Annotated in this window: 108 protein-coding genes and 1 tRNA gene (2 of these 109 only partly in view); 54 read left to right on the top strand and 55 right to left on the bottom strand. The window is 64.3% G+C overall.

Features of this window, described 5'->3' with window-relative positions:
• The 7 genes from ACNHGR_RS18725 to ACNHGR_RS18695 all read left to right on the top strand — a co-directional run.
• A protein-coding gene (locus ACNHGR_RS18725) for a F0F1 ATP synthase subunit delta (RefSeq protein WP_475287999.1) crosses the window boundary here: on the top strand, nt 1-120 show its end. It extends 435 nt beyond the left edge of the window; only the last 120 of its 555 coding nucleotides appear in the window; its start codon lies beyond the left edge, outside the window; it ends in the stop codon at nt 118-120.
• Nucleotides 121-130: 10 nt separating this feature from the next.
• Nucleotides 131-1,660: a F0F1 ATP synthase subunit alpha gene (gene atpA, locus ACNHGR_RS18720; RefSeq protein ID WP_184270591.1), complete on the top strand. Its 1,530-nt coding sequence runs from the start codon at nt 131-133 to the stop codon at nt 1,658-1,660.
• A gap of 40 nt (nt 1,661-1,700) precedes the next feature.
• Nucleotides 1,701-2,291 carry a LysE family translocator gene (locus ACNHGR_RS18715; RefSeq protein WP_184270588.1) on the top strand — a complete coding sequence of 197 codons (591 nt, stop codon included), beginning with the start codon at nt 1,701-1,703 and terminating at the stop codon, nt 2,289-2,291.
• Between the two features lie 3 nt (nt 2,292-2,294).
• On the top strand, nt 2,295-3,179 hold the full coding sequence (locus ACNHGR_RS18710) for a F0F1 ATP synthase subunit gamma (RefSeq protein WP_475287997.1): 885 nt from the start codon (nt 2,295-2,297) through the stop codon (nt 3,177-3,179).
• 24 nt (nt 3,180-3,203) lie between these two features.
• On the top strand, nt 3,204-4,649 hold the full coding sequence (gene atpD, locus ACNHGR_RS18705; RefSeq protein ID WP_184270581.1) for a F0F1 ATP synthase subunit beta: 1,446 nt from the start codon (nt 3,204-3,206) through the stop codon (nt 4,647-4,649).
• A gap of 158 nt (nt 4,650-4,807) precedes the next feature.
• Nucleotides 4,808-5,062 carry an ATP synthase F1 subunit epsilon gene (locus tag ACNHGR_RS18700; protein WP_056687543.1) on the top strand — a complete coding sequence of 85 codons (255 nt, stop codon included), beginning with the start codon at nt 4,808-4,810 and terminating at the stop codon, nt 5,060-5,062.
• A gap of 95 nt (nt 5,063-5,157) precedes the next feature.
• Nucleotides 5,158-6,651, top strand: coding sequence for a hypothetical protein (locus tag ACNHGR_RS18695; RefSeq protein WP_475287995.1), 1,494 nt, complete (start codon nt 5,158-5,160; stop codon nt 6,649-6,651).
• Here the strand turns inward: ACNHGR_RS18695 and ACNHGR_RS18690 are convergent.
• Entirely contained in the window at nt 6,648-7,625 is a 978-nt protein-coding gene (locus tag ACNHGR_RS18690; protein WP_475288477.1) for a glycosyltransferase family 2 protein, read from the bottom strand. The two genes, ACNHGR_RS18695 and ACNHGR_RS18690, sit on opposite strands and share 4 nt — an antisense overlap.
• A gap of 115 nt (nt 7,626-7,740) precedes the next feature.
• Here ACNHGR_RS18690 and ACNHGR_RS18685 point away from each other — a divergent pair, with 115 nt between their 5' ends.
• From ACNHGR_RS18685 to ACNHGR_RS18665, 5 genes are all read left to right on the top strand, one after another.
• Nucleotides 7,741-9,315: an integral membrane-like protein gene (locus ACNHGR_RS18685; RefSeq protein ID WP_475287994.1), complete on the top strand. Its 1,575-nt coding sequence runs from the start codon at nt 7,741-7,743 to the stop codon at nt 9,313-9,315.
• The gene (locus ACNHGR_RS18680) at nt 9,312-10,844 is read left to right on the top strand and encodes a CpaF family protein (protein ID WP_475287992.1); all 1,533 of its coding nucleotides are present in this window, start codon (nt 9,312-9,314) and stop codon (nt 10,842-10,844) included. The genes ACNHGR_RS18685 and ACNHGR_RS18680 overlap by 4 nt, the downstream gene beginning before the upstream one ends.
• A 99-nt stretch (nt 10,845-10,943) precedes the next feature.
• Nucleotides 10,944-11,636 carry a hypothetical protein gene (locus tag ACNHGR_RS18675; RefSeq protein ID WP_475287991.1) on the top strand — a complete coding sequence of 231 codons (693 nt, stop codon included), beginning with the start codon at nt 10,944-10,946 and terminating at the stop codon, nt 11,634-11,636.
• 65 nt (nt 11,637-11,701) lie between these two features.
• On the top strand, nt 11,702-12,502 hold the full coding sequence (locus ACNHGR_RS18670) for a class I SAM-dependent methyltransferase (protein ID WP_475287989.1): 801 nt from the start codon (nt 11,702-11,704) through the stop codon (nt 12,500-12,502).
• Between the two features lie 56 nt (nt 12,503-12,558).
• Nucleotides 12,559-13,491, top strand: coding sequence for a DMT family transporter (locus tag ACNHGR_RS18665; protein WP_475287988.1), 933 nt, complete (start codon nt 12,559-12,561; stop codon nt 13,489-13,491).
• Here the strand turns inward: ACNHGR_RS18665 and ACNHGR_RS18660 are convergent.
• A complete protein-coding gene (locus ACNHGR_RS18660) occupies nt 13,466-13,894 on the bottom strand; it encodes an OsmC family protein (RefSeq protein WP_475287987.1) in 429 nt (142 codons plus the stop codon). The two genes, ACNHGR_RS18665 and ACNHGR_RS18660, sit on opposite strands and share 26 nt — an antisense overlap.
• Before the next feature lie 87 nt (nt 13,895-13,981).
• Here ACNHGR_RS18660 and ACNHGR_RS18655 point away from each other — a divergent pair, with 87 nt between their 5' ends.
• From ACNHGR_RS18655 to ACNHGR_RS18605, 11 genes are all read left to right on the top strand, one after another.
• The gene (locus ACNHGR_RS18655) at nt 13,982-14,359 is read left to right on the top strand and encodes a PRC-barrel domain-containing protein (protein ID WP_475287985.1); all 378 of its coding nucleotides are present in this window, start codon (nt 13,982-13,984) and stop codon (nt 14,357-14,359) included.
• A gap of 178 nt (nt 14,360-14,537) precedes the next feature.
• Nucleotides 14,538-15,209, top strand: a complete 672-nt coding sequence (locus ACNHGR_RS18650; RefSeq protein ID WP_475288476.1) for an RBBP9/YdeN family alpha/beta hydrolase — start codon at nt 14,538-14,540, stop codon at nt 15,207-15,209.
• A gap of 104 nt (nt 15,210-15,313) precedes the next feature.
• A complete protein-coding gene (locus ACNHGR_RS18645; protein ID WP_184270558.1) occupies nt 15,314-15,502 on the top strand; it encodes a YezD family protein in 189 nt (62 codons plus the stop codon).
• Nucleotides 15,503-15,665: 163 nt separating this feature from the next.
• Nucleotides 15,666-18,122, top strand: a complete 2,457-nt coding sequence (locus ACNHGR_RS18640; RefSeq protein ID WP_475287983.1) for a TonB-dependent receptor — start codon at nt 15,666-15,668, stop codon at nt 18,120-18,122.
• An 89-nt stretch (nt 18,123-18,211) separates the two neighbouring features.
• On the top strand, nt 18,212-19,084 hold the full coding sequence (panB, locus tag ACNHGR_RS18635) for a 3-methyl-2-oxobutanoate hydroxymethyltransferase (RefSeq protein ID WP_475287982.1): 873 nt from the start codon (nt 18,212-18,214) through the stop codon (nt 19,082-19,084).
• Nucleotides 19,085-19,158: 74 nt separating this feature from the next.
• Nucleotides 19,159-19,857: a tetratricopeptide repeat protein gene (locus ACNHGR_RS18630; RefSeq protein ID WP_475287980.1), complete on the top strand. Its 699-nt coding sequence runs from the start codon at nt 19,159-19,161 to the stop codon at nt 19,855-19,857.
• Nucleotides 19,858-19,865: 8 nt separating this feature from the next.
• Nucleotides 19,866-21,203: an outer membrane protein assembly factor BamB family protein gene (locus ACNHGR_RS18625; RefSeq protein ID WP_475287979.1), complete on the top strand. Its 1,338-nt coding sequence runs from the start codon at nt 19,866-19,868 to the stop codon at nt 21,201-21,203.
• A gap of 95 nt (nt 21,204-21,298) precedes the next feature.
• Entirely contained in the window at nt 21,299-22,666 is a 1,368-nt protein-coding gene (gene der, locus ACNHGR_RS18620; RefSeq protein WP_475287977.1) for a ribosome biogenesis GTPase Der, read from the top strand.
• A 4-nt stretch (nt 22,667-22,670) separates the two neighbouring features.
• Nucleotides 22,671-22,883 carry a sulfurtransferase TusA family protein gene (locus ACNHGR_RS18615; RefSeq protein ID WP_184270542.1) on the top strand — a complete coding sequence of 71 codons (213 nt, stop codon included), beginning with the start codon at nt 22,671-22,673 and terminating at the stop codon, nt 22,881-22,883.
• Nucleotides 22,884-22,978: 95 nt separating this feature from the next.
• The gene (locus ACNHGR_RS18610) at nt 22,979-23,419 is read left to right on the top strand and encodes an Hpt domain-containing protein (RefSeq protein ID WP_184270539.1); all 441 of its coding nucleotides are present in this window, start codon (nt 22,979-22,981) and stop codon (nt 23,417-23,419) included.
• A gap of 150 nt (nt 23,420-23,569) precedes the next feature.
• Entirely contained in the window at nt 23,570-24,574 is a 1,005-nt protein-coding gene (locus ACNHGR_RS18605) for an LLM class flavin-dependent oxidoreductase (protein WP_475287974.1), read from the top strand.
• Here ACNHGR_RS18605 and ACNHGR_RS18600 read toward each other — a convergent pair.
• Nucleotides 24,544-25,683, bottom strand: coding sequence for an acyltransferase family protein (locus ACNHGR_RS18600; RefSeq protein ID WP_475288475.1), 1,140 nt, complete (start codon nt 25,681-25,683; stop codon nt 24,544-24,546). The genes ACNHGR_RS18605 and ACNHGR_RS18600 overlap by 31 nt on opposite strands.
• 212 nt (nt 25,684-25,895) lie before the next feature.
• On the opposite strand from ACNHGR_RS18600, the gene ACNHGR_RS18595 reads away from it, so the two are divergent.
• Entirely contained in the window at nt 25,896-27,554 is a 1,659-nt protein-coding gene (locus ACNHGR_RS18595) for a helicase HerA domain-containing protein (RefSeq protein WP_184270530.1), read from the top strand.
• An 11-nt stretch (nt 27,555-27,565) separates the two neighbouring features.
• Here the strand turns inward: ACNHGR_RS18595 and ACNHGR_RS18590 are convergent, their stop codons facing one another.
• The 6 genes from ACNHGR_RS18590 to ACNHGR_RS18565 form a co-directional block, all read right to left on the bottom strand.
• A complete protein-coding gene (locus tag ACNHGR_RS18590) occupies nt 27,566-29,032 on the bottom strand; it encodes an MATE family efflux transporter (protein WP_475287971.1) in 1,467 nt (488 codons plus the stop codon).
• A gap of 156 nt (nt 29,033-29,188) precedes the next feature.
• Complete coding sequence (locus ACNHGR_RS18585; protein ID WP_475287969.1) at nt 29,189-31,888, bottom strand: valine--tRNA ligase; 2,700 nt, start codon at nt 31,886-31,888, stop codon at nt 29,189-29,191.
• A gap of 43 nt (nt 31,889-31,931) precedes the next feature.
• Nucleotides 31,932-33,986, bottom strand: a complete 2,055-nt coding sequence (locus ACNHGR_RS18580) for a dipeptidyl-peptidase 5 (RefSeq protein WP_475287967.1) — start codon at nt 33,984-33,986, stop codon at nt 31,932-31,934.
• Nucleotides 33,987-34,082: 96 nt separating this feature from the next.
• Entirely contained in the window at nt 34,083-34,565 is a 483-nt protein-coding gene (locus tag ACNHGR_RS18575) for a DUF2497 domain-containing protein (protein ID WP_475287965.1), read from the bottom strand.
• 70 nt (nt 34,566-34,635) lie between these two features.
• Complete coding sequence (locus tag ACNHGR_RS18570) at nt 34,636-36,126, bottom strand: TolC family outer membrane protein (protein ID WP_475287963.1); 1,491 nt, start codon at nt 36,124-36,126, stop codon at nt 34,636-34,638.
• A 20-nt stretch (nt 36,127-36,146) separates the two neighbouring features.
• A complete protein-coding gene (locus ACNHGR_RS18565) occupies nt 36,147-36,779 on the bottom strand; it encodes a protein-L-isoaspartate O-methyltransferase family protein (protein WP_475287962.1) in 633 nt (210 codons plus the stop codon).
• Nucleotides 36,780-36,981: 202 nt separating this feature from the next.
• Here ACNHGR_RS18565 and ACNHGR_RS18560 point away from each other — a divergent pair.
• The 4 genes from ACNHGR_RS18560 to ACNHGR_RS18545 all read left to right on the top strand — a co-directional run bounded on the left by ACNHGR_RS18560 (nt 36,982) and on the right by ACNHGR_RS18545 (nt 39,421).
• Nucleotides 36,982-37,055: transfer RNA gene (locus tag ACNHGR_RS18560), tRNA-Cys, on the top strand.
• A 74-nt stretch (nt 37,056-37,129) separates the two neighbouring features.
• Nucleotides 37,130-37,804, top strand: a complete 675-nt coding sequence (locus tag ACNHGR_RS18555; protein WP_475287960.1) for a glutathione S-transferase family protein — start codon at nt 37,130-37,132, stop codon at nt 37,802-37,804.
• A gap of 5 nt (nt 37,805-37,809) precedes the next feature.
• Complete coding sequence (locus ACNHGR_RS18550) at nt 37,810-38,460, top strand: hypothetical protein (protein ID WP_184270397.1); 651 nt, start codon at nt 37,810-37,812, stop codon at nt 38,458-38,460.
• A gap of 115 nt (nt 38,461-38,575) precedes the next feature.
• On the top strand, nt 38,576-39,421 hold the full coding sequence (locus tag ACNHGR_RS18545) for a sulfite exporter TauE/SafE family protein (RefSeq protein WP_184270393.1): 846 nt from the start codon (nt 38,576-38,578) through the stop codon (nt 39,419-39,421).
• Nucleotides 39,422-39,527: 106 nt separating this feature from the next.
• Here ACNHGR_RS18545 and ndk read toward each other — a convergent pair whose 3' ends face one another.
• The 3 genes from ndk to ACNHGR_RS18530 form a co-directional block, all read right to left on the bottom strand.
• Nucleotides 39,528-39,950, bottom strand: coding sequence for a nucleoside-diphosphate kinase (ndk, locus tag ACNHGR_RS18540; protein ID WP_004210674.1), 423 nt, complete (start codon nt 39,948-39,950; stop codon nt 39,528-39,530).
• 187 nt (nt 39,951-40,137) lie between these two features.
• Nucleotides 40,138-40,575, bottom strand: a complete 438-nt coding sequence (locus ACNHGR_RS18535) for a DNA polymerase III subunit chi (protein ID WP_184270390.1) — start codon at nt 40,573-40,575, stop codon at nt 40,138-40,140.
• A gap of 103 nt (nt 40,576-40,678) precedes the next feature.
• Nucleotides 40,679-42,124 carry a leucyl aminopeptidase gene (locus ACNHGR_RS18530; protein WP_475287957.1) on the bottom strand — a complete coding sequence of 482 codons (1,446 nt, stop codon included), beginning with the start codon at nt 42,122-42,124 and terminating at the stop codon, nt 40,679-40,681.
• A 174-nt stretch (nt 42,125-42,298) separates the two neighbouring features.
• Between ACNHGR_RS18530 and ACNHGR_RS18525 the strand changes: the two genes are divergently transcribed.
• The 5 genes from ACNHGR_RS18525 to ACNHGR_RS18505 all read left to right on the top strand — a co-directional run bounded on the left by ACNHGR_RS18525 (nt 42,299) and on the right by ACNHGR_RS18505 (nt 48,540).
• Entirely contained in the window at nt 42,299-44,578 is a 2,280-nt protein-coding gene (locus tag ACNHGR_RS18525) for an LPS-assembly protein LptD (RefSeq protein WP_475287955.1), read from the top strand.
• A gap of 86 nt (nt 44,579-44,664) precedes the next feature.
• Complete coding sequence (locus tag ACNHGR_RS18520; protein WP_184270380.1) at nt 44,665-46,050, top strand: peptidylprolyl isomerase; 1,386 nt, start codon at nt 44,665-44,667, stop codon at nt 46,048-46,050.
• A gap of 4 nt (nt 46,051-46,054) precedes the next feature.
• The gene (gene pdxA, locus ACNHGR_RS18515; protein WP_475287954.1) at nt 46,055-47,050 is read left to right on the top strand and encodes a 4-hydroxythreonine-4-phosphate dehydrogenase PdxA; all 996 of its coding nucleotides are present in this window, start codon (nt 46,055-46,057) and stop codon (nt 47,048-47,050) included.
• On the top strand, nt 47,043-47,879 hold the full coding sequence (gene rsmA, locus ACNHGR_RS18510; RefSeq protein WP_475287952.1) for a 16S rRNA (adenine(1518)-N(6)/adenine(1519)-N(6))-dimethyltransferase RsmA: 837 nt from the start codon (nt 47,043-47,045) through the stop codon (nt 47,877-47,879). Before pdxA ends, rsmA begins: the two co-directional genes overlap by 8 nt.
• Before the next feature lie 109 nt (nt 47,880-47,988).
• Nucleotides 47,989-48,540, top strand: coding sequence for a pseudouridine synthase (locus ACNHGR_RS18505; RefSeq protein ID WP_475287950.1), 552 nt, complete (start codon nt 47,989-47,991; stop codon nt 48,538-48,540).
• Here ACNHGR_RS18505 and ACNHGR_RS18500 read toward each other — a convergent pair.
• The 12 genes from ACNHGR_RS18500 to ptsP form a co-directional block, all read right to left on the bottom strand.
• Entirely contained in the window at nt 48,528-48,710 is a 183-nt protein-coding gene (locus ACNHGR_RS18500; protein WP_475287948.1) for a hypothetical protein, read from the bottom strand. The two genes, ACNHGR_RS18505 and ACNHGR_RS18500, sit on opposite strands and share 13 nt — an antisense overlap.
• 15 nt (nt 48,711-48,725) lie before the next feature.
• Nucleotides 48,726-49,877, bottom strand: a complete 1,152-nt coding sequence (locus ACNHGR_RS18495) for a ribosomal protein uL16 3-hydroxylase (RefSeq protein ID WP_475287946.1) — start codon at nt 49,875-49,877, stop codon at nt 48,726-48,728.
• Nucleotides 49,878-50,093: 216 nt separating this feature from the next.
• Entirely contained in the window at nt 50,094-50,615 is a 522-nt protein-coding gene (locus ACNHGR_RS18490) for a tetratricopeptide repeat protein (protein WP_475288474.1), read from the bottom strand.
• Between the two features lie 77 nt (nt 50,616-50,692).
• Nucleotides 50,693-51,868 carry an RsmB/NOP family class I SAM-dependent RNA methyltransferase gene (locus tag ACNHGR_RS18485; protein ID WP_475287944.1) on the bottom strand — a complete coding sequence of 392 codons (1,176 nt, stop codon included), beginning with the start codon at nt 51,866-51,868 and terminating at the stop codon, nt 50,693-50,695.
• A 142-nt stretch (nt 51,869-52,010) separates the two neighbouring features.
• Nucleotides 52,011-53,468, bottom strand: coding sequence for an IMP dehydrogenase (guaB, locus tag ACNHGR_RS18480; protein WP_184270361.1), 1,458 nt, complete (start codon nt 53,466-53,468; stop codon nt 52,011-52,013).
• 160 nt (nt 53,469-53,628) lie between these two features.
• A complete protein-coding gene (locus ACNHGR_RS18475; RefSeq protein WP_184270358.1) occupies nt 53,629-53,838 on the bottom strand; it encodes a hypothetical protein in 210 nt (69 codons plus the stop codon).
• Between the two features lie 210 nt (nt 53,839-54,048).
• Nucleotides 54,049-55,998, bottom strand: a complete 1,950-nt coding sequence (ftsH, locus tag ACNHGR_RS18470) for an ATP-dependent zinc metalloprotease FtsH (protein ID WP_184272447.1) — start codon at nt 55,996-55,998, stop codon at nt 54,049-54,051.
• 112 nt (nt 55,999-56,110) lie between these two features.
• The gene (locus ACNHGR_RS18465) at nt 56,111-56,302 is read right to left on the bottom strand and encodes a hypothetical protein (protein ID WP_184270355.1); all 192 of its coding nucleotides are present in this window, start codon (nt 56,300-56,302) and stop codon (nt 56,111-56,113) included.
• A gap of 135 nt (nt 56,303-56,437) precedes the next feature.
• Nucleotides 56,438-57,382, bottom strand: a complete 945-nt coding sequence (gene tilS, locus ACNHGR_RS18460) for a tRNA lysidine(34) synthetase TilS (RefSeq protein WP_475287943.1) — start codon at nt 57,380-57,382, stop codon at nt 56,438-56,440.
• Nucleotides 57,373-58,326: a hypothetical protein gene (locus ACNHGR_RS18455; RefSeq protein WP_475287942.1), complete on the bottom strand. Its 954-nt coding sequence runs from the start codon at nt 58,324-58,326 to the stop codon at nt 57,373-57,375. Before ACNHGR_RS18455 ends, tilS begins: the two co-directional genes overlap by 10 nt.
• A gap of 223 nt (nt 58,327-58,549) precedes the next feature.
• Nucleotides 58,550-59,533, bottom strand: a complete 984-nt coding sequence (locus tag ACNHGR_RS18450) for a helix-turn-helix domain-containing protein (protein ID WP_475287940.1) — start codon at nt 59,531-59,533, stop codon at nt 58,550-58,552.
• A gap of 74 nt (nt 59,534-59,607) precedes the next feature.
• Nucleotides 59,608-61,881: a phosphoenolpyruvate--protein phosphotransferase gene (gene ptsP / locus ACNHGR_RS18445; protein WP_475287939.1), complete on the bottom strand. Its 2,274-nt coding sequence runs from the start codon at nt 61,879-61,881 to the stop codon at nt 59,608-59,610.
• 160 nt (nt 61,882-62,041) lie between these two features.
• On the opposite strand from ptsP, the gene ACNHGR_RS18440 reads away from it, so the two are divergent.
• From ACNHGR_RS18440 to ACNHGR_RS18430, 3 genes are all read left to right on the top strand, one after another.
• Nucleotides 62,042-63,202 carry a pyridoxal phosphate-dependent aminotransferase gene (locus tag ACNHGR_RS18440; protein ID WP_475287937.1) on the top strand — a complete coding sequence of 387 codons (1,161 nt, stop codon included), beginning with the start codon at nt 62,042-62,044 and terminating at the stop codon, nt 63,200-63,202.
• A 229-nt stretch (nt 63,203-63,431) separates the two neighbouring features.
• The gene (locus ACNHGR_RS18435) at nt 63,432-64,598 is read left to right on the top strand and encodes a pyridoxal phosphate-dependent aminotransferase (RefSeq protein WP_475287935.1); all 1,167 of its coding nucleotides are present in this window, start codon (nt 63,432-63,434) and stop codon (nt 64,596-64,598) included.
• Nucleotides 64,599-64,860: 262 nt separating this feature from the next.
• Nucleotides 64,861-65,250 (top strand): surface-adhesin E family protein, encoded by a 390-nt coding sequence (locus ACNHGR_RS18430; protein WP_475287933.1) that lies wholly within the window; start codon nt 64,861-64,863, stop codon nt 65,248-65,250.
• A 373-nt stretch (nt 65,251-65,623) separates the two neighbouring features.
• Here ACNHGR_RS18430 and ACNHGR_RS18425 read toward each other — a convergent pair whose 3' ends face one another.
• Nucleotides 65,624-66,475: a LysR family transcriptional regulator gene (locus ACNHGR_RS18425; RefSeq protein ID WP_475287931.1), complete on the bottom strand. Its 852-nt coding sequence runs from the start codon at nt 66,473-66,475 to the stop codon at nt 65,624-65,626.
• A 94-nt stretch (nt 66,476-66,569) separates the two neighbouring features.
• Between ACNHGR_RS18425 and ACNHGR_RS18420 the strand changes: the two genes are divergently transcribed.
• On the top strand, nt 66,570-68,018 hold the full coding sequence (locus ACNHGR_RS18420) for an amidohydrolase family protein (RefSeq protein ID WP_475287929.1): 1,449 nt from the start codon (nt 66,570-66,572) through the stop codon (nt 68,016-68,018).
• Between the two features lie 18 nt (nt 68,019-68,036).
• Here the strand turns inward: ACNHGR_RS18420 and ACNHGR_RS18415 are convergent, their stop codons facing one another.
• The 5 genes from ACNHGR_RS18415 to ACNHGR_RS18395 are packed head-to-tail and all read right to left on the bottom strand — an operon-like array spanning nt 68,037 to nt 70,652.
• A complete protein-coding gene (locus ACNHGR_RS18415) occupies nt 68,037-68,504 on the bottom strand; it encodes an SRPBCC domain-containing protein (RefSeq protein ID WP_475287928.1) in 468 nt (155 codons plus the stop codon).
• On the bottom strand, nt 68,501-68,992 hold the full coding sequence (locus ACNHGR_RS18410; RefSeq protein ID WP_475287926.1) for a VOC family protein: 492 nt from the start codon (nt 68,990-68,992) through the stop codon (nt 68,501-68,503). Before ACNHGR_RS18410 ends, ACNHGR_RS18415 begins: the two co-directional genes overlap by 4 nt.
• Nucleotides 68,992-69,789 (bottom strand): VOC family protein, encoded by a 798-nt coding sequence (locus ACNHGR_RS18405; protein ID WP_475287924.1) that lies wholly within the window; start codon nt 69,787-69,789, stop codon nt 68,992-68,994. Before ACNHGR_RS18405 ends, ACNHGR_RS18410 begins: the two co-directional genes overlap by 1 nt.
• Nucleotides 69,790-69,825: 36 nt before the next feature.
• The gene (locus ACNHGR_RS18400) at nt 69,826-70,188 is read right to left on the bottom strand and encodes a DUF1428 domain-containing protein (protein WP_184270318.1); all 363 of its coding nucleotides are present in this window, start codon (nt 70,186-70,188) and stop codon (nt 69,826-69,828) included.
• A gap of 23 nt (nt 70,189-70,211) precedes the next feature.
• The gene (locus ACNHGR_RS18395) at nt 70,212-70,652 is read right to left on the bottom strand and encodes a VOC family protein (protein WP_475287923.1); all 441 of its coding nucleotides are present in this window, start codon (nt 70,650-70,652) and stop codon (nt 70,212-70,214) included.
• 111 nt (nt 70,653-70,763) lie between these two features.
• Between ACNHGR_RS18395 and ACNHGR_RS18390 the strand changes: the two genes are divergently transcribed.
• The gene (locus ACNHGR_RS18390) at nt 70,764-71,447 is read left to right on the top strand and encodes a transcriptional regulator (protein ID WP_184270312.1); all 684 of its coding nucleotides are present in this window, start codon (nt 70,764-70,766) and stop codon (nt 71,445-71,447) included.
• On the opposite strand, the gene ACNHGR_RS18385 is transcribed toward ACNHGR_RS18390, so the two are convergent.
• On the bottom strand, nt 71,422-71,742 hold the full coding sequence (locus tag ACNHGR_RS18385) for a DMT family transporter (RefSeq protein ID WP_475287922.1): 321 nt from the start codon (nt 71,740-71,742) through the stop codon (nt 71,422-71,424). The two genes, ACNHGR_RS18390 and ACNHGR_RS18385, sit on opposite strands and share 26 nt — an antisense overlap.
• A gap of 205 nt (nt 71,743-71,947) precedes the next feature.
• Nucleotides 71,948-72,688, bottom strand: coding sequence for an SDR family oxidoreductase (locus tag ACNHGR_RS18380; RefSeq protein WP_475287920.1), 741 nt, complete (start codon nt 72,686-72,688; stop codon nt 71,948-71,950).
• Between the two features lie 99 nt (nt 72,689-72,787).
• On the opposite strand from ACNHGR_RS18380, the gene ACNHGR_RS18375 reads away from it, so the two are divergent.
• Nucleotides 72,788-73,222: a winged helix-turn-helix transcriptional regulator gene (locus tag ACNHGR_RS18375; RefSeq protein WP_184270303.1), complete on the top strand. Its 435-nt coding sequence runs from the start codon at nt 72,788-72,790 to the stop codon at nt 73,220-73,222.
• A gap of 273 nt (nt 73,223-73,495) precedes the next feature.
• On the opposite strand, the gene ACNHGR_RS18370 is transcribed toward ACNHGR_RS18375, so the two are convergent.
• The 3 genes from ACNHGR_RS18370 to ACNHGR_RS18360 form a co-directional block, all read right to left on the bottom strand.
• Entirely contained in the window at nt 73,496-74,401 is a 906-nt protein-coding gene (locus ACNHGR_RS18370; RefSeq protein ID WP_475287919.1) for a hypothetical protein, read from the bottom strand.
• A gap of 86 nt (nt 74,402-74,487) precedes the next feature.
• On the bottom strand, nt 74,488-75,501 hold the full coding sequence (locus tag ACNHGR_RS18365) for a nitronate monooxygenase (protein ID WP_184270297.1): 1,014 nt from the start codon (nt 75,499-75,501) through the stop codon (nt 74,488-74,490).
• A gap of 257 nt (nt 75,502-75,758) precedes the next feature.
• Nucleotides 75,759-77,024: an aspartate kinase gene (locus ACNHGR_RS18360; protein ID WP_184270294.1), complete on the bottom strand. Its 1,266-nt coding sequence runs from the start codon at nt 77,022-77,024 to the stop codon at nt 75,759-75,761.
• Nucleotides 77,025-77,227: 203 nt separating this feature from the next.
• Between ACNHGR_RS18360 and ubiG the strand changes: the two genes are divergently transcribed.
• Both ubiG and ACNHGR_RS18350 read left to right on the top strand, forming a co-directional pair.
• Entirely contained in the window at nt 77,228-77,965 is a 738-nt protein-coding gene (gene ubiG / locus ACNHGR_RS18355; protein WP_184270291.1) for a bifunctional 2-polyprenyl-6-hydroxyphenol methylase/3-demethylubiquinol 3-O-methyltransferase UbiG, read from the top strand.
• A gap of 102 nt (nt 77,966-78,067) precedes the next feature.
• Nucleotides 78,068-78,655, top strand: coding sequence for a YdeI/OmpD-associated family protein (locus ACNHGR_RS18350; RefSeq protein WP_475287917.1), 588 nt, complete (start codon nt 78,068-78,070; stop codon nt 78,653-78,655).
• A 224-nt stretch (nt 78,656-78,879) separates the two neighbouring features.
• Here the strand turns inward: ACNHGR_RS18350 and ACNHGR_RS18345 are convergent, their stop codons facing one another.
• The gene (locus ACNHGR_RS18345; RefSeq protein WP_475287916.1) at nt 78,880-81,807 is read right to left on the bottom strand and encodes a TonB-dependent receptor plug domain-containing protein; all 2,928 of its coding nucleotides are present in this window, start codon (nt 81,805-81,807) and stop codon (nt 78,880-78,882) included.
• A gap of 211 nt (nt 81,808-82,018) precedes the next feature.
• Nucleotides 82,019-82,834 carry an HpcH/HpaI aldolase/citrate lyase family protein gene (locus ACNHGR_RS18340; RefSeq protein WP_475287915.1) on the bottom strand — a complete coding sequence of 272 codons (816 nt, stop codon included), beginning with the start codon at nt 82,832-82,834 and terminating at the stop codon, nt 82,019-82,021.
• Nucleotides 82,835-82,912: 78 nt separating this feature from the next.
• Between ACNHGR_RS18340 and ACNHGR_RS18335 the strand changes: the two genes are divergently transcribed.
• Together ACNHGR_RS18335 and ACNHGR_RS18330 are read left to right on the top strand one after the other, a co-directional pair.
• A complete protein-coding gene (locus ACNHGR_RS18335) occupies nt 82,913-83,887 on the top strand; it encodes an SPFH domain-containing protein (protein ID WP_475287914.1) in 975 nt (324 codons plus the stop codon).
• Between the two features lie 75 nt (nt 83,888-83,962).
• Nucleotides 83,963-84,409, top strand: a complete 447-nt coding sequence (locus ACNHGR_RS18330) for an NfeD family protein (protein ID WP_475287912.1) — start codon at nt 83,963-83,965, stop codon at nt 84,407-84,409.
• 105 nt (nt 84,410-84,514) lie between these two features.
• On the opposite strand, the gene ACNHGR_RS18325 is transcribed toward ACNHGR_RS18330, so the two are convergent.
• Nucleotides 84,515-86,584 (bottom strand): TonB-dependent receptor domain-containing protein, encoded by a 2,070-nt coding sequence (locus ACNHGR_RS18325; protein WP_475288473.1) that lies wholly within the window; start codon nt 86,582-86,584, stop codon nt 84,515-84,517.
• A 381-nt stretch (nt 86,585-86,965) separates the two neighbouring features.
• Nucleotides 86,966-87,931 (bottom strand): potassium channel family protein, encoded by a 966-nt coding sequence (locus tag ACNHGR_RS18320; protein WP_475287911.1) that lies wholly within the window; start codon nt 87,929-87,931, stop codon nt 86,966-86,968.
• Between the two features lie 227 nt (nt 87,932-88,158).
• Here ACNHGR_RS18320 and ACNHGR_RS18315 point away from each other — a divergent pair, with 227 nt between their 5' ends.
• Together ACNHGR_RS18315 and ACNHGR_RS18310 are read left to right on the top strand one after the other, a co-directional pair.
• Nucleotides 88,159-88,722: a hypothetical protein gene (locus ACNHGR_RS18315; RefSeq protein WP_475287909.1), complete on the top strand. Its 564-nt coding sequence runs from the start codon at nt 88,159-88,161 to the stop codon at nt 88,720-88,722.
• 86 nt (nt 88,723-88,808) lie between these two features.
• Nucleotides 88,809-90,635, top strand: a complete 1,827-nt coding sequence (locus ACNHGR_RS18310) for a DUF885 domain-containing protein (RefSeq protein ID WP_475287908.1) — start codon at nt 88,809-88,811, stop codon at nt 90,633-90,635.
• A 135-nt stretch (nt 90,636-90,770) separates the two neighbouring features.
• On the opposite strand, the gene ACNHGR_RS18305 is transcribed toward ACNHGR_RS18310, so the two are convergent.
• The 3 genes from ACNHGR_RS18305 to ACNHGR_RS18295 all read right to left on the bottom strand — a co-directional run bounded on the left by ACNHGR_RS18305 (nt 90,771) and on the right by ACNHGR_RS18295 (nt 93,797).
• On the bottom strand, nt 90,771-91,589 hold the full coding sequence (locus tag ACNHGR_RS18305; protein WP_184270261.1) for a ferredoxin--NADP reductase: 819 nt from the start codon (nt 91,587-91,589) through the stop codon (nt 90,771-90,773).
• Nucleotides 91,590-91,767: 178 nt separating this feature from the next.
• The gene (locus tag ACNHGR_RS18300; RefSeq protein WP_475287906.1) at nt 91,768-92,085 is read right to left on the bottom strand and encodes a hypothetical protein; all 318 of its coding nucleotides are present in this window, start codon (nt 92,083-92,085) and stop codon (nt 91,768-91,770) included.
• Nucleotides 92,086-92,195: 110 nt separating this feature from the next.
• On the bottom strand, nt 92,196-93,797 hold the full coding sequence (locus ACNHGR_RS18295) for a phosphoenolpyruvate carboxykinase (RefSeq protein WP_475287904.1): 1,602 nt from the start codon (nt 93,795-93,797) through the stop codon (nt 92,196-92,198).
• Nucleotides 93,798-94,076: 279 nt separating this feature from the next.
• On the opposite strand from ACNHGR_RS18295, the gene ACNHGR_RS18290 reads away from it, so the two are divergent.
• The 6 genes from ACNHGR_RS18290 (at nt 94,077) to ACNHGR_RS18265 (ending at nt 98,478) form a co-directional block, all read left to right on the top strand.
• A complete protein-coding gene (locus ACNHGR_RS18290; protein ID WP_475287903.1) occupies nt 94,077-94,781 on the top strand; it encodes a response regulator in 705 nt (234 codons plus the stop codon).
• Nucleotides 94,750-96,345 (top strand): sensor histidine kinase, encoded by a 1,596-nt coding sequence (locus ACNHGR_RS18285; protein WP_475287901.1) that lies wholly within the window; start codon nt 94,750-94,752, stop codon nt 96,343-96,345. The genes ACNHGR_RS18290 and ACNHGR_RS18285 overlap by 32 nt, the downstream gene beginning before the upstream one ends.
• Nucleotides 96,346-96,412: 67 nt before the next feature.
• A complete protein-coding gene (locus ACNHGR_RS18280; protein ID WP_475287899.1) occupies nt 96,413-96,853 on the top strand; it encodes an HPr kinase/phosphorylase in 441 nt (146 codons plus the stop codon).
• Nucleotides 96,850-97,776 carry an RNase adapter RapZ gene (rapZ, locus tag ACNHGR_RS18275; protein ID WP_475287897.1) on the top strand — a complete coding sequence of 309 codons (927 nt, stop codon included), beginning with the start codon at nt 96,850-96,852 and terminating at the stop codon, nt 97,774-97,776. Before ACNHGR_RS18280 ends, rapZ begins: the two co-directional genes overlap by 4 nt.
• Before the next feature lie 28 nt (nt 97,777-97,804).
• On the top strand, nt 97,805-98,209 hold the full coding sequence (locus tag ACNHGR_RS18270; protein WP_056683923.1) for a PTS sugar transporter subunit IIA: 405 nt from the start codon (nt 97,805-97,807) through the stop codon (nt 98,207-98,209).
• Entirely contained in the window at nt 98,206-98,478 is a 273-nt protein-coding gene (locus ACNHGR_RS18265) for an HPr family phosphocarrier protein (protein WP_475287896.1), read from the top strand. The genes ACNHGR_RS18270 and ACNHGR_RS18265 overlap by 4 nt, the downstream gene beginning before the upstream one ends.
• A gap of 421 nt (nt 98,479-98,899) precedes the next feature.
• Here the strand turns inward: ACNHGR_RS18265 and ACNHGR_RS18260 are convergent, their stop codons facing one another.
• Nucleotides 98,900-99,997 (bottom strand): AI-2E family transporter, encoded by a 1,098-nt coding sequence (locus ACNHGR_RS18260; protein ID WP_475287895.1) that lies wholly within the window; start codon nt 99,995-99,997, stop codon nt 98,900-98,902.
• Between the two features lie 130 nt (nt 99,998-100,127).
• Between ACNHGR_RS18260 and ACNHGR_RS18255 the strand changes: the two genes are divergently transcribed.
• Nucleotides 100,128-100,925 (top strand): TrmH family RNA methyltransferase, encoded by a 798-nt coding sequence (locus ACNHGR_RS18255; protein ID WP_475287893.1) that lies wholly within the window; start codon nt 100,128-100,130, stop codon nt 100,923-100,925.
• Between the two features lie 103 nt (nt 100,926-101,028).
• On the top strand, nt 101,029-102,303 hold the full coding sequence (locus ACNHGR_RS18250) for an MFS transporter (protein ID WP_475287892.1): 1,275 nt from the start codon (nt 101,029-101,031) through the stop codon (nt 102,301-102,303).
• Nucleotide 102,304: 1 nt separating this feature from the next.
• Here the strand turns inward: ACNHGR_RS18250 and ACNHGR_RS18245 are convergent, their stop codons facing one another.
• From ACNHGR_RS18245 to ffh, 12 genes are all read right to left on the bottom strand, one after another.
• Entirely contained in the window at nt 102,305-102,760 is a 456-nt protein-coding gene (locus tag ACNHGR_RS18245; protein ID WP_475287891.1) for a hypothetical protein, read from the bottom strand.
• A gap of 47 nt (nt 102,761-102,807) precedes the next feature.
• Nucleotides 102,808-103,329 carry a GNAT family N-acetyltransferase gene (locus ACNHGR_RS18240; protein ID WP_184270225.1) on the bottom strand — a complete coding sequence of 174 codons (522 nt, stop codon included), beginning with the start codon at nt 103,327-103,329 and terminating at the stop codon, nt 102,808-102,810.
• A gap of 81 nt (nt 103,330-103,410) precedes the next feature.
• Nucleotides 103,411-105,888, bottom strand: coding sequence for a TonB-dependent receptor plug domain-containing protein (locus ACNHGR_RS18235; RefSeq protein ID WP_475287890.1), 2,478 nt, complete (start codon nt 105,886-105,888; stop codon nt 103,411-103,413).
• A gap of 346 nt (nt 105,889-106,234) precedes the next feature.
• Nucleotides 106,235-106,600: a 50S ribosomal protein L19 gene (rplS, locus tag ACNHGR_RS18230; RefSeq protein ID WP_184270219.1), complete on the bottom strand. Its 366-nt coding sequence runs from the start codon at nt 106,598-106,600 to the stop codon at nt 106,235-106,237.
• A gap of 6 nt (nt 106,601-106,606) precedes the next feature.
• Nucleotides 106,607-107,344 (bottom strand): tRNA (guanosine(37)-N1)-methyltransferase TrmD, encoded by a 738-nt coding sequence (gene trmD / locus ACNHGR_RS18225; protein WP_475287888.1) that lies wholly within the window; start codon nt 107,342-107,344, stop codon nt 106,607-106,609.
• Nucleotides 107,341-107,622, bottom strand: coding sequence for a hypothetical protein (locus ACNHGR_RS18220; RefSeq protein ID WP_475287887.1), 282 nt, complete (start codon nt 107,620-107,622; stop codon nt 107,341-107,343). The genes trmD and ACNHGR_RS18220 overlap by 4 nt, the downstream gene beginning before the upstream one ends.
• Before the next feature lie 37 nt (nt 107,623-107,659).
• Nucleotides 107,660-109,162 carry a serine hydrolase domain-containing protein gene (locus tag ACNHGR_RS18215; RefSeq protein ID WP_475287886.1) on the bottom strand — a complete coding sequence of 501 codons (1,503 nt, stop codon included), beginning with the start codon at nt 109,160-109,162 and terminating at the stop codon, nt 107,660-107,662.
• On the bottom strand, nt 109,159-109,557 hold the full coding sequence (locus ACNHGR_RS18210; RefSeq protein ID WP_184270207.1) for a type II toxin-antitoxin system VapC family toxin: 399 nt from the start codon (nt 109,555-109,557) through the stop codon (nt 109,159-109,161). The genes ACNHGR_RS18215 and ACNHGR_RS18210 overlap by 4 nt, the downstream gene beginning before the upstream one ends.
• The gene (locus ACNHGR_RS18205) at nt 109,554-109,826 is read right to left on the bottom strand and encodes an antitoxin (RefSeq protein ID WP_475287884.1); all 273 of its coding nucleotides are present in this window, start codon (nt 109,824-109,826) and stop codon (nt 109,554-109,556) included. The genes ACNHGR_RS18210 and ACNHGR_RS18205 overlap by 4 nt, the downstream gene beginning before the upstream one ends.
• A gap of 31 nt (nt 109,827-109,857) precedes the next feature.
• Nucleotides 109,858-110,352: a ribosome maturation factor RimM gene (gene rimM / locus ACNHGR_RS18200; protein ID WP_475287882.1), complete on the bottom strand. Its 495-nt coding sequence runs from the start codon at nt 110,350-110,352 to the stop codon at nt 109,858-109,860.
• 5 nt (nt 110,353-110,357) lie between these two features.
• Nucleotides 110,358-110,798, bottom strand: coding sequence for a 30S ribosomal protein S16 (rpsP, locus tag ACNHGR_RS18195; RefSeq protein WP_475287880.1), 441 nt, complete (start codon nt 110,796-110,798; stop codon nt 110,358-110,360).
• Nucleotides 110,799-110,917: 119 nt separating this feature from the next.
• Complete coding sequence (gene ffh, locus ACNHGR_RS18190) at nt 110,918-112,402, bottom strand: signal recognition particle protein (RefSeq protein WP_475287879.1); 1,485 nt, start codon at nt 112,400-112,402, stop codon at nt 110,918-110,920.
• 531 nt (nt 112,403-112,933) lie between these two features.
• On the opposite strand from ffh, the gene ACNHGR_RS18185 reads away from it, so the two are divergent.
• Nucleotides 112,934-113,121: the 5' portion of an amino acid permease gene (locus ACNHGR_RS18185; protein WP_475287877.1), read on the top strand. The gene runs 1,216 nt beyond the window's last position; the window shows 188 of its 1,404 coding nt (coding positions 1-188); it begins with the start codon at nt 112,934-112,936; the stop codon falls past the right edge of the window.

Genomic DNA, 113,121 nt, shown 5'->3' with positions numbered 1-113,121 from the left:
GTCGATGCCAAGGTCGACCCCGCGATCCTGGGCGGGCTGGTCGTCAAGATCGGCAGCCAGATGATCGATTCTTCTATTCGTACCCGTTTGAACACGCTCGCCCACGCGATGAAAGGCTGAAAGGCTGAACATGGATATCAACGCCGCAGAAATTTCGAAGGTCATCAAGGACCAGATCGCCAATTTCGGCACCGAAGCGCAGGTGAGCGAAGTCGGTTCCGTGCTGACCGTGGGTGACGGCATCGCCCGCGTCCATGGCCTCGACAACGTCCAGGCGGGCGAAATGGTCGAGTTCGCCAACGGCGTGCAGGGCATGGCGCTGAACCTGGAAGCCGACAATGTCGGCGTCGTGATCTTCGGCTCGGACGCCGAAATCAAGGAAGGCGACACTGTCAAGCGCACCGGCACCATCGTCGACGTCCCCGTCGGCAAGGGCCTGCTCGGCCGCGTGGTCGACGGCCTCGGCAACCCGATCGACGGCAAGGGCCCGATCCAGTATACCGAGCGCAAGCGCGTTGAAGTCAAGGCGCCGGGCATCATCCCCCGCAAGTCGGTGCACGAACCCGTGCAGACCGGCCTGAAGGCGATCGACGCCCTCGTCCCCGTCGGCCGTGGCCAGCGCGAACTCATCATCGGCGACCGCCAGACCGGCAAGACCGCCGTCGCGATCGACACCTTCATCAACCAGAAGGGCGTCAACGCGGGCGACGACGAAGGCAAGAAGCTCTATTGCATCTATGTCGCCGTCGGCCAGAAGCGCTCGACCGTCGCGCAGATCGTCAAGCAGCTCGAAGAAAATGGCGCGATGGAATATTCGATCGTCGTCGCCGCGACCGCTTCGGAGCCGGCTCCGCTTCAGTATCTGGCGCCCTACACCGGCGTCACCATGGGCGAATTCTTCCGCGACAACGGCATGCATGCCGTGATCGTCTATGACGATCTGTCCAAGCAGGCCGTCGCCTATCGTCAGATGTCGCTGCTGCTGCGTCGTCCTCCGGGCCGCGAAGCCTATCCGGGCGACGTCTTCTATCTCCACAGCCGCCTGCTGGAACGCGCTGCGAAGATGAACGACGCCAACGGCAATGGCTCGCTGACCGCGCTGCCGATCATCGAGACGCAGGCAGGCGACGTGTCGGCCTACATTCCGACCAACGTGATCTCGATCACCGACGGCCAGATTTTCCTCGAAACCAACCTCTTCTATCAGGGCATCCGTCCGGCCATTAACGTCGGTCTGTCGGTGTCGCGCGTCGGTTCCGCCGCGCAGACCAAGGCGATGAAGAAGGTGTCCGGCTCGATCAAGCTGGAGCTGGCCCAGTATCGCGAAATGGCGGCCTTCGCCCAGTTCGGTTCGGATCTCGACGCTTCGACCCAGAAGCTGCTGAACCGTGGTGCGCGCCTGACCGAGCTGCTGAAGCAGGCCCAGTTCTCGCCCCTGCCCTTCGAAGAGCAGACCGCGTCGATCTTCGCCGGTACCAACGGCTATCTCGACAGCGTCGCCGTCAAGGATGTGACCCGTTACGAAGAGTTGATGCTCGCCTATCTGCGTCACGACCATGCCGACGTGCTGGCCGCGATCCGCGACAGCAAGGATCTGGGCGATGAGCCCAAGGCGAAGCTGAAGGCCGCGCTCGACTCGTTCGGCAAGACGTTCGCCTGATAACGTGCTGACCGCCCATTCCCTTCTTGCCTGGACCGTGATGTCGATCGGTCTGGTGCTGCTGCCGGGACCGGACACCATGTTGGTGGCCGGTCACGCAGCGCGCCGTGGGCTGAAGGCGGGGATGGCGGCGATCGGCGGCATCCAGCTGGGCGGCCTGTTCTACATGCTGCTGTGCGGTTTCGGTTTCCTCAGCGTGCTGAACGCTGTGCCGGGACTGTTCATGGCGGTGAAGATTGCTGGTGCGCTCTATCTCGCCTGGATGGGCCTTGGCCTGCTGCGTGGCGCGATCACGCCCGCGCCGGCATCGGCAGAGGCAAAAGTTCGTATCGGTGGATCGCCCTTCATGCAGGGTTTCGTCAGCACCGTGCTGAACCCGAAGGTCGCGATCTTCTTCCTGGCCGCCTTGCCGCAATTCGTCGGCACCGGCCCTGATGCGCCCTGGCAGGGCATGTTGCTGATCGCGATCGTCTATGCGCTCGGCTTCCTCTGGTGTGCGCTGCTTGCGGCGCTCGCCACCAAGGCGGGCCGTTCGGTCGGTCAAAGCCGCGCAATGCGCTGGTTCGAAGGCGCCATGGGCGTCGGTTTCTTTGGTCTCGCGGGTCGTCTGGCCCTTGCTCGGAACGTATAAACTATGCCTAGCCTCAAGGAACTGAAGCTCCGCATCGGGTCGGTCAAGTCGACCCAGAAGATCACCAAGGCGAAGCAGATGGTCGCCGCCGCGAAGCTGCGCAAGGCGCAGGCCGCTGCGGAAGCCGCCCGCCCCTATAGCAGCCGTCTGGAATCGGTCGTCGCGAGCCTCGCGTCGAAGATTGCCGGCGGTTCGGGCGAAGGCGCCTCCCCGCTGCTCGCCGGCACCGGCAAGGATGATGTCCATCTGCTCGTCGTCGCCAATAGCGACCGCGGTCTGGCCGGCGCGTTCAACGCGAACATCGTCAAGGCCGCTCTGGCCAAGGCGCGCGAGCTGGAACTGGATGGCAAGAAGGTGATCTTCTACCTGATCGGCCGCAAGGGCCGCCCGGTCATCAACCGCACCTATCCCGGCAAGATCGTCGCCAATTACGACACGACCGGCGCCAAGGAGCCCGGCTTCGCCCAGGCGCAGGCCGTCGCGCACGAACTGACCGACATGTATCTGAACGGCAAGTTCGACGTCGCCCATCTCTTCTATTCGCGCTTCAAGTCGGCTCTGGCCCAGATCCCGACGGAACAGCAGATCATCCCGGTCAAGATCCCGGCCGATGCCGACCTCAACGCGATCGGCGCGACGGTGGAATATGAGCCGAGCGAGGAAGCGATCCTGGACGACCTGTTGCCGCGCAACGTCACGGTACAGCTGTTCAAGGCGCTGCTGGAAAACAACGCATCGGAACAGGGCGCGTCGATGACCGCCATGGACAATGCGACCCGCAACGCCGGCGACCTCATCAACAAGCTGACCATCCAGTATAACCGCAGCCGCCAGGCCGCGATCACCACCGAACTGGTCGAAATCATCTCGGGCGCCGAAGCCCTCTAAGATCACGCACGCAAGGAAGCAGTCATGGCAACCACCAACAATGTAGGCCGCATCTCGCAGGTCATCGGCGCCGTCGTCGACGTGACCTTCCCCGATGCACTTCCCGCCATTCTTTCGGCGCTGGAAACCAGCAACAACGGCCAGCGCCTTGTTCTGGAAGTCGCTCAGCATCTGGGTGAAAACACCGTCCGCACCATCGCGATGGACTCGACCGACGGCCTGACCCGCGGTCAGGAAGTCACCGACACCGGCGCGCAGATCAGCGTTCCCGTCGGCCCGGCCACGCTCGGCCGCATCCTGAACGTCGTCGGCGAGCCGATCGACGAGCGTGGCCCGGTCGCCACCGAACTGCGTTCGCCGATCCATGCCAAGGCGCCGGAATTCGTCGATCAGTCGACCGACGCCTCGATCCTCGTCACCGGCATCAAGGTCATCGACCTTCTCGCCCCTTACGCAAAGGGCGGCAAGATCGGCCTGTTCGGCGGCGCGGGCGTCGGCAAGACCGTTCTCATTCAGGAACTGATCAACAACATCGCCAAGGGCCATGGCGGCACCTCGGTCTTCGCGGGCGTCGGCGAACGCACCCGCGAAGGGAACGATCTGTACCATGAATTCCTCGACGCCAACGTCATCGCCAAGGACGCCGATGGCAATGCGATCAGCGAAGGCTCGAAGGTTGCGCTGGTTTATGGCCAGATGAACGAGCCCCCGGGCGCCCGCGCCCGCGTCGCCCTGTCGGGCCTGACCATCGCCGAATATTTCCGCGACGTCGAAAATCAGGACGTGCTGTTCTTCGTCGACAACATTTTCCGCTTCACCCAGGCGGGCGCGGAAGTGTCGGCTCTGCTCGGCCGTATTCCTTCGGCGGTGGGTTACCAGCCGACCCTGTCGACCGACATGGGCCAGCTGCAGGAACGCATCACCTCCACCAACAAGGGTTCGATCACCTCGGTGCAGGCCGTGTACGTCCCCGCGGATGACTTGACCGATCCGGCGCCGGCCACCAGCTTCGCGCACCTTGACGCCACCACCGTGCTTAACCGCGCGATCTCGGAACTGGGCATCTATCCGGCGGTCGACCCGCTTGACTCGACCAGCCGCGTTCTGGAACCCCGCGTCGTCGGTCAGGAACATTATGAGACCGCCCGTGCGGTCCAGTCGATCCTGCAGAAGTACAAGTCGCTGCAGGACATCATCGCCATTCTCGGCATGGACGAGCTGTCGGAAGAGGACAAGATCACGGTCGCCCGCGCCCGCAAGATCCAGAAGTTCCTGTCGCAGCCCTTCCACGTCGCCGAAGTCTTCACCGGCATCTCGGGCAAGTTCGTCCAGATCGAAGACACGGTGAAGTCGTTCAAGGCCGTGGTCGAAGGCGAATATGACCATCTGCCCGAAAACGCCTTCTACATGGTCGGCGGCATCGACGAAGCCATCGAGAAGGCCAAGAAGCTGGCTGCCGAAGCGGCGTAAGCTGAACGAAAATAACCCCTCCCTTTCAAGGGAGGGGATTGAGGGGTGGGTAGCGAGCGAAGCGAGCTTCCACCTTGTCGGCTAGGGCGCAGGCCATCGCTTCGCGATGGCACCCACCCCAACCCCTCCCTGGAAGGGAGGGGCTTAGGATCGAAAAAATGGCACTGCATTTCGAACTCGTGACCCCGGAAAAGCTCGTCCGCTCCGAAGAGGTTTATCAGGTGGTCGTTCCCGGCACCGACGGCGACTTCGGCGTGCTGGAGGGCCATGCCCCCTTCATGTCGACCGTGCGCGACGGCAATATCCAGATCTTCAGCAGCGCTGGCGCCGCACCGGAAGTCATTCCGGTCGAGGGCGGCTTTGCCGAAGTGAATGAAAAAGGCCTGACGGTGTTGGCTGAGAAAGCTGGCTGAGGGCGACTGATCCGCCAGAGCGATCCTGTCGGACAACATGAATTGGACAAGGGGCGCTTTCCGCGCCCCTTTTTCTTTGCCATGACGCTGGCGTCATGACCTCGACAGCCCGCCTCCCCGCCCTTGCCCGCCCGCTTCCCGGCGGCGCCCTGCTGGCCTTCCTCGCGGTCTGGCTGGGTGCGGACCAGTTGCTGCTGTGGCGCTTCCTCGACGTCATGCCACTTTGGGCCTATCCTCTGGGCGGCGCGTTGCTGGCCGGGCTGTGCTTCCTCATCCTCCGCGCCACCCGCGACTTTGCCGGTCCCAACCCCGTAACCCTGCTGACCTGCATCGGCGTGGCTGTGATCCTGCTGCTGCTGGGTGGCGAAGGGCGCTTCTTCTACGCCAATATCGACTGGCAGGTGCGGCTGGCCGCGATGCGGGACATGGTCGTCAATCCATGGCCCTTCGTCTACACCGCCCGCGCCACGCCGGATGTGCTGCGCGCGCCGATTGGGATGTTCCTCGCCCCTGCCCTTGTCGCCAAGGCGCTGGGGGCGCGCGCGGGCGACATCGCGCTGCTGATCCAGAACAGCCTGCTGCTGGGCAGCGTGCTGGCCTTGGGATCGCCCCTGTTCGATACGCGCCGGCACCGGCTGGTGGCGCTGGCGGTGGTGATCGGCTTTTCCGGGCTGGATGCGCTGGGTCGCGTCCTGTTTCGTGGCGGCCTGTCCGACCATCTCGAAAACTGGGCCTATCTCCAATATAGCTCTACCATCACGCTCGCCTTCTGGGTGCCGCAACATGCGCTGTCGGGCTGGATCGGGGCGATGGCCTATCTGCTGTGGCGCGCGGGCAAGGCGCCACTGGGCGCAGTGCTGGCGCTGCTGCCGCTGACCGCCCTGCTCTCCCCACTGGGGCTGATGGGGGCGATGCCCTTCGTCGCGCTGGCCGGCGTGCAGACGCTGCTCCGCCGCCAGTTGCAGGTCACGGACATCGTCCTTCCCGCGCTCGCGACCCTGCTCTGCATCCCCGGCCTGCTCTATCTGGGCGCCGCCAATGACGGGGTGGGCGCGCGGCTGATGACCTTCGCACCGCTGCAATGGGGGCTGTTCGAACTGCTCGAGGTGCTGGTCTATGTCGCGCCGCTGGCCCTGATCGTCCGGCGCCCGCGCCTTGGCCGCGACACGCTGGCGCTGCTGACTTTATGGCTGCTCGCCATCCCCTTTCTGCAGGTCGGCTGGTCGATCGACTTCATGATGCGCGCGTCTGTCAGCGCACTCACCATATTGGCAGTCATGGTCGCCGACGCGCTGATCCGCGTACCGCGCAGCCGCCTGTGGCTGATCGTGCCCTTGCTGATCGGCAGCATCACCGGCCTGTATGAAATTCGCCGCGCCTTCGCCCATCCGCCCGCGCCGCAGGTCCGGTGCAGCTTCTTCAAGGCATGGGACCAGAGTTTCGGCTTCCAGCCCAAAGGCTCCTATCTCGCCCCCTTGCCGGAGATGCCCGCACTGGTACGCCCCGCCAATCCGGCGCGCGTCAGTCCGGCCGAACCGGCGACATGCTGGGACGGCCACTGGTATCACCCGAACGAAAAGCTGATCTAGGCGCGGAGCCGTTCAACGGTCGGCGCGGGCTGCTCTTCAGTCTTGGCGGCCAGCACATAGAGCGGCCGCTGCCGCACTTCCCGCGCAACTCGCCCCAGATATTCGCCGATGATGCCAAGGCTGAGCAGGTTGAGGCCGCCTAGCGCCAGCACCGCGACCATGATCGACGCATAGCCCGGCACGTCCACGCCCGTCACCAGCGTGCGCACGACCAGGAAGGCGGCATAGGCGAAGGCAAGCAGCGCGATGCCCCCGCCGACATAGGACCAGATGCGCAGCGGCATGGTGGTCGACGCCGTGATGCCGTCGATCGCGAGCGACCAGAGCTTGCCCAACCGCCATTTGGTCGTCCCCGCCCCGCGCGCGGCGCGGACATAGTCGACCGTCGCGACGCGAAAGCCGATCCAGGAAAACAGCCCCTTGTTGAAACGCGCCTGTTCGCCAAGCTGCTTGATGACGTCCACGGCCTGCCGGTCGAGCAGGCGGAAATCGCCGACATTTTCCGGAATCGGATAGTCGGACAGGCGATTGAGCAGGCGATAGAAGCCATGCGCGCTCCACCGCTTGAACCAGTTGTCGCTCGACCGGTCGGCGCGGCGGGCATTGACCACCTGCGCGCCCGCCAGCCAGGCCCGGACCATGTCGATGATGACGGCCGGCGGATCTTGCAGATCGACGTCGATGGGTATTACCGCATCGCCCAGCGCATGATCGATGCCCGCCGCCAGCGCCGCTTCCTTGCCGAAATTGCGAGAGAGGGACAGGCAGCGCACATCCGGGTTCAGCCGGGCGAGGATCGCCACTATGTCGCCGGTGCGGTCGGAACTGCCATCGTCCACGAACAGATATTCGGCGCGTGCATCCGGCCCGATCAGCGCCAGTGCCTGCGCCACGGCCGGGCGCGCAGCGTCGAGGAACAGGGAAATGGCATCCTGTTCATTATAGACCGGAATGACGATCGACAGGGTCGGCATCGCGCGCAACTTTCCCCAAAATCCTGTCCCCGCTATCGGCCTCAATGGTTAACGCCGCGTAAGCGGGCGGGTGACGCACAGCATTTCTTTACCATGTTGCGGCATGGATCGCGCCATGGTCCCGCGCCTTGCCCAATTGATCCGCAGCCCCGCCTGCCTGCTGAGCCTGCTGGGCGTGGCGCTAATGCTGCCGGCCCTGATCTGGGGGCCGGGCTTCACTCATTCTCACCAGTATAACCTGCTGTGGACCGCGCATTTCGGCCGGGAAATGGCGGCTGGTCATCTCTATGAGCGCTGGCTGCCGGATAGTTTCGAAGGGCTGGGCAGCCCGACTTTCTATTTCTATCCGCCCTTCGCCTATTGGATCAGCGGCGCTTTCCGCGCGATCGGCTTCAGTTTGTCGATGGCCGTGAACCTGACCGGGCTGGCGCTGCTGGTGGCGTCGGGACTGACCATGCACCATTGGCTTGCCGCGCGGGGGACGCGGCCGCTGCTGGGCGCGGCGCTCTATATGGCGGCGCCCTATCATCTCTACGATATCTATGTGCGCGGCGCACTGGCGGAGGCGGCCGCCTTCATCTGGCTGCCGTTGATCGCACTGGCCATCGATCGCTTGCCGCCGCGCCGGGGCGTGACGCTGCTGGCGATCGCCTATGCCGGGCTGCTGCTGAGCCATTTGCCGCTGGCGCTGCTGACCGGCCTGTTCCTGATCGCACCGATGATCGGCCGGCGCCTGTGGCGTCGCGATCCGGTGCTGCTGTCAGGAGCGGTGGCTGGCGCGCTCGCCTTTGCGCTGACCGCTTTCTACCTGATCCCGGCGCTGACGCTGCAATCCCATGTGTCGACCGCGATGCTGTGGGGGCAGGATTATCGCGCAACAGACTGGTCGATCTGGACCAGCAGCTTCGAACTATTCCCCTGTCTGGCACTGGGGTTGATCCTGCTCGCCTGGCCCGCCGCCCGATCCTTCTGGGGCATGATGGCGATCCTGACCGCCCTGCTCTCGATCCGCCTGATCCCCTTCGTCTGGGACGTGCCGCTGCTGGACAAGGTGCAATTCCCCTGGCGCGCCTTCTGCATCGCCGAATTCGCCGCGATCACCGCGCTGATGGCCAGCCGCCCGCGCGCGCCATTGCTGGCGGCGGCGGGCATGATGCTGTTCTTCCCCTATCTGTTCGGCGGCCTGCTGACCGCTGCCTTCCTGCGCCAGCCGGTCGATCAGGCGCGGATCGCACGGATCGCGCCCGATGCGCCGGAATATCTGCCACATGGATTCGACCTGACGCACGTGCGGGCCGACAATCACTGGACCGACCTGACGCTATGGCGCGCCCTGCCGCGCGGCGATGCGATCATGGTCAATCGACCCGGCGCCGTGACGCTGGGCCATGCCGCCTTCCCGATCTGGCAGGTGACGCACGATGGCCGTCCGGTGGCCAGTAGTGGTCCCCTTCTGCGGTTCGAAGCCAGCCCCGGACTCTATCGCGTCGAGCGGGTACGGCTGTGGCAGGAGACATGGGGCGCGGCGATCAGCCTGCTTGCGGCGCTGCTGCTGGCCGCGCTGACAATGGGTCAACGCGTCATTAGCCATTTGTCAAAGTTTCCATCCTATTCACCTTCATCACACAGATCGGATCGGCGCCTTTCGGCGTGCCCGGACCGATTGCGAGAAAGCGGCGGAGATATATGAGCGCCTTTGGACGGAAGAATGGACCTGCGGGCATCAAGCCCGGCTTCGGCGTGGCCCGCCCGATGCAGGGTGGCGCTGCCCCCAAGGACGATGCGCCACGTGGCGGCGACCAGTTCCCGCCGCTGGACATCGCATCGCTGCCCGGCGAAGTCCCCTTCGATCCGTTGTCGGCGCCGACCAGCCAGATGCAGCGCAATGCCGACGCCATGGCGCGCCTGTCCGACCGCGCCAATGCGGAGCATGTGCCGGATGCCGGGCCGCAGGGCTTTGAAGCCAGCGTCCACAAGATCAAGGAGCAGGTGCTGCCCCGCCTGCTGGAGCGTGTCGACCCGGAAGCCGCCGCGACGCTGACCAAGGATGAACTGGCGGAGGAATTCCGCCCGATCATCATGGAAGTGCTGGCCGAACTGAAGCTGACGCTCAACCGGCGCGAGCAGTTCGCGCTGGAAAAGGTGCTGGTCGACGAACTGCTGGGCCTCGGCCCGCTCGAAGAATTGCTGTCCGATCCGGACGTCAGCGACATCATGGTCAACGGCCCGGAACAGACCTATATCGAAAAGAAGGGCAAGCTCCAGATCGCGCCGATTAAGTTCCGCGACGAAGAGCATCTGTTCCAGATCGCCCAGCGCATCGTGAACAAGGTCGGCCGCCGCGTCGACCAGACGACGCCGCTGGCCGACGCCCGCCTGCCCGACGGCTCTCGTGTCAACGTGATCGTGCCGCCGCTCTCGCTGCGCGGCACCGCCATCTCGATTCGTAAATTCTCGGCCAAGCCAATCACCATCGACATGCTGGCGCAATGGGGTGCAATGTCGCCCAAGATGGCGACGGCGCTCAAGATCGCTGGCGCCTGCCGCTTCAACATCGTCATTTCGGGCGGCACGGGTTCGGGCAAGACGACGATGCTCAACGCCCTGTCGAAGATGATCGATCCGGGCGAGCGCGTGCTGACGATCGAAGACGCGGCCGAATTGCGACTTCAGCAGCCGCACTGGCTGCCGCTGGAAACCCGCCCGCCCAACCTGGAAGGGCAAGGCGCGATCACCATCGGCGACCTCGTCAAGAACGCCCTGCGTATGCGCCCTGACCGCATCATCCTGGGCGAAATTCGTGGCGCGGAATGTTTCGACCTGCTCGCCGCGATGAACACCGGCCATGACGGTTCCATGTGTACGCTCCACTCCAACAGCCCACGCGAGTGTCTTGGCCGTATGGAAAACATGATCCTGATGGGCGACATCAAGATCCCCAAGGAAGCGATTTCCAAGCAGATCGCCGATTCGGTCGACCTGATCGTACAGGTGAAGCGCCTGCGCGACGGTTCGCGCCGCGTCACCAACGTGACCGAAGTGATCGGCATGGAAGGCGACGTCATCGTCACGCAGGAACTGTTCAAGTTCGAATATCATGACGAGGATGACAGCGGGAAGATCATCGGCGAATATCGCTCGATGGGCCTGCGCCCCTATACGCTCGACAAGGCGCGCATGTTCGGTTTCGACCAGCCGTTCCTGGAAGCCTGCCTTTGATGGAATAAACCCGGCCTCCCCTGCGTAAGTGGCTGAGTTGCCACCATGCAGGAGTGTCCAGTGTTTCGACGAACCATACGCCATCCCGTCAGTCACGGGGTGGCGTTTCTTTTTATCGGCCTGTGCGCGCCGGCGGAGGCCGAGACGGACTATCCCGACGTGCCAGAGCCGATGGTCTTCGACATGATGCGGCCGCTGGGGGCGAAGAAGGGCGCGCTGGAGGCCAATACACTGGCAACCACGTCGCTGTCCGGGCCGGACCGGACAGTGCAATGGGCGCCGGAAGTGGAATATGCGCTGACCGACGGCTTCGCGATCGAGGGCGAGTTGCCGTTCGAGGATGGCCGGCTGACCGAATTGAAGCTGGGACTTCAGGCCGCGTTCGGCACGTTGAACGGCGGACGCAGCGCCCATGGCGTGCAATATCTGGGCATCTACGACCGCCATGCCCGCCATTATCGCAGCAGCTTCGCCTATATGGTCGTGCATCGCTACAACGACCGCTGGAGCAGCGTGTCGATGGCGGGCCTGGGCGACATCTCCCTGTCTGGTGGGCACGGGCGCAATGCCGCCATCCTCAACCATTCCCTGTTCTACGACAGTCGCGACGGGCAGGTGCTGGGCCTTGAAATCAATTATCGCGGCGGGGCGGACGGTTATCTGCTCATGATGCCGCAAATCCATCAGCGTCTGGCGCACAAGGTCAATATGCAGGCCGGGCTTGGCGCGGAACGGCCGCATGGCGACGTCTTCCGGCCCAAGGCCGGGATAAGGCTGATCCGGGAGTTCTAACCCCTTGTCTTGCCGATGAAGGGCGGGCACATCGGATGCAATCATCACGACAAGAGGATTGCCCGATGCGCCTTTCCGCCCTGCTTGCCGCTGCCGTCCTGATCCTGCCAGCCGGCGCCGTCATCGCCCAACATGCCGGCCACCATCAGGCCGCCGACCCGATCGCCACCGCGATCGCCGCGTCCAGCCGCACGCCCAAGAATGTCGCCCGCGACCAATATCGCCACCCGGCCGAAACGCTGGCCTTCTTCGGTGTGACCCCCACGCAGACCGTTGTCGAATATGCACCGAGCGGTGGCTGGTACACGGAAATCCTGGCGCCGCTGCTGCGCGACCATGGGACTTTCTACGCCTTGCAGCCGACCGGCAAATATCTGGACGGTTACAAGACGTTCCTCGCCGCCAATCCGGCCGCTTATGACAAGGTGAAGGTCGTCCCCTTCCCTGAAGAAACGGCGAAGATTCCGGCGGGCAGCGTCGACACGGTGCTGACCTTCCGCAACGTGCACAATATGGTCATGGCCGGCAATGAAGCCGCGACCTTCAAGGCGTTTTTCGACGTGCTGAAGCCCGGCGGCACGCTGGGCGTGGTCGACCATCGCCTGCCCGAGGATCGTGATACCGCGCTGGAAAAGAGCAGCGGCTACCTGAAGGTATCGACCATCCGCCGCATCGCGCAGGAAGCCGGCTTCGAATATGTCGGCGCGTCGGAAGTGAACGCCAATCCAAAGGACACGGCCGACTGGCCCAAGGGCGTCTGGACCCTGCCCCCGACGCTCAGCCAGAAGGATGTCGACAAGGATAAATATCTTGCCATCGGCGAAAGCGACCGGATGACGCTGAAATTCCGCAAACCCGCAAAATAAGGCTGATTTCGCCTTAGTCCTGTTGCACTGCAACGCAACCGGGCTAAGGCGTCCTCGTGTCCACCGCCGTCGATCCCACCGCCGCCCGGGAAAACCGCCCGCTCTATGCGATAGGCCTGCGCCTGATCGCCGTGCTGTGCATGTCGATCATGTTCATCACCGTGCGGCTGGCATCCGACCATGGCGTGCATGTGCTGGAATCTTTATTCTATCGTCAGGCCATGGCCCTGCCACTGGTGTTTGGCTGGATCGTCTGCACGACCGGCATCGCCGGCGTCCGCACCGCGCGGATCGGCGCCCATGCCAGCCGGATGGTGATGGGCCTGACCGGCATGACGCTCAATTTCCTCTCCTACATATTGCTGCCCCCGGCAGAGGCGACCGCCATCGGCTTCACCATGCCGATTTTCGGCACGATCCTGTCGGCGCTGATCCTGCGAGAAAGGACCGGCATCTGGCGCTGGAGCGCCGTGCTCATGGGATTTGTCGGCGTGATGGTGATGCTGCGGCCCACGGCCGGCGGCGTCGATGCGCCGATCATCGGCGTCCTGGTGGCGCTCGCCGGTGCGATCGTCACCGCCTCCATCAGCTTGGTACTGCGCGCGCTCAGCCGGACCGAACCGGCGGGCGTCATCGTCTTCTGGTTCACCCTGCTGTCCATGCCGCCGCTTGGCGTTGCCATGATCTTCGTCGGCCAGGCGCATGACCTGACGACATGGGGCCTGTTGCTGGTGATCGGCGTGGTGGGCGGCATCGCGCAATTATGCCTGACCGGCGCGCTGCGCTGGGCACCGGTGTCCGTGGTGCTGCCGATGGATTACAGCACGATCATCTGGACCACATTGCTGGGTCTGGCGCTGTGGGGCGACTGGCCGACATCGACCACCTGGATCGGTGCCGGCCTGATCGTGGCAAGCGGACTGACTATCGCCTGGCGCGAGCATGTGCTCGGCCGGCGCGCAATCACTCCAATACCGCCTCAAGACTGATATCCGCCTTCAACAGTTTGGAAATGGGGCAACCCGCCTTCGCCTTGGCTGCCAGTTCCTGAAAGGTCGCGTCGTCGGTGCCGGGAATCGTCGCCTTGAGCGTCAGATGGCTGGCGGTGACGGCAAAGCCATCGTCCAGCTTTTCCAGCGTGACGACGGCGCTGGTTTCCATCTTCTCGGCCGTCAGCCCCGCTTCGCCCAGAATCAGCGAAAGCGCCATGGTGAAGCAGGAGGCGTGGGCAGCAGCGATCAGTTCTTCCGGATTGCTGCCCGGCACGCCTTCGAAGCGTGTCGCAAAGCCATAGGGATAGGCATCGAGCGCGCCGCTCTGAGTCGAGATAGTGCCCTTCCCGTCCTTCAGGCCGCCGCTCCAGACGGCCGAACCGCTGCGATTGATCTTCATGCGCATGCTCCTTGTTGTGAAGCGGAGGAACCCCGGCGGTCCCCCATGGTTGCATGACTATAGCGACATTCGTGCAGGAGAGTGACAATGGCCAATCTTGGAATGGACCCCGCGCTGGAAAGGCGGGGCGACCTGATCGCATCCGACCGGGTCGAGGGCACCGCCGTCTACAACCGGCAGGGCGATCGGCTGGGCAAGATATCCAACTTCATGGTGGACAAGAAATCCGGGCAGGTCCGCTATGCCGTCCTGTCCTTCGGCGGCTTCCTGGGCATGGGACATGACCATTATCCCCTGCCCTGGTCGATGCTGACCTATGACGTCGCGCAGGGCGGCTATGTCGTCGATCTGGACAAGCAACTGCTGGACAATGCGCCCCGCTACACCGCCGATCATCGCCCCGACTATGATGATGGATATGGCCGGAATGTGTATCAATATTATGGGCTTATCTATCCCTGGTAAGACGGGCTCAGCGGCGTTCGGACGGCCGGTGCGGCATCATGCCGCACCGGCCGTTTTCACGTCCGCGTAACGACCTTTCCGACTGCCCAGATTTCACCACAATTCACCGCTTGCCCATTGTCTACCAGATGAATAGAATTACTGTCAGATGCTCGACTTGAAGGATGAGGATCACACCATGGAGCGATTCGGTTTTACAAGTGACGCGCGCCAGCCGGTCGTGTTGACCATTCCCGGCCTCAACAATAGCGGGCCGGGCCACTGGCAGACCTTGTGGGAAGAAAAGCGCGGCGATTGCGAGCGGGTGGACCTGGGCAGCTGGGCCAGCCCCAACCGCAACGCCTGGGTGACGCGGCTGGACGCCGCCATTCGCGAGGCAAACGGGCCGGTGATCCTGGCCGCGCACAGCCTGGGCTGCATGGCGGTCGCCTGGTGGGGTGCCCTGCAAAGCCAGGCCTATGGCTGGCCGGTGACCGGCGCCCTGCTGGTGGCGCCGCCCGATTGCGACCGAATGGAAACGCCCGAGACGATCGGCGGGTTCGGCCCGACGCCCCGCGCGCAACTGCCCTTCCCATCCATTTTGGTGGGCAGCCGCAACGACCCCTATATCTTCTTCGAACGGGCCCACAGCATCGGCAAGAACTGGGGCAGCGAATTTGTCGATGCGGGCTATGCCGGCCATATCAACGCCGAATCCGCGCTGGGCGACTGGCAATTCGGGCAGTCGCTGCTCGAACGGCTGATCGACAATGCGCAGGAACAGGCATCGGCCATGCGCCAGATGCGCCCGGCAATGCCTATGGCCCACCAGGAGCGCAGCCGCATCGGGCGAACCGCCCTGCATTCCTAGAAGCTCACCCCCGAGGGGCGCGACAAGACAAACTTGCGCGCCCCTTATATTTGCTTTTTTGTCTATCGTTCCAGTTGAGATATTAGGCGGACCCAGAGGTATTTATGAGCGAACACAAACCCATCGAACTCCGCCACGCCCGCATCGACGGCCAGCGTCCCGACATCTCCGCCAGCATCGACAAGGTCCGCGGCGTGCTGGAAGCGCTGCGCTTCGGCTCCATCACGCTGACCGTCCATGACGCGCGCGTGGTCCAGATCGACGTTACCGAAAAGACCCGCCTGACCAACTGACGGGGACTGGGGGGGGGACGGTCCATGATCCGGGTCTGGCAACAGGCCCATGCGGCAGGGGGTGAGCCGCATTCTCCATCATCCCCAATCTTACTGGCCAGAACCGGATCGCCGGGGCGGCCGCAAGCACATGAAACCGGACATCCGGATAAAGGGGAATATCATGATTGCGCGTTTCCTGTTGCTCGCCAGCGTGGCGGGCGCCTCCATCATCACGCCTGACGCATTCGCACAAGACGCCGCACAGCCGGCGGCGGATGAAGCCCAGCAGCCCAACGTGCGCGGCGAAGTGATCGTCGTCACCGCCCGCCGCCGCCAGGAAACCGCGCAGGAAGTGCCGCTGGCCATTTCCGTCGTGAAGGGCGACAGCATTGAGGCGACCGGCAATTTCAACATCGTGAAGCTGCAACAGCTCGCCCCCACCTTGCAGGTCTACACCACCAACCCGCGCAATACGTCGGTCAACATTCGCGGCCTCGGCGTGCCGTTCGGCCTGACCAGCGACGGCTTCGAACAGGGTGTCGGCATCTATGTCGACGACGTCTATAACAGCCGCGTTGCGGCGGCGACCTTCGACTTCCTTGACGTCAATCAGGTGGAAGTGCTGCGCGGCCCGCAGGGCACCCTCTACGGCAAGAACACCACCGCCGGCGCGATCAACATCACCACCAACCAGCCGACCTTCGATTTCGAAGGCCGCGCCGAACTGACCGTCGGCAACCTCAATTACAAGCAGGCCAAGGCCGCCGTATCCGGCCCGCTGTCCGAAACCATCGCCGCGCGCATCGCGGTCGCTGCCACTACCCGCCGTGGCACGCTCTATAACGTGACCAGCCAGCGCTGGATCAACGAGCAGGACAATCTGGGCATTCGCGGCCAGCTGCTGTTCAAGCCCAATGACGATTTCAGCATCACTTTGTCGGGCGATTACAGCAAGCAGGACCCCGAATGCTGCGGCACCACCTTCGTGCGCGTGGGCAAGACCCAGCGGCCGATCAATCGCCAATATGACGCGCTGGCCGCGGCGCAGGGCTATGTCGTGCCCAGCCGCAACCCCTATGACCGTCTGACCGACCTCGACTCCAACCTGAACGCCGGCAACAAGATCGGCGGCGTGTCGGCCAAGATCAAATGGGATGTCGGCCCTGGCACCCTGACCTCCGTCACCGCCTGGCGCTTCTGGGACTGGAGGCCGGAAAACGACCGCGACTTCACTGGTCTGTCGATCGTGTCCAAATCACAAAATCCGTCGCAGCAGGACCAGTATAGCCAGGAATTCCGCTACAATTACGAAAGCAAGCATGTCGACTTCGTCGTCGGCCTGTTCGGCTTCAAGCAGCGGATCGATACGCAGGGCACCGAACAGCAGGGTGAAGATGCAGCCCAATGGAGCCTTGCCCCGTCGACCGACCCGACCAATCCCGCCAATATCCCGGCGACCTTGGCCGGCCTGACCGCCAGCAACACGCAATGGCTCAAGGCCGACAGCGCAGCCCTGTTCGGCCAGCTCAGCTGGAAGGTGACCGACGCGCTGACCATCCAGCCGGGCGTGCGCCTCAACTATGACAAGAAGTCGGGCTATTATCAGCGCGTCGTCACCAACGCGCAGGGCCAGGCGATCAGCTGCACCACGGTCGCGGAACCCGGCACCATCAAGGGCACGACCCAGCAGTGCGGCATCTATCAGCCGCAGGTCAGCTCCCCGTCCGACAGCGCCTGGAATTTCACCTACGATTTCAACGTCAATTACAAGGTCGCCCGCGACGTGCTGGCCTATGCGACCTATGCCAAGAGTTTCAAGACGCTGGGCATCAACCAGAACGGCCTGCCGCTCAACGCCGACAATACCGTCAATTATGACGCCAGCACGGTGAAGCCGGAATCGGTCAACCATTATGAATTGGGCCTCAAGACCCAGTTCTGGGACCGCCGCGCGACCTTCAACCTCACCGCCTTCCGCACGGAGATCAAGAATTTCCAGGCGACCGTGAATGGCGGCCAGTTCGGCACCGTGCGCGGCTATCTCGCCAATGCCGAAAAGGTGCGCTCGCAGGGGATCGAGGCGGACTTCAAGGTCGTCGTCAGCGACCGCTTCACCGCCTATGCCAATGGCGCCTATACCGACGCCAAGTATAAGAAGTTCACCAACGCCCCCTGCCCGCCCGAACTGTCAGGTGGCACCTTGCAGCCAGCCGGCGCGACCCCGGACTATTCGCAGCCGGGCGTGCCCGGTGCGCTCAGCCCGCGCCAGTGCGATATTTCGGGACAGGATCTGCCCGGCGTGTCGAAATGGGCCTTCTCCTATGGCGCGGAATACAACATTCCCGTCACGCTGCTGGCGAAGGAAGGCCAGGTCTATCTGGGCGTCGACGGCAATTATCGCTCGGACTGGAACAGCAATGCCTCGCCGTCCATCTACACCGAGGTGGAGGGCTATGCGCTGACCAATGTCCGCGCAGGCTTCCGCGGCGAAGGGTTCGACATTTTCGGCTGGGTCCGCAACGCCTTCGACGTCAACTATATCGAAAATCTCCAGGTTGCGCCGGGCAACACCGGCCTGATCGCCGGGCAGGTCGGCGATCCCCAGACCTGGGGCGGCACGATCAAGTTCAGCTTCTGATACACACAGGAAGGGGGGCGCAGCGGCATGATGGTCGCTGCCCCCTTCCACCATTTGCGCGCCGCCGCGCGCTGGGCTAGACCGCGCCCATGTCCACGACCTTCACGCTCGACACCGCGACCAGCCGCGCCAATCCCACTCCCGCGCCGATGAAGCGCCTGACCGTGCCCGCCATCCAGCGGCGCAAGTTCGAGGGGAAGACGCAGGAACCGCTGGTCATGCTGACCGCCTATACGGCGCGGCAGGCGCAACTGCTCGACCCGCATTGCGACATGCTGCTGGTCGGCGATTCGTTGGGTCAGGTGATTTACGGCCTGCCCTCCACCCTGCCCGTCACGCTCGACATGATGATCGCCCATGGCGCCGCCGTGGTGCGTGGCAGCTATCATAGCGTCGTGCTGGTCGACATGCCCTTCGGCAGCTACGAAGGCTCTCCGCAACAGGCCTTTGCCAGCGCCAGCCGCATCATGGCGGAAACCGGCGCGGCCGGCGTCAAGCTGGAAGGCGGCGTCGCGATGGCGGAGACGATCAGCTTCCTGACCCAGCGCGGCATTCCGGTCATGGCCCATATCGGCCTGACGCCGCAGGCGGTGAATGCGCTGGGCGGCTATGGCGCGCGCGGCAAGAGCCAGGAAGAGCATGCCAAGATCATCTCCGACGCCCGCGCCGTGGCGCAGGCGGGCGCCTTCTCCATGGTGGTGGAGGGCGTGCTGGAGGATATCGCCAATGCCGTGACCGACAGCATCGACGTGCCCGTCATCGGCATCGGCGCATCGGCCCGTTGCGACGGGCAGGTGCTGGTGACTGAAGACATGCTGGGCATGTTCGAACGGGTGCCGCGCTTCGTGAAGCGCTATGACAATATCGCTGAAACAATCAGTAATGCGGCGCAACGTTATGCCGCCGACGTGCGTGACCGCAGCTTCCCGACCGACGATCAGGTCTACAGGCCCAAAAATTGATTTGCCTGTGGCATAAGCACCGCTATTGATCGCGCCTTCCGACAGAGTTTCTGTTCCATTTCTCGGAGAATGCAGTGGCCCTCACGCCGCAAAACAGCGAAGCCTTCATGCGCGAGGTCGACGAAGCCGTCCGCCAGGACCAGCTTCTGACCTTCTGGGAACGCTATGGCCGCGCGCTGCTGGTTGTGGTCGTCCTTGGCCTCGCGGCGTTCGGTGGCTGGCTCTACTGGCAGCATTATAGCAAGACCCAGTCCGAAGCCGTTTCGGAACAGATGGATACCGTGCTGACGACGGCCGCTGGCGGCGGTGCGCCCGACGCCAAGCAACTGGAAACGCTGACCAAGGCGAGCCAGCCGGGCTATCGTGCCGCAGCGCTGCTGACCCAGGCCGGCATCGCATCGCGCAAGGGCGACAGCAAGGGTGCGATCGCGCTCTATACCGCCATTGCCGCCGACACGAAGCTGGACCAGCCCTATCGCGACCTGGCGCTGATCCGCCAGACCGCGCTGGAGTTTGAGGGCCTGAAGCCCCAGCAGGTCGTGAACCGGCTGAAGCCGCTGGCCGTCGAAGGCGCACCATGGTTCGGCAGCGCCGGCGAACTGGTGGCGATTTCCTATATGAAGATGGGCAAGACCGATCTCGCCGGCCCGATGTTCGCGGCCATGGCGAAGGACAGCAATGTGCCCGAATCGATCCGTTCACGCGCCCGTCAGATGGCGGGTGTCATGGGCATCGACGCGGTCGAAATTCCGGCCGAAACCACCGAAGGATGATCGAGCGGATGGCAAGCATGAAGATGGGCCGGGTGGTGACGATGGCCGCCATGGTCGCGCTGCTGGCGGGCTGCGGCGTCGTCGGCGGCAAGAAGGGCGGCCCCAAGACCCCCGTGGTCGGCAACCGCGTGTCGATCCTGAGCAACGAGCAGGGCATCGAGGTTGAGCCAAGCCTCGCTGACGTGCAGGTCACCCTGCCCGCCCCCTATGTGAACGAAGCCTGGGCGCAGCCCGGCGGCGACCCTTCCAAGGCGATGGGTCATGTCTCGCTGGGCGGTTCGCCTAGCCAGGTGTGGAGCACCAAGATCGAGGGCAGTTCGCCGCAGGCGCGGCTTGCCGCATCGCCGGTCGTGTCCGGTGGCAAGCTGTTCGTCACCGACGCGGGCGCGCATGTCATCGCCTTCGACGCGGCCAGCGGTTCGAAGCTGTGGCAGACCAACCTGCCGTCCGAAGGCAAGGGCAATGGCCGCGCGCTGTTCGGCGGCGGCGTCAGCGTATTGGGCGACAAGGTGTTCGCCAGCACCGGTCTGGGCGATGTATTCGCCCTCAATGTCGCCGATGGCGCGATCGTCTGGAAGAAGCATCCGGGCGGCCCGCTGCGCGGCGCGCCGACGCTGGAAAATGGCCATGTCTATGTGATGGGGCAGGACAACCAGATTTTCGCGCTCGATCAGGGCAGCGGCGACACCCAGTGGACCGATAGCGGCACCTTGCAGGTCACCGGCATTTTCGGCGTCGCCGCCCCGGCCGCCGCGCAGGGTACGGTGATCGCAGGCTACAGCTCGGGTGAAATCACCGCCTATCGCTACGAAAATGGCCGCACCCTGTGGGGCGATGCGCTATCGCGCACCAGCATCTCCACCGCCGTGGCCTCGCTGACCGATATCGATGCCGATCCGGTGATCGATCGCGGCCGCGTCTTCGCCATCGGTCAGGGCGGCCGCATGGCCAGCTATGAACTGACCAGCGGCCAGCGCCTGTGGGAAATCAACATCGCCGGAATCTCCACCCCCGCCGTGGTCGGCGAATGGGTGTTCGCGGTGACCAGCGACGCGCGCCTGCTCTGCGTCGCGCGCGCCACCGGCAAGATCCGCTGGGTCAGCCAGTTGCGCCGCTGGCAGAAGGAAAAGAAGAAGGACAAGGCGATTCGTTGGACCGGCCCGGTCCTGGCGGGCGGCCGCCTGATCGTCGTGTCGACCCGTGGCGAGATGGTCTATGTCGATCCGGCGACCGGCAACGTCCAGTCGACGGTGGATATGGACAAGTCGATGTCCCTCTCCCCGATCGTCGCCAACAACATGCTTTATGTGCTGGCCGATGATGGAAAATTGACGGCGTTCCGCTAAACGTCACATTTATGCTAAGCGCTACTCCCGCGCAGGCCCCGCCTGCGCGGGAGTAGCGCGTTTAATCGGTTTGAATTTTCGGAAGGAATACGGGCATGCTGCCCAAGGTAGCCATCGTCGGACGTCCCAATGTGGGCAAGTCCACCCTGTTCAACCGTCTGGTCGGCAAGAAGCTGGCGCTGGTCGACGACCAGCCCGGCGTAACCCGCGACCGGCGCGAGGGTGAAGCACGCCTGCTCGGCCTCGATTTCACCATCGTCGACACCGCAGGCTATGAGGATGAGGACGCCAATTCCCTGCCCGGCCGGATGCGGATGCAGACCGAGGCCGCCGTCGAAGATTGCGACGTCGCGCTGTTCGTGATCGACGCGCGCGCCGGCATTACGCCGCTGGACGAGGAAATCGCCCGCTGGCTGCGCGCCAATGATGAACCCGTCATCCTGTTGGCGAACAAGGCGGAGGGCAAGGCGGCGGACGACGGCGTCATGGAATCCTTCAGCCTGGGCCTGGGCGAACCCATTCCCTTTTCCGCGGAACATGGTCAGGGCCTCGCCGACCTGTTCCAGGCGTTGCTGCCCCATCTCGACCGCGAAGAATTTCAGGCGGAAGAGAAGGAATTTTACGAGGACGAGGAAGGCGCGCCGCTCAAGCTTGCCATCGTCGGTCGTCCCAATGCGGGCAAGTCCACGCTCATCAACAAGTTTCTGGGCGAAAACCGCCTGCTGACCGGCCCGGAAGCCGGCATCACCCGCGACAGCATTGCCGTCGACTGGATGTGGACCAGCCGCGAGGGGCTGGATCGCCCCGTGCGCCTGATCGATACCGCGGGCATGCGCAAGCGCGCCAAGGTGCAGGACAAGCTGGAAAAGCTGGCCGTGTCCGACGGCCTGAACGCGGTGAACTTCGCCGAAGTGGTCGTGCTGCTGCTGGATGCCACGCGCGGGCTGGAGGCGCAGGATCTGCGCATCGCCGATCGCGTGCTGGAGGAAGGGCGCGCGCTCGTCATCGCGCTCAACAAATGGGATACGGTCGAAAATGGCTCGGCCCTCTATCAGGGCATCAAGCAGGCGTTGTCGGACGGTCTGGCGCAGGTACGCGGCGTACCGATCATGACCGTGTCGGCGGCCAGCGGAAAGGGGCTGGACGACCTGATCCATGTCGCCTTCGAAACCCGCACCGCCTGGTCGCAGCGCGTGTCGACCGGCGTGCTCAACCGCTGGTTCGAAACCGCGCTGGAGGCCAATCCGCCGCCGGCGCCGGGTGGCAAGCGGATCAAGCTGCGCTATATCACCCAGAACAAGACCCGCCCGCCAACGTTCGTGCTGTTCGGCACGCGCCTTGACGACCTGCCCGAAAGCTATCGCCGCTATCTGGTGAACGGCATCCGCAAGGAACTGGGCTTTGGCGCGGTACCGGTGCGATTGACGCTGCGCAGCCAGAAAAACCCCTACGCGACCAAATAGGGCGATGGCCGCCGATCCGGTTACCGTGAACGCCAGGGGCATGAAATGCCCTTGGCCTGCCCTGCGCGCCGCCCGTGCCCTGCGCGATGCTCCGGCGATTGTCATAGAGGCGGACGACCCGATTGCGCCGCGCGAACTGGAAGCGCTGGCACTGGCGCAGGGATGGCATTTCACCGCACTCGGCGACCATCGCTTCACCCTTGCCCGCCCAGACTGAATTGCCTCCGAAACCGATGGCATTTCGCCACGCTTTAACCCGCTATTTACCGCCTGCGCTTATTTTCACCTCGTTGGAGTGAAGGAGCGGCACGGGTGTCCCATCAAGATACCGAAATGGTCAACTGGAGCGAATTTGCGCGGACCCGGGGTGAACTGGGTGCGGCGTTTCTGCGTATCCTCGGCTATTTCCGCGAAGATGGCATAAAGTCCATCAGCGCCGTCGAGGAAGCCTTTCGCGCACGCAGCGCCGTCGACCTGATTCGCCCGGCCCATACGCTGAAGGGCGAATCGGCGCAGTTCGGCGCCTATCGCCTCAGCGCCATGGCAGAAGAGATCGAAATGGTCGCCCGCCGCTGCGTGGAAATGCATGAAGGGCCGGACGAATTGATCGAGGTGGTCGTCGCCCTGCGTCCCTGCTTTACCGAGACGATGGCGCTGCTGGATCGCGATGCCAATCCGCTGGTCGCGCGTCGCCCCACCGGCTTTGGTCGCCGGGTCGAAGCCCCCGCACCGACATTCGGCCGGGCCGTCTGACTTTTTAGAGCATCGTGCGGAAAAGTGGGAACCGGTTTTCCGCTTAAAACGATGCGACAACAACAGCTTATAGCATGCGAACTGCGTCGGATTTAACGCAGCATGCTCTAAGTCTTGAAACAAAACGCATCATGCTCCCATATGGCGAGCATGACCCGTTTCTCCCTGCTCGACCTCGTCCCCGTCCGCGAAGGCGATGATGCCGCCACGGCGCTCGCCAACGCGGCGGACCTTGCCGCCCATGCCGAACAGCTTGGCTATCACCGTTTCTGGGTGGCCGAACATCATGGCATGCCCGGCATCGCATCGGCCGCAACGGCAGTCGTGCTGGCCCATATCGGTCAGGCGACGTCGACCATCCGCATCGGTGCGGGCGGGATCATGCTGCCCAATCATGCCCCGCTGCTAATCGCGGAGCAATTCGGCACGCTCGACGCGCTTTTCCCCGGCCGCATCGACCTCGGCCTTGGTCGCGCGCCGGGATCCGACCAGCGGGTATCGCAGGCCATCCGCCGCAACCTGTCCGGCGGGCCGGACCAGTTCCCCCGCGACGTGATGGAATTGCAGGCCTATTTCGCCGATGACGAGCGGCTGCCGATTCAGGCGACGCCGGGCGCTGGCGCAGACATCCCGCTCTGGATACTCGGCTCCAGCCTTTATGGCGCACAACTGGCGGCCGCGCTCGGCCTGCCCTACGCCTTTGCTTCCCACTTCGCGCCGGCAATGCTGGACGAGGCGATCGAAATCTATCGTCGCGACTTCCGCCCCTCGGCCCAGCTCAAATATCCCTATGTGATGGCCGGCTATAATGTCTTCGCCGCCGACACCCAGGCAGAGGCGCAACTGCTGGCCAGTTCGATGCAACAGGCCTTCGTGCGGCTGCGCACCGGCCAGCCGGGCAAGCTGCAACCGCCGGTGCCGGGCTATTATGACGATCTGCCGATGCAGGCGCAGGCGATGCTGTCGGACGTGCTCAGCGTGTCCAGCATCGGAACGCAATCGGATGTGGAGCGCGACATCGCCGCCTTCCTCCGCCGGACACAGGCCGACGAACTGATCCTGACCGGCCAGATTTTCGATCCGGCCGCGCGCAAGCATAGTTTCGCCATCGCCATGGCGGCCGCTCAGACGGTGGCGAGTCGCGAAACCGCATGAGGCTCAGGCTTTTTTAACCGGCCGCCACTCAATATCCCGGCGGCCGCTGGCGCGATCCGGCGTAGCCCGCCACCGATTAGCATCACCACGCCCAGGATGATGAAGGGCTGCGCGATCAGGTAGAGGGGATAGAGCGGCGATCCCATCCGCCCGAACAGCCCGCCCAGCACCGGCCCGCCCAGCCAGATCAGGATCAGGTGCGCGCAGAAAAGGAAGAAGGCATAGGGTTCGATCCGCAGCAGCATCGCGCGTGCAGGACTGCCCGCCAATCCCCATGCAAATCGCCAGAAGGCGACTGCCGCTGCAATCCGCAATGTCAGGTCAAGCGCCCGCTGCGCCGCTGGCCAGGCGTCATCGGCCGTCGACACGGCGATATAGAGCTGCCCCGCCATCAAAAGCGCGAAAGGCAGCGCCATCAGCAGCAGCGGCCGCGCGGCTACCTTCTCCGCCCAGCCACCGCGCTGCGCCAATATGCCGAGCGCGAAAAAGACGAGGATCGAGGCCCGCATCAGCACCGGCGGACCAAAGCCGGCAATCTGGCACCCGGCAGCGACCAGCGCGATCAGCAGCAGCGACCAGTTGGGCAGGCGCACCAGCAGCGGCGCGGCGATCATGCACAGGAACAGGTCGCGCAGGAACGGCATCTGCACATTGATGTCTGGATTGCGGGTGATGATGAAAATCTCGTCGATCGTCCACCAGACCGACTGCGGCACCGGCGCGGCCAGCCCGAACTGCCATGCGGCGCCCGACACCAGCAGGATCGCGATGATGTTCCACAGCGCCATCGGCAACAGGATCGTCCGTGCCTTGCGCCGGACATGCTCGCCCCAGTCGCGGGTGCGCCGGCTGTTCGCCACCAGCCAGCCGGAAATCAGCCCCAGCAACGGCACGGCGCTCCGTCCGAACAATTCCATCAGCAACCAGCGCAGATTTTCCTGCCCCGTCCCGCGCAACGCATGCAGCGCCTCGCCATTCATGCCGGTCCAGGCGTGGACATAGACCACACCCAGGATGCAGATGACCCTGGCGATCGCGATCGCGTCAGAGCGGCGCGCGCCATCGGGCTTGAGGGTATCGGACAAGTGGCCATCCTGATTGTTGCCCATATCCAATGCCCGAAGTTGCGCCATGTTCCTACCCGAACATGCATTTGGTCCATTACGGACCCCGGCTCAGCGCCTCTTAACCTTGTCGCTCCACACTGATGCGGGCCGTGCGCATGCGGGAGGGCAAGGCAGATAAGCCAATATTTACCTCTTTTGCCTAGAAGCGGCCTGTTAACCGGAAGCCTTTCCGGTCGAAGGGACGACAAAGGCTCATGACCCATATGCCGGGCGCTCAACATTTCACCGCTGCTGCCGCCGCGCCCGCACATCTTGCTTCGGTTCCGACGATGGGCATGGTGTTCCAGATTGCCGGGTCGAGTTCCAAGGTGCTGATCGACGCGCAAACGCTGGCGATTCTGGGGCAGGACCCCGACCCCTGCATCGCCATGGCGGGTCAGGTCGGCAGCCAGGTGAAGATGCGCGTCGGCAATAGCTGGCTGGTCGCCAGCGTCCGCGCCATGACGCTGGATCAGGCGAGCAAGGGCATCGTCGCCGACATAGACTTCCTCGGCGAAGGCGATGAGGAAAAGCTGACCGGCCGCATCTATCGCTTCCGGCGCGGCGTTACCCGCTATCCCACGCCCGGCACGGACATATTCCCGGTGTCGAGCCACGATATGCGCCAGATCTACGCCGCCGATGACCGCGCCAACGTGGAAATCGGCACCGTCTATCCCACGGCGGACACGCGCGCGGCGCTTTATGTCGACTCCATGTTGGGCAAGCATTTCGCGCTGCTGGGTTCGACCGGTACGGGTAAATCGACCAGCGCGGCGCTGATCCTGCACCGCATCTGCGACCTGTCGCCGCAGGGGCATATCGTCATGATCGACCCCCATGGCGAATATGGCGCCGCCTTCGCCAGCAATGGCGCGGTCTATGACGTGAACAACCTCGCTTTGCCCTATTGGCTGATGAATTTTGAGGAGCATTGCGAGGTGTTCGTCACCTCCTCCGGCTCCGAACGCACGGTGGACAGCGATATCCTCGCCAAATGCCTGCTGGCCGCCCGGTCGAAGAACCGCCTCGCCGAAAGCATCGGCCGGCTGACGGTCGATTCGCCCGTTCCCTATCTGCTGTCGGACCTCACCACCATTCTCCAGAATGAGATGGGCAAGCTCGACAAGGGCACCAATTCGCTGCCCTATATGCGGCTGAAGACCAAGATCGACGAGATCAAGGCCGATCCGCGCTACAGCTTCATGTTCTCCGGCATGCTGGTCGCGGACACGATGCAGGCGTTCCTTGCAAAGATTTTCCGCCTGCCCTCCGACGGCAAGCCCATCTCCATTATCGACGTGTCGGCCATGCCGTCCGACATCACATCGACCGTGGTGTCGGTGCTGTCACGGCTGGTGTTCGACTATGCCATCTGGGCGCGCGACGAGCCGCAGCGCCCCATCCTCCTCGTCTGCGAAGAAGCGCACCGCTATATCCCCAACACGACCACCGGCAACGGTCAGGCCGTGCGCAAGATACTGGAACGGATCGCCAAGGAAGGCCGTAAATACGGCATTTCGCTGGGCCTCATCACCCAACGTCCATCCGACCTTGCCGAAGGCGTGCTGTCACAGTGCGGCACCATCATTTCGATGCGCCTCAACAACGACCGAGATCAGGCTTTCGTGAAGGCCGCCATGCCCGAAGGCGCGCGCGGCTTCCTCGATTCGATCCCGGCGCTGCGCAACCGGGAGGCGATCATCTGCGGCGAAGGTGTCGCCGTGCCGATCCGCGTCGCGCTCGACAATCTGGAAGAACATCGCCGCCCCGCGTCGGGCGACCCCAGCTTTACCGAACTCTGGCGTCAGGCCGGCAGCGAAGCCGACATCCTGGAACGCACCATCACCCGCTGGCGTAATCAGGGGCGCTAAGCGGCCTTCGATTACCCCGCCGGCGCGATCCGCCCGGCCGGTTCCGCCTCGCTGTTCACCGCCTCGCGGCATTCTTCCGCATGCACGGGCACCATCAGCCTGGCCTTGCGCCAGCCGCCCTTCGCATAGACGGCCCAGGCCAGCAGCAGTGCGACTCCCGATCCGACAGGGAAGCTCAGCCACAAAGCGTCGGCGCCCATCGACGGATAGCCCAGTTCATAGAAGCCCAGCCGCACCCCGAACAGGGTGAAGGTCAGGATCAACAGCGGCGCCACCACCACGCCATTGGCGCGCATCACCCCGAACAGGATCATGGTCACGCCGAAGATCATGAAGCTCCAGCTGGCGAGCAACTGCATATGCCAGGCCGCGTCGATCGCCGCCTGATTGCTGCCCAGGAACAGCGACAGCAAAGGCGCATGGAACAGCAGGATGATGAGGATCATCGTCCCGGTGACCGCCAGCAGATAGGCAATGCCATAGCCGGCGATCTTGCCGACGCGGTCCCATCGCCCGGCACCCACATTCTGCGCCGCCATGGCGCTCACCGCCGCGCCCATCGCCATCGCCGGCATCTGGAGATAGGTCCATATCTGCTGCGCCGCGCCATAGGCCGCCGTCACCAGCAACCCCTCCCGGTTGACGAGGCCGATCATGACGAGGCCGGAGGCGGACATGACGATCATCTGGAGGCCCATCGGCAGCCCCTTGGCCACCAAAATCCGCAACTGATCGGCAGCGGGCCACAAATAACGCAATTCCGCGCCGCGCAGCCGCAACGGCATGTCCTTCGCGTAAATGAAGGCCACCACCCCGATCAGGCTGATGATCCCGGCCGCCGCCGTGGCCGCTGCCGATCCGGCGATGCCATAGGCGGGGATCGGCCCCAGCCCCAGGATCAGCACCGGGTTCAGCACCAGGTCGATCGCCACGCTGACGATCATGAAGATGAGCGGCGTGCGCGCATCGCCCGCCCCGCGCAGCCCCATCATAATCATCACCACCAGCAGGGTCGCGGGCATGGCAAAGAAGATGACGCGCAGATAGACCAGCGCCAGATCGAACGCCTCGACCGGCGTCGCCAGCATGTGCAACAGCGCCGGCGCGCCGATCCAGCCGGTGATCGCGACGCCCAGCCCCAATATCGAGCAGAAGCCGACCGCCGAGCCAAAGGCCCGTCGCGCCGCGTCGATATCGCGCGCGCCGACCGACTGGGCGATCACCACGGTCGACGCCATGCCGAACCCGAACACGACCGAGAACATCAGGAACATGATGATATTGGCGTTGGCCGTCGCCGCCAGCGCCTGCGCGCCCAAAAAGCGCCCGACCCAGATCGCGTTGATCGATCCGTTGAGCGACTGGAGGATATTGGACGCCAGCGTCGGAATGGCAAACAGCAGCAGGGTTGCCGCAATCGGCCCCTGCGTAAGGTCCTTCGCGCCTGCCCTCTCTGCGCGCCCGTCCGTCCCTGCCATCGGCCTCCCTTTCCGTGCGCCTTAAAACGCAAACCCCTGTTCCCGTTCGGGCTGAGCCTGTCGAAGCCCTTCTCTTTCTTCAAGAAAGAAAGGTCCTTCGACAAGCTCAGGACGAACGATAGTAGGCATTATCCCCGGTTGAGCCGATGCAATGGCTCAGCCCAATCGCTCCAGCGCCGCCTTCAGCCGCTCGGCCTCCGCCGTCTTTTCGGCATGATCCTCGCGCGCCTTGGCGACGGCTTCGGGCTTGGCCTTCTCCACGAAGCTGGGGTTGGACAGGCGACCGCCCAGACCATCCCGCTCCTTCTCCGCCGCGGCCAGCGCCTTGGCGAGGCGGGTCTTTTCGGCCGCGATGTCGATCACGCCTTCCAGCGGCAGGATGAAGGTCGCTTCATCCACCACGATCTGCGCCGCGCCGCCCGCTGGCGGTTCGCCAAAGGTCAGACTTTCAACGCGGCCGAGGCGCCCCAACGCCACGCCCTGACGGTCCAGACGGCGCTGTGTGCCTTCCGCCGCGTCACGCACGACCATCGGCAGCTTCGCGCCGGGCGGCACATTGAGTTCGGTGCGCGCGGTGCGGATTGCGCTCACCAGCCGGATCAGCCAGTCGATCTCCGCCTGTGCGTCGGTGTCGACGGCCGCCAGCGCCTGCGGCCATTGCGCGACGATCAGTTCGCTCTCGCGCGCGCCGGTCAGGTGCCACAATTCTTCGGTGATGAAGGGCATGAAGGGATGCAGCATCACGAGAATCTGGTCGAACGCCCAGCCCGCGACGGCCTTCGTCTCGCCATCCATCGCGCCCTTGGTGAGCTCGATATACCAGTCGCAAAACTGGTCCCAGACGAAATGATAGATGGCGTTGGCGGCCGCGTCGAAGCGCAGTTCGGTCATGGCCGTGTCGATCGCCTGCACGGTCGCGACCGTCTCCGCGATGATCCAGCGGTTGACCGGCAGCGTGGCATGGGGCGCTTCATGGCTGGTGGACGCCGTCACGCCGTTCGACTGGAGGAAGCGCGCGGCGTTCCACAGCTTCGTTGCGAAGTTGCGATAGCCCTCGACCCGCTTCTCATCCATCTTCACGTCGCGGCCCTGGCTTTCCATCGCCGCCATGAAGAAGCGCAGCGCATCCGCGCCAAACTTGTCGATCAGGCCCAGCGGATCGACCACATTGCCCTTGGACTTGGACATTTTCTGTCCGTCCGCCGCGCGGACGAGGCCGTGCAGGTAGAGCTTGCGCCACGGGACATCGCCCATGAACTCCATCCCCTGCATCGCCATCCGCGCGTCCCAGAAGAACAGGATGTCGAAGCCGCTGATGAGCAGATCATTGGGGTAATGGCGCGACAGCTTGTCGCTCTGCTCCGGCCAGCCCAGCGTGCCGAACGGCCAGAGCGCAGAAGAGAACCAGGTATCGAGGACGTCGGGATCGCGGGTCAGCACCTTGTTGCCGGCCAGCGCCTGCGCCTCGGCTTCGCTTTCAGCGACATAGCTGTTGCCGTCCTCGTCGAACCAGGCCGGGATCTGATGCCCCCACCAGAGCTGGCGCGACACGCACCAGGGCTGGATATTCTCCATCCAGTTGAAGAAGGTCTTTTCCCAGGTCTTCGGCACGATCTCGATCGCACCATCGCGCACGGCCTTGGTCGGGGCGATCGCCAGCTTTTCCGCGTCGACATACCATTGGTCGGTCAGCCAGGGTTCGATGACCACGTTGGACCGGTCGCCGAACGGCGTCTGGATGGTGCGCGGCTCGAAATCGGCCGAGACTTCCTCGCCTTCCTTGTTCTTGGTGACATGGGGGACGAGGAAGCCCAACGCCTTCATCTCCGCGACCACGGCTTCGCGGGCGCCGTCCACGCCATCCTTCTTGAAGCGGTGGAGGCCGAGGAAGCGATCGGGGATCAGGCCGTCGGCGGTCTGCACCACATTCGCGTCTGCATCGAACATGTTGAGCATCTCGCCGGCCTTGAAGCCTGCGCGCTTGCCCACGTCGAAGTCGTTGAAGTCATGCCCCGGCGTGATCTTGACCGCGCCGGTGCCCAGCGCCGGGTCGGCATGTTCGTCGGCAACGATCCTGAAACGACGGCCGGTGATCGGCTGGAGGATTTCCTTGCCGATGACCGCCTTGTAGCGCTCATCGTCGGGATGCACGGCGATCGCCATATCGGCCAGCATGGTTTCGGGCCGCGTGGTGGCGACGACGATATGGTCGCTGCCGTCGGCCAGCGTGACACCGTCCGCCAGCGGATAGCGGAAGCGCCAGAAACCGCCCTTCGTCTCGACCGTCTCGACCTCAAGGTCCGAGATCGCGGAGCGGAAATGCGGGTCCCAGTTCACCAGCCGCTTGTCGCGGTACAGCAGGCCGCGCTTGTGCAGTTCCACGAAGGTCTTGATGACCGCCTTGGAAAAGCCCTCGTCCATAGTGAAACGTTCGTTCGCCCAGTCCATCGAGCAGCCGAGGCGCCGCAGCTGTCGCGTGATCGCGCCGCCGCTTTCGGCCTTCCATTCCCACACCTTTTCGACGAACTGCTCGCGAGTGAAATCGGTGCGCTTCTGCTGCTGCGCGTTGAGCTGGCGCTCCACCACCATCTGCGTCGCGATGCCGGCATGGTCGGTGCCGACCACCCACAGCGCATCCTTGCCGCGCAGCCGCTCGTAACGGATCACGATATCCTGCAACGTATTGTCGAGCGCATGGCCGATATGCAGGCTGCCGGTCACGTTGGGCGGCGGGTTGACGATGGTGAAGGGCGTCGCGTCCGGCCGTTCGGGGCGGAACAGGCCCTTCTCTTCCCAATGGGCGTACCAGCGGGATTCGATATCGGCGGGGTCGAAGGTTTTGGGCAGTTCGGTCATGGAAAGGCGCCATAATGCGCCTTTCCATAAGGTTCCAGCGCTTTTACTTACCCGTCCACTTGTCCAGCCAGCCGAGCGCCTCGCCATACCATTGCAGCGAGTTCTTCGGCTTCAGAACCCAGTGATTTTCGTCGGGGAAGACCAGCAGCTTCGAGGGGATATCCCGCCGCTGGAGCGCGGTAAAGGCGGCCAGACCCTGTGTGTAGGGGATGCGGAAGTCCTTCTCGCCCGTTACCACCAGCATCGGCGTCTTCCACGCGGCGACATGATTGACCGGGTTCCATTTCTCGAACTCCTCCGGCTTCTCATAATAGGGGCCGCCATGCTCCCATTCGTCGAACCAGAGTTCCTCGGTTTCATAGGCCATGGCGCGGGCGTCGAACACGCCGTCATGCTGGACGATGCACTTGAACCCGTCGGCCCACTGCCCCTCGATCCAGTTCATCATGTAACCGCCATAGCTGGCGCCCAGCGCGCAGGCGTTGGTTGCGTCGACCTCCGCATCCTTGGCCGCTGCGGCGGCAAGGCCCAGCTTCAGGTCTTCAAGCGGCTTGCCGCCCCAATCCTTGTTGATGGCGTCGGTGAAGGCCTGCCCATAGCCGGTGGAGCCATGGAAATCGACGATCACCGCTGCATAGCCATGCGCCGCGAACGCCTTGGGGTTCCAGCGATAGGACCATGAATCGTTGAAACTGCCCTGCGGCCCGCCATGCACCAGAAAAGCGACCGGCAGCTTCTTCACCGTGCCGCTGGCGGACGGGTTGAGGGGTTTGACGATCTGCCCCCAGACCGTGTCGCCATTGGCGCCCTTGAAGCTGAACCGCTCCACCGACACATCGTCCACGCCAGCCAGCTTGGCCGCGTTCACATCAGTCAGGCGAACGGGCTTGCCCCCAACACCCTTGCCGCCCGGCATCTTCCAGAAATCGGCCGGCGACTGGATGCTGTCCATCGCATAGACGAAGCCACCCTGCGGCAGCGACACCACGCTGCCGGCATGCCCCTTCTGCGTCAGCCGCACCACCTTGCCCGACATGGCATCGACCCGGAACACCGGATTGTCGAGCACATCATTGGCGGTGACGAGCAGCCCCTTGCCATTCGCCTCCCAGGCGATTGACGCCACAGAGCGGTCCCAGCCCTCGGTCAGCGCCTTCGTCTCGCCGCTGGCAATGTTGCGCAGCATCAGCACCTGCCGGTCAGCCTCATAGCCCGGCCGCTTCATCGCCACATAGGCGAGCCACTGCCCATCGGGCGATACGGTCGGCAGCGTATCGGTCGCATCATTGGCTTGCGTCAGGTTGGTCGGCGCCGCACTGCCATCGGCCGGCACCGAGAAGATGTCGAGATTGGTCGACAGCGGCTCGATCCGCCCCGCCTCGCGCAGTGCGAAGAACAAGGTCTTGCCGTCCCTGCCCCACGCAATTTCCTCCGCGCCGCCAAAGGGCTTGGACGGGCTGTCGCCAACCAGCCCGCCCATGACCGACACGGCAGGGCCGCCCGCGACCGGCATCACGAAGATCTGCGAGCGTTGCCCGTCCGCCCATGTATCCCAATGGCGCACGAATAGCTGGTCATAGACGCGGCCCGATCCCGCCTCCCTGGGCACATCGGCCTTTACATCGTCGATCGTTTTCGCACCGACAGGGCGATCGGCCCACAGTGCCACCTTGCTGCCGTCGGGGCTGAGCAGGAAACCGCTGATGCCGCCCGGCGCCTTGCTGACCTGCACCGGCTCGCCGCCGCTCAGCGCCACGCGCCACAGCTGGTCGTCACCACTGGCGTTGGACTGGAAATAGAGCGCCGTGCCATCAGGCGAGAAGACCGGCGACACCTCATTCTTGTCAGGCTTCGACGCGATCAGCTTCGGCACCTGCCCGGCCTTGCTGATATCCAGCAGATACAGGTCCATCCGCCCCTTGTTCGCGGCCAGATCGGTACTGCGCAACTGATAGGCCAGCCATTTGCCGTCCGGCGACACGGCCGGTGCGGCGATGCGGTCCAGCCCCACCATATCGGCCGGCGTGAACGGACGCGCCAGCGCAGGCGCGGCGGTCAGGGCCATCGCGCCAACCGCTGCGAGCAGGAAAGTCTTCATGGAAAATCACCCTTGGATCATGCAGGCGGCGCACGATCGGCGCCGTCAGGATGCCAAGGGTCTAGGCCGCCGCGAAAGCGACCGCAAGAACGCGAATCAGCGTCCGGTGATGCGCGAAATTTCCTTCGCCACCATCTCTTCGACCATCGAAGGCAGACGCGTGTCGAGCCATTCCTTCAGCATGGGCTTGAGCATCGCGCGGACCAGCCCTTCCAGCGTATTGTCGCCGCCATCCTTGGGCGTGACCAGCATGGAAGAGAGTGCCGACAGCGAATGACGCGCGGCGACTTCGCTTTCCACCGAAAGGATCGAATCGTCCGCGTCAGCGGCGTTCACGGTCTTGGGCGTGGCTTTGGGGGCGGGCACGACTTCCTCCTCCGCAATCTCGTCGGTCAGTTCCAGCACTTCTTCGACGACGGGTTCGATGTAGACAGGTTCCACCGGCGCGGGCGCGGCCTTTGCCTCGGCCCGCATGCGGCGGGGTGGGGCCTGCACCGCTTCCTCACCCTCTTCGGCGATGATCCGCTTGATGGACGAGAGTATCTCTTCCATCGAGGGTTCCTTGGTCATGTCACCCATGGATAGTCCCCGTCCAACCCGCATTGCGCATCCTTAACCTTTAAAATTACCCAGCCGGGTTAACAAGCGGTTAAGGCTGCCGTGTAGCGGGCTCGACATTGGCGTTTTGCGCGGGCGTGTCAACGGTCCGCGTCGCAACCGGCGCCGGCTTGCCATCAAAGCTCCAGTCCAGCCACTTGCCCTTCACCCGCTCATAATTGACCATCGGGTCGTAGAGCGTGCCGCTATCCAGCCCCAGATCATTCGCTTCGGCATGGCCCATCGCGGCCAGCACGCTGAAGCCGGCGACATAGGCGTTGCGCTGTGCCGTCACCAGCAGCACCTTCGCATTGAGCGCTTCCTGCTCCGCATTCAGGATGTCGAGGATGGTACGGCTGCCCACGCTGTTTTCGGCCCGCACGCCCTCCAGCGACAGGTTGGCGGCCTCGACCGCCTTCTGATTCGATTCGATGCTCTCCAGCGACGCCTGCCAGCTGGCATAGGCGGCGCGGGTCTGGGAAATGACACCACGCTCCACCTCGATCTCGCGTTCGATCGCCTGCGATTCCAGCGCCTGATTCTGGCGCACCTGCGCGGCGGGGCGACCGCCCTGATAGAGCGGAATGCTCAGCTGCACGCCGGCGGCAGCCTGCTTGTTGACCTGCGGCCCCTCCACGGCATTGCCCTGCGCATCCTGCGCGGTGCCGCCCAGCGTGTGCAGATAGTTGGTATAGCCCGCCTGGGTAAAGCCGGTGACGGTCGGCAATCGCCCTGCCCGCGCCACCTTCACATCATAGCCCGCCGCGACCCGGCTCTGCTTGGCCGCCAATATGTCGGGATTGTCGTTCAGCGCCACCTGCACCGCGATCTGCGGCGTGGCCGGCAGGCCCGGCAAGGCCGGCGGCGCATCCAGCGTGCCGGGCGCCTCACCCACCAGCGCCAGATAATTTTCGCGGCTCGCCACCAGATTGGCTTCGGCCGTCTGCAAATCGGACCGGGCAATGGCGAGGCGCGACTGCGACTGTGCCACGTCGGTGCGGGTCACGTCGCCGACCTCGAACCGGTCGTTGGTCGCCTGAAGATTGATCTCCAGCGCCTTGACGTTCGACTGATTGAGCGAGAGCACCGCATTGTCGCGGATCACGTCCATATAGGCCGCAACCACCTGCGAGAAGATGCTGGCCTCAGTTCCACGCAGATTGGCCTGCCCGGCTTCGACCCGAACCTTGGCCGCCTTCACCCCGTTGCGTACCGCGCCGCCGGAATAGATGGGAACGTTGAGCGACGCCTGCGCATTCACTGTCCGCTGCGGCGAGGTGAAGCTGATCGTCGGCTTGAGGACGCTTTCGGAAAAGCTGCCGGTGACATCCGCGTTGGGACGCCCGGCGGCCTTCTGGATCGGCACATTCTCATCCGTCGCGCGCTGTCCGGCGCGTGCCCCCGTCAGCGTCGGGTTGGACACATAGGCCTTGGCCAGTGCGCCCTGCAAGGTTTCGGCCTGCGCCGAAGCCGTCAGAGCGGAAGACAGCAACAGCAAAGCGGCCGCGGCATGATGCCGATAAAATTTGCGCTTCGCCGTCATCTATCCCCGCCCATCATCTTTCAGAATTCAAAAGCCTTCGGTGCGCCGAACCCCGGCAACACCACCATTTCGATATCGACCAGGCTGTTCAGGCCCAGTACCCCGGCAACCACCCGGCCGCTGCTCAGGCGCGTCACGCCGCGATCCGCGATGCCCGTAACCACGCGGGCGTCATCGGCAAGCTGCTGAACGAGCGTTGCGGGGACTTCCTCCACCGCGCCGTCGATGAAAAGCACGTCATAGGGCGCACCGCCAGCGGCGCCGTCCTTCAGGGGGCCGCGCACGACCGTCGCGCCGGCAACCATGATCTCCGGTCCGCCCTCTTCCTCGACCGCCGTCACCTGCGCACCCATGTCGGCCAGCAGCGCCGCGGCATAGCCGGTCGCGGCACCGACCAGCAGCACCTTGTCGCCAGCGGCAACCTGCGCCTCGCTCAGCAGGCGGCCGGTCACCAGCGGCGGGTTCAGCGCGCGGCCACCCGCCAGCGGGATCGGCCGGTCGATATAGGCCATGGCCCGGCGCTCCGCGGGCACGAATTCCTCGCGCGGCACCTTGGCCATCGCGGCGATGACGCGCTGGTCGTCCACGTCGCTGGTGCGCAACTGGCTTTCGACCATGGCGGTCCGCATCGAAGAATAATTCTGCTCGGTCACGATCATTTCTCGCTTCGTCCAGTGGGCTTGGCACAACTGTATTGGCAATGCAATACACTAAGATAGTCATCGGACCTCTAAATCAGCGCGCGCGCCGCGCCAAGCGGCTTTGCGCGCCATGGCCCAAGATTCTTGACACTATGGCGACATTGGCGGCTTGACTTTGCATCCAAAGCCGCACATTTGCGGCGTCCCACGCCGAGGCCCGATGGCGGAGTGGTGACGCAGAGGACTGCAAATCCTTGCACGCCGGTTCGATTCCGGCTCGGGCCTCCAACTGGCTTTGCCAAATTCCCGGCGCTGGACCTTCCTTCTCGACTTGCCGCGCATCCCCCGTCTAAGAAGACGGGATGATGAAGCTGTTCATTGGCAACAAAGCCTATTCGAGCTGGTCGCTGCGCGGCTGGCTCGCCTGCAAATTGTCCACCCTTCCCTTCGAGGAGGTGGTCGTCCCCCTCTATGACGAGGAATGGGAAAAGCGGCGCGAAGGCGACGAGTTCGCCCCCTCATCCGGCAAGGTGCCGATTCTCTGGGACGGCGACGATGTCGTTGTGTGGGACAGCCTCGCCATCGTCGAATATCTCAACGAAAAGACCGGCGGCGACCTGTTCTGGCCGGCCGATCCGGCCGCCCGCGCCATGGCCCGTTCCATGGCGGCGGAAATGCACAGCAGCTTTGCCGCGCTACGGCGCGAGCACAGCATGAACATCCGGCAAATCTATCCGGCCGTCCCGCCATCCGATGCGGTGACGCAGGATATCGCCCGCATCATGCAACTTTGGGCGCAGGCCCGCGCCCGCCATGGCGGCAAAGGCGACTTTCTGTTCGGCCAGTTCGGCGCGGTCGACGTCATGTTCGCGCCCGTGGTCACCCGGTTCATCACCTATCAACTGCCCGTCGCCCGCTTCGCCGAAGCCTATATGCGCGCCATCATAGCCCATCCCTGGATGCAGGAGTGGATCGGCGGCGCCCAGGCGGAGGACTGGGTGATCGACCGGTTCGAAGCGCCGCCGCAGACGGTGTGACGCCCATGAGCGACACGCCCGATACGCCCAAGGAGGCCCGCGCTGCGGAAGCCGCCGCGATTCGCCGTCGCTGGATCACGCTGGGCGAAGTTCTGGCGGTTCTGGCCGTGCTCATCTCCGCCCTCACCCTCTATCTCAACTGGGCGGACAAGAAGGACGAGCGCGCGGACAAGGCTGCGGAACGGGCCGCCGAAAGTCGCAAGGCCTCCAGCCGCGCCGCCGCGCTGGTGCTGAACGCCGATTCGGTGAAGGATGACCGGATCGCGCTCAGGCCCACCGATCCCGACCAGGTGATCCAGAGCCAGACCATCCTCTTCCCCCGCGCGCTCGGCATTGCGCCGGTCGACACCACCGGCGATCCGCGGATCGAGGCCGGCTGGTTCGACAGTGCGCTCAAAAAGGCACGGGCCAAGGCCAGGCTGCCCGACGACAGCGTCGGCGACGAACGGCTGCCGGTCGTCATCACCACCCGCTTCGTCGTGGGCGGCGACGCGCATGAGAATGTCGCCCTCTACGACATCGGCTATGGCATAGCGGGCCGCTGGATCGCCGGGCACAGCCTGGCGCTGCGCGGCCTGTCACGCGTGGAAACAGTCAGGGGCGACAAGGCCCAGGCGACGGTCGATGCCCGCTGGGCGCGCCTTACCCAAGGATAGGACAAGTCCTGCTTCTCCCCCTGAAACGCGAAAAGAGCTTGTCTTACAGCGTTGAAACGGCTGGAAGAGGGCGCAGGGGATTGCTGAACATGCAGATAAGGAACAGACAGGCGCCATGAGCGTGATGGAATCGATCGACCTTTTCCATGCCATAGCCGGGCTTCTGGTCGGTGTGCTTGTGGGGGTAACCGGCGTCGGCGGCGGATCGCTGATGACGCCGCTGCTGGTGCTGATGTTCGGCGTCAGCGCCAAGACCGCCGTGGGCACCGACCTGCTCTTCGCGGCCCTGACCAAGATCGTCGGGTCGGCCGTCCATGGCAAGCGCGACACGATCGAATGGCCGATCGTCCGCCGCATGGCCGCAGGCAGCGTACCGGCCGCGCTCGTCACCCTGCTGGTGCTCGGCTGGATCGGCGATGTCGGCAAATCGACCGAGCATATCATCCTGCTCTCGCTCGCCTCGCTGCTGGCGCTGACATCGGTGGCGGTGATCGGCCGCAAATGGCTGTTCCGCCATCGCGCGGATCTGGGCACCACCCATTCGGCCGGCACTACATTTTATGGCACCACGGCGCTGGGCGCGCTCATCGGCGTGGCCGTGTCGCTCTCCTCGGTCGGTGCCGGCGCGATCGGCGTGACGGTGCTGCTGGTCCTCTACCCGCGCCTGCCGGTCGCCCGCATCGTCGGGTCCGACATCGCCCATGCCGTGCCGCTGGCGCTGATTGCCGGCACTGGCCACTGGCTGATGGGCGACGTCAACGGCGTGCTGCTGATGAACCTCTTGATCGGCTCCATCCCCGGCGTGATCGTCGGCAGCTATCTGTCCTCCCACGCCCCCGACAAGGTGCTGCAACCGCTGCTGGCCGCCGTGCTGGCGGTGTCCTCCTGGCAATTGTTCGTGAAGGCGCGCACGCCCGAGACACCCAAGGTCGAAGCGCCAGCGCGGGTTCAGCCGCACTGAACCGCACCCCACTCGCTTCAAACCGATGTGGAGCGATAAAGAAAAAGCCCGGCCGTTCCATGGGAGCGCCGGGCCTTTTTTTTGCGTCCTTGCGGACAATCGGTGATTAGCCGACGATTTCTTCCGGCTTGAAGAAATAGGCGATTTCGATCGCGGCATTTTCTTCGCTGTCCGAACCATGGACCGAATTGGCTTCGATCGATTCGGCCAGTTCCTTGCGGATGGTGCCGGCATCGGCATTGGCGGGGTTGGTGGCGCCCATGATGTCGCGGTTGCGGGTCACGGCATTTTCACCTTCCAGAACCTGCACGACGACCGGGCCGGAAATCATGAAGGCGACCAGATCGGCGAAGAAGGGGCGTTCCTTGTGAACGGCATAAAAGCCTTCGGCCTGTTCGCGGCTCATGCGGATGCGCTTGGAAGCGACGACGCGCAGGCCGGCTTCTTCCAGCATCTTGGTGACGGCGCCGGTCAGGTTGCGACGGGTCGCGTCGGGCTTGATGATCGAGAAAGTGCGCGTGACGGCCATAGCCCTCAATACTCCGGATGGTTGGAAATAAAGTTGCGCGCCCTTTAGACGCGGGCGGGCCGGGCCGCAAGAGGCTTCGCTTACGTGCGTGGGCAGGTCGTTCAGGCGGAGTCGAGAAGCGTGATGTTGAGCACCGGAGCGCAGAACAGTGCGCTCGCAGGCCCGGCTGGGCAGCCTGACGACCCGCCTACGGCCCCTGCACCCATTTGCGACCTTCCTGCCGCCAGAAGCGCGGTTCCACGCCTTCCGCCTTGCTCAGCGCGCGCCAGCTTGCCCGCGCGCCCTCGATCGTGTCGGCGTCGAAAAAGTAGAAAGCCCGCTCGAAACCCAACGCTTCCTCGCGCCAGACGCCATCGGCCAGCGCAACATGCCGCGCGCCGTTCGCGGCGTCGCAGGTCGTGGCCAGCAGGATCGGCTGATGCGCCTCCCCACCCTCGCCCGCCCGGCCATGCGCCAGAAAGCTCTCCGGCGCCCCGGCCCACAGGCCCTGCGATATCCGCTCCAGCCGATCGGCCTCCTGCGCCACCACCAGCAGCCGCGCGCCCAGGCCCAGGATGCGCGCCGCGATCGCGGGCAGCACCTGGTCCACGGGATCGCGGCTCAACTGGTAGAAATCGACCTGCATAGGCTCCATCCAAAACCCGTTCGCCCTGAGCTTGTCGAAGGGCCACACTTCTTCAGAAGAGCAAGGCTTCGACAGGCTCAGCCCGAACGGAAGAGAGGTTTGTTTATGCCTCGAACTTCTCGGCCACGAACCGGTCGATCAGGCGCACGCCATAGCCGGTTGCGCCCTTGTCCCAGGTCGCGCCGGGCTTGTCCGCCCACACCATGCCGGCAATGTCGAGATGCGCCCATTTCACGCCGTCCTCGATGAAGCGCTTAAGGAACTGCGCGGCGGTGATCGACCCGCCGAAACGCGGGCCGATATTCTTCATGTCGGCGATCGGGCTGTCGATCAGCTTGTCATAGGCCGGCGACAGCGGGAAGCGCCACAGCGGATCGCCCGCCGCCTGCCCCGCCGCCATCAGGTCATTGGCCAGATCGTCGTCGTTAGAGAAGATACCCGCATATTCGGTGCCGAGCGACACGATGATCGCGCCGGTCAGCGTGGCAAGATCGACGATCACGTCGGGCTTGTAGGTGCGCTGCGCCCAGGTCAGCGCATCGCACAGCACCAGACGGCCTTCGGCGTCGGTGTTCAGCACCTCGATGGTCTGGCCCGACAGGGATGTCACGATGTCGCCGGGGCGCTGCGCATTGCCGTCGGGCATATTCTCGACCAGGCCGCAAATGCCCACGACATGCGCCTTCGCCTTGCGCCCGGCCAGCGCCTTCATCGCGCCGGCAACCGCGCCCGCGCCGCCCATGTCCCACTTCATGTCTTCCATGCCGGCGGCCGGCTTGATGGAAATGCCGCCGGTGTCGAAGGTCACGCCCTTGCCGACGAAGACGACCGGCTTGTCCGACGTGCCACCGGTGCCGTCCCACTCCATCGCGAGCAGACGCGCTTCACGCACGCTACCCTGCGCCACGCCCAGCAGCGATCCCATGCCCAGCGCTTCCATCGCCGCCTTGTCCAGCACGGTGATCTTGATGCCCAGCTCGCTCAGATGCTGGCAACGCTCCACGAAGCTCTCAGGATAGAGGATATTCGCCGGCTCGGACACCAGTTCGCGGGTGAAGGCCACGCCTGCCGCGACCGCCGACAGCTTTTCCCACGCTGCTTCCGCTCCGGCCGCGACCAAAGTCACCGTCTTCAGCGTCGGCTTCGCCTTTTCAGGCTGGCGCGTGCGATAGGTGTCGATCCGCCAGCCGCGCAGCTTGACGCCCAGCGCCAGATGCGCGGCCTGATCGGCGCTCGCCCCGCCGAAAAATTCCACGGCGGCATGGGTCGCACCGCTGGTGTTCAGCTTGGCGGTCAGCGCCGCGCCGGCCTTCTCATAATCCGTCTCGCTGCCAGCGCCCACGCCCAGCAACAGCACGCGCAGCATCTTGCCGCCTTCCTCGATGAAGCTCTCGAAGCTCGTGCCCGTCTCCCCCGTGAAGCGCGACGCAGCGGCACCGGCCGCCAGTACCGGCGCAGCGGCCAGCGGCAGGGCATCGAATCCGCCCTTGGGCACGACGAAGGCCAGCGTGTCTGCTTCGGGGCGGGTCGGGCTGAACTGGATATCCATCGGGGCTCTTTTCCTCTTGTTGCATGCGGCGCGAACCGCGCTCTTGTCTGCCAGATAGTGCGGCTTTCCCCGTCTGGCAAAGCCGTTCGACCGATTTTCCCATGGCCAATGCACGACGGGCGATTGCCCACGCGGCCTCTGTGCGATAGGCGGGACAGCCAGATGCGCCTGTCGATGAGGCACCACCGCTTGCAAAACGCCCTGTTCTCCCTTTCCTTCCGCGCCGCCTTGCTGGGCAGCGCCGCGCTTGGCGCCGCGCCGCACGCGCTGGCGCAGCAGCTGAACGAGCCTGAGCTGAACGAGCCTGCCGCCCCGATCAGCGCGCCCGACGCGCCGGTGCCGGCAAGTGACGACCAGATAGGCTTCGCCGCCGACGCGCTGCAATATGACAGCAATAGCGAGGTCGTGACCGCCAACGGCAATGTCCAGTTGCTGCGCGAGGGCAACCGGCTGCGCGCGGACAAGATCGTGTGGGATCGCAACAGCGGCAAGGTCGAGGCGCAGGGCAATGTCTCGATCATCGATCCGGACGGCAACATCGCCTATGGCGACCGCTTCGACGTCACCGACACGCTGAAGGACGGCGCGGTCGACAATATGCTGCTGGTGCTTCAGTCCGGCGGCCGTCTGGCCTCGGTCAAGGGCACGCGGGTCAATGGCGTCTATACGCTCAATCGCGCCACCTATACCGGCTGCGCGGTGGAGGACAGCCATGGCTGTCCCAAGGAACCCACCTGGCAGATCAACGCGATCAAGGTGGTCTACGACCCCACCCGCGAGCGCGTCACCTACACCAACGCCAATATCGAATTATTCGGCCTGCCGCTCATTCCGCTGCCCGGCCTGTCGCATCCGGTGGGTGAAGGCGGCGGCAGCGGCCTGCTGGTCCCCAACCTGCGCTACGACCGTAACAACGGTTTCGAAGCGGCGCTGCCCTATTATTTCAAGCTGGCGCCCAACCGCGACGTCACCATCACCCCGCATGTCTATACCGGCGTCCTGCCGATGCTGGAGGCCAATTATCGGCACCTCTATGATCGTGGCGCCTACACGATCACCGGCTATGCCACCTATGGCCGACGCGTCGGCATCGGCAGCGACGCGGTATCGACCGACGCCGAAAAGGATATTCGCGGCTATCTCGACGCCAGCGGCAAGATGCAGCTGTCGCCCGAATGGAGCCTGGACGGATCGATCCGAGTCGCCACCGACCGCACCTTCCTGCGCCGCTACGACATCAGCCGCGAAGACCGGCTGCGCTCGACCATCGGCGCCCAGCGGATCGGCGACGACAGCTATTTCTCGATTCGCGGCTGGGCGGTCCAGACCCTGCGCCAGGGCGATTCGCAGGGGCAGACGCCGATCGCGCTGCCCCTCATCGATTATCGCCACCGCTTCACCGACCCATGGCTCGGCGGCGTGCTGCAATTGCAGGCGAACACGCTCGCCATCACCCGCACCCATGGGCAGGATACGCAGCGCGCCTTCGTCGGGGCCGAATGGAATTTGCGCAAGCTGACGGGCCTTGGCCAGGAAGTAACCTTCACCGGTTACCTGCGCGGCGACGTCTATCACAGCAGCGACAATGCGCTGACCTCGGTTGTCAGCTATGCCGGCGATCCGGGCTGGCAGTCGCGCGGCATCGCGGCCGCGGCGATCGACATGCGCTGGCCCTTCGTGGGCGAAGCGTTCGGCGGCGTCCAGCGCATCGCTCCGCGCGTCCAGATCGTCGCCTCGCCCAAGATCGCCAATCTGTCGCTCCCCAATGAGGATGCCCGCGCCGTCGATCTGGAAGACAGCAACCTCTTCGCGCTCAACCGCTTCGCCGGTTACGACCGGTTCGAAGATAGCTCGCGCGTCACCTATGGCCTCGAATATAGCCTCGACCTGCCCAATTTCTCGCTCCAGAGCATCGTCGGGCAAAGCTATCGGCTTGACAGCCGCGAAAGCATCCTGCCCGACGGCACCGGCCTGTCCGACCGCACTTCCGACGTCGTCGGTCGCACCACCGTGCGCTACAAGGATTTCATCGCCCTCACCCACCGCTTCCGGCTGGACAAGGATAATCTGTCGGTCCGTCGGAACGAGATCGACACGACGATCGGCAGCAAGAACACCTATGTCATGGCGGGCTATCTGCGGCTCAACCGCAACGCCATTTCGGGGCTGGAGGATTTGCAGGACCGCGAGGAAATCCGCCTCGGCGCCCGCGCGCAGTTCGCCCGCTTCTGGTCGGTCTTCGGTTCCACCGTCATCGACCTCACTGACACGAAGGAAGATCCGGTCAGCGAAGCCGACGGGTTCGAACCGGTTCGCCATCGCCTCGGCTTCGCCTATGAGGATGATTGCCTTACCCTGGGCTTCACCTGGGTGCGCAGCTATCAGACCAATGGCGACGCGCGAAAGGGCAATGGCTTCCAGCTACGGCTAGCTTTCCGCAATATTGGCATATAAGGAACAGGCTCCCGCATCCCCGTCAGGGCCGGTTAAGGCGGACCCGCGCATCATGCGCTGGTTCGTATTGGAGATTATTGCCGACGATGCTGCCTGCCGTTTCCTCGCCCAACAGCCTGTTTCATGGCGTCCGCTCGGGCTTTCGCACCCTGCTCCTGTCCTCCGCGCTGCTCAGCGCCGGCATTCAGCCGGTTCTCGCGCAGACTGTGGATGACGACGGCAATGTCGCGAGCCAGCAGCTGAACCTGCCCAAGGACGTCACCGTCTTCGGCAAGAGCGATCCCAACGTCCGCAAGGCGACGGCCATCGTCAACAACCGGATCATCACCGGTACCGACATCGACCAGCGCCTCGCCCTCATCATCACCGCCAATGGCGGCAAGGTGGAAGAAGCGGAAAAGGAACGGCTGCGCGTGCAGGTTCTGCGCAACCTGATCGACGAAACGCTCCAGATTCAGGAAGCCGCCGCCAACGACATCAAGATCGACCCGGCCGAGGTCAATCAGAGTTACGAGCGCGTCGCCGCCAATTTCCGCCAGTCGCCGACCCAGTTCGATAGCTATCTGCGCGAACGGGGCAGCTCCGCCGCCAGCATCAAGCGCCAGATCGAGGGCGAACTGGCCTGGAGCCGCCTGCTCCGCCGCAACATCCAGCCCTTCGTCAACGTGTCGGAAGATGAAGTGAAGTCGGTGGTCGACCGGCTGAATGCAGCCAAGGGCAGCGAGGAATATCGCATCGGCGAAATCTACCTGTCGGCGACGCCGGAAAATCAGGACCAGATCGTCGCCAACGCGCGCAACATCATCCAGCAGATCCAGCAGGGCGGCAGCTTCCAGGCCTATGCCCGGCAATTTTCCGAAGCATCGACACAATCGGTCGGCGGCGATCTTGGCTGGGTCCGTCCCAACCAGCTGCCGCCCGAACTGGCACAGGCCGCCGCCGAAATGCAGGTCGGCCAGATCGCCGGTCCGATCCCGGTCGCAGGCGGCGTGTCGCTGCTCTACCTGATGGACAAGCGTAAGGTGCTGACCGCCGATCCGCGCGATTCGCTGCTCAGCCTGAAGCAACTGTCCGTGCTCTTCCCGCAGGGCACCACCAAGGAACAGGCCAGCGCCAAGGCCGCGGCCTTCGCCACCGCGGTCAAGGAAATCAAGGGCTGCGGCCAGGCCAATGAAGTCGGGCAGAAGATCGGCGCCGACGTGGTCGATAATGATAATGTGAAGGTGCGCGACCTGCCGCCGCAGCTGCAGGACATTCTCGCCAATCTGCAAGTGGGTGAATCGACGCCGCCCTTCGGCTCGATCAATGATGGCGTACGCGTCCTCGTGGTCTGCGGTCGTGACGAGCCGGCATCGGCCGGCGCCCCCAATGCCGAACAGATCATGGCCCAGTTGGAAGAGGAGCGGGTCAACAAGCGCGCCCGCATCTATCTGCGCGATCTGCGTCGCGACGCGGTGATCGAATATAACTGACGCCGTGCCTCTCGCACCCTTTGCGGTGTCGCTGGGCGATCCCGCCGGGATCGGGCCGGAGATCGTCGCGAAAAGCTGGGTGATGCGCGAAGCGCGTGGCTTGCCGCCCTTCTTCGCGGTCGGCGATGCCGCGTCGCTGCGCGCCGTCTGGCTGGGACCGATCGCACCGATCGGTTCGCCGGAGGAAGCGGCGGCGGTCTTCGACAGCGCTCTGCCCTGCCTCCAGGTCGCGGACGCGGGCGAGGTCGTGCCGGGCACACCCAGCATCGACGGCGCCCGCACTGCCTTTCAGGCGTTGGAAGTAGCGGTCGGCCTCGCCCGTTCCGGGTCGGCGGCCGGCATCGTCACCGCGCCGGTGGGCAAGGAGCAGCTGTACGGCGTCGGATTCACCCATCCGGGCCAGACCGAATTTGTCGCCGAACGGTGCGGCGTGTCGGCGCATAATGCGGTGATGATGCTCGCCGGTCCGTCCTTGAAGGTCGTGCCGATCACGATCCATATTGCTTTGGCGGATGTGCCTTCGGTCCTCACCATCGACCTGATCCGCGCCCGCGCGCTCACGACCGCCAAGGGGCTGCAACGCAATTTCGGCATCGCCCGTCCGCGCCTCGCGGTCGCCGGCCTCAACCCCCATGCCGGCGAAAATGGCACCTTGGGGCGGGAAGAGATTGACGTGATTCGCCCCGCGATCGAACTGCTGCGCCTCGATGGCCTCGACATCGTCGGCCCGCTCGCCGCCGACGGCATGTTCCACGCCCGCGCCCGCGAAACCTATGACGCCGCGCTCTGCATGTATCACGACCAGGCGCTGATCCCGATCAAGACGCTGAATTTCGACGATGGCGTCAACATCACGCTGGGCCTGCCGATCGTGCGCACCTCGCCCGACCATGGCACCGCCTTCGGCATCGCCGGCACCGACAGCGCCAATCCCGGCGCGATGATCGCCGCGCTCAAGATGGCGGCCGAAGCCGCCCGCGCCCGCATCGCACATGGCTGACACGCGCCCGGCTCTTCCTCCGCTGCGCGACGTGATCGCGCGCCATGGCCTCGCCGCCAGCAAGGCGCTCGGCCAGAATTTCCTGCTTGACGAACAGTTGCTGGACCGAATCGCCGCCATCCCCGGTCCGCTGACGGACGCCCCGGCGTTCGAGGTCGGCCCCGGTCCCGGCGGCCTGACCCGCGCCATATTGCGGGCCGGCGCCCGGCTCGTCGCGGTCGAGCGCGATCATCGCTGCCTGCCCGCCCTCGCCGAACTGGAGAACGCCTTCCCCGGCCAGCTCCGCGTCATTTCCGGCGACGCGATGCAGGTCGACGCCCGCGCCGAGGCGGGCGCGGGCGCCCACATCATCGCCAACCTGCCCTATAATGTCGGCACGCCTTTGCTGGTCGGCTGGCTGTCGGCCGACTGGTCGCCGCTTCCGTGGTGGTCCAGCCTGACCTTGATGTTCCAGATGGAAGTGGCCGAACGCATCGTCGCCAAGCCCGGCACCGACCATTATGGCCGCCTCGCCGTGCTTTCCCAATGGCGCAGTGACGCGAAAATCGCGATGAAGGTCCACCGCAGCGCCTTCACGCCGCCGCCAAAAGTCATGTCTGCCGTCGTACACATCACGGCCAAGCCCGCGCCCGATGGGGTGGAGCTCAAATTTCTCGAACGGCTGACCGCCGCCGCCTTCGGCCAGCGGCGCAAGATGCTGCGCCAGAGCCTCAAGGGGCTTCCGGGCGCGCTCGACGCGCTGGATCAGGTCGGCATCGACCCGCAACGCCGCGCCGAAACGGTCAGCGTCGAGGAATTCGTCGCCGTCGCTCGGATATTGAGCCAGTAAACCACATCTATTTTCCGTTCGCTTCGAGCGTAGTCGAAAACAATCGCGCCATACCAGCCGCTTCTCGACTACGCTCGAAGCGAACGGATTCCTGATAAGGCCGCCTGTCATGCCCCGCCTGATCCTCTTCAACAAACCCTATGACATGCTGTCCCAATTCACAGACCGGGGCACCGACACCGCCCGCGCGACTCTGTCGGACTGCATCGCCATCCCCGGCGTCTATCCCGCCGGCCGGCTTGACCGCGACAGCGAAGGGCTGCTGTTGCTGACCGACGATGGTCGCCTGCAATCTCGCATCGCCGATCCCAAATACAAGACCGCCAAAACCTATCTGGCCCAGGTCGAAGGCGAAGTGACGGACGAAGCGCTGGCCGCCTTGCGCCGCGGCGTGGAACTAAAGGACGGCCTCACCCGTCCCGCCGACGCCCAGCGGATCGACGCGCCGGACATCTGGCCCCGCAATCCCCCGATCCGCGTGCGCAAGAGCATCCCCGATAGCTGGATCAGCCTCACCATCCGCGAAGGCCGCAACCGGCAGGTCCGCCGCATGACCGCCGCCGTCGGCTATCCCACGCTGCGTCTCATACGCTGGCGCATCGGCGACTGGACGCTCGACGGCCTGCAACCGGGCGAGTGGCGGGAAGTTCAGGTCGGCTGACTTCCTGAGATCAAGGCCCGCGGCACCCGCTTGCCCTTGGTCCGGCTGGTCAGGTGAAATTGCCGGCACCGGTCGCACCGATAGGGCCGCAGCGGCGCGTCCGCGCGCAACGCCACCGCCAGCGCCGCTTCCTCGCTCGCAAAGCGCGTCTTCTTCGCGCAGATGCTCAACCGCGTGCGGATCGTTCAATCCTCCGGGTCGAAGCTGACACTGCCCTCATTGAACAGTGTCACGATCAGGTCCACCGCCGCCACATCCTCCAGCAAGGCAGGATCGACCGTCAGCACATCCGCCGCGCATAATTGCGCGGCCAGCACCGCCGCCGCCCCGCTGTAATCATGGGCCTGCCCGTCCACGAACAGCGTCACCGCCTCGTCCTCCTGCGCCACATAGGCAAAGCGGCTCGCCGGATTGCGGCAGAGCGCCACGCCCTCGTCCACCAGTTCGCGCACATCTTCGTCCGCGATCGGTTCGTCCGGCCGGAAATCCAGTTCGGGATATTTGCGCTCGCTGCTGTAAGTTCCGAACCATCGGGCAAAGGCCACCGGATCGCTGACCGCGTCCATCACCATCGCCTGCAACCGCTTGAGCGCCGCTGCGCCGATCTCGCCCGGATTGGTCTGTACGGTCAGGTCGGGGTCGGCATAGCGGTCATCCTCCTCCATCTCGCCGACGACATGGGCGCAAAACTGCTCCACCAGTTCGCTGCGCGCCGGCGCACGGAAACCGACCGAATAGGTCATGCAGTCGTCGCCCACAGCGACGCCATCATGCGCCACCCCCGGCGGTACATAGAGGATGTCGCCCGGCTCCAGCACCCATTCGTCCGTCTGATCGAACTCGGCCAGCAGGCGCAGATCCTCCTGCACCAGCAGCGGCGTGTCGGCATCGCAATGCTGCCCCACGCGCCAGCGCCGCCGGCCCAACCCCTGAACCAGGAACACGTCATACTGGTCATAATGCGCACCCACGCCCCCGCCATCGGTGGCATAGCTGACCATCACATCATCGATCCGCCAGTTGGGCACGAAACGAAAGGGCGCGATCAGCGCCGCGACATCGGGCACATGCATGTCGACCGCCTGCACCAGCAGCGTCCAGGGCTGATCCCCCATCCGCCCGAAGCGATCCTCCGGCAGCGGCCCATGCTCGACCGTCCAGCGCCCGTCCGCCCGGCCGATCAGCCGCGATTCGATCCCTTCCTCGCAGGCCAGCCCCGCCAGTTCGTCCGGTTCGACAGGATTGGTCCATTGCCCCCACGGGTTGCGGATCAGCAGCGGCTTCTTCTGCCAATAATCGCGCAGGAACAGGTCGACGTCGAAGTCGGTGAAGGTCATGGAAAATCTCGCCAGCGAAGGGGACGCTGCATGCGCCCATAGCCCCGGCCTTGCCGTGCACAGGCCGCAAAGTCAAAGCACCGCACGCATGGTTGAGAAGCCGTTACCCCAGTTCCGTTCGGGCTGAGCCTGTCGAGGCCCCTTAGCCGGAAGAATAGAGGCTCAGTGCGAACAGGAACGGTCGGACGTTTGATACGCCCGGTGCCTGCCCCCCACTTATTGTGTCTCGGTCGGCGCCTTCTTGGCCGCAGGATCGGTGTCTTTCGCTGTCGTCATGGCAACGGCCGGCGGCCCCTTCTGGATCGCGGCCGACAGCTTGCCGACCGGTGCGCAATCGCCCTTGCACACGGCCTGCGCCTGCGCCAGCACCTCCTTGGCCCTGGCGATCGCGCCCTTCTCGACCATCGCCTCGCCCTGTCCCGCCAGCGCAGCGACATCGGTCGGGTCCAGCAGCAGCGCTTCCTTGTACAGGCGGATCGCCTTGCCCTGAAGCCCCTGCGCGCGTGCAACCTCGGCCAGTTCGACATAGGCGGCGCGGTTGCGCGGATCGATCGCCAGCGCGCTTTCCAGCGCGTCGGTCGCGCCTTCCAGATTGCCGGCCTTATGCGCGGCCTCGCCTGCCTTCTGCCATTCCACCGACTGCGGGCTGATCTGGCTGTCCGGCTTCTGGCTCAATCCCACGCTCGACACGGTGGTCAGGACGACGGCGAGGGCGATCGAGGCAGGGGTGAAACGCATCATTATCTCCAGCCATGTTTCAGGCGCTGATTCAGAACAAGTGTCGCTATTTTGCGGGCGCTTGTCCATGGCCTGTTTCACGCCCCCCGCCGCAGCCGCGCAAAGAAGAACCCATCACTGCCGTCATGGCTCGGCGTCAGCAACAGTCCGTCGCCATGGGCGCGGCCCACGGGCAGGTCGATTGCCTCGGCGCTCCAGCCGGCATGGCGCGACAGGAAGGCATCCACCTGCCCCCGCCCTTCCCGATCGGTCAGCGCGCAGGTAGCGTAAACCAGCAGGCCGCCGGGCGCCAGCAAAGGCGCCGCGAAATCGAGGATACGGGCCTGTTCGGCGACCAGCCGGTCCAGCCGCGCCTGCGTCAGTCGCCAGCGCGCCTCGGGATTGCGCCGCCAGGTGCCGGTGCCCGAACAGGGCGCATCGACCAGCACCACGTCCGCCTTGCCGTACAGCCTCTCCAGCCCGCGTGCCTCGTGGCTCTGGTCCAGCAACAGCGTCTCGATGAAAGTCGCCCCGGCCCTTTCGGCGCGCGGCTCCAGCCGTGCCAGTCGCGACCGGATCGTGTCCGCCGCAATCAGCGTACCTTTGCCAGCCATCGCCGCGGCCAGCGCCAGCGTCTTGCCACCCGCACCCGCGCACAGGTCCACCACGGTCATGCCCGGCTGCGCGCCACAGGCCGCCGAAATCCACTGGCTACCGGCATCCTGCACCTCGACCAGCCCGTCCTTCCAGACGGCCTGCTGTTCGATCGGATAGCCTTCGGGCAGGCGCATTCCGTCCGCCAGTCCATCGATCGCCACCGCATCGGGAAACATCGGCAGGACAGCGGCCGGTTCAGCCTTCAACCGATTGACGCGCACATCGACCGGCGCGCGGCCCAGCAGCGCATCCTGCTCCACCGGAGCGGCCAGCAAAGGCTGCAACCAGCCCGGCACGGCACCGGCAACGGCGCCCGCTTCGCCCGGTTCGATCGGCAGTGGCGCATGGGCCGATCCGTCGAACAAGGCAGCGATCTCCGGCCGCTCCAGCGCCAAGCCGATCATGGCTTCGCGCCCCGTCTCGGGTCGCTCGGCCGCCCGGCGGATCGCATCATAAACATGATCGCGCACCGCCCGCCGGTCCCGCGACCCGGCATAGCGCCGTTCCTTGAAATAGCGTGCGATCAGCGTATCGGCCGCCGGCCCGCCATCGCGCGCCGACGCGATGATGGCATCCAACAGGTCGATCGCGGCCTGAATACGGGCAGAGGGGGTCATCTATACCTTCCCCCCTCCCTTTTTAGGGAGGGGCCGGGGGTGGGTGCGCCGCAACCGCGGCGCCTGCAACCGCCGGGATAGCCGCTCGCTATGCGCGCACCCACCCCTAACCCCTCCCTAAAAAGGGAGGGGAATTTTCTGTTTACCGCGTCGGATAATTGGGCGCTTCCCGCGTGATCGTCACGTCATGGACATGGCTTTCCGACAGGCCCGCATTGGTGATCTGCACGAAGCGCGCGCGTTCCTGCAAATCCTTGATTGTGGCGCTGCCGGTATAGCCCATCGCCGCCTTCACCCCGCCGACCAGCTGGTGAATGACATCCTTGGCCGGGCCCTTGAACGGCACCTGGCCTTCAATCCCTTCGGGCACCAGCTTCATCTGGTCCTTGATATCCGCCTGGAAATAGCGGTCGGCGCTGCCGCGCGCCATCGCGCCGACGCTGCCCATGCCGCGATAGCTCTTATAGGCGCGGCCCTGATAGAGGAACGTCTCGCCCGGTGCTTCGGCCGTGCCCGCCAGCAGCGATCCGACCATGACGCAGCCCGCGCCCGCCGCCAGTGCCTTCGCCACGTCGCCCGACGTACGCAGGCCACCGTCGGCGATCACCGGCACGCCATGCTTGTGCGCTTCCTCGGCCGAATCCATCACGGCGGTCAGCTGCGGCACGCCCACGCCCGCGACGACGCGGGTGGTGCAGATCGACCCCGGCCCGATACCGACCTTCACGCAATCCGCGCCCGCGCCGATCAGCGCCTTGGTCGCCTCAGCCGTGGCGACGTTGCCGGCGACGACCTGCACATGGTTGGACAGCTTCTTCACCGCTTCGACGGCGACGGCGACCTGCTTGCTGTGGCCATGCGCAGTGTCGATGACGATCAGGTCGCATTCCGCGTCGATCAGCGCCTTGCTACGCTCCAGGCCCTTGTCGCCCACGGTCGAAGCAGCGGCGACGCGCAGCCGGCCCGACGCATCCTTGGTCGCCTGCGGATAGGTGACGGCCTTTTCGATATCCTTGACGGTGATGAGGCCCACGCAATGATAGGCATCGTCCACCACCAGCAGCTTCTCGATCCGGCGCGCATGCAGCAGGCGGCGGGCCTCTTCGTGGCCCACGCCCGCCTTGACGGTCGCCAGATTATCCCTGGTCATCAGTTCGCTGACCGGCTGTGCGGGATTTTCAGCAAAGCGGGTGTCGCGATGGGTCAGGATGCCGACCAGCTTACCGCTCTGTTCTACCACCGGGATGCCGCTGATCTTGTGGCGCTGCATCAGCATCTGCGCGTCGGCCAGCGTGGCGGTGGGCAGGATGGTGATGGGGTTGACGACCATGCCGCTTTCGAATCGCTTGACCGCGCGGACGGCGTCGGCCTGTTCCTCGACGGTCAGGTTCCGATGCAGCACCCCGATGCCGCCCAGCTGCGCCATCACGATCGCCATGTCGGCCTCCGTCACCGTGTCCATGGCGGACGACAGGATCGGGATATTGAGCTTGATCGCCTTGGTCACATGGGTCGACGTATCCGCCTGGCTGGGCAGCACATCGGATTCGGCGGGCTGCAACAGCACGTCGTCAAAGGTGAGGCCAAGGCGGATGTCCATGGAAAAAGCCACTTTCTTCTGTGCAAGCCGGGCGGAGGCTGACCGGATCGCTGGGGGATTTGTGGCGGCCCATGTAACCACTCCGGCGCCAAACGGCCAGACCCCTTGAGTCATTTTATTGCGGTGCGGCGGCCCCGGTCTGACAAAGCGCGCGCCCGCTTCATTTGCTCCGCGACGAAAGGCAGCAAGCGCCGCTGCCCGCCTGGCCCACGCCCTCTGGCAACGGATCAGCCTCCTGATACAGGATGATCGCGGCCGGCGACGGGTCCGCCTCTTCATAACCGCCGAAAATGCCGGGCCGACCCTCGTCACCTGCCAGCGTGACAAGGTCCAGTTCCACCTCGTCCGGGTGGTGACAGGCGTGCGACAACAACAGCGTTCATGATCCCGGTTTAGTCAAAGCAGCCGTCCTTTTGACAGACCGAGCTTCAATTTCAACAAGATAGACCAGAAAATGCGCGACACAGGTTCCGGCCAACGTCGCTCATGTGAACCCGCCACATGACGAACATGTGAAAATGAAAAGGGGCGGGACCATCGGCCCCGCCCCTTTTTCAATCCCTACGGCCTATATTCATATTCAGGCCCCGGCGGGAGACGCCTCGCCAAACGGCCCCTTGCGCTTACGCGTGCGCGGGATGGAGGAACCCGCCGCCGGGATCACCGACGGCTTGATTGTCGTGCCGTCGTCGCGGGTGATCTCACCCTTGTCCAGCAACGCCTTGATTTCCTCGCCCGAGAGCGTTTCATATTCCAGCATCGCATTCGCCAGCAGGTGCAACTGGTCTTCATGACCCTTCAGCAATTCCTGCGCGCGGGCATAGCCTTGCTCCACCAGCCCGCGAATTTCCTTGTCGATCAGCTTGGCCGTCTCGTCCGACATATGGACGCGCTGGCTCTGCGAATAGCCCAGGAAGGTTTCGCCCTGCTGCTCTTCATATTGCAGCGGGCCCAGCTTGTCCGACATGCCCCACTGGGTGACCATGTCGCGCGCCAGCTTGGTGGCATATTGGATATCGCCCGAAGCGCCCGACGACACCTTGTCATAGCCGAAGATGATTTCCTCGGCCACGCGGCCGCCCATGGCCACAGCCATGTTCGCGTGCATCTTGTCGCGGTGATAGGAATAGCTGTCCCGCTCCGGCAGGCGCATCACCATGCCCAGCGCACGGCCGCGCGGGATGATCGTCGCCTTATGGATCGGGTCGGACGCGGGTTCATGCACCGACACGATGGCATGGCCGGCCTCATGATAGGCGGTCATTTTCTTCTCGTCGTCGGTCATGACCATGGAACGGCGTTCCGCACCCATCATGACCTTGTCCTTGGCCGATTCGAACTCGTCCATAGCGACCAGCCGCTTGCCACGCCGCGCTGCAGTAAGCGCTGCTTCGTTGACGAGGTTGGCCAGATCAGCACCCGAGAAACCCGGCGTGCCGCGCGCAATGGTGCGCGGGTTGACGTCGGGCGCCAGCGGCACCTTCTTCATATGGACGGCCAGAATCTTCTCGCGGCCCTCGATATCCGGGCGCGGCACCACGACCTGACGGTCGAAGCGGCCCGGACGCAGCAGCGCAGGGTCCAGCACATCGGGGCGGTTGGTCGCCGCAACGATGATGATGCCCTCATTCGCCTCGAAGCCGTCCATTTCGACGAGCAGCTGGTTCAGCGTCTGTTCGCGCTCGTCATTGCCATTGCCCAGGCCCGCGCCACGATGACGTCCAACCGCGTCGATTTCATCGATGAAGACGATGCAGGGCGCATTCTTCTTGGCCTGCTCGAACATGTCACGCACACGGCTGGCGCCGACGCCGACGAACATTTCGACAAAGTCGGAACCGGAGATGGTGAAAAAGGGCACGCCCGCCTCACCCGCGATGGCACGCGCCAGCAGCGTCTTGCCGGTACCGGGCGAACCGACCAGCAGCGCGCCCTTGGGGATCTTGCCGCCCAGTCGCGCAAACTTGCTCGGATCTTTCAGGAATTCGACGATTTCCTGCAATTCCTCGCGCGCTTCGTCAATGCCGGCGACGTCGTCAAACGTCACCTTGCCATGCTTTTCGGTCAGCAGCTTGGCCTTGGACTTGCCAAAGCCCATCGCGCCACCGGCGCCGCCGCCCTTCTGCATCTGGCGCAGCACGAAGAAAGCGATGCCCAGAATCAGCAGGAACGGCAGCGACTGATAGAGCAATATCTGCCAGAAGCTCGGCTGGTCCTGCGCCTGACCGGAATATTTGACATTATAGTCATCGAGCAGGCCGGTGAGGCCCGGATCATTGACCGGAACGGTGGTGAATTTCTGGCCGCTCGACAGGGTGCCGCTGATCCGGTCCGGCGCGATCGCGACGTCCTTGACCTGCCCTTCCTGCACCTTGGAACGGAATTCCGAATAGGCGATGCCGGTCCCCGCGCCGGACGTCGTCCGGCTGTCGAACAGCGACACGAACAGCAGCAGGGCGACGATCACGCCCGCCCAAATCATGGCGCTCTTGATCCAGGGGTTGCCCTGCGGGTCTTTCTCGTCGTTCATCATCACTCACTTTCACCGGCCAAGATAGGGCGCGCCCGCAAAAGCGCAAGCAGGGCAAAGCCCGCCCTGCCCGCTATTTCGCGCCTTTCTCGCCGCTCTACCTGGCCTGTGGTCAGGCGCCGCCCAGCAGAGTCAGCGCAACATAGCCCAGCGCCAGCGCCAGACCGGCCGACAGGCCGCACAGCAGATAGCCCACATAAAGCAACAGCGGTGGATGCGGCCGCGCCAGCTTCCTGTTCCGCTTCGCCGCCGAAAGAATGACACTGGCCAAAAGGCCATAGGTCAGCGCCGCAAACTCCACCATCTTACGCTCAATCCCCGCAAAAGTCGCGGGCAGGATTAAAGCGCAAACCGATTAAGGAAAGGTCAGCAGACCCCACCGAATCGGCAGGCCGTGGAACAGATGCGACGGCCCGTGGAACCTTTCCGTAACGATCCTTCAGCGGCGCGGCGGCGCGGGCATCAACCGCCAGCATGCGCCCCCTTTCAGCAACCAGTCGCCCAGACTGGTCTGCCGCCCCGCCGCGGCCTCCACCATGGCAAGGTCCAGGCTGTCGCCCCGCGGCACGGGCGCATCGGCCAGCGCCAGCATATGCAGCACCAGCCGCCGCAGATATTCGCGCGGCAGGTCGGTCCGCTCCAGTCGCCAGCCATCCCCGTCGCTGCGCACATGCGCCTGCGCCAGTTCCGCCACGCTCCAGACGAGCGCAGCCTCGGCGTCCGCCAGCGCCGCCGCGCTGCGCCCCGCCGCCTGCGCGTCCAGCCATTGCGCATTCGTCAGCGCCATCCGCATCGCCGCCCGGTCGAAACGCGGATCGGCGTTCGACGGATCATGGACATGGGGCAGCCCCTCGGCCTGCGCCAAGGCCTGCAATTCAGCCTTGCGCACCGCCAGCAACGGCCGGATCACCCGGCCGGACCGCGACCGCACCCCGGCAAGGCCGGCGACGCCCGATCCCCGGTTCAGCCGCATCAGCATGGTTTCCAACTGGTCGTCGGCATGATGCGCGGTCATGATCCAGTCGATCCCCTGCGCGGCGCGCCAATTCTCGATCATCCGGTATCGCATCGCCCGCGCCCAGGCCTGGACATTGCCCGCCACGGCGCCATCCGGCGTCAGCGTCGCATGCGCGATAGCCTGCCCCGCACACCAGCCCGCAACCATCGCCGCCTCGTCCGCCGATGCTGCGCGTAATTGATGGTCGACCGTGACCGCCGCGACCCGCCCCGGAAAGGCGCGCGCCGCCAGCAGCAACAGCGCCATGCTGTCCGGCCCGCCCGAAACGGCCACGCCGAAACGGGTCGCCGGATCGTCCCCGACCAGCGCCTGCGTCGCCACCATCAGCCGCGCCGCCAGCGCCGCGCTGTCGCTGTTTAGCTGCACTTTGCCTTGGCACGCCCTGCGGTCATCATGCCGCGCAAGCCATTGGACAGGCTTTCACCATAGACCTGCTCCAGTTCCTGATAGACTTTGCAGGCATCGGCTGGCTTCTTCAGCTGGATCAGCGCCTCGCCCAGATAGGCCAGGCTGTCGGGGGCGCGGTCGCCACGCGGCCGCTTCTGATAATTTTCGTAGAAAGCGACCGAAGCGAGCGCCGGCTTGCCATCGTCCAGATAGGCGCGGCCCAGCAGATTCTGCGCCTTGCTGGCGATCGGGCTGGCGCCATATTTCTCCACCGTCGCCTTCAACTGACCCTGCGCCTCAGGATAGAATTTCGCATCCCACAGGCGGAAGCCATAATTATAGGCGTCGCTCGCCGCATCGCCCGTATCGGGCCGCTCGATCCCTGCCACGGCGGTCTTGCGCTCCTCGCTCGCGGGCGCGGGGGCCGCGGGCCTGGGCGCGGCCGGCTTGGGCGCTGCAGGCCGGGGCGCGACCGCCACCGGCGTCGCTGGCTCTGCCGCGACCGGCGCAGCGGTCGTCGGGCGCGGCGCGGGGGCCGGCTCGACCGGCGCCATGCGCGCCTCATTCTCGGCCTTATATTTGTTGAAGGCCTCCTCCAGCTGGCGCAGCTTGTAGCTATTCTCTTCCACCTGGCCGGTGACGGAGGCCAGTTGCGATTCCAGCGCGCCCACCCGTGCGGTCAAATCCGCGATCGGCGTCGAAGCCGGCGATCCGGGCGCCACCGTCGGCGTGGCCGGGCGCACGATCTCGGCCTCCAGCGGCGTGCCGGCCGGGAAAACCTTGCGCTGCACCGCGCGCATTTCCTTTTCCAGCCGATCGACCCGCACCTCCACCGGCGCGCTCTGGGCGGCGGCGGGTTGAACGATGGCGGGCGCAGCCATCGCCAGCAGCACTGCCGATGTCGCAAAGAGGGCGTTACGCATGATGTTCCCCGACTAAATCTGGTGGCTTAACCATAAGCCGTTATTTCGCGCGGTAAAGCGCGACATGGCGCAGGGCCGTTTGGAAGTACAGCTTTGGTGCCCCGCGCCAGCCCGAACCCCTACCTGGCCACCCAGACATGGTACCCTGATGAGCGGCGGGGTGGGGGTGCGGGCTGGCACCGTATCGAAAATGCGCTCTTTCGCGCATTCTTCAAACAGTTGCTCAGGGTTGGGTGCCGGTCGTGCTGCCCGTCGCTGGCGCAGGTGCCGGCGCAGCGGGCAATGGCACGCTCAACCCGCCCGGCTGACCGGCGATCTGGCCATTGGATGCCGAAGGCGCCGCTGTCGTCGGCCGCTGGGCCGGCCGGGCTGCCGGCGCCCGCGCAGGCGTTGTTGCGGGTGCGGCGGCAGGCGCCGCCGGCGTTTCCGCCGCCCGCGCCAGCAGCGCCGTGGCACTCACAGGCACGTCGGAAATGGTACGATCGGGCGCGCCCAGCGGCGGGATCACCTTGCCCCCCACCGTAACGCTCAGCGCCTGCGGACGACCGGTCAGGATGGTGGGCCCCTTGGCATTGGCCGGCAGGGTGAAGCTCTCGCCCTTCTTGAGCGTCCCGTCCTTCAGGCGCTCGCCCGCCTCGTCCACGATGCGCAGCCACACATCATCCACGGCGGTGAACACCACGGTCTGCACGACCGGCGCGGCCGGGGCAGCGCCTGCGGGGCGCGCAGCGGTCGCTTCCTGCTTGTCCTGCGCAATCTCCTCGGCCGTCGGCGGCGTCAGCAACTGGGTGCGCCAGATGGTGAAGCCCGCGATCAGCACGACCACGATCAGCGCGGCAGTCCAGGCCAACGTGCGCGATGGCACCCGTGCCGGATCGACCGGCTCGAACGCTTCATAACGGTTGGCACCGATATCGCTGTTATGCACGCCATGGCGCACCTCTGCGGCGATCGTCACCTCATCCAGATCGACCGCGCGGGCATAGGCCCGGGCAAAACCAACGGCATAGGGAATGCCCGGCAAAGCGGCATAATCGTCCCGCTCGACCGCATCCAACTGACGCACGGCAATGCGTGTGCGGGTGGCGACGTCCTGTAGGGAAAGGCCCTGCGCCTCCCGCGCGGCGCGCAACTTCGCGCCGGGGGTGGAAGGCTGCGCTTCCGGCGCGCCAATGGCGCCGGCTTCGGTTTCTGCTTCGTCTGCCATGCTGCTCCGCGACCTGTAATGGTCGGCCTTGTCTCATTGCGGGACGGGCGTTGTCAACGCCGCATCCCGCCAATTCAGCTGAGTTCGATATTCCGTTCGACCGCCCATTGCGTCAGCCCCGCGCGAATGTCGAGCGTCCCGCTGTCGAGCATTTCGCGCATCAGCACACGCAATTCCTCGGCATCGACCGCGCGGATCATCGCCTTGACCGGACCGACCGACGCCGGCGTGATCGACAGGCGACGGATGCCAAGGCCGATCAGCGCCATCGCCTCCAGCGTCCGCCCGCCCATCTCGCCGCAGACGCCGACCGGCACCTGATGATCGTGGCAGGTGCGCACCACCCGATCCAGGAAGCGCAGGATGGCGATGCTCAACCAGTCATAGCGCTCGGCCAGCTTGGGATGCGCCCGGTCGGCGGCGAACAGGAACTGCGTCAGGTCGTTGGTGCCGATCGACAGGAAATCCAACTTGGGCAGCAACAGGTCCAGCACTTCGGCCAGCGCCGGCACTTCCAGCATCGCGCCATATTTCACCGCGATCGGCAGCTTCTTCTTCTGCGATACCAGCCATTCGCGCTGATGCTCGACCAGCGCGCGCGCCTGCTCATATTCCCAGGGTTCCGACACCATCGGGAACATGATGTGCAGCATCTTGCCCGCGCTCGCCTCCAGCAGCGCGCGCGCCTGCGCCTTCATCAACCCGTCCCGGTCCAGCGCCAGCCGCAGCGCGCGCCAGCCCATTGCCGGATTATCCTCATGCTCGTCATCGTCGCGCTGCATGTAAGGGAGCGCCTTGTCCCCGCCGATATCGACGGTGCGGAAGATGACGGGCCGATCCCCGGCGGCATCCAGCACATCCTTATAGAGCCGCTGCTGCTTCTCGCGCTGCGGCAGCGTCGCCGATACCAGAAACTGAAACTCGGTGCGGAACAGGCCGATGCCGTCCGCACCGACCAGGTCCAGCGCCTGCGCATCCTCGCGCAGGCCGGCATTGACCATCAATTCCACCCGCTGCCCGTCCGCCGTCACCGACGGCAGGTCGCGCATGGCGGTAAATTCGGCGCGGCGCTTTTGCGTCACATGCAGCTTATTCTCGAACGCCTCCTCCATGTCGGCGGTCGGGCGGATCAGCAGCGCATTGGCGCCGACGTCCATCAGCACCAGATCGCCTTCATTTACCAGATGGCGGATGTCGCGCACCCGGCCCAGCACCGGCACGCCCATGGCCCGCGCGACGATGGTGACATGGGCGGTCAGCGATCCTTCCTCCAGGATCACGCCCTTCAGCCGCCGCCGGTCATATTCCAGCAGCTCCGCCGGCCCCAGATTGCGCGCGATCAGGATCGCGTCCTGCCGCAGGCCCATCTGCGCCGCCGTGCCCAACTGCCCCGACACGATCCGCAGCAGCCGGTTGGCCAGATCCTCCAGATCGTGCATCCGGTCGGACAGCAGCGGATCGTCGATCTGCCGCATCCGCATCCGCGTGCGCTGCTGCACCCGCTCGATCGCCGCCTCCGCGGTCAGGCCGCTGTCGATCGCCTCGTTGATGCGCCGCGTCCAGCCCTCGTCATAGGCGAACATCTTGTAGGTTTCGAGCACCTCCTGATGCTCGCCCTCCATGCCGAACTCGGCCGCGCCGGTCATCCGGTCGATCTGCTCGCGCATCTTGGCAAAGGCGGAAATGACGCGCTGCCGCTCCGCCTCGGTATCTTCCGCGACGGTATGTTCGATATGGACGCGCGGCTGGTGGAAGACGACATGGCCCCGCGCCATGCCCATCACCAGTTGCAGCCCGTTGCGCATGTTGGTGCCGGTATCGGCGATGCGCGCGTCGGCGGGGCCGTCATCGGCCAGTTCGGCATTGGCGATCAGTTCCGACATCACCATCGCGACGGTCTGGAGCGCCTCGATCTCGACTTCCTCATATTTGCGCGGGTCCGCATGCTGTACGCACAGGACGCCGATGGCGCGCTCGCGCCGTACGATCGGCACGCCGGCAAAGCTGTGGAACAGTTCCTCGCCGGTTTCCGGGCGATAGGAAAAATCCGGGTGCGACGCCGCCTCGTCAAGGTTCAGCGTCTCGACATTGGTGGCGATCAGGCCGACCAGACCTTCGCCCATCGCCATGCGGGTGACATGCACCGCTTCCTGCTTCAGTCCGCGCGTCGCGAACAGTTCCAGCACGCCCTCGCGCACCAGATAGATGGAACAGACCTCACTCGACAGCGACTCGCCGATAATCTCCACCACCTTGTTCAGCTTGGCCTGGGCGCTGTTGCGCGCGGCCATCACCTCCTGCAATCGGATCAGGATCTGGCGGGCGGCGGCGGCGGGTGTGCTGGGCATTTCATTGCGCTATCAGATTGATGCACCGCTTTCCAAGGCGTTTCCTATGATCGGCCCCGCAATATTGTTAAGCAGAGCTTATTTGCATGGCGGGAACATCATGTACATTCGTCCAGCAGGCTGAAAGCCCGCGCGCGGGCACGCAGGGAGAAGAGGGATCATGGCGACGCACATCGAACCGGCAATGGAACAGGATCTCATCGCGCGCGGCTATTCGCGCCGCCAGATGGCGAAGGTCGCGGCGCTGCTCGGCGCGGGCGCAGCCGCCATCCGCGTCACCGGCGCCGGCGCGCAGCAGGCGGCCAAGCCCGTCGCGGGCGCCGTGCGCATCGGCGCCAACGAATGCTGGACCGGCCCCTTCCCCGTCGCCGCCGACGCCGCCTTCAAGCTGGTGACGGAAGGCAATCGCTACGAACCGGACAATGAGCATCAGAAGCTGTTCGACGCCGTCGCCGCGGTGGAAGGCATCCCCGCCGACCGCGTCACTGCCTGGCCCGGCTCGTCCGATCCGCTCAGCCGTGTCGCGGTCGCCTATGCCTCGCCCACGCGCGGTATCGTCACCGCCGACCCGACCTATGAAGCCATCTGGCGCACCGCCGCATGGATCGGCGCTCCGGTCAAGAAAGTGCCGCTGACCAAGGATTACGCCCATGACGTAAAGGCGATGCTGGCGGCGGACCCCAATGCGGGCGTCTATTATATCTGTTCGCCCAACAACCCGACCGGCACCGTCACGCCGATTGCCGACATCGAATGGCTGGCCAACAACAAGCCCAAGGATTCGATCTTGGTCGTGGACGAAGCCTATATCCACTGGGTCGACGGCCCCAACGCCGCAAAGCTCGCCGCGACCCGCGACGACGTGCTCATCCTGCGCACCTTCTCAAAGCTGTTCGGCATGGCCGGCATGCGCCTTGGCCTCACCTTCGCCAGCCCCACGCTCATGGAAAAGATGATGCGCTATGACGGCGGGCAGGTGACGGCGATGCTGCCGATGACCGCCGTGGCCTGCGGCACCGTCTCGGTCGCGCAGGCCGACCTCATCAAGGCGCGCCGCGCCGAAATGAACGCCGCCCGTGAAAAATCGGTCAGCCATCTGACGGCCAAGGGGATCAAGGTCATCCCCGGTAGCCAGGCGAACATGTTCATGGTCGACTGGGGCAAGAAGTCCGCCAAGGACATGCAGGCCGCCCTGCTCGCCGCCAATGTCCAGATCGGCCGCAACTGGCCGATCTGGCCCACCGTCTCGCGCGTGTCGGTCGGCTCCATGGCGGAAATGGAAGCCTTCAACGCCGCCGTCGACAAGGTGTGGAAAGCCTGACCTATTTGCGGGATGCGCCGGAAGAGACGCATCCCGTAGCGCCACCGGCCCGCTCCCCCACCCGGCCACCCAACGGCAGTATCATATGGGTGGCCGGGTGGGGGAGCGGGCCGGTGCCGTAAAATTTCCGTAGGAAAATAAAAAACGAAGGGCGGCGCATTGCGGAAATGCGCCGCCCTTTCGTCTTTCCCCATGACCAGATTGTTTGCAGAACAAGGGGACAGACGACATGACCATGATGCTGAACAAGGACGCGCAGGACGACCTGATAGAGCGCGGCTACTCGCGCCGCCAGTTGGGCGAAGTCGCCGCATTGCTGGGCGCCGGCGTCGCCGCCAGTTCTCTGCTGGGCGGATCGGCCCTCGCGCAGCAGCAGGCCGCCCGCGGCGTCAAGGGCGCGGTGCGCATCGGTTCCAACGAATGCTGGACCGGCCCCTTCCCCTCGGGCGTTCAGGCCGCCGCCGAAGCCGCCTCGTTCGGCAACTGGTACGACCCCGACAACTATAAGGGCGACCTCATCAGCACCGTCGCCGCTGTCGAAGGCATCCCTGAAGCGCAGGTCATGCCCTGGCCCGGTTCGGGTGGCCCGCTGGTCAGCATCGTTGCGGCTTATTGCTCGCCGACCAAGGGTCTGGTCACCGCCGATCCGACCTTCGAATCCGCCTGGCGCACCGCCGATTACATGAAGGCCCCCATTGCCAAGGCGCCCCAGGCGATCGGCAAGGGCCATGACGTGAAGGCGATGCTGGCCGCCAACCCGAACGCCGGCCTCTATTATATCTGCACGCCCAACAACCCGACCGGCACCATCACCCCGCTGGCCGACATCAAGTGGCTGCTGGACAACAAGCCGGCCGACGCCATGCTGCTGGTCGACGAAGCCTATATCCACTTCTCCGAAGCGCCCAGCGCCGCCTCGCTGATCGGCAACCGCAAGGACATCATTGTCATGCGGACCTTCTCGAAGCTGTTCGGCATGGCCGGCGTCCGCCTCGGCCTGACCTTCGCCGATCCTGAAGTGCAGAAGCGCATCTCGCTCTTCGGCCCCTCGGCCGGCGGTCTGGCCATCACCGCCATGCATTGCGGCAATGCGGTCTACAAGGAAGCCGCCCTCATCAAGGCGCGCCGCAATGAAATGATCGCCAACCGCGACGAGACGATCGCATGGCTGACCAAGAAGGGCATCGAAGTACAGCCCGGCAGCCAGGCCAACATGTTCATGGTCAACTGGAAGAAGCCGGCCAAGGACATGCAGGCCGCCCTGCTCGCCGCGCCGGAAAAGGTGCAGATCGGCCGCAACTGGCCGATCTGGCCCACCGTCTCGCGCGTCACCGTCGGCAGCGCCGACGACATGGCCAAGTTCCGCGCCGCCGTGGACAAGGTCTACAAGGCCTAAAGGCTGAGCCTCCCATAGGCACGCAGAAAGGCGTCCGGGCAACCGGGCGCCTTTTTTGGTGATGGCGGGGATGGGTGGACTCTCCTGCCGTCATTGCGAGCGGAGCGAAGCAATCCACAGGCGCGACATGAATTGCTTCGCTCCGCTCGCAATGACGAAAAGGGTGGGAAGGGGACGGGCGGCTTTGCGGCACATTCTCGTGGAAAGCAGGCGCGCCGTCAGTTAGGCTCAAATCATTATCTGGGAAGATAGGACGGGCGCGATGTTTATTGTATTTTTCGCTGCGGTTGCGGGCCTTGATGTCCAGTCGAATTGGCAGATTGTCGGGCGCGGCAGAGATGGGTCAGATTTCTACTTGGACACTTCCACGTTGGAAGAGATCGATAATGATCGTGTAAAAATTTGGACACGCAGAAGTCATGTGCCTAAAAGCCGATACGATCATGAGAAAATTCAAATTACCTTCGACTGCTCCAAGCACGAAAGTAGATACGAGGCCGTGATAAGTTATAAAGCGAGCGGCGAAATTGCGAAAGATAATTACAAGGCAGAAAAAGAATTTTCACCAGTTATACCCAACTCCGCTGACTGGAAAACTATGACAATAGCTTGCGGCATTACCCAGTCTTCTGCTTCCAGCGCAGCCAATTAAAATGTCTGGTATCAAGTGCGGCATGGAGTGCGCAACGTGACCGCCTCCGGTCGATTGATGCCATCGGCAGGGGATCGACCCCGCACCTCCACCTCACGGCGAGGATCGCTGTAGCGATACGTCTACCAATTCCGTCACGCTGGCGCGGTCATTTAGAGGATCGATAGCTGTCCCGGCAATGTCCGGTTCCAAGCGGGCCTATTGCTTATGTGGGTGGCGACTAATGGTCGCTTCCAGACCCAAACATCCGTTCGCCCTGAGCCTGTCGAAGGGCCGCACTTTTCTGCCAACATAAGCCCAAAAGAAAGAGCAGGGCTTCGACAGGCTCAGCCCGAACGGATGTTGGGTGTCCGCAAATGGTCGAAACCCACCCTCACCCCGCCCGCGCCGCCAGAACCGCGATCATCTCTCGTCCGAGGTCCGCCAACGGTCCGTCGCCCTCGCGGGCGTAGAGCGATACCAGCATCGGCTCGACCCCGCCCAGATCGCTCCGCCGCGCCACCGCCGTCCCGCCCACACCGGCCAGCGGCAGCAGCGACACCCCCACCCCAGCCGCAACCGCCGCCACGACGCTCTGCAAACTGCTCCCCGAAAAGGCGACGAACCAGCGCCGCCCTTCCCGTTCCAGTTGCGCGAACATCGCCTCGCGATACAGGCCACCGGCCGGAAAGCAGACCAGCGGCAGCGCCTCCTCCTCCACCGTGCCACTCTCCGCCGCCGTGAACCACCCCAAAGGCTCGGCAAAACTCGCGCGGCAATCCGGCCCCGCCACCGCTTCCTTCACGATGACGATATCGAACTCCCCCTGCCGGTATCGCTGCGCCAGATCGCGGCTCAATCCCGTGGTCGCGTCCAGCCGGACATGCCGGTGCGCCCGCGCAAAGCCCGCAAAGGCTTGTGCCATAGCCCCCGTCGCCAGATCCTCCGGCAGGCCGATGGAGATCGCCGCCGTCCCTGCCGGATCGCGCAGCAGCAGCGCAGCATCCTCATTCAGCAGCAAGATCCGCCGGGCATGGCCGATCAGCCGCTCGCCCATCGCCGTCAGACATACCGGCCGCGCCGACCGGTCGACCAGCCTGTGCCCCGCCATCGCCTCCAGCCGGCCGATCTGCTGGCTGATGGTCGACTGGGTCATGTTCAGCCGCTCGGCCGCATGGGTGAAATTGCCGCTATCGGCAATGGCGACAAGGCTGCGCAGCAGGCGGGGATCGAACATGGTCAGCATTATCAATCTGCATGCTATCCATTCCAACATCTAATTTGCGCATGATGGTATAGCGGCTAAAATCGCCCCTCCCCCTCTGGAGCGCGGACCGACGATGAAGACCCTGCTGGCCACCACCCTGCCCCTGATCGCGCTCATTGCGGCCCCCGCTCGGGCCGCCCCGCAACAGGGCGACATGATGATCCGCCATGTCTCCGTCATCGATGTGGAACATGGCCGCGCCCATGCCGATCAGGCCGTCGTCCTGCGCGGCGCGGATATCGTCGCCGTCGGTCCGGACAAGAGCATCGCCAAAAACTGGCGCACCCCCAGCGCGATTGAGGGCAAGGGCCGCTTCCTCATCCCCGCGCTCTGGGACATGCACGTCCATTTCGGCGGTGGCCCCGACCTGATCGAGGAGAATAAGGCGCTCCTGCCCCTCTATGTCGCCCATGGCATCACCACCATCCGCGACTGTTCCGGCGACCTGCCCGGCACCGTGCTGCAATGGCGCCACGACATCGCCAGCGGCAGCCTGTTCGGCCCGCGCCTGCTCACCTCCGGCGCGAAGATCGAGGGGATCGCCCCTGTCTGGAAGGGCACGATCGAAGTCGGCAGCCAGGCCGATGTCGACGCCGCCATCACCCGGCTCCAGCAACGCGACCATGTCGACTTCGTGAAGATCACCGACAGCACGCTAAAGCCCGACCTGTTCCTCTATGCCGTGGCGCAGGCAAAGGCGCATGGCCTGCGCAGCTCAGGCCATATCCCGATGGCGCTGACCGTGGGGCAGGCGGTGGACGCCGGCATCAGCTCGATCGAGCATCTCGACTATGCGTACAAGGCAGGCGTGAAGGATGAGGCCGCCATCGCCGCCGATTTCGCCGCCGGCCGCATCGACCGGGCAGAGGCCAGCCGACGGCTCGACAGCGGTTTCGACACCGCCACCGCCATGGCCGCCTATCAAAATTTCGCAGCGAAGAATGTGTTCGTCACCCCGACCCTCAACGGCAGCCGCATCCTCACCTATCTCGACCGCGATACCCATGCGAACGATCCCTATCTCGCCTATATCGGCCCGAAGCTGCGCAAGACCTATGACTGGCGCATCCAGCGCGCGGCAGGGGCCGATGCCGCCGCGATACAGGCGCGCCACGATCATTTCGAACGCATGGCCGCCATATTGCCGCTGCTGCAAAAGGCCGGCGTGACGATCATCGCCGGCACCGATGCGGGCTTCCTCAACAGCTTCAACTATCCGGGCATCGGCCTGCACGACGAATTGTCGCTGTTCGTGAAACAGGGCCTTACTCCCGCACAGGCCCTGTCCGCCGCCACCCGCGCCGGCCCGGCCTGGTTCGGCCAGCTCGACCGCTATGGCAGCGTGGAGGCCGGCAAGGCCGCCGACCTCGTCCTGCTCGACCGCAATCCGCTCGACGACATCACCGCCACCCGCGCCATCGCCACCGTCGTCATGCGCGGCAAAAGCTATGACCGCGCGGCGCTCGACGCCATGCTGGCCGGGACGAAGGCGAAGGTGGCGGAGTGGACCAAGGCGCCCTGAGCGATCAGCCGCGACCGGTCAGGCGCTCGCCGCCGACGTTTCGCACAGCGCCTGGAACTGCGCCATCATCTCGTCCCAGCCGGGATGGAAGCCCATGGCCTCATGCCGTGCCTTGGCCTCCGCATCCCAATGGCGCGCGGTCGCGGTAAAGCGCGTCCCCTCGCCCTCGTCGGCAAATTGCCACACCGCCGTGATGAAGGCCGTCTGCGGGATCCAGCCCGACGCATAGGCATCGGTCGTCACTGCCAGCTCGTTTGGCACCACCTCCAGAAACACGCCCTCCATCGGGCCTGTTTCCTCGCCATTGGGGCCGAACATCTGCACCGCGCTACGTCCGCCGGGGCGCAGATCCTGCTCTATCACCTCGGCCCGCCAGGGCTTTGGGCAGAACCATTCCGCCTTCAGGTCCACCCACACTGTCCAGCATATCTCGCGCGGCGCGGCGATATGGCAGGTGACCGACAATTCATGTTCTGCGCTGCTCATGCTGCTTTCCCTTCGAACGCCGCCTGCATGGCCGCTATATCCAGCTTCCGCATCGTCATCATCACCCCCATCATGCGGGCGATGCCTGCCTTGTCGTCGGTCCTGTAATTATCCATGATCTGCCGCGTCACCAGTTGCCAGCACAGGCCATATTTGTCGGTAACCCACCCGCACGGCCCATCCTTGCCGCCATCGGCGGTCAGCGCGGCGAAATAGTGGTCCAGTTCCGCCTGATCCGCGCAGGCAACGGACAGCGATATCGCCTCATCGAACTGAAATTGCGGCCCGCCGTTCAGCGCCTGATAGCTTTGCCCGAACAGGGTGAATTCGACCAGCAGCACGCTCCCGCCCGGCAGCGGCGATGGGGAGGGATTATCCTGCGGATAATAGCTCACATGGTCGATCGAACCGCCAAAGACGGACACGTAGAATTGCGCCGCCTCTTGGGCTTTGCCATCGAACCAGAGGCAGGGGGTGATCTTGTCCATCACGCCGCCTCCTTCATCCCCACCAGCGCGAACATCGCGCCCTGCGGGTCGGTCGCCTGGATGATCCACGCGCCGCCCGGCACCTCCATCGGGCCGTTCAGCACCGTGCCGCCGCCCGCCGTCACCCGCTCGACCGCCGCGTCGATGTCCGCCACGGCGAAGTAGAACAGCCATAACGGGCGCGGCATCATCGGCGGCAATGGCATGATGCCGCCGGTCATGTCCTGAAACGCGGTGCCGCCGGTCTGCGACACGAGCTGGTAGCTGCCCATCTCGCCCATATCCATGGCATCGCCCTTCGCCCAGCCGAATTGCCCGGTATAGAAAGCGAGATCGCCGTCGAACGCCCCGGCATATAGCTCATGCCAGCCGACATGGCCCGACGCCATCGGCGGCGCCGCATCCATGCCCTCGTCGCTCGAACCCTTGAGCAGCATGAAGACCGCCCCGCCCGGATCGGCCATCACCGCAAAGCGCCCGACGCCCGGAATATCCTCGGCAGCGCGCATCACCTTGCCGCCGGCCGCGCTCAGCCGCTCCGCATCCGCGTCGACATCGGCCGATCCCATATAGCCGCCCCACCAGGGGGTCATGCCGCAATCCTTCGCTTCGGCCGGGATCGCCATGACCCCGCCGACCTGCCCGGCGCTGCCCGACACGACATGATAGGGTTCGCCCAGATCGCCGCCAAACGGCGCATGCGTCCAGCCCAGCACGTCGCCATAAAAAGCCAGCGCCGCCTGCGGATCGCTGGTCATCAGTTCGTACCAGAAGAATTTGCCGGTAAAGTCGGTCATCGTCCGTCTCCTTGCATGGAGGTCAGGGCAGGAAGCTCAGGCCTTGGCGTCCAGCAGCACCTCGAACCCGCCATAGATCAGCCGCGCGCCGATGAAGGGCATGTCCTCGCCCTCCTTGGGCTGCATGCGTTCATCCTTCATGACCTTTTCGGCGCCGGCGTCGCGGGTTGCCTTGTCGGGCCATTCGATCCAGGAAAAGACGACCTCCTCATCCTCTTCCGCGATCACGGCGGTCCGGAAGTCGTTGACCTTGCCCGGCTTGATATCGTTCGCCCAGCATTCCACCACGCGCAGCGCGCCATATTCGATGAAGATCGGCGCGGCATAGGCCGCCACCTCGCGATAGCGTTCCTTGTTGCCCTTGGGCACCGGGATCACGAATCCGTCCATATAGGCCATTGCCTCTCTCCTCTTCGACTTGCTTATGCGTCGGCGGGCTGACCGGCCGCCATCATGGCCTCCATGTCCATCCACATCACTTCCCAGATATGGCCGTCCAGATCGGCGAAATTGCGGCCGAACATGAAACCATGATCCTGCCGGGGGTTGGGTTCGCTGCCCCCCGCCGCCAGCGCCTTGTCCACCGTTGCGTCCACCGCGTCGCGGCTCGTCTCGCTCAAACACAGCAGCATCTGCGCGGTTGCATGCGCATCGGGAATGGCGCGCGGGGTGAAGCTGCGAAACCGGTCATGGGTCAGCAACATCACATGGATCGTCTCGGAAAATGTCAGCATCTGCGCGTTGTCGTCGGCGAAATCCCGGTTCGGCACCGCCCCCACCGCTTCATAGAAGGCGATGGCGGCGGGAAGGTCGCTGACAGGCAGATTGACGAAAATCATCTTCGGAGCGGGTTCATTGGCCATCACGCTTCTCCTCTGAATTTTCAGGCGATCGCATGATCCTGCGACTCACCGCTTGAACTTTGTGCGCCCGACGATTACTTTCTGCAACAGTTAAGTTAGAAAAGATAACTAATGAGTCAGAAACGCGCCTATCAGGACGGTTGCGCCGTCGCCCATGCGCTCGATATCATCGGCGATCGCTGGGCGATGCCGATCATGCGCGAACTGATGCTGGGGCCAAAGCGCTTCACCGACCTGCGCGCCGGCCTGCCCGGAATCAGCGCCAATGTGCTGACGCAAAGGCTGGAGGAACTGGAAGCGTCCAGCATCCTCATCCGCCGCCGCCTGCCCCCGCCCGCCGCCAGCCAGATCTACGAGCTGACCGACTGGGGTCGCGAATCCGAAATTCTCTTTCAGGTGCTGGGTCGCTGGGCCTGCCGGTCGCCCACGATGGAGCCGGGCAAGCCGATGAGCCCGGTATCGGTGGTCCTGTCGATGCGTACCATGATCGACCGCAGCCGCATCGGCGATCTCGACGCCACGATCGGCTTCCGCTTCGGCGAGGAGGCCTTTCGCGCGACCCTGAAGGATGGCGATTTCCTGATCGACCGGGGCGACGCAACCGGCGCGGACGCGATCATCAGCGGCGACCAGAATGCGCTGGTCGCAATCCTCTATGGCGGCGCGCGCTATGCCGACATGGCGGACGCGCTGACGGTCGAGGGGGACAGGGCGCTGGCGGAGCGTTTCGCGACCCTCTTCCCCCTGCCCCCCAAGGCCCCCGACATGGTCAATGGGCCGCCGACAATTTCATGATGACCAGCCCGGCAAGGATCAGCCCGGCCGCAGCCAGCCGCGCGACGCTGATCCCCTCGCCCAGAAAGGCGACGCCGATCACGAAAGCCCCCAGCGCCCCGATCCCGGTCCAGATCATATAGGCCGTGCCGAGCGGCAGGCTGCGCATCGCCAGCGACAGCAGCCAGAAACTCGCGACCATCGCGCCCAGCGTGATGAGGCTGGGGACCAGCCGGGTGAAGCCATGCGACTGCTTCATGGCAAAGGCCCAGATGATTTCCAGGACACCGGCGATAAAGAGATAGACCCACGCCACCGCGGCTCTCCTTCCATAAGAGAACCGGGCCGTCCCAGACTTGTGCCCGCACCGCGCGGGGGAGGACGTGGCCTCGCTTGCTGAGAGTCTGTTTGGAAATGCGCCTGTGGCGCATCCGCATCGAAAATGCGCCCTTCCGCGCATTTTCCAAACAGACTCTGAGGCTCAGATAGGCTTCCCCCGGCCTATCGGCAAGTGCCGGCCGTCAATGCCCCCCGTTGAGCATGGCGAACACCTGCGCAAATTCGCCGCGCTTCGTCGCCTCGCTCAGAAATTTCACCCGCTCGACATGGATTTCCGGCGGGGTAGGCTGCTGCCGCAGCAGCCCCATCGTCTCGGCAATGAACTCCGCCAGCGGCATCATCTGCGCATTTTCGGCATGGCCGGGCATCAGGTCGGTCTGCACGCCGGGCGGCACGATCTCCACCACCTCCACGCTGGTCGCCTGCAACTGCGCACGCATCGCCAGCGACCAGCCATGGATCGCCGCCTTGGTCGCGCTATAGGTCGGGGTGGCGACCAGCGGGACGAAGGCCAGCCCCGACGACACGGTCAGGATGGTCGATGCCGGCTGCGCCTCCAGATGCGGCAGCAGCGCATGGGCCAGCCGGATCGGGCCAAGCAGATTGGTCGCCACCGTCGCCTCCGCGATAGCTAGGTCGATCTTGTCCTCAGCCACCATGATCCCGGCATTGAGCAGCACCGCGTTCAGCGCCGGGAAATCCGCCACCAGCCTTTCTGCAAAGGCCTTGATCGCATCGGGATCTTCCATGTCCAGCGTCATCGCCGCCATGCCGGGGTGCGCCGCGACCACCGCGTCCAGCGCCGCCTGCCGTCGCCCGGCGATGATGACCTGATTGCCCGCGGCATGGAATTCATGCGCCAGCGCCGCGCCGATGCCCGATCCGCCGCCGGTGATAAGGATGGTGTTGCCTGTAGATTGCATGAGTCAGCTCCTTTTGATTGGCTTACTCCCTCATTTAGGCTTACACTCTCTTTTGGAAAGTAGGCACCGTAAAGTGCTGTAGTCACCCAAAGGTAAGAAATGGCAAATCCGCTCGAAAATCGCTTCCATGCCGACGATATCGCGCAGGCGGAACAGTATCTGGCGCACGAACCGCCAACCGAAATCGATCCGCGCGTAGAGCGACTCGTCAACGAACTGATCGGCCGCATCGCCGACAAATGGACTTTGCTGGTGCTGGAGGAACTAGAGGAGAAGGGCACGCTGCGCTTCACCGAGATCGGCCGGGCGGTCGAAGGCATCAGTCAGAAGATGCTGACCCAGACGCTGCGCCAGATGGAGCGCGACGGGCTGCTCACCCGCACCGTCCACCCGGTCGTGCCGCCGCGCGTCGATTATGCGCTCACCCCGCTTGGCAACAGCCTCAGCGCCGCCTTTTGCGGTGTCTGGGTCTGGGCCGAGCGCAATCTGGACATGGTGGAGGACGCCCGCACCCGCTTCGACGCGCGCGACTGATCCTCAACTGGCATTCAGGCCCGTGCGCCCTGAGCCTGTCGAAGGTCCATGCCTTCTCTCGACAAGAAAGCAGGATTGGACGTCAAGAGGCTTAGAGTCTGTTTGGAAAATGCGCGGAAGGGCGCATTTTCGATGCTGCACCAGGCCACACCCCCACCCGACCACCCAGACATGGTATCCTGATGGGCGGTCGGGTGGGGGTGCGGGCCGGTGCGGATGCGCCAGAGGCGCATTTCCAGACCGACTCTTAGTACGAACGGAAATATCTACAGCTTACTCGCCCGACGTCGCCGGCAAGGGCTGCACCACCAGCTTGGGAACGCTGTTGGGCGGCAGAGTCGGCGACACCGGCGGCGGACCGGATGGCGTCACGGCAGAAGCCGCCGGCGACGGCATCGGGTTTGCCGCTGCGGCCGGCGATGCCGGCGGCGACGTGACCTCCAGCGAACTCTTGTAGCTCGGCGTCCAGCCCTTTGGCGGTGCTTCGCCCGGCGGCACCGGCGGCGGCGGCAGCGGCGTGGGCGATACGACCACCGTCACCGTCGCGCCGAACCGCGACTGCCATTCGGCCAGCCGGCGCAGATAGTCGGCATAGGCTTCGTAGAAATCCTGGAACGGCTTTTCCAGTTCGGCCAGCAGCGCGGGCGCAGCCTCCAGCAATTGCGAGGAGGGCATGGCGATGATCTTCTGCCCCACCGTCACCGCGACCGGGCAGAAACTCTTGATGACCGGCGGCAGTGCGAAGAAATTATAGACGACCGTGTTCAGCCGCTCGCGCGACGCCATGCCGGAACTGCCATAGGCGACGCTGTAATTGCGATCGACCGCCGCGTTGGCGCTGTTCAGCATCACCTTATGCTGCGCCAATATCTGATTATATTGCAGGCGCGCGGTCGGCCCATATTTGTCGCAATTGAGCGCCGCGACATTCAGCGCCATGCGGATATGCCACAGGGCCGTGTTGGACGTGACGCCGCGATTGGCGGTCAGATATTTGCCGTCCTCGCCCTTTTCGGGAATGCTCATCCCCTCGGCCGCATTGGCCGGCGGCATCGGTCGAATGGTCGGCACCACCGGCGGCGGTGGCGCGGGCGGCGGCGGTGGCGGCGGGGTCGAACAGGCCGCCAGCACAGCCAGCGAGACAAGGGAAAGACGGCCGATAAGGCGCGAAGAGAGCATCAAATTCTCCGGCAGGACGATAGCACCGGTCGTGCCGGGCATTGGGCTGGGACGAATATGCCTAACCCGCGACTCACCGCAACCCTTTAAGCGACTCGCCGTTCCAGTGCCTCGGCAGCCTGCGTCATCAGTTCGGCGATGATGTCGGCGACCGGCTCTTCCTTCGTGACCATGCCGACCGACTGGCCCGCCATCAGCGACCCGCCCTCGACATCGCCGTCGATCACCGCCTTGCGCAGCGCGCCGGCCCAATAATGTTCGATCTGGAGCTGCGCCTCCATCATGTCGACCGCGCCGCTGTCCAGCAGGTTGGCGACCTCGCGCTGCTTGGCGGTAAAGGCTTCGGTGCCGACATTTTTGAGCGCACGCACCGGGATGACCGGCAGGCGCGGGTCGATCTGCACGCTCGCCACGGCATCGCGCGCCGATGCCCGGAAAAAGGCTTTCTTGAACGCCGGATGGGCGATGCTCTCGCTGGCGCAGGCAAAGCGCGTGCCCAGCTGCACGCCGGCCGCGCCCATTTCCAGATAGGCGGCGATCGCCTCGCCCCGGCCGATGCCGCCCGCGACGAACACCGGCACCTGTTCTGCCATTTCGGGCAGGATTTCCTGCGCCAGCACGCTGGTCGCGACCGGGCCGATATGGCCGCCCGCCTCCATGCCTTCCACCACCAGCGCATCGACGCCCGACCGCACCAGCTTCTTGGCCAGCGCCAGCGCCGGGGCAAAGCAGATCAGCTTCGCGCCCTTGGCCTTGATCGCCTCGATGCTGCCCTTGGGCGGCAGGCCACCGGCCAGCACGACATGGCCGACCTCATGCTTGGCGCACACATCGATCAGGTCGAACAGCAACGGATGCATGGTGATGAGGTTCACGCCGAACGGCTTGTCCGTCAGCGCCTTGGTCGCGGCAATCTCCGCGTCCAGCAATTCGGGCGTCATCGCACCGCAAGCGATCACGCCGAACCCGCCGGCATTGGAAATGGCCGACACCAGATGCCGTTCACTGACCCAGCTCATCGCCCCGCACAGGATCGCCGTCTCGCACCCGAAAAATTCGGTGCCGCGGGCCATCAGGGAAGTGAGCTTTGCTTGGGTCATAAACGAGCTTTCCAGAATCAAAAATCATCCCCGGACGCAACGCCCGGAGATGGACAAGAGAGTTACATCACTCTCGCCATTCCGCCTTTGCGGGGATGGCGGTGAAAGTAAAGAGCAAGACTGGCATTGCCGATATTCGGCTCAGGCCGAGACGAAAATGCCGCTTTTCGAGAACCGGCGCGCAGCGTGCTTAAAGCACGTGAGCACCGGAAGCGCAGAAAAGTGGTATTTGCAGCCCGGCCTCAGCCGAATAGCGGTTATGCCACCGGCGCGTCCAGACCATAAGCGGTATGCAGCACGCGCACCGCCAGTTCCGTCTCATCCTCGTCGATCAGCACCGAAACCTTGATCTCGCTGGTCGAAATCGCCTCGATATTGATGCCGCGCTCGGCCAGCGTCTTGAACATGGTGGCGGCGACGCCGGCATGGCTGCGCATGCCCACGCCCACGACGCTGATCTTGGCGACTTCGGTGTCGGTGATGATGCGGCGGAAGCCGATTTCGTCCTTGCGCGCTTCCAGGATGTCGACGCTGCGGGCCAGGTCCGCGCGCGGCACGGTGAAGGTGACGTCCGTCTCTTCCGTGTCCTTGCTGTCATTCTGGATGATCATGTCGACATTGATCGCGGCGTCGGCCAGCGGGGTGAAGATGCTGGCGACCGCACCCGGCTTGTCGGGCACGCGCGTCACGATGATCTTCGCCTCATTCTTGTCATGGGCGATGCCGGTGATGAGCTGACGTTCCATCTTGTCTTCCTTGAGCTTGGCTTCCAGTTCCGCGTCGCTGACGATCAGCGTACCGGGCAGATCGGTCTGGGTGGGGTCATCGAAGGAGGAAAGCACCTGCACGACCACGCCTTCCTTCATGGCGAGGCCGACCGAGCGCGTCTGGAGCACCTTCGCACCGACCGAGGCCAGTTCCAGCATTTCCTCATAAGTGACGAGGTTCAGCTTGCGGGCGCGGGCCACGATACGCGGGTCGGTGGTATAGACGCCGTCGACGTCGGTATAGATGTCGCAGCGATCGGCCTTGATCGCCGCTGCGACCGCCACGGCCGACGTATCGGACCCGCCACGGCCCAAAGTCGACACCCGGCCATCGGCCATCATGCCCTGGAACCCGGGGATCACCGCCACGGTGCCCGACCGCATCGACGCCAGCAGGTCCAGCGTGTCGATGTCGCTCACGCGCGCCTTGGCATGCGCCTCGACCGTGCGGATCGGCAATTGCCAGCCCAGCCAGCTACGCGCATCGACGCCCATGGCCTTCAGCGTCATCGCCAGCAGGCCGCTGGTGATCTGCTCGCCGGCGGCGACCACCACATCATATTCGGCCGGATCGTAGAGCGCGGAGGCTTCCTTGCAGAAACCGACCAGCCGGTCCGTCTCGCCAGCCATGGCGGACACGACGACGGCGACTTCGTGCCCCTGTTCGACGACATGTTTGACGCGCGCCGCCACGTTGCGAATTCGCTCCATCCCCGCCATGGAGGTGCCGCCGAATTTCATCACGATGCGCGCCATTTGCTTGTCGAACCTGTCCGTTATTGTGAAAGAAAATGTCCCAAAAGGGCGAAACGGCGCTCCTATTAGCAGCGCAGGCGCATATGGCAAGCAATCCTGCCGCTTTCCGCCCCCTTCTCGCTATCACCTGCCGCAGGCGCTTTTCCGTTCAACGACATAGGCCGGACATTGGCCTGCGCTTCCCGCCCTGCTAGAAGCCGTGCATGACAATCGAAACCGTCACCCCCACCATCGACCCGAAGGAAGCCGCCCATTTCGGCGCCATGGCCGCCGACTGGTGGGATCCGCATGGCTCCAGCGCGATGCTGCACAAGCTGAACCCCGTGCGCCTGCGCTATATTCGCGCGGCGATCGACCGCCACTGGCCCGGCGACGCGCAGGCGTTCCGCCCGCTGACCGGCAAGCGCGCGCTCGATGTCGGCTGCGGCGCCGGCCTGCTCGCCGAACCGCTCGCGCGCCTGGGCGCGACCGTCACCGGCCTCGACGCCGCGCCGGAAAATATCGCTGCAGCACAGGCCCATGCACAGGGTCAGGCCCTCGCCATCGACTATCGCGCTACCCCGGTGGAGGATATGGCCGATACCGGTTTCGACCTCGTCACCTCGATGGAAGTGATCGAACATGTCGCCGATCCCGCCGCCTTCGTGCGCGCTCTCGCGGCGAAACTGGCGCCCGACGGCCTCATGATCCTCTCCACCCCCAACCGCACGCCGCTCTCCCGCCTCGCCATGATTACCATCGGCGAAAGCGTCGGCGGCATCCCCAAGGGCACGCATGACTGGCACAAGTTCATCACGCCCGAGGAACTGACCGGACTGCTGGAACAGGCCGGCCTCGACGTCACCGACAGCATCGGCCTCAGCTTCGATCCGGGGCGCGGCTTCACCCTGTCGGCCAACACCGCGATCAATTATCTGCTGACCGCACGGCATAGAATATAAGAAAAAATCGTCATTGCGAGCGGAGCGAAGCAATCCATGTGGCGCTTCAGTGGATTGCTTCGCTCCGCTCGCAATGACGAAGATCAGCTAGGGAACCGGCCCATGACCGATGCAGCCAAGGTCGACGCCTATATCGCCGCGCAGGCCGACTTCGCCCGTCCCATCCTCGCCCATGTCCGCGCCCTCGTCCACGCCACCTGCCCGGACGTCCGCGAAGCGATCAAATGGGGCTTCCCCCATTTCGTCTACAGGACCAAGAACCTCGCCTCCATCGCCGCGTTCAAGGGCCATGCGGCGATCAGCCTCTGGTATAGCGGTGAAGAAAAACCGCGTGAAGGCATGGGCCATCTCGGCAAGCTGACCGGCCTTGCCGACCTCCCCTCCGACGCCGATCTGCGCGCCTTGCTGGTGAAGGCCGCCGCGATGATCGACGCCGGCGCAAAGCCGCCCCATATGGACCGGTGCCAGCCGCGCGAACCGCTCCCCGTTCCCCCCGCGCTCACCGCCGCGATCAGGGCCGATCCGGCCGCCGCCGCCACCTGGTCCAGCTTCCCGCCCGGCAAGATCCGCGACTATGCCGAATGGATCGGCGAAGCGAAGACCGACGCCACCCGCGACCGCCGCATCGCCCAGGCGGTCGCCTGGATCGCGCAGGGCAAGGGCCGCAACTGGAAATATGAAAAGCGCTGAGAGCCTGTCTTTCAATGCGCCTCTGACGCATCCGCACCAGCCCGCCCACCCGACCGCGCACAGAGTGTATCCTGAATGGGCGGTCGGGTGGGGGTGCGGGCCGGTACCGCCTACGAAATGCGCTCTTCCGCGCATTTCGAGACAGACTCTGACCCCGTTCGGCGCACCAAAGGAAAAGGGGCGGAAAATCCGCCCCTCCCTTTCTCAGATATGCCCCGCCCCGATCACATCGTGATCTTGGCACCCGCATACATGTAGCGGCCGACATAGCTGATCGGATAGTTGCTCGACGCGATCGACGGCTGCTGATCGAACAGGTTGTTCGCGCCGACATAGAAACGGAAACGATCGTCCACGTCATAGGCGACGTAGATGTCGTGCTGCCACTTTTCCTTGTACCAGATATATTTGGGCGCGGCGATGTCTGGGTTCCCGGCCAGTTGCTCCTTGGTGTAACGGCGGGTCTTGCTGAACCAGCTGACGCCATAGTTGACCGTCAGCTTGTCGAGCGTCCAGGTGATGTCGCCGGTCGCATTCCACTTGGGATAATAGGCTTCCAGCCGATCCTCGTTTACCGGCGCCCCCGGCGAAGGAATGAACTCCAGCTTGTTGAGATAGCCGCCGACCAGGCTGAGCGCGAAATTGCCCGCCTTGGCCGTCTCGAACCCGTAGTTCAGCTTGAAGTCGGCGCCCGACGTGCGGAAATTGGCGACATTTTGCGGCTGCACATACCAGCTGTTGATATAGCCGGTACCCGCAGCGCGCGTGATGTTGCCACAGAAGACGTTGTCCAGCGTGGGCTGATCGACGCACAGTTCCGCGACTTCCTCGGCCGTCGCCGTGTTGATCGCATTCTTCAGCTTGATGTCATACCAGTCGAACGAGGCAAGCAGACCGGGGATGAAGCTGGGGCGCAGGACCACGCCCGCCGTCCAGGTCCGCGCCGTTTCCTCGCGCAGGGCGCGGTTGCCGCCGGTCGTGCCTGGCAGGCTGACCGTTGCTTCCGGGTCGCTCTCCGGGCTGAAGGCGGCGATCTGCTCGGGCGTCAGGCCAGCAGCGGCGAGCGCCGCCTGGCAATTGGCCGCGCGATATTGCGTGCCTTCCGTGATGAAGGTCGGGTCGCACGGATCGCTGATGAAATCGAACCCGCCGTTGGTGGGCGCGAACAATTCGGTGATGTTGGGCGCCCGCACCGCCTGCGACCAGGTGCCACGGAATGTGATGTCGGGGATCGGCGCATAGGTGCCGTCCACCTTCCAGGTCGTCGTCTTGCCGATGGTCGAATAATCCGACAGGCGAATGGCCGCGCCGAAACTCAGATTATAGGCGAACGGTACGTTCTTGAGCACCGGCACCGACAGTTCGCCGAAAATTTCCTTCACGTCGAAACTGCCCTTTTCCGGCAACTGCAACGAAAAATCCTGCAACGCGCCCTGCTGCAACAACTCGTCAGGTACGAAGCTGCTCTTTTCCTTGCGATATTCGCCGCCCAGCGCGAAGCGGACCGGGCCACCCGGCAGTTCGAAAAACTGGCCGAAATCGCCCGAAATCGATCCCGACACGACATGCTGCTGAATCTTCGCGCGGTTCATGATGTCCGCATTGACCCAGTCGAGCGCTTCCTTGCTCGCCACGCCATTGCCCAGCAGGTTGAGCGGGCGGCATCCGCTGTTGGCGCCGGGCGTGAAGGTGCTGGCTTCGAAATCGTCCGGGAACAGGTCCGACCGGCAGACGATATTGCCGGTTGCGGGATCACGCACAGCATCGATCGCCGCCGAAAAACGGTCGCCGATGCGATAATTGGTCAGCAGCACCTTCGACTTGGTCTGCCCGAAAGTATAGGACAGTTCGTACCGGGCATGCTCGGAAATCGCGCCTTCAAAGCCACCGACGAACCGCATCGTCTCGCGATCATTCTTCTCCCCGCGCACGCCCAGGTCGAAATTGTCGCGCGAGATATAGGCGCCCTGATCGGTCGATGCGATGCCCGCGAAACGGTCCTGAAGATAGGCGTTGTCCGGCGCCAGATAGGTAAAGAAGTCGAACGAGGGCTGCGACACCGTGCTGGTCTTGTTCTTCACATATTTGGCTTCGAAGAAGAATTTCACCGCGTCGCTGAAATCATAATGCGACAGCAGGTTGAAATTATGCACCCGGTTATAGGCTTGCAAATCGCCCTGATAGCCGGCCAGCGGCGTACTGTCGCCGCCCTGCGTCAGGCCGCCCGAAGACGGCAAGATCCGCCCGCGATCATAGACCTTGCCCGAACCGGTATATTGCGGATCGCACAGCCCCAGTTCGTCGCAATCCGCGACATTCAGCACGACCGCGCCGTCGGTCGAACTGTCGGCGTAACGCAGGTCGTTGAGGGGGATGCGATCGGGCACGTTGGGGTCGTCCGGGAAATCGGACGGATCGCGCACGATACCATAGGTTTTCAACGGATTGCCGGTGCGGCTGCGGTTGAAGCTGCTCAGCCGATCCTGCTCGCTGAACTCATAGGACAGGGCGATATTGCCGCGTCCGTCGCTGAAATTCTTGCCATAGGTCAGCGCGCCATAGCGCTGGCCCGCATCGCCCCGGCTGGAAATGCCCACTTGTCCGCTCGCCTTGAAGCCGTCGAAATTGCGCTTCAGGCGGAAATTGACCACGCCCGACACGCCATCCGCGCCGTAAATGGCCGATGCACCGCCGGTCAGCACGTCCACACCCTCGATCATGTCGTTCGGAATAGTGTTGACGTCGACCGCCGCCGATCCCGACAAGCTCGCCACGTGGCGGCGGCCATTGACCAGCACCAGCGTCCGGTTCTCGCCCAGCCCGCGCAGGTTCAGCAACTGCACGCCCACCGCGCCGAACCCGGCGTTGGACCCGGACGTCTGCGCCCCGCCAAAGGAGGAGATCAGCGCCGGATTCTGCCGCAGCGTGTCGATGATCTGAACATTGCCCGCCTGCTCCAGCGTCTCCGCCGTCACCGTCACCAGCGGGTTCGCCAGGCTATAGTCGCTGCGCTGGATGCGGCTGCCAGTGACGACGATCGTTTCGCTGTCATCGGCCGGCGTGGCGTCCTGCGCCAGCGCGGGGACGGACAACAGGGTGGAAAGCGCGCTGGCCGCAAGGAGCCGGCGCGCCGCTTTTGCGGTGCGAACCATGGATTATCCCTCTGTTTTCGGGAGTTCGGGGGAGAACTCGACCGACCGAAAAACGCCCATCCCGCCGCATCGGGTCAACGCCGCTGCGACGAACGGAAGGATTTGTAGCGCTTTTATTGCCGAGTGTAGCAGCACTGCAACACGGCATCCTTAACGGTTCTTGACCAGCCTGACTCCGATCACCGCTGTACCCGACGCTACGGCATAGCGACTATTCACCCACCGCCTGCGCCCGCGCGATCAGCGCTTTTGCTTCCTCGACATGCATCGTCTCGATCATGCGGCCCTCGAACCGTTCCGCCCCGCCGGTTGCTGCCTCCACCAGCCGGCGGGCATCCGCCAGCGCCTGCGCATCGGGACCGAACACCTGGTTCGCCACGGTAACCTGCGACGGATGGATCAGCGTCTTGCCATCGAAGCCAAGGCGGTGCCCCTCGGCGCATTCCGCCTCCAGCCCCGCCTCGTCGTCCAGCCGGTTGAACACGCCATCGAACACCGCGATGCCCGCCGCCCGCGCCGCCAGCACCACCGCCTGCATCGCGTGGGACAGGCCGCCCCGCCCGGCCGACGGCGGAATGCCCAGATCCTTGCGCAGGTCGTTATTGCCCATGAACAGCGCGGCGCAGCCTTCCGCCCGCGCAATCTCGGCCGCCGCCAGCACGCCCTGCGCGCTCTCGATCATCGCGATCACCGGCTTCTGGCAGACGCTGAACACGTCCTTCACCTGCTTTGCATACTCGACCTTGGGCAGCACGATATAGTCCGCTGCCGACGTCTTGGCCGCGACCATCTCCACCCCGTGCCAGGGCGTCCCCTCGACATTGATCCGCACTGCGGCCAGCCTGCCGCCAAAGCCTTCCGCCAGCGCCGCCACCGCCCCGTCGCGCGCGCTCGCCTTGGCGTCGTCGGGCACGGCATCTTCCAGGTCCAGTATCACCATGTCGCACGGCAGCGTCCGCGCCTTGGCGATCGCGCGCGCGTTGGACGCAGGCAGGAACAGCAGCGAACGGGCGTGGCGCAGCAACATGGCACTCTCCTGAAGACGATCTGACTTTCCCCGTTAACGAATAGGGCGCATAATCCAAGCGATAACGGGGAGACAGTGATGCTGACGACATTCGCACTGACGGTCACGGGGCTCGTGCTCTTCTACCTCGCGGTCAGCGTGAAGGTGGTGCGGCAGGGCTATCAATATACGATCGAACGCTTCGGCCGCTTCACCGAAGTCGCCAAGCCCGGCCTCAATTTCTACCCTGCCTTCTTCTACAGCGTGGGCCGCCGCATCAACATGATGGAACAGGTGGTCGACATTCCGGGGCAGGAGATCATCACCAAGGACAATGCCATGGTGTCGGTCGACGGCGTGGTCTTCTTCCAGGTGCTCGACCCGGCCAAGGCCGCCTATGAAGTCAGCGAACTCTATGTCGCGATCATGCAACTCGCCACCACCAACCTGCGCACCGTGATGGGGTCGCTCGACCTAGACGAAACCCTCTCGAAGCGCGACGAGATCAACGCCCGCCTCCTCTCGGTGGTGGACCATGCCACCAATGCCTGGGGCATCAAGATCACCCGCGTGGAGCTGAAGGACATCCGCCCGCCCGCCGACATCGTCAACGCCATGGGCCGCCAGATGAAGGCGGAGCGCGAGAAGCGCGCCAACATCCTCGATGCCGAAGGCGCGCGTGCCGCCGAAATCCTGCGCGCCGAAGGGCAGAAACAATCGCAGATACTGGAGGCGGAAGGGCGCCGCGAAGCCGCCTTCCGCGACGCCGAAGCGCGCGAGCGCGAGGCGGAGGCCGAAGCGAAAGCCACCCGGATGGTGTCGGACGCGATCGCCGCCGGCAATCCGCAGGCGCTCAATTACTTCATCGCCCAGAAATATACCGAGGCGGTCAGCGCCTTCGCCACCTCGCCCAATGCCAAGACGATCCTCTTCCCGGTCGAGGCGACCCAGTTGATCGGCACGCTGGGCGGCATCGGCGCGCTGGCGAAGGATGCGCTCGGCGCCGACGGCATGCCCGCCCCGACACCTCCGCCCGCACCACGCCGCGGCCCCTTCGGCCAGAGCCAGGGATGATGGGCATGGAGCAAGCAAACCATAGCCCATGGGGTGGGAGCCATCCTCATGGCGCGTCGTATGGACAACCCACCCATGACTGATATGCTGACGCTGCTGGAAGATCATTGGGGCTGGCTGATCTTCGCCGCGCTGCTCGGCATCGCGGAGGTGATGATCCCCGGCGTCTTCCTCATCTGGGTCGCGATCGCCGCCGCCATCACCGGCCTCGTCGCGCTTGCCCTGCCCATCGGCCTGCCCGTGCAACTGCTGCTCTTCGCGGCGCTCAGCCTCGTCGCGGTCTATGCCGGCCGCCGCTGGTATGTCGACAATCCGGTCCCCTCGTCCGACCCGCTGCTCAACGACCGCAGCGCCCGGCTGATCGGCCAGAATGTCACCGTGGTCGATCCGATCGTCGGCGGCGAAGGCCGGGTGAAGGTCGGCGACAGCGTCTGGAGCGCCACCGGCCCGGACGCCACCGCCGGCGCCCGGATGCGGGTCACCGGCGTCGACGGCACGATCCTGCGGGTGGAAAGCCTCTAGCCCTCGCCCCTGAACCGACAGCCGTTCGCCCTGAGCCTGTCAAAGGGCTCTACCTCTCCCGACAAAAGTGGGCTTCGACAGGCTCGAAACGAACGGACACAGATTTTAGAAGTCCACGGTCGCCGACAGCCACAGCCGCCGCCCTTCCTGATTGATCGAATAGGCCGGCGTATAGGCCGTGACATTGGCCGCCGTCTGGTACGGCACATAGATCGCATAGTCGGTGTCCAGCACATTATAGACCGTCGCGGCGAGGCGGAAGGCCGGCGTCACCTGATACGATCCGCCCAGATGGAACACTTCGTAACTGCGGAAGTCGCCCACTTCGCTCTGCTGCACATTGGCGCCGCGATAGCGGCTCGACCGCACTTCCGCCCGCGCCCAGACGCTCGCCTTCTCGCCCAGCTTCCAGCGCAGATTGCCGTTCAGCATATGCTTGGGCATGCCGATCAGCGGCAGCCCCTCTTCCGACCCGCTCAACTGCTCCGTCTGCGTATAGGTATAGTTGACCGAGAGCGACACCGCCGGGGTGAAGGCAAAGCGCGTCGCCACTTCCACGCCGCGCGTCCGCGCCTTGTCGATATTGGTCGACTGGCTGAACATCTCGACATTGGGGAAATTGCCGACATCGACACAGCCCGGCAGGTCGGGCGCCACCGAATAGCGGCAATTGGGCACGCCCGGTCCGCTGGCGATCTTGTCGGTAAAGTCGTTGTTGAACAGCGTCACATTGCCGCTGAACAAACCCTGCCCGTCATAATAGAGGCCCGCTTCATAGCTGGTGCTGGTTTCCGGCGTCAGCCCCGGCGATCCCAGCAGCGGTACCCGCCCCTGACTGCCGAAACCGATGATCCCCTCGGCGATCTGCTCGACCCGCGGCGTCTTGAACCCGCGGCTCACCCCGCCCTTCAGCGTCAGCACCTCATTGATGTTCCACACGCCATAGACGCGCGGCGACCATTTATCGCCGAAAGTGCTGTGATTGTCATAGCGCGCGCCGCCAGTGATGTTGAACCCGTCCACCACCGTCAGGGTCGCTTCGGCAAAGCCCGCCCATTGCGTGAATTTGAACGGTTCGGGCGCCACGCCCTCGACCATCCGCGCCTTCCAATATTGTCCGCCCACGGTGAAGGCGAGCCTGCCGACCTTCCCCGCAAAGCGCGAATCCAATATGTCGTTGCGCGCCTCCAGCGTGCGCGGGCTGCCCGGCGTCGCCCCCGGCGTGCCGTTGGGGATCAGCCGGCCGATCGTCTCCGTCTCGTTGCGGGTCAGCGTCGTGTCCAGCTGGCCAAAGCCCATCCGCCATGTATGCGCGACCACATAGTTGGAGCGGTTGAATCGCTGTTCCGGCGCATAGCCGCCCGACCCCAGCGTGCCCAACTGCCCCTCGCTATTGTCATAGCTTTGCTCGTTGCGGTCGAATTCGAACCACAGATCATGGTCGGCATGCGGCGTCAGGCTCAGCCGCCCGCCATAATTGTAAATGTCCGACCGCACCGGATTGCGCCCCAGCGTCAGCGCCGGATCGCCCGGAATGTCGATGTTCGATCCCTCGCGATGGAACACACTGCCCCGCAGCGTCAGCCCCAGCAGGTCGCGGATCACCGGCCCCTGCACAAATCCGTTCACCGACTGGATATTGCCGAAGCGGTCATCGCCCTGAATCGTGCTTTCCGCGCTCGCCGTGCCGACCCAGCGGTCGCCGACCTTGCGGGTGATGATGTTGACGACGCCGCCCATCGCGTCCGACCCGTACAGCGTGGACATCGGCCCGCGCACCACCTCGATCCGGTCGATCGCGGAAAAGGGCGGCAGGAAGCTGGTCGATGTCTCGCCAAAGCCGTTCGGCGTCACCCCGCCCGGCGCATTCTGGCGGCGGCCATCGATCAGGACCAGCGTATAGTCGCTCGGCATGCCGCGAATGGAGATGTTGAGGCCACCGGTCTTGCCCGCTTCGCCGCCGACATCCACGCCCTGCACATCCTGCAAGGCTTCGGCCAGGCTGCCGAACCTTTTCTCCTGCAATTCCTCGCGCCCCAGCACGGTGATGCTGGCCGGCGCCTCGACGATATTCTGCTCATAGCCCGCCGCCGTCACGACGATGGCGGAGCTGCTGTCGCCCTCCGCCGGCCCGGCCTCCGGCGCCGCATCGGCGGCAATCGCCGCCGATCCCATCACCGCCAGCGCCAACGCCCCGGCCCCACCAAAAGCCCGCGCCACCACGCCCAACCGCCTCGACCCCATAAACCCCCCTCACAGCTAATGCGAATGCGTATCACTAATACGCCCGCCGTTGAGAGGGACGGCAAAGGGAAGTCAATGAAGCGGAACGGGTTGGGGGCGACGGAAACTATTCGTTACAGAGGGGAGACGGATTTATGGCTTAGGAAAAGAGTTGAGCCTCATAACCGGTGCGATAGCCACATTTGTCACGACACGATGCTAATCAACCTTTGCGCTCAGACAATCTTCGCGGCCAGAGCTTTAATCATCTGCAAGGATCGTTCGAAAGGACTGAGAATTGCGTTATAAGTTATCCAGCAGTCATGCTGAGCTTCAGCGCTCACCTCTGGGGGCAGGATGTTTACGGGAACGTGCAGCTGTGAGGTCATTGATCCAAAGCGCCACCAGCACCATACTGACGATTATCTGCAGCGAGAAGAGCATTCTCACCGCCGTATGGTTGGGAGAGATATCGCCAAAGGTCGCTGTGGTCGCCCCGCCGATACTGAAATATAGGAAGTCCGCATATCCCAACTTCGCATTCGAGGCTCGGATATAAGCTTCGAAAGCCTCATACATTCGACTATTTAAATCATAGATGCTGAGTTCATGCTCCATGAGCTTCTTTTCGAGTGCGTCGGTTTCGCTACGGCGTGCGAGATACGAGCGTTGCTCTGGCAACTTCTGAAATTCAGGCAGATTTTTAAGAATATAATCGCTCGCCGCGATATCCACCTCAATCGACGTCACCCGAAGCTTGGCGATCTCTAAACTGAGATTCGCATGTTCAATCGCATCTGCTCCTGCTGGCAACTCTTCGTTGGCTTTTGCGCCATGACGTTTAAGGATTGCCCTCTGACGATCGACTAGAGACGCGATTTTAGCGCTGATTGGACCGACCAGAGTTTGGCGATATGCATTCGCTTGTCGCCACTGACTCGCCTCGAAGCTTTTATATTGTGCTTGATCAGCGGCCCGCCTTGCCCGCACAGTTTTCCCTTCTGAATCGATGACAGCAGTAAGCTTCTGCAACTCAGCATAGACCCTGCGGATCTTTGCTACTGCCGCATCAATATCTGGATTGGCAAATTGTGGCAGCGGCCTCCCGGAACTGAGACTATAGGACCGTGCCGCAACGTTGAGATCGAGAGGCAGGTCGTTAACCTCATTTTCGACCCTGAAATAGTCTGGGCGTGCGATCCAGATCGCCTGATAGAGAAATGCCATCAGCACGACTTCGAGAAACAGTGATAGCGGCTTCCAGTGCCGCTGCAACGTTGGTGAAATAGCGAGCCTCATGCTGCCCCCCCCTATGCGTCTAGCATTTATACGAAGTAAAATTACGGCAGCTAACAAATGACGCCGGAAACATGATCGCTGTTATCGCTCTAGATCGCTTTAGGCGATCCAGTTTGGCTCCATGTGCAAGGCATCTATCTAGTCGTTAGCACTCCAAACACGACATTCCCTTCTCCCCCTCCTATTCCCCTGTCCTACACACCCCATCCCATGCCACCCTCCCCGGCATGACCCAGCCAGACCTGCTCCAATTCGCCCCCGTCACCCTCGCCCGCCGCGCGCGGGGGTGGTCGTCCGACGCGCAAAAGGCGTTCATCGCCGCGCTGTCTCGCTGCGGCGTGGTGGCGCAGGCGGCGCGCAGCGTCGGCTGTTCGCCGCGATCGGCTTATTATCTGCGGGCGCGGCCCGGCGCGGAAAGCTTCGCTGCCGCCTGGGACTGGGCGCTGGAAATGGGGCTGGACGAAAGCCGGGGCCGCGCCATCGCCATCGCGAAGGAAAGGCAGGAGCGCCCGATCGTCCGGCGCGGGCAGGTGGTGGGCACGCGCACCCAAATCAATCACCGCCTGCTCTTCGCCGCCCTGCGCGCGCTCGGCACCGACTGCCGCGACAGCGGCACCATCCTCCCCCATCGCGAACGGATCGCCACCCGCCACATGCTCGCCCGACTGGCGCAGGCCGGCCCCTATTCGCCGGAGGAATGGCAGTGCATCCACCCCATCCTCATGCAGGCCAGCGGCGCCATGCCACCCTCGCCAGCCGCCGATCCCGCCCAAACCCCAGCCTTGTCATAATCTGTCGCCAGTAGGAAATAACATGTCGAAATCTGCGGGAAATATGCGAAGTTAAGGGAAAGACCCCCCACCGGAGACATCCCCTGATGCTGACCACCCGCCGCGAGCTGCTCGCCGCCGGCGCCTCTGCCGCCGCCCTTTCGACCATCCCCGCGCGCGCCGCCGAAAGCCCCGATGCCGCCGCGCAGGCGCTGCTGTCCGACATGGCCGAAGCGATGCTGGCCGACGCCCCCGAAACCGCGAGCGGCCTTGGCATCGACACCGGCGCCCGTGCCGCGCTCAAGAGCCGCCTCGGCAACAAGACACCGGCGGGTCAGGCGCAGATCGCCGCCCATGTAAAGGACCGCCTCGCCAGGCTGCGCGCCATAGACCTCGCCCCGCTCTCACCCGCGACCCGCATCGATGTGGAAGTGGTGCTGACCGCGCATGAAACCGCGGCGGAAGGCTTCACCTTCCCCTTCGGCGACATGGCGATCATGAACAGCAACTGGTCCTATCGCAACAGCCCCTATGCCGTGGCGCAGAATACCGGCAGCTTCGTCGAAACCCCCGATTTCCTCGACTCCAACCATGTCATCCGGGACGCGGCCGACGCTGACGCCTATCTCGCCCGGCTGCGACTCTATGCCGCGAACCTCGACGGCGAAACCGAACGCCTGAAGCATGACGCCGGCCTCGGCATCACCGCCCCCGCCTTCCTGCTGGACAAGACGCTGGGCCAGATGAAGGCGGTGCAGGCCCAGCCCGTCGACCAACAGGTGCCCGTCGCCTCCATCGCCCGCCGCACGAAGGACATGCCCGGCGACTATGCCGCCAGGGCCGCGCAGATCGTCCGCGACACCGTCACCCCCGCCCTCGCCCGCCAGGTCGCCGAACTGCAACGCCAGCGCGCCAAGGCGACGATGGACGCGGGCGTCTGGAAATTTCGCGGCGGCGACGCTTATTATGCCTGGGCGCTGAAAGCCGGCACCACCACCACCCTGTCGCCCGACGAAGTCCACAAGCTCGGCCTCGCCCAGCTTGCCGCGCTGCAATCGGAAATGGACGGCCTGCTCAAGCAATTGGGCATGACCAAGGGCACGGTCGGCGAACGCATGACCGCCATGGGCAAAGACCCGCGCTATCTCTTCCCGAACGACGATAATGGCCGCCAGCAGATCCTGTCCTTCATCGACGGCCGCCTCGCCGACATCCGCACCCGCCTGCCCCGCGCCTTCGCCACGCTCGTCCCCGCCAAGCTGATCGTAAAGCGCGTGCCGGTGGAGATCGAGGCGGGCGCGCCCGGCGCCTATGCCGGCGCCGGCTCGATCGACGGCTCGGTCCCCGGCAACTATTATATCAACCTGCGCGATACGAGCATCTGGCCGCGCTACTCGCTGCCCACCCTCTGCTATCATGAAGGGATACCCGGCCATATCTGGCAGGGCGAATATACCTATAAACTCCCGCTCATCCGCTCGCTCCTCGCCTTCAACGCCTATAGCGAGGGCTGGGCGCTCTATGCCGAGCAGCTGGGCGACGAGCTGGGCGCCTATGACGGCGATATCGCCGGGCGCCTCGGCTATCTGCAATCCATCGCCTATCGCTGCTGCCGTCTCGTGGTCGACACCGGCCTCCATGCGAAGCGCTGGACCCGCGAGAAGGCGATCCACTGGTTCGCCACCACCAACGGCTCCAGCGTGGAAGATGTGCAGGGCGAAGTGGACCGCTACTGCGCCTGGCCGGGTCAGGCCTGCGGCTACAAGGTCGGCCATGGCGAAATCGTCCGCCTGCGCGGAATGGCGCAACAGGCGCTGGGCGACAAGTTCGACTTCCGCCTCTTCAACGACGCCGTGGTCAAGGGCGGCGGCGTGCCGATGACCGTGCTGGCGAAGAATGTCGACGCCTATGTGGCGGAGCGGAAGGGAGCCTAACCGCCGTCATTGCGAGCGCAGCGAAGCAATCCACGTAGCGCCACGATGGATTGCTTCGCTACGCTCGCAATGACGAATATGAAAAAAGGCCGGAGGATCGCTCTCCCGGCCTTTCCTACTTCCGCAAAACCTGTCTTAACCGACGAAAGCGCGCTCAATCACGAACTGCCCCGGCGTCGCGTTCGACCCTTCGGTGAAGCCCTGCTCCTCGAAATAGGCGCCGAACTGCTTTATCATCTCCATGCTGCCGCACATCATGATCCGGTCGGTCTCAGGGTCGAACTTCGCAGCACCAGGAATCCCCTCGAACAGTGCGCCGCTCTCGACCAGCTTGTCGATCCGCGCGGTATGGCCGTCGAACGGCTCGCGCGTCACGGTCGGCACATAGTGGAACTGGCCGGCGGCCTGTTCCGACACCAGCGGGTCTTCCGACCACTTGCCTTCCATCTCGTCACGGAAAGCGAGGTCACTTACCCGGCGGACCGAATGCACCACCACGACCTGCTCGTAAAATTCGTAGACGTCCGGGTCGCGCGGCAGGCTCAGGAACGGCGCCAGACCCGTACCGGTCGACAGCATGAACAGCCGCTTGCCCGGCAACAGGGCATCGGTGACCAGCGTGCCGGTCGGCTTGCGACCGAGATAAATCTGGTCGCCCGGCTCGATCTTCTGGAGCTTGCTGGTCAGCGGACCATCCTGCACCTTGATCGACAGGAACTCGATTTCCTCGTCCCAGGCCGGGCTGGCGATCGAGTAGGCGCGCAGCAGCGGCTTGCCATTGTCGCCCTTCAGCCCGATCATGATGAACTCGCCCGACCGGAAGCGGAAGCTGGCCGGTCGCGTGATGCGGAAGCTGAACAGATGCTCGTTCCAATGCTTCACCGACAGCACGGTTTCCACGGAAAGCGCGCCGGTGGGTTCCAGAACCGGCTTTTCGATCGTCTCGTCGGTCAACAGTCTATCCTTGCATTACATGCGCATCGCACCGGCGACGCCTTTTGCGGATCGTTCGCAATAAAGTCGAAATCCGCGAATGGCCCCTCTGCACTACGAAGGCAAGGCCAAAAAAACTTGTGGTCGCGATAGGGCGCCCTTTGCGCGGGCGCCCCACCCCCACCCCCACCCTTGTCGCTTAACCGAAAAGCCCCTTGGCGATACCGCCCAGTTCATTGAGCGGATTGCCGTCGCCATCCTTATCGAAAAAGCCGCCCAGCTTGCCAAGGATCGCTTCCGGCCCGCCGAACGCACCCAGCAACTCCTGCAACTTGTCGGCCGACACGCCATGTTCAGCCGCTGTCTCGGCCAGCGCGGTCACGCTCGTCTCGCCCGAACCGATCTTGGCGCTGATCTCGCTGAACAGGCCCTGCATCTGCTCCGGCGTCACGCCGATCTGGGCCGCGATCGCGTCCAGCCCACCGAATTTGCCAATCAGATCGTCAAACATGCCCATAACTCCCGCATAAAAGGTCGGGCTGCATGATAGCAGCTTGCGCCCTTGATCCAAAGCAAAAGGGCCGGAGGATCGCTCCCCCGGCCCCTTGCCTTGCGTAATGCGATGGATCAGGCGGCGACCAGCGCCGCGCCGCGCACGCCATCGTCGACATGGTCCACGAACTGCGCGAAATTGTCCACGAACGCCTTCACCAGCGTGGCGGCGGTCGCGTCATAGGCACCCTTGTCGGCCCACATGGCGCGCGGGTCGAGGATGGTCGGCTCCACGCCATTGACCGCCACCGGCACTTCGAAGCCGAAGTTCGGATCGGTACGGAACTCGGCCTCGTTCAGGCTGCCGTCCAGCGCCGCGTTCAGCAGCGCGCGCGTCACCTTGATCGGCATGCGCTTGATCCCCGGCATCGTCGCCTTGCCGCCCGCCCAGCCGGTATTGACCAGCCAGCAGGTGACGCCGCCCTTGTTGATCCGCTCCTTGAGCAGATTGCCATAGACGCTGGGGTGGCGCGGCATGAAGGGCGCGCCGAAGCAGGTGGAGAAGGTGGCGGTCGGCTCGGTCACGCCGATCTCGGTCCCCGCGACGCGCGCGGTGTAACCGGACAGGAAGTGATACATCGCCTGTTCCGGGGTCAGCCGCGCGATCGGCGGCAGAACGCCATAGGCATCCGCGGTCAGGAAGATGATGTTCTTCGGGACCGGACCCAGATTCTTCTCCGACGTGTTCGGGATGAAGTCGATCGGGTAGGAACCGCGGCTATTTTCGGCCAGGCTATTGTCGTCCAGGTCGATCTCGCGCGTCTCCTCGTCGATCACGACATTTTCCAGCACCGTGCCGAACCGCTTGGTGGTGGCGAAGATCTCCGGCTCGGCCTCGGCCGACAGGTTGATCATCTTGGCATAGCAGCCGCCTTCGAAATTGAAGACCGCCGTGTCCGACCAGCCATGTTCGTCATCGCCGATCAGCGTGCGGCTGGCATCGGCCGACAGCGTCGTCTTGCCGGTGCCCGACAGGCCGAAGAAGACCGCCGTGTCGCCGTTCGGGCCGATATTGGCCGAACAGTGCATCGGCATCACGCCCTTCACCGGCAGCAGGTAATTGAGGATGCCGAACACCGACTTCTTCATCTCGCCGGCATAGCTGGTGCCACCGATCAGGATCAGCTTCTCGGTGAAGTTGACCGCAATCACGGTTTCGCTGCGGCAGCCATGGCGGGCCGGGTCGGCCTTGAAGGTCGGCAGGTCGATGATCGTATATTCGGGCGCAAAGCCGGTCAGCTCTTCCGCGCTCGGCCGCACCAGCAGCGTGCGGATGAACAGATTATGCCAGGCGCGCTCGTTGATGACGCGCACATTGACACGATGTTCGGGCTGCGATCCACCGAACAGATCGGCGACATAAAGCGTGCTCTTCTCGCCCAGCGCCTTGAAGAAATCTTCCTTCAGCGCCGCGAAATGCTCGGGCGTCATGGGCACGTTGGTCTTGCCCCACCATACGGTATCCTGCGTCTCGGCATCCTGCACGATGAACTTGTCGCTCGCCGACCGGCCGGTATGCTTGCCGGTCTTCACGACCAGCGGGCCGTCCTTGGACAATATGCCTTCGCCGTTGCGGACCGCTGCTTCGACCAGCGGCGCCGTGCCGAGATTCCAGAACTGGGTGGCATGGGTGGTGATGCCCTGGTCGGCCAGGGTGATTGAGGATTTGGCCTGCACGCCTTTACTCCTGATATGGTTTGCCTACCGCTTCACATTGCGTGAATGCGATCGATCCGCCCCTTGAGCCCCGCTTGTATTTACACGGCGTCTCTTGCTGCTGACATTCATTGGCATAGGACTTTGCGGACACAGCGTCAAATCCCCGCACGCGGCCATTTGTCCCGAATATCGACGCTCGGCGCGCAGGACCTTCCGCCTAGCCTTTCTTGCGAGCGGGGTCGCCATGGTCTAACGCTGCCTCTATATCCGCTTTTTCACGATCATCTGGGACACTGCATGACCGCAACCATCGCCCTGGTGGATGACGACAAGAATATCCTGACTTCGGTGTCGATCGCGCTTCAGGCCGAAGGCTTCATGACGCGCATCTATTCCGATCCCGAAGGCGCGCTGAAGGCGCTGCTGGACAATCCCGCCGACCTTGCCGTCTTCGATATCAAGATGCCGCGCATGGACGGGATCGAACTGCTGCGCCGCCTGCGCGAAAAGAGCCAGATGCCCGTCATCTTCCTGACATCCAAGGCCGACGAACTGGACGAGGCGCTGGGCCTCGCCATGGGCGCGGACGATTATATCGCCAAACCCTTTTCGCAGCGGTTGCTGCTCGCCCGCATCCGCGCCATCCTGCGCCGCGCAGAAGTCAGCAAGACGCCCGACGCGCCGGACGAACCCGTCGCCGAACCCATCATACGCGGCCGGCTGGCCATGGACCCCGCCCGACACCGGGTAAAATGGAACGGGCAGGACGTAACGCTCACCGTCACGGAATTTCTGATTCTGGAAACCCTTGCCCAGCGGCCCGGCGTGGTCAAGAACCGCAATCAGTTAATGGACGCCGCCTATCAGGATGACGTCTATGTCGACGACCGCACGATCGACAGTCATATCAAGCGGCTCCGCCGCAAATTCCGCGAGGTCGACTCCGATTTCAACGCAATCGACACCCTCTATGGCGCCGGCTACCGATTCTCCGAAGAATGACTGCGCGCCGCTGTCGGTGCGCTGGTCGGGGCGACTGAGCCTCACGCCGCGCATTCTGGCGGTCAACGTCTTCGCGCTCGCCCTGCTGGCGGGCGGCTTCTTCTATCTCGACAGCTATCGCACCCGCATCGTCGACGACCGGCTGGAACAGTCGGCGCGTGAATTGAAGCTGCTCGCCATCGGGCTGGAGAATGCTCCGGCGGACCGGCACAATGCGCTGATCGCTGCCTATTCGCGCCAGACGGGCGACCGGGTGCGGCGCTATGGCGCCAATGGCGCGCTGATCGCCGACAGCTTCACCATGGATGCGCCCCGCTATCGCCTGCGCCTGCCGTCCGAAGAGGAATGGCAGCGGCATGTCGCCCGCTTCCTCGACAAGGCAGTGGACAAGATCGTCTCCGCCGACCGCCCGCCCGATTTCGAGGAGCCGACGATCGATCGCGCCGACGCCTGGCCCGAAGTCGCCGTTGCGCGCAAATCCGGCCAACCGCAGGCGCTCAACCGCTATGCCCCCGACCGCACCTTCATGATCTCCGCCGCCGTGCCCGTACGGGACGGCTCCAGCCTGCTCGCGACCGAAAATGCCCGCGACATCACCCGCACCGTGCGCGCCGAACGGCTGCGCCTGGGCATGGTACTCGCCGTCGCGGTGCTGGCCTCGGTCCTGCTCTCGCTCTTCCTAGCCCGCACCATCGTCCGCCCGCTCCAGGGCCTCGCCCGCGCCGCCGTCCGCGTCCGCCTCGGCCGCGCCCGCGAAGTGACGGTCCCCCGCCTGCCCGAGCGGCGCGACGAGATCGGCATGCTGGCCCGCGCCCTGTCGGACATGAGCCTGGCGCTGCGCCAGCGGATCGACGCGACTGACGCCTTCGCCGCGGACGTCAGCCATGAACTCAAGAACCCGATCGCCTCGCTCCGCTCCGCCCTTGACGCGCTGGATCGGGTGGACCGGCCGGACCTACGCGAACAGCTGATGGAAATCGCGCAGGACGATGTCCGCCGCCTCGACCGGCTCGTCACCGACATTGCCGAAGCCTCGCGCGTCGACGCTGAACTGTCCCGCACCCGGTTCGAGCCGATCGACCTTGGCCTGCTCATCGAAAAGATGGTCATCGCGCGCGAGGCCCGCGGCGTGCCGCGCGGCGTCCGCCTCGCCTTCGCCCGCCCGCGCAAGGATGTCGCCGTGGTGCTGGGCGAGGAAGGCCGGCTGGTGCGCGTCCTCGACAACCTGATCGACAATGCGATCTCCTTCTCGCCCGACGCCGGCTTGGTCCAGATCATCGCCACCGTCGCCGACGATCAGGTCATGGTCAGCGTCGAGGATGAAGGCCCCGGCGTCCCCGAATCCGAGCGCGAACATATTTTCCGCCGCTTCCACAGCGTCCGGCCGGAAGGGGAAGCCTTCGGCAAGCATAGCGGCCTTGGCCTCGCCATCGCCCGCTCGATCGTGGAAGGACATCAGGGCAGGATCGCCATCGGCGACCGCGAAGATGCCCAGAATGGTGCCCGTTTCGTCGTCCGCCTGCCCATGGCGGTGGAGCGTGATCCGGGCATCGTGTCGGAATAGGACGAAAGACTGGCGGAGCGGCATGGCCTTCCTTGCCAACTCAGGTTAGAAGGATCGCCAAGGGGTTATGGCGCGCGCACTTTCATCAGAGACGCTGCATGCAACGAGCGTGGCCATTGATGGCCGCGTCGTCCTGCTGCGCGGGCCAAGCGGCAGCGGCAAGTCCGACCTTGCCCTGCGCCTGATCGACCGGGGCGCCGCCCTCGTCAGCGACGACTATACTTTGGTAAAGCGCATCGACGGCCATCTGTTCGCCACCGCACCGGACACGATCCGGGGCAAGATGGAGGTACGCGGCATCGGCATCGTCGCCATGGCGGCGCTGTCGGACGCACCGGTCGCGCTCATCGCCGACCTGTTCGATCCGGTCGACCGCATGCCGCTGGAGCCGGTCCATCGCACCGTCGCCGGCATCGCCGTGCCGGTGGTGAAGATTGCCCCGTTCGAAGCCTCCGCCCCGATCAAGGTCGAACTGGCGCTCCGCACGCTGGGGCTGGACCCGGCATGACCCAGCCCAAGACCATCCTCCTCCTTTCCGGCCTGTCCGGCGCGGGCAAGACCACCGCGCTCAAGACGCTTGAGGATATGGGCTGGGAGGTGGTCGACAACCTCCCCCTCGTCCTGCTCGACCGGCTGCTCGACACACCCCTGCCCGCCGGCCATGCCGGGGTTGACGAACGACCGCTCGCGCTCGGCATCGACGCGCGCACCCGCGATTTCGACGCCAACGCCATCGTCCAGCGCATCAGGGCGATGCGCGAACGCCACGGCCATGACATCGACACACTCTTCCTCGATTGCTCCAGCGCCGAACTGGAGCGCCGCTTTGCCGAAACGCGCCGCCGCCACCCGCTCGCGCTCGATCGTCCGGCCGCTGACGGCATTGCCCGCGAACGGGAACTGACCGAACCGCTGCGCCGCTGGGCCACGCAGGTGATCGACACCACCAGCTTCACCAGCAACGCGCTCCAGCAGGAAATCCGCAGCCGCTTCTCACGCGAACGGCTGTCTGACCCGGTGCTGACCATCCTTTCCTTCGGCTTTTCGCGCGGAGTGCCGCGCAATGCCGACCTGATGTTCGACATGCGCTTCCTGCGCAATCCGCACTGGGACGACACGCTCCGCCCAAAGACCGGCCTGGACCCTGAAGTCGCCGCCTATATCGCCGCAGACCCCGCCTATGCGGAAGCGGTGGGCAAGATCGAGGATCTGCTCACCACCCTGCTGCCGCGCTATTCGGAGGGCGGAAAAGCCTATATCACCGTCGCGTTCGGCTGTACGGGGGGCAAGCACCGCTCCGTCCATGTCGCGGAACGTGTCGCGAAACACTTGCAAGAGGCCGGGTTTTCGCCCACCATCTTGCACCGCAATATTGAATCGACGCCCCAGGATGGTCTGGAGAAGCGTCGTCCGGGAGGCCCGAAAGCATAATCATGACAAAGGTGGGCCGCGAAAGCAGATGATCGGACTCGTACTCGTCACCCATGGGTCGCTGGCGACCGAATTCGTCGTAGCCATGGAACATGTGGTCGGACCGCAACAGCAGATCGAAACGATCTGCATCGGGCCGGAAGACGACATGGAATTGCGCCGCGCGGACATCGCCACGGCGGTCGCCCGCGTGAACAGCGGATCGGGCGTGATCCTGCTGACCGACCTGTTCGGCGGCACCCCGTCCAACCTTGCCATCTCCCTGCTCAAGGCGGGCGAGATAGAGGTGATTGCCGGCATCAACCTGCCCATGCTCATCCGTCTGGAAAGCGCGCGCAAGGTGATGGATGTGCGCGCCGCGGTTGCCGCCGCGCGCGAAGCCGGGCAGAAATATATCAGCGTAGCGTCGGAACTGTTGGGCAGCACCACATGAATGAAATCAGCCAGGAAGTCCGTATCAGCAACAAGCGCGGCCTCCACGCCCGCGCCAGCGCCAAATTCGTGACCCTGGCCAGCGGCCTGCCCGCCGACATCACCGTCAGCAAGGACGGCAACCATGTCACCGGCACCTCCATCATGGGCCTGATGATGCTGGGCGCCGCCATGGGCGATCACATCACCATCAAGGCCACCGGCCCCGAAGCCAGCGACTCCCTGGGCAAGCTGGTCGGCCTGGTCGAGGACAAGTTCGGGGAAGAATGAGGCTGGCTTTAGTGGCCGGGATGGGTGGGGAGCGGGCGGTCGGGTTTCAATTCAGCCGTGTTCCTGCGAAGGCAGGAACCCAGGGTAAAGAAGCGCTAAGCCGCCCCTAGGCTCCTGCTTTCGCAGGAGCACAGATCGTCCGTCATTGGTCGTCACCAACCCCGCCGCTTTCCGCTTCCAATATAGGATTTCCTCTGGTCCATCCTGATGGATGGACCAGCGCCGCCTCTCTCACGCGAAAAAATTTCACGCTTCGCCTGCCCCGGTGCGTGGCGGACGCGGCACCGTCGCATCACGAACGCGCAGGCATGACCCGGCCATCGCGCAAGAGGCGCGTCGCGAGCGCTTCGGGGCAGCCTCGCGAGCGCAAAAGCCGCAAAAACCCCTGCGACACTGTGAACTTCGCCCAGACGCGTCGCCGTTACCCTGCCGCGACCGCCTCATCCGCTCCGCGCATCCGGGTGAAGATATTCCAGGTCGCGATGAACAGCGCCGCGATCACCGGCCCGATCACGATGCCGCTGAACCCGAACAGTTCCAGCCCACCCAGCGTGGAAATCAGCACGACATAGTCGGGAATCCGCGTGTCGCGCCCCACCAGGATCGGGCGCAGCACATTGTCGACCATGCCGATCACCAGCACGCCGCAGGCGACCAGCACCGCTCCCTGCCAGATCGACCCGGTCGCGAAGAGATAGATGGCGACGGGCGCCCAGACGATCGCCGTCCCCACCGCCGGCAGCAGCGAGAAGGCGCCCATCAGCACGCCCCACAGCAGCGCGCCCTGTATCCCCAGCGCCCAGAAGACGATGCCGCCGATCAGCCCCTGCACGATGGCGACCACAATGCTGCCCTTGATCGTGGCGCGGATGACGATAACGAACTGTTCGATCAGCGCCGTCCGCTGGCTGGGGCGCAGCGGCGCGGCCGCCGCGATCCGCCGCGACAGCGCTTCGCCATCGCGCAGCAGGAAATAGGTGAGGTACAGCATCACGCCCAGCGCGACGAGGAAGCTGAACGCGCTCTGCCCGATCTGGAACGCCTGCGCCGCCAGCGTGCGGAAACTGCTGGTCACGCCCTTCGTCACCATCTCCTGCGCGGCATAGAAGTTGGTGAGACCAAGGCGGCGGACATAGGGCCGCAGCCAGTCCGGCAACGCCGCGATCGTATCGGAAAAGAGCCGCACGAAATTGATCTCGCCCGTCTGGACCTTGCCATAGAAATAGGCCGCTTCCTGCAACAGCGCCGCGCTCAGCACAAAGGCCGGGACGATCACCACGCCCAGGATCAGCAGCAAGGTAATGAGCGCCGCGCCATTGGGATGCTTCGGGATAGCCGACAATATCTGCCGGTTGAGCGGCGCGAACACGATCGCGGCGATCACGCCCCACAGCACGGCGGCAAAGAAGGGCTCGATCACCAGCGCAAAGGCGATCGACACGACCAGCACGACGCCAAGGAAGAAGCCATCCTCGATTTTCGGCGTGACGTTCAGCGGCGGGGGCGTTTTGGCATCCATGACCGTCCCTTCGCAAAAATCGCGCGCCAAATCCATCGCCGAACGATCATCATAACCTGCCCCCTGTCCTTTTCGCCTTTCCATGGGTAAGGAGGCCGCTTCTTTCGCTCTTTTGGGACCAGCAATCACCGTGGCACGCGAGATCACCGGATTTTCCAACCCGCTGGTGAAGCGCGTCCGATCGCTGCGGGAAAAGAAGCATCGCAAGGCGGAGGGGCTGTTCCTGGCGGAAGGGCTGCGCATCCTCACCGAAGCGCGCGAGGAAGGCGTGCTGCCCGAAATGCTGTTCCACGCCGGATCGACGCATCCGCTGGCGCTGGAGCTGATCGACGCGATCGAGGCGGACGGCGGCGACGTCATCGAAACCACGCCCGACATCCTGTCCAAGATCAGCGGCAAGGATAATGCGCAGGCGGTCGTCGGCGTCTATCGCGACCGGCTGACCCCGCTGGCCAAGCTGGACCGTAGCAAGGCCGACATCTGGATCGTCGCCCAGTCGCTGCGCGATCCCGGCAATCTCGGCACCATATTGCGCACCGGCGACGCCGTGGGGGCGGGCGGCCTCATCCTGATCGACGACTGCGTCGACCCCTTCTCGGTCGAATCGGTCCGCGCCTCCATGGGCGCGCTCTTCACCCAGTCCATCACCCAGGCGCGCTGGGGCGAATTCATGCACTGGCTGCGCGAAGGCCCCGGCGAACTGATCGGCACCAGCCTGAAAGCCACGCAGGACTATCAGGAACCACGCTACGCCAGCCCCAGCTTCCTGCTGGTGGGCAACGAAGCGCAGGGCCTGCCCGAAGCCTATGAGGCGGAATGCGACCAGCTGGTGAAGATGCCGATGCTCGGCAAGGCGGACAGCCTGAACGCGGCCGTGGCCACGGCGGTCATGGCCTATGAATTGCTGAACCAGAAACGACGAGCGTAATCACCGTCATCCCGGCAAAGGCCGGGATCTCGCTTTTCTTCTGAACGACGGAAGAAGGGAGATGCCAGCTTTCGCTGGCATGACGCCAAGGGGGCGAAGTGCGATGACGAAGACCAACGGCATGGGCGAAATGTGGCGGCACAAGCGCGTGCTCGCGGCCAGCCTCATCGGCACGGCCGTGGAGTTTTACGACTTCTACATCTACGCTACCGCCGCCAGCCTGATCTTCCCCTTCCTCTTCTTCCCCGCCTCCTCGCCCACGGCGCAGCTGATGGCTTCTTATGGCAGCCTGGCCCTCGCCTTCTTCGCCCGGCCGGTCGGCGCGGCGGTGTTCGGCCATTATGGCGACCGCATCGGGCGGAAAGCCACTTTGGTCGTTTCGCTCATGCTGATGGGCGGCTGTACGCTGCTGATCGGCTTCCTGCCGACCTATCAGATGATCGGTTATTGGGCGCCCGCGATCCTGTGCCTGCTGCGCTTCGGTCAGGGCTTTGGCCTGGGCGGGGAATGGGGCGGGGCGGCGCTGCTGGCGGTGGAAAACGCCCCACCCGGCTGGCGCGCGCGCTTCGGCATGTTCCCGCAACTGGGCGCCCCGGTCGGCTTCATCGCCGCCAACGGCCTGTTCCTGCTGCTGGGCGCGTTCCTGACCGACGAAGACTTTTTCGCCTGGGGCTGGCGCCTGCCCTTCATTGCCAGTTCGGTACTGGTGATCCTGGGCCTCTGGGTCCGCCTCAAACTCACCGAAACGCCCGAATTCGCTGCCGCGCAGAAGGAAACGCCGCCGCCTGCCGTGCCGCTGGCCACCCTGCTCTCCTCACACCTCGGCGCAGCGATCGCCGGCACCTTCGCCTGCGCCGCCTGCTTCGCGGTCTATTATATCGCCACCGCCTTTGCGCTCGGCTACGGCACCACCGCGCTCAAGATCGACCGGGAAATCTTCCTCGCCATCCAATTGGGCGCGATCCTGTTCATGGCGCTCAGCATCATAGTGGCCGGCTGGTGGTCGGATCGCACCACCCCCACGACCGCGCTCGCATGGGGCTGCGCCGGCACCGTCGCAATGGGCCTCGTCTTCGGCCCGCTGATCGGCACCGGCGCGCTGCTGCCGATCTTCGTCGCGCTCAGCCTTGCGCTGTTCGTCATGGGCTTCATCTACGGGCCGCTGGGCGCTTACCTCCCTGCCCTCTTCCCGATCCAGTTGCGCTACACCGGCGCCTCCTTCGCCTTCAACCTGGGCGGTATCATCGGCGGCGCGCTCGCCCCGATCGTCGCCACCTGGCTGATCGGGATGCAGGGCGTGGGCCTTGTCGGCCTCTATATGTCGGCGGCCGCAGTCATCAGCCTGGGCGGCCTCTGGTTCACCAGCCGCCAGAGCTGATTTAGCCGCAGGGGGTGCGCGGCAAGGTCTTCTGCGCACCCGCCAGCGACAGCACGGCCCACCGCCCGTCGGCATAGCGCAACGTCACGATATCCCGCGCCCTCAGGTCACCCCACAAACGAGCGAAGGCGCCCGATCCCGCCACATCGGCAATCGGCGCGGCCCCTTGGGCATCGGTGGTAAAGACGCTCTCACTGACCCCGGCGCGGGAGGAAGCGACCAGCTTCAAGGCGCTGTTCGCCGGCGGTGCCTGCCCCTTGATCTGCGCCATGATGGTGACGTCGCCATCCTTGCACGACAGGTTGAGCGCCCCGCCAGTCGGCGCATCCCACATCCCGGTCAGATATTCACCGATGCCGTTCTGGAAACTATAGTGCCAAAGGCTCCCGCCGGCAGCAGCCAGCGGCCCCGGGACCAAGGCGACACCACCGGCCACCATCCATAACCCTGCGCGCATAATCTCTCCTCTGGAAAGACAAGCGCCCGGAGCGACCCGCAGTTCCGTCAGGCCAGCATCTTGCGCATCAGCAGCATTGGCACGCCGCTATCTTCAAATTCTCGCACGCCTTCGAAACCAAAGCTGCGGTAAAGGGGCACGCCCGCCATCGTCCCCGACAATTCCAGTGCCCTGAAACCTTCCGCCCGCGCCGCCACTTCGCACAGCGACAGGATCAGCGTCCCCACGCCTTTGCGCACATGATCGGGGTGGGTGTACATTGCCCGCACCTTCGCCGCTTCGGTCGCCGGGTCCAGCGCCCGGTCGTCGCGCCCGGCGCTGTGATTGCCGCCATAGGGCGTGGCTCGCCGGCTCCACCCGCCGCAGCCGGCGATCGCACCCTGATCCTCGATCACATAATAGGTGCCGTCTGCGATCAACCGGCTGTCCAGCCCCATGAAGCCATGGCTCGCCGCCACCTGCTCGGGCGTCAGCCATGTCGCCTGCAATTGCTCGATCGCCAGCGTCATCAGCGCGGACAGGGCGGTTTCGTCGGCGGCGGTCGCCAGCCGGTGCGTCAATCGTGTCATGGGATGGCCTGAAACAGCAAAGACCGGCCCCGCGCAAGGGACCGGCCTTCACCAGTTGGCATCAGATCGTGCAAGAAGGCGTCAGAATTTGAAGCCGACCTTGCCGTACCAATAGCCGCCATTGATGCCATAGGGCGTGAAGGTGACGGGTGCATCCAGCACCGCGCCGCCGTCGATGGGCAGGCCGTCCGCGTCATTGGGCACGGTGTCGGCCTTCTTGTCGAACAGGTTGTTGGCACCGGCACTGATCGTCAGCCCCTTGGTCAGTTCATAGCTGACCTCAAGGTCGGTGATCGCGGCCGCCCCGGCCTTCACCGTCGGCGTCGTCCCGCCATAGATCACGACCTGCGACGATTTGCCGTAGAAGGTTTCGCGCAGGTTCACGCTGAGGCCACCCAGCGTGAACAGGCCGCCGGCGATCACCTTATATTTCGGCGACGCCTTCTCCAGCACGCTGCGCGCGTCGGCGGCATAGAGATCCTCGGGCAGGCGCAGCTTGGTAATCTTGGTGGTGTTATAGTTGGCCGACAGCGACCAGAGGATCGATCCCTCGCCGACCGGGGTCGGATAGCTGGCGGTCAGATCGACGCCGCGGGTGCGGGTATCCGCGCCGTTGGTGAACAGGTTGATACCTGCGTCGCCCACTTCCAGCACATAGGGATCGAGCACATTGCCATGGGCTGCGATCGCATCCAGCACCGCCTGGTTCGTCACCACGCCGCTGGTCAGGCCGACGATCGATCCGGTGCCGACGATGCGGTTCTTCATCTTCACCTGATAGGCGTCGAGCGTGATGTTCAGCTTGGGGATGGGCCGCAGCACCAGACCCAGGCTGTAATTGGTCGATGTTTCCGGCTTCAGATCATCATAGCCCAGCAGCTTGGCCGCCGCGCTGTTCGGCGGCAACTGAACATAAGCCGACGTCGGACCGACATTGGTGGAGCTGTAATAGGATTCCAGCAGCGACGGCGCCCGGAACCCGGTGCTGACCGTGCCACGCACCGCCACCTGATCGGTGAAGTCGACGCGGCTCGTCACCTTCCACGTCCATTTGGTGCCGAAATCGCTATAATCCTCGAAGCGCACCGCGCCATCGATCTTCCAGATATCGACCGGGTTCAGCGCGACGTCCAGATAGGCCGCCTTGTTGTTGCGCTTATGCTTGCCCGCGTCGGTCGCCAAAAAGCCCGGATAGGACTGGCCACCTTCGAAATAGGTCGACGCAAAGTCGCCCTTGCCGATCTGGAACAGGTTTTCGCGATATTCCCCGCCGAACGCCACGTTGATCGGCGCAGCCAGCCCCGCCTCGATCTCCTTGGCGATGTCGATGTTGGTGGTCCATTCCGACGCCTTCAGGAAACCGTCATAGAAGTTGGACGGGGTATAGCCGGTGTTGATGAACAGCGTGCGGTTGGCCGAATCCAGCGTGTAGAGCTTGGCATAGTCCTGACCGTAGGTGGTGCTGATGTCCCAGCGGAAACCGCCAGCCTCGCCCTTGATGCCGCCGGTGTTGGAGAAATCATCCTCCTTGATCGCCTCGCGAGGGTTGAAGCCGGTGGGGCTGATCAGGATGTCCTCGCCCGCTACGCCCAGAACCGGCGAACGCGACACGCGCCAGGGCTGCCGATAATTTTCATAGGCGCTGGCCTCGCGCCGGCCATAGCTGCCGAAGGCGTAGATTTCGACGCCGCCGAAATCATGCCCGGCATTGTACATGACGGTGCTGAGCGTGGAGCGGGAGTCGCCGACGATGCGGTTGGTATAGGGCGCATTGGGCAGGCCGACGGCGACCATCGCGGCATGCGCCGCGCTCAGATCATCACGGACCGAACCATCCTTGTTGTAGATGCGCGAATCCACCCCGCCCCGCTGCGAAAAGCCATGGAAGCGATGGAACATGGTGAAGTTCAGATAGGTATCGTCGTCGATCTTCGGCGCGAAGGTGATGCTGCCCGAATAGGTGGTGCCATCGCCCTCATAATATTGGCCGCCGGTAAAGCTGCCGGAAATACTGTCTTTCTCGTCCTTCAGGATGATGTTGATGACACCGGCGATCGCGTCCGACCCATATTGGGCGGCGGCGCCGTCTTCCAGCACCTCAATGCGACCGATCGCGCCGGGCGGGATCATGTCGAGATCGGGCGCGGCACCACCCTGATAGGGGCCGCTCAGCACATGCAGGTTGGACGTGCCATGGCGACGCTTGCCGTTGACCAGCACGAGCGCATGGTTCGGGCTGAGGCCACGCAGACGCGCCGACAGGGTCAGGTTGGCGGTATCGCCGCCAAAGGCTTCAGCGGTGAAGGATGGCACCAACTGGGTCAGAACCTGGTTGAGGTTGGGCTGGCCAACCTTTTCGAGGCTGGCGCTGTCGAGCACCTTGATCGGTGCGGCGCTTTCAGCGGCGGTGACGCCGGTGGCGCGGGTGCCGGTGACGATGATGGCGGCGCCTTCATCGACCGCCGCAGCCTGCGGCGCGCTATCCTGAGCAAATACAACGGAAGAAGAACTGATCGCGACGGCAATCGCAGCGCGAGAAACCAGACCCCTATAGTTCATGAAACAGCCCCCTAATATTATTATTGGTGAGGCCTCTCCCTGATATTTTTTCTTATCTCAAATTCACCCCTGTACTTGGCATGAGCGATTTCTTTCCCGAAACCATATGGCCCGGCAGCAGAAACACTCAGCAACGTCTGGAAACGGAAGGCTGACATAAAACCGCCATCCGGCGAAATGCTATTTATGCCGCACTGCAAAATCCTGGCCTAGACACCGACCACCGGGCTGGCATTTCACAGTTCAAATATCTGTAACATAAAGAAAAAGGCGGCACCCTCCGGGGGCACCGCCTGTTTCATTTTTACAACTGTCAAGAGACAGCGAAGGATCAGGCTTCGCGCCCTTAACCTTCGCGATTGTCCCGACGCTCGGCGATGCGAGCGCGCTTGCCGGTGCGGCCGCGCAGATAGTAAAGCTTCGCACGACGCACGACGCCGCGACGGACGACGGTGATCGAATCGAGGTTGGGCGAATAGAGCGGGAACACGCGCTCCACGCCTTCGCCGAACGAGATCTTGCGCACGGTGAAGTTGGAACCCATGCCCTTGTTCGAACGGGCGATGCACACGCCTTCATAGTTCTGAACGCGGCTACGCTCGCCTTCGATGACCTTCACGCCGACGCGCAGGGTGTCGCCGGGGCGGAAGTCGGGGATATCCTTGGCGAGAGCGGCGATGTTTTCTGCCTCGATCTGCTGGATGATGTTCATGTAACGTCAGTCCTTGGTCTTTTGCTGCGCACCAGAGGGCGACTGGTCCCGAACGCCGATATGACGTTCCCAAAGGTCCGGCCGCCTTAGCCGTGTATCTGCCTCCGCCTGTTGTTTCCGCCAGGCGGCGATCTTCGCATGATCCCCCGATCGCAACACTTCGGGAATCGCGCGCCCCTCCCATTCCACCGGGCGGGTATAATGTGGATATTCGAGCAGCCCCGTTTCAAAGGACTCCTCGACTCCGCTGGAAGCCGCGCCCATTACACCGGGAAGCAGCCGAACACAAGCATCCAGCAGCAGCAAAGCCGCCATTTCCCCGCCGGACAGGATGATATCGCCCATGCTGACCTGCTCGATCGGGCGCGCGTCGAAAATCCGCTCGTCAAACCCCTCGAACCGGCCGCACAGGATCGTCACGCCCGGCCCCATTGCCAGTTCGCGCACGCGCTGCTGGGTGATGGGCTTGCCGCGCGGCGTCATCGCCAGCACCGGCAGTTCGGGCCGCTTGTCCAGCGCGTGATCGACCGCCTTGGCCAGGATATCCGCGCGCAGCACCATGCCCGCGCCGCCACCCGCCGGGGTATCGTCCACCGTACGATGGCGATCGGCGGCAAAATCGCGGATATGGATCGGATCGCAGGTCCATTTGCCGTCAGCCAGTGCCCGCCCGGCCAGCGACGCGCCCAGCGGCCCCGGGAACATATCGGGGTAAAGCGTCAATATCTGCGCCGCAAAGCTCATTTGCGCCGCCGTGCCCGCAGCCGGGCCGCGGAAAAGCCGCCGGCCAGACAGAGCAGGCCGCATATCAGCAGAGTCATCCCCAACTGGATCAATATATCCGACCAGCCATCATGCCGCATCATGCCCGGAATGATGAACAGCAGCGGCAACGGCAGGATCAGCGCCACCGCCGTCAGCATCTTGATGCGCGGCGACCAGCCGATCGCCCACAGCCGCCAGCCTGACGCAAGCAGGAACAAAAGATAGGCACCCAAGGCAAGTTGCGGAACGACAGGCATGCAGCGCGCTTAGGCGATGCGGCGCCCAGCGTCCAGATCAGGGGGCCTTGATAGCGATCTTCAATTCCTGAATTTGCGCCGTCGGCGTCGGCGCGAGCAGGATGGTGCCGGCTACCCTTCCCTTCTCACAAACCCATGTGAAACTGCCGGACAGGCCTCCGCTCGGCTTGACCGGCGCATCGGTCTGACACGCGCCGACCTCCCCCTTCAGCGCGGCGAGCTTCCGCCGCCAACTGTCCAACGCGCTGTCCATCAGGAAATTCATCGCCAACCGGTCCCGCGCCGCACCTGCATCGCCCGCCGCATAGATCCGCCCCGCCGCCGCATAGCCCTCCGCCAGCAGGGGCGACACCGTGAGCGTCCGCTCGATCAGCGCACCGGCCTTCTGCAAGGCGATGGCCGCATCCCAGGCCGGCCCCGCTCCACCATTATAGGTGCGGTTGGTGAAGACGAAGATACCCACGCCATAGTCGGGCATCAGCATCACATGGCTGCCATAGCCGGGATAACCGCCGCCATGCGCCAGTGTCAGCCCCAGTTCGCAATCCTGTGCGATCCGCATGCCGAAACCATAGGAAAGCGACTGACGACAGGCCGCCGCACCGCTCGCGCCATAGCGCTGTGCCACGCTGGTGAAGTTGCTGCCCTCGGCCAGCATCCTGACCGATGCCCGCGACACTGGCCCATCATCCGCATCGTCCCGCGCCGGCCAGGCGGACAGCAGGAACGCCACCCAGCGCGCATAATCGCTGGCGCTGGTCTGCAATCCCCCCATCGCGCCGAAAGCGCCATCCCGCATGTCAGGCTCGCCTTTCCAGCGTCCCTCCTCCCAGCGATAACCGATCGCCCGCCGCTCGACCGGCCATTCGCCAATCTCATAGCCGCTCGACGTCATGCCAAGCGGCGTCAGCAGGGTCTGCTCGACATAGCGGCGATAGGGCTGGCCCGAGACATTGGGGATGATCCGCCCCAACAGCGCGAAACCGAAATTGCTATACTCATAATGGCTGCCCGGCGCGCTGCTGAACGGCACGCCCTGTTGCAGCATCTTCGTGAACTCCGCGTCGGGCAGCGGCGTCTGCCGGTCGCCCCAGGGATTGTCGTCGACCAGCCCCGCACTATGGGTCAGCAGGTCGCGAATGCGGATGCGCGGACTATCCTTGGTCGGATAGGTCCAGCCGCGCATTTCTGGGACATAGCTTTCCGCCAGATCGTCCAGCGACAGCTTGCCTTCTTCCCGCAGTTTCAGGATCGACAGTGCCGTGAACGCCTTGGTCATCGACGCGATGCGGAACAGGCTGTCGGCCGTCACCGGCCGTTTCTCTACCAGATCCTGCACCCCCAGCCCCTTCACATGGACCAGCCTGCCATTGGCGACGATCCCATAGACGAGTCCCGGCGCATGGCTATCGACCTGAAAATCGGCAAAGAGGCGATCGATGGCCTGCAGCGCCGCCTCGATCTTCTTCTCATCAGCCGCCTGCGCCGTCGCGGGCAGCAGGCTCAACAGCAGCAACCATGAAAAGAAGCGCCCTGTCAACGCGTCCAGTCCTCCACTTTCAGGCCGGGAATATCGGCGAAATCCTTCTCGCTACGCGTAATCAACGGCACGTTCAGGGCCAGCGCCTGCGTTCCGATAAGCCGATCGAAGCCGCGCCGACGCACCCCGACCTGTCCCACCACTTTCGCGTAGACACGCGACGCCGCATCATCGAAGGCCACAACCTGCATCAGGGACAGGAACGTGTCGATCCGCCGTTCATCGCCCGCCGGATCAGCCGAGGTGCGGCTACCGACACGCAACTCCGCGGCTGTCACGGCGGATACGGCCAATGCGCCAAGATTCGCCCCCATGCGTTGCGCCAGGGGCGCACTACGTCCCAATAGGAAATCGATGCAGACATTCGTGTCGAGCAGATAGGCAATGCCGATCACGCTGCGGCCGTCTCGCCACCATGGTCGCCCCAGTCACGATCCGCCTGATCGACGTCTCCGCGCCCGTCGTTCATGAAACCTTCCGACATGCTGCCATACAGGCCCAAAAACACGTCTTGCGACTGATCCTGCTTCCAGAAGGAAAAGCTGCCATCGTCATGGGGGATGACCACGACATCCTCGCCATCGGCAAGGCCTAGGCTGCGCGGAAGCCGCAAGGCCAGGCTGTTGCCCGACTTGAAGACCTTGGCCCTATACTCTTCGCCCATGGCGAACCTCCGTATATACGGAGTGTATATACTATTCCGTGAAAAGCGCGTCAATCACGGCGCTGCCATCGCCCACGGTCACCGCGTGCATCGGCGCCATGAAACGCTTGGGCTTCTGGCCCTCGACCGCCGGCCGTTCGACTTCGATGATGTCGCCAGCGCCGAAATTCTCGACCGCGACGATCGTGCCCAGCGCTTCGCCGCTGCTGGACGTGCAGGGCAGGCCGATCAGGTCGGCATGATAATATTCGCCCTCGGCCAGTGGCGGCAGGGCGGAACGGGGCACGGTCAATGCCGTCCCGCGCAGGGCTTCGGCCGCGCCGCGATCGCCGATCTCGGCAAAGCGGGCGACCGCGCCATTGGGGCCGGGGCGCACCGACTTCAACGTCAGCATGCGCCCCGCCGCATCGAAGCTCTTATAGCTTTTGAGGCTTTCGGCCCCTTCGCCAAAGAGCTTCAGACGGACCTCGCCCGACACCCCATGCGCGCCGATGATTGCGGCCAGAGTGACGGGCTGGTCTGTCATCAAGCTCAGCCTTCAGCCGATTCTTCAGCCGGGGCAGCTTCTTCAGCAGCCGGAGCGGCAGCGGCTTCAGCAGCAGCAGCCTTGGCGGCTTCGGCAGCTTCAGCGGCTTCGGCAGCCTTGGCAGCGCGGTCTTCAGCGCGGTCCTTGGCCTTCTGGCCCGGCTCGGCCTTGTTCGGGTTGTTGCGCGCCTTGCGCTCCTTCACGCCGGCGGCGTCCAGGAAACGGGCGACGCGGTCGGTCGGCTGCGCACCAGCGGCAACCCAGTGCTTCGCACGCTCGACGTCCAGAACGACGCGCTTCTCGTCGCCCTTGGGCAGGACGGGGTTGTAGCTGCCGATACGCTCGATGAACTTGCCATCACGCGGGGCGCGGCTGTCGGCCACGACGATGCGGTAATAGGGGCGCTTCTTGGAGCCGCCGCGCGACAGACGGATGGAGGTTGCCATGGAAATAGACCTTTCTAACTAACTGCTTATTTTGGGGTCGCCATCCCAGCGATAGCTGGCGCTTCCCTGCCCCCGAAGGAGAAGTGAAGCCCCAGCTTTCGCTGGGATGACGGGTTACTTCACTTCTTCATGAAATTCTGAAAGCCGGGCGGCAGCTTGGGCATATTGCCGCCCAGGCCACCAAGCCCGCCCAGACCCGACAGGTCGGGCGGACCGCCCGCGCCACCATCGGGACCGCCCAGCCCACCAAGGCCGCCCATGCCGCCGCCACCGGTGAACATCTTGGCCAGCCCCTTGAGGCCGCCCATCTTGCGGATCTTCTTCATCGCCGTTTCCATTTCCTGATGCATTTTCAGGAGACGGTTGACGTCCTGCACGGTGCGGCCGGCGCCCTTGGCGATGCGGATCTTGCGCTTGGCGTTGATCAGGGCGGGCTTTTCCCGCTCCTTGGGCGTCATCGATCCGATCATCGCGTCCAGATGGATCAGCGTCTTGTCGTTGGCGCCACTATTGGCCATCGCCTGCTGCGCCTTCTTGAGGCCCGGCAACATGCCCGCCAGCGCGCCCAAGCCACCCATGCGGCGCATCTGATTGAGCTGCGCACGCAGGTCGTTCATGTCGAACTGACCCTTAGCCATCTTCTTGGCCAGCTTGTCGGCTTCCTCGGCGTCGATCGTCTCGGCGGCGCGTTCCACCAGCGACACGACGTCGCCCATGCCCAGGATGCGCTGCGCCACACGGGCCGGATGGAAAGGCTCAATCGCGTCCAACTTTTCGCCGGTGCCCGCAAACTTGATCGGACGGCCCGTGACGGCGCGCATCGACAGCGCCGCACCGCCACGCGCATCGCCGTCCATACGGGTCAGCACGACACCGGTCAGCGGCACCTGCGCGGTGAAACTGGTCGCGACATTCACCGCGTCCTGACCGGTCAACGAGTCGACCACCAGCAGGATTTCCGCCGGATCGGCGACGTCGGCAACCGCCTTCATCTCGTCCATCAGCGCCTGATCGACGTGCAGACGACCGGCGGTGTCGAGCATCACCACGTCGAAGCCCTGAAGCTTCGCCGCCTGCAAGGCGCGCTTGGCGATGTCGACCGGCTGCTGACCCGCGATGATCGGCAGGGTCGCGACATCGGTCTGCGTGCCCAGAACAGCAAGCTGCTCCTGCGCGGCCGGGCGCTGGACGTCGAGCGACGCCATCAGCACCTTCTTGCGCTCTTTTTCCTTCAGCCGCTTGGCGATCTTCGCGGTGCTGGTCGTCTTGCCCGAACCCTGAAGGCCAACCATCATGATGACGGCCGGCGGCGCCACGTCGATCATCAGGTCGCTGGTTTCGGCGCCCAATACTTCGGTGAGCGTGTCGGACACGATCTTGACGACCATCTGGCCCGGCGTGACCGAGCGCAGCACATCGCTGCCCACGGCCTTTTCGGTGGCCTGATCGACGAACTGGCGCACGACCGGTAGCGCGACGTCGGCTTCCAGCAGCGCGATTCGCACCTCGCGCATCGCGGCGCGGACATCGTCCTCCGTAAGCGCACCGCGCCCACGCAGCTTGTCGAATACCCCACCGAGACGATCGCTTAGCGAATCGAACATCACCACCTCATTTGGGCCGAAAGGCCCGGAAAATCTTGCCTACCCATCAAACGACAAAATCGCCGGCGGGCGAAACTTCGCCGGCCAGCGTCCATCCGATGCCCCTCTTGGGCGTCCTGGAGTCGTCAGGGTATCGGACGGCGGACCGACCGATTGCAGGGGCGCCTTTACGGGAAAGAGGCAAGAAGTGCAAGCGGGCGCATGGAACGGCAAGGATGGCCGGGCGGCAGATCACTCCCTGTCCTACATCACCCCTCCCTGCTAGAGCATTACGCGTTTAACTGCCTCACCCAATCACCGTTCGTCCTGAGCCTGTCGGGCCGCAGGCGATCGCAGGTCAACGACGTTGCACGCGCCCTTCGACAGGATCAGGACGAACGGATCTTATTTAAAGCACACTGCTCCCAACACGAAAGGCACGGACCAACAGCATCCTCACACTTTCCGATAGGATCAACGCCGTGTAATTTTATGTCGCATTTTGCGGGAAATGTGCGAAGCTAAGGCAAAGATCGAGGGGAGCCTACAATCATGAGTTGGACACGCCGCAAGCCGATGGAGGCGATGACGCCGAAGGATGCCGGGCACCAGATGGCGCGCACCCTGTCCTGGCCGCATCTGCTGGCGCTGGGCGTCGGTGCGATCGTGGGCACCGGCATCCTGACCCTGATCGGCGTCGGCGCAGACCGCGCTGGCCCCGCCGTCCTGCTCTCCTTCGC

The organism is Sphingobium sp. RS1 (assembly GCF_056156825.1).
Note: the sequence above shows the minus strand (reverse complement) of the source record. Positions and strands in the feature narration are given on the sequence as shown.

Coding starts and splice junctions, on each gene's coding strand:
- atpA (WP_184270591.1), top strand. CDS start 131: ATGGATATCAACGCCGCAGAAATTTCGAAGGTCATCAAGGACCAGATC.
- ACNHGR_RS18715 (WP_184270588.1), top strand. CDS start 1,701: ATGTCGATCGGTCTGGTGCTGCTGCCGGGACCGGACACCATGTTGGTG.
- ACNHGR_RS18710 (WP_475287997.1), top strand. CDS start 2,295: ATGCCTAGCCTCAAGGAACTGAAGCTCCGCATCGGGTCGGTCAAGTCG.
- atpD (WP_184270581.1), top strand. CDS start 3,204: ATGGCAACCACCAACAATGTAGGCCGCATCTCGCAGGTCATCGGCGCC.
- ACNHGR_RS18700 (WP_056687543.1), top strand. CDS start 4,808: ATGGCACTGCATTTCGAACTCGTGACCCCGGAAAAGCTCGTCCGCTCC.
- ACNHGR_RS18695 (WP_475287995.1), top strand. CDS start 5,158: ATGACCTCGACAGCCCGCCTCCCCGCCCTTGCCCGCCCGCTTCCCGGC.
- ACNHGR_RS18690 (WP_475288477.1), bottom strand. CDS start 7,625: ATGCCGACCCTGTCGATCGTCATTCCGGTCTATAATGAACAGGATGCC.
- ACNHGR_RS18685 (WP_475287994.1), top strand. CDS start 7,741: ATGGTCCCGCGCCTTGCCCAATTGATCCGCAGCCCCGCCTGCCTGCTG.
- ACNHGR_RS18680 (WP_475287992.1), top strand. CDS start 9,312: ATGAGCGCCTTTGGACGGAAGAATGGACCTGCGGGCATCAAGCCCGGC.
- ACNHGR_RS18670 (WP_475287989.1), top strand. CDS start 11,702: ATGCGCCTTTCCGCCCTGCTTGCCGCTGCCGTCCTGATCCTGCCAGCC.
- ACNHGR_RS18660 (WP_475287987.1), bottom strand. CDS start 13,894: ATGAAGATCAATCGCAGCGGTTCGGCCGTCTGGAGCGGCGGCCTGAAG.
- ACNHGR_RS18655 (WP_475287985.1), top strand. CDS start 13,982: ATGGCCAATCTTGGAATGGACCCCGCGCTGGAAAGGCGGGGCGACCTG.
- ACNHGR_RS18650 (WP_475288476.1), top strand. CDS start 14,538: ATGGAGCGATTCGGTTTTACAAGTGACGCGCGCCAGCCGGTCGTGTTG.
- ACNHGR_RS18645 (WP_184270558.1), top strand. CDS start 15,314: ATGAGCGAACACAAACCCATCGAACTCCGCCACGCCCGCATCGACGGC.
- ACNHGR_RS18640 (WP_475287983.1), top strand. CDS start 15,666: ATGATTGCGCGTTTCCTGTTGCTCGCCAGCGTGGCGGGCGCCTCCATC.
- panB (WP_475287982.1), top strand. CDS start 18,212: ATGTCCACGACCTTCACGCTCGACACCGCGACCAGCCGCGCCAATCCC.
- ACNHGR_RS18625 (WP_475287979.1), top strand. CDS start 19,866: ATGGCAAGCATGAAGATGGGCCGGGTGGTGACGATGGCCGCCATGGTC.
- der (WP_475287977.1), top strand. CDS start 21,299: ATGCTGCCCAAGGTAGCCATCGTCGGACGTCCCAATGTGGGCAAGTCC.
- ACNHGR_RS18615 (WP_184270542.1), top strand. CDS start 22,671: ATGGCCGCCGATCCGGTTACCGTGAACGCCAGGGGCATGAAATGCCCT.
- ACNHGR_RS18605 (WP_475287974.1), top strand. CDS start 23,570: ATGACCCGTTTCTCCCTGCTCGACCTCGTCCCCGTCCGCGAAGGCGAT.
- ACNHGR_RS18600 (WP_475288475.1), bottom strand. CDS start 25,683: ATGGGCAACAATCAGGATGGCCACTTGTCCGATACCCTCAAGCCCGAT.
- ACNHGR_RS18595 (WP_184270530.1), top strand. CDS start 25,896: ATGACCCATATGCCGGGCGCTCAACATTTCACCGCTGCTGCCGCCGCG.
- ACNHGR_RS18590 (WP_475287971.1), bottom strand. CDS start 29,032: ATGGCAGGGACGGACGGGCGCGCAGAGAGGGCAGGCGCGAAGGACCTT.
- ACNHGR_RS18585 (WP_475287969.1), bottom strand. CDS start 31,888: ATGACCGAACTGCCCAAAACCTTCGACCCCGCCGATATCGAATCCCGC.
- ACNHGR_RS18580 (WP_475287967.1), bottom strand. CDS start 33,986: ATGAAGACTTTCCTGCTCGCAGCGGTTGGCGCGATGGCCCTGACCGCC.
- ACNHGR_RS18575 (WP_475287965.1), bottom strand. CDS start 34,565: ATGGGTGACATGACCAAGGAACCCTCGATGGAAGAGATACTCTCGTCC.
- ACNHGR_RS18570 (WP_475287963.1), bottom strand. CDS start 36,126: ATGACGGCGAAGCGCAAATTTTATCGGCATCATGCCGCGGCCGCTTTG.
- ACNHGR_RS18555 (WP_475287960.1), top strand. CDS start 37,130: ATGATGAAGCTGTTCATTGGCAACAAAGCCTATTCGAGCTGGTCGCTG.
- ACNHGR_RS18550 (WP_184270397.1), top strand. CDS start 37,810: ATGAGCGACACGCCCGATACGCCCAAGGAGGCCCGCGCTGCGGAAGCC.
- ACNHGR_RS18545 (WP_184270393.1), top strand. CDS start 38,576: ATGAGCGTGATGGAATCGATCGACCTTTTCCATGCCATAGCCGGGCTT.
- ndk (WP_004210674.1), bottom strand. CDS start 39,950: ATGGCCGTCACGCGCACTTTCTCGATCATCAAGCCCGACGCGACCCGT.
- ACNHGR_RS18535 (WP_184270390.1), bottom strand. CDS start 40,575: ATGCAGGTCGATTTCTACCAGTTGAGCCGCGATCCCGTGGACCAGGTG.
- ACNHGR_RS18530 (WP_475287957.1), bottom strand. CDS start 42,124: ATGGATATCCAGTTCAGCCCGACCCGCCCCGAAGCAGACACGCTGGCC.
- ACNHGR_RS18525 (WP_475287955.1), top strand. CDS start 42,299: ATGAGGCACCACCGCTTGCAAAACGCCCTGTTCTCCCTTTCCTTCCGC.
- ACNHGR_RS18520 (WP_184270380.1), top strand. CDS start 44,665: ATGCTGCCTGCCGTTTCCTCGCCCAACAGCCTGTTTCATGGCGTCCGC.
- rsmA (WP_475287952.1), top strand. CDS start 47,043: ATGGCTGACACGCGCCCGGCTCTTCCTCCGCTGCGCGACGTGATCGCG.
- ACNHGR_RS18505 (WP_475287950.1), top strand. CDS start 47,989: ATGCCCCGCCTGATCCTCTTCAACAAACCCTATGACATGCTGTCCCAA.
- ACNHGR_RS18495 (WP_475287946.1), bottom strand. CDS start 49,877: ATGACCTTCACCGACTTCGACGTCGACCTGTTCCTGCGCGATTATTGG.
- ACNHGR_RS18490 (WP_475288474.1), bottom strand. CDS start 50,615: ATGCGTTTCACCCCTGCCTCGATCGCCCTCGCCGTCGTCCTGACCACC.
- ACNHGR_RS18485 (WP_475287944.1), bottom strand. CDS start 51,868: ATGACCCCCTCTGCCCGTATTCAGGCCGCGATCGACCTGTTGGATGCC.
- guaB (WP_184270361.1), bottom strand. CDS start 53,468: ATGGACATCCGCCTTGGCCTCACCTTTGACGACGTGCTGTTGCAGCCC.
- ftsH (WP_184272447.1), bottom strand. CDS start 55,998: ATGAACGACGAGAAAGACCCGCAGGGCAACCCCTGGATCAAGAGCGCC.
- ACNHGR_RS18465 (WP_184270355.1), bottom strand. CDS start 56,302: ATGGTGGAGTTTGCGGCGCTGACCTATGGCCTTTTGGCCAGTGTCATT.
- ACNHGR_RS18455 (WP_475287942.1), bottom strand. CDS start 58,326: ATGCGTAACGCCCTCTTTGCGACATCGGCAGTGCTGCTGGCGATGGCT.
- ACNHGR_RS18450 (WP_475287940.1), bottom strand. CDS start 59,533: ATGGCAGACGAAGCAGAAACCGAAGCCGGCGCCATTGGCGCGCCGGAA.
- ptsP (WP_475287939.1), bottom strand. CDS start 61,881: ATGCCCAGCACACCCGCCGCCGCCGCCCGCCAGATCCTGATCCGATTG.
- ACNHGR_RS18440 (WP_475287937.1), top strand. CDS start 62,042: ATGGCGACGCACATCGAACCGGCAATGGAACAGGATCTCATCGCGCGC.
- ACNHGR_RS18435 (WP_475287935.1), top strand. CDS start 63,432: ATGACCATGATGCTGAACAAGGACGCGCAGGACGACCTGATAGAGCGC.
- ACNHGR_RS18430 (WP_475287933.1), top strand. CDS start 64,861: ATGTTTATTGTATTTTTCGCTGCGGTTGCGGGCCTTGATGTCCAGTCG.
- ACNHGR_RS18425 (WP_475287931.1), bottom strand. CDS start 66,475: ATGCTGACCATGTTCGATCCCCGCCTGCTGCGCAGCCTTGTCGCCATT.
- ACNHGR_RS18420 (WP_475287929.1), top strand. CDS start 66,570: ATGAAGACCCTGCTGGCCACCACCCTGCCCCTGATCGCGCTCATTGCG.
- ACNHGR_RS18415 (WP_475287928.1), bottom strand. CDS start 68,504: ATGAGCAGCGCAGAACATGAATTGTCGGTCACCTGCCATATCGCCGCG.
- ACNHGR_RS18410 (WP_475287926.1), bottom strand. CDS start 68,992: ATGGACAAGATCACCCCCTGCCTCTGGTTCGATGGCAAAGCCCAAGAG.
- ACNHGR_RS18405 (WP_475287924.1), bottom strand. CDS start 69,789: ATGACCGACTTTACCGGCAAATTCTTCTGGTACGAACTGATGACCAGC.
- ACNHGR_RS18400 (WP_184270318.1), bottom strand. CDS start 70,188: ATGGCCTATATGGACGGATTCGTGATCCCGGTGCCCAAGGGCAACAAG.
- ACNHGR_RS18395 (WP_475287923.1), bottom strand. CDS start 70,652: ATGGCCAATGAACCCGCTCCGAAGATGATTTTCGTCAATCTGCCTGTC.
- ACNHGR_RS18390 (WP_184270312.1), top strand. CDS start 70,764: ATGAGTCAGAAACGCGCCTATCAGGACGGTTGCGCCGTCGCCCATGCG.
- ACNHGR_RS18380 (WP_475287920.1), bottom strand. CDS start 72,688: ATGCAATCTACAGGCAACACCATCCTTATCACCGGCGGCGGATCGGGC.
- ACNHGR_RS18375 (WP_184270303.1), top strand. CDS start 72,788: ATGGCAAATCCGCTCGAAAATCGCTTCCATGCCGACGATATCGCGCAG.
- ACNHGR_RS18370 (WP_475287919.1), bottom strand. CDS start 74,401: ATGCTCTCTTCGCGCCTTATCGGCCGTCTTTCCCTTGTCTCGCTGGCT.
- ACNHGR_RS18365 (WP_184270297.1), bottom strand. CDS start 75,501: ATGACCCAAGCAAAGCTCACTTCCCTGATGGCCCGCGGCACCGAATTT.
- ACNHGR_RS18360 (WP_184270294.1), bottom strand. CDS start 77,024: ATGGCGCGCATCGTGATGAAATTCGGCGGCACCTCCATGGCGGGGATG.
- ubiG (WP_184270291.1), top strand. CDS start 77,228: ATGACAATCGAAACCGTCACCCCCACCATCGACCCGAAGGAAGCCGCC.
- ACNHGR_RS18350 (WP_475287917.1), top strand. CDS start 78,068: ATGACCGATGCAGCCAAGGTCGACGCCTATATCGCCGCGCAGGCCGAC.
- ACNHGR_RS18345 (WP_475287916.1), bottom strand. CDS start 81,807: ATGGTTCGCACCGCAAAAGCGGCGCGCCGGCTCCTTGCGGCCAGCGCG.
- ACNHGR_RS18340 (WP_475287915.1), bottom strand. CDS start 82,834: ATGTTGCTGCGCCACGCCCGTTCGCTGCTGTTCCTGCCTGCGTCCAAC.
- ACNHGR_RS18335 (WP_475287914.1), top strand. CDS start 82,913: ATGCTGACGACATTCGCACTGACGGTCACGGGGCTCGTGCTCTTCTAC.
- ACNHGR_RS18330 (WP_475287912.1), top strand. CDS start 83,963: ATGACTGATATGCTGACGCTGCTGGAAGATCATTGGGGCTGGCTGATC.
- ACNHGR_RS18325 (WP_475288473.1), bottom strand. CDS start 86,584: ATGGGATCGGCGGCGATTGCCGCCGATGCGGCGCCGGAGGCCGGGCCG.
- ACNHGR_RS18320 (WP_475287911.1), bottom strand. CDS start 87,931: ATGAGGCTCGCTATTTCACCAACGTTGCAGCGGCACTGGAAGCCGCTA.
- ACNHGR_RS18315 (WP_475287909.1), top strand. CDS start 88,159: ATGACCCAGCCAGACCTGCTCCAATTCGCCCCCGTCACCCTCGCCCGC.
- ACNHGR_RS18310 (WP_475287908.1), top strand. CDS start 88,809: ATGCTGACCACCCGCCGCGAGCTGCTCGCCGCCGGCGCCTCTGCCGCC.
- ACNHGR_RS18300 (WP_475287906.1), bottom strand. CDS start 92,085: ATGGGCATGTTTGACGATCTGATTGGCAAATTCGGTGGGCTGGACGCG.
- ACNHGR_RS18290 (WP_475287903.1), top strand. CDS start 94,077: ATGACCGCAACCATCGCCCTGGTGGATGACGACAAGAATATCCTGACT.
- ACNHGR_RS18285 (WP_475287901.1), top strand. CDS start 94,750: ATGGCGCCGGCTACCGATTCTCCGAAGAATGACTGCGCGCCGCTGTCG.
- ACNHGR_RS18280 (WP_475287899.1), top strand. CDS start 96,413: ATGGCGCGCGCACTTTCATCAGAGACGCTGCATGCAACGAGCGTGGCC.
- rapZ (WP_475287897.1), top strand. CDS start 96,850: ATGACCCAGCCCAAGACCATCCTCCTCCTTTCCGGCCTGTCCGGCGCG.
- ACNHGR_RS18270 (WP_056683923.1), top strand. CDS start 97,805: ATGATCGGACTCGTACTCGTCACCCATGGGTCGCTGGCGACCGAATTC.
- ACNHGR_RS18265 (WP_475287896.1), top strand. CDS start 98,206: ATGAATGAAATCAGCCAGGAAGTCCGTATCAGCAACAAGCGCGGCCTC.
- ACNHGR_RS18260 (WP_475287895.1), bottom strand. CDS start 99,997: ATGGATGCCAAAACGCCCCCGCCGCTGAACGTCACGCCGAAAATCGAG.
- ACNHGR_RS18250 (WP_475287892.1), top strand. CDS start 101,029: ATGACGAAGACCAACGGCATGGGCGAAATGTGGCGGCACAAGCGCGTG.
- ACNHGR_RS18245 (WP_475287891.1), bottom strand. CDS start 102,760: ATGCGCGCAGGGTTATGGATGGTGGCCGGTGGTGTCGCCTTGGTCCCG.
- ACNHGR_RS18240 (WP_184270225.1), bottom strand. CDS start 103,329: ATGACACGATTGACGCACCGGCTGGCGACCGCCGCCGACGAAACCGCC.
- ACNHGR_RS18235 (WP_475287890.1), bottom strand. CDS start 105,888: ATGAACTATAGGGGTCTGGTTTCTCGCGCTGCGATTGCCGTCGCGATC.
- rplS (WP_184270219.1), bottom strand. CDS start 106,600: ATGAACATCATCCAGCAGATCGAGGCAGAAAACATCGCCGCTCTCGCC.
- trmD (WP_475287888.1), bottom strand. CDS start 107,344: ATGAGCTTTGCGGCGCAGATATTGACGCTTTACCCCGATATGTTCCCG.
- ACNHGR_RS18220 (WP_475287887.1), bottom strand. CDS start 107,622: ATGCCTGTCGTTCCGCAACTTGCCTTGGGTGCCTATCTTTTGTTCCTG.
- ACNHGR_RS18205 (WP_475287884.1), bottom strand. CDS start 109,826: ATGGGCGAAGAGTATAGGGCCAAGGTCTTCAAGTCGGGCAACAGCCTG.
- rimM (WP_475287882.1), bottom strand. CDS start 110,352: ATGACAGACCAGCCCGTCACTCTGGCCGCAATCATCGGCGCGCATGGG.
- rpsP (WP_475287880.1), bottom strand. CDS start 110,798: ATGGCAACCTCCATCCGTCTGTCGCGCGGCGGCTCCAAGAAGCGCCCC.
- ffh (WP_475287879.1), bottom strand. CDS start 112,402: ATGTTCGATTCGCTAAGCGATCGTCTCGGTGGGGTATTCGACAAGCTG.